This is a genomic window from Ilumatobacter sp., from assembly GCF_046290335.1.
Classification (GTDB): Bacteria; Actinomycetota; Acidimicrobiia; order Acidimicrobiales; family Ilumatobacteraceae; genus Ilumatobacter_A.
On the sequence record NZ_JBKAGH010000001.1, the window covers coordinates 690,847 to 806,189 of the forward strand.

The following is a 115,343-nucleotide window of genomic DNA, read 5'->3' on the forward strand; positions in this document are numbered from 1 at the left end:
GCTGTCGATCGACACCGCACTCAAGCAGGACAACCGCGGGCTCGGCTGATCGCACGAGCCGGACCGAGACAGTTCGAGACGGATCGCTTTCGCGATCAGTCGAGGAGCCGCGCGCCGCGACGGTCGATCGACATGAACTTGACGTGGCCGCCCGCCGGGAGCGCACCGGCCACCTCGGGAGCGACCTCGGGATCGACGAGGAACCCGACCGTGGGGCCACTCCCGGAGAGCCACCCGCACCAGGCTCCGGCTGCGACGCCAGCGTCGAGCGCCTCGGCCGCACCGTCGATGAGCGGGAGCCTCCACGCTTGATGGAGTGCGTCGTCGGTCGCGCCGGCGAGCAGCGACGGATCGTCGTGGGCGAACGCGAGCGCGAACTGCACGGCACGGCCGAGATTGAACACCGCGTCGGCTCGCGTCACTTCGCTCGGCAGGGAGGCTCGCGACCGATCCGTCGACGTCGTCACATCGGGCACCCACGCGACGAACGCTGCGTGGGCGAGACGAGGCCCGATCGGCACGGCGATCGACCGGCCGTCGACGAACGCGGTCACGCCGCCGAACAATGATGCTGCCGCGTTGTCTCCGTGCTGTTCGAGGTCGGTCGCCACCCGCAAGATGTCGGCCGAGCGCTCAGCGATCGCCGCTGCCGGATCGTCGTGGAGTTGGACCGCTGCCAGCGACGCAGCCGCCACGCGAACGGCACCGCTGAAGCCGAGGCCTCTGGCCATCGGAATCTTGCAGCGCAGCCACATCTGCCCGGTTCCGCCCATTTGCGTGAACGCGTGTCGGGCCGGGTGGTGCTCGTCCACGACCTGCGCACCTTCGGGCGGGTCGTCCACGCCGACGTCGGCGTACGCGTCGAGTGCCATCGCGAAGACGTCGAAACCGGCGCCGAGGTTCGCCGACGACGCCGGAGCTCGGACGGCCCGGGTCGTCATGGCGTCGCAGGTGTCGCCTGGGCCTGCGACACGCTGACGAAGGCGTCGAGCGATCGCTGGGCGGCGCCTGAGTCGATCGACTCGCTCGCCACCGTGATGCCATCGGCGAGTTCGTCGCAACGCCCAGCTACCACGAGTGCCGCCGCCGCGTTGAGCACGACCACATCACGGTGCGGCCCCGACTCGCCTCCCAGCACTGCGCGCAGCGCTTCGACGTTCTCCGCCGGTTCACCACCGCGCAGGTCGTCAGCAGTCGCGCGGGCGAACCCCAGCGCCTCCGGGTCGACGTCGAATCGGTCGATCTCGCCGTTGCGCAGCGCGAGCACGGTCGAGGGTCCGGTCGTGGTCAACTCGTCGAGTCCGCCGCCGTGCACCACCCAGGCGGTCGTGAGACCCTGCGAGCGCAGCGCCTCGACCATCGGTTGGGCAAACGCCGGATCGGCGACACCGATGAGTTGACGACGCACCCGCCCTGGGTTGGCCATCGGTCCGAGCAGGTTGAACACCGTCGGCACCCCCATCTGACGTCGCGGAGGGCCGGCGAATCGAAACGCCGGATGGAACATCGGGGCGAAACAGAACGCGATGCCGGCCTCGCGCAGGCACGCTGCGACGCCATCAGGTGTCTGCTCGATCGCGACGCCGAGCAACTCGAACACGTCGGCGGTTCCGCACTTCGACGACGCCGAGCGGTTGCCGTGCTTGCACACCGGCACACCGGCACCGGCAGCGACGAGCGCCGCCATCGTCGACACGTTGATCGAATGTGAGCCGTCACCGCCGGTGCCGACCACGTCGATCGCCTGGTCACGCTCGCCGTCGCTCAACGGCACGATCGATGCGTGGCGCCACACTTCGTCGAGCAACGCGGCCAGTTCGGCCGAGGTCTCACCCTTCGAGCGCAACGCGATGGCGAACCCAGCGATCTGCGCGTCGGTGGCCGCACCCGAGAGGATCTCCGCCATGGCAGCAGCTGCGACCGCATCGCTTGCGTCGTGGCCGGCCAACAGCGAACCGATCAGTCCGGGCCATCCACCGTGTTCGTCGAATCCTGCCATGGTGCAGGAGCGTAGAAGGCGCGACGCATCACCGGCGACCGCGAGAGCGGCCGCCTCTCGATCGGCCGAGCCGCCCGTGCCGACCGTGCCGACGGCGCAAGGCAGCGAACGGCGGGCCGTCAGCCGTCAGCCGTCAGCCGTCGGACGTCATGCGGTCTTGCGACGTTGCCGCACGATGCGGCGCCGATCGCGCTCGGTGGCACCGCCCCACACGCCCGCCTTCTCGCGATTCGCCAGCGCGTACTCGAGGCACTCCACTCGCACGCGGCACGACTCGCACACGCTCTTGGCGGACACCGCAGATTCTTCGTCGTCCGGGTAGAAGATCGAAGCGTCGAGCCCTCGGCAGGCGCCGAGGTCCAACCACTTCGCTTCGTCAACCACTTGTAGCGACACTTCTGAGACCCCCATCGGTCGTTGTCCAGATGCATCGACGGATATCCCCCACCCGCCGATATCGGGCAATCTAGGTCTCGATCCGCCCGCGCGCCAGGGAAAATTCAGAATGTCACGTTCGACGCTCAGGTCTCGTGCGGAATCCCATAGGCGCGGGCGAGCACCTGCACAGGGTGCATCGACTGACGCCCGGTCTGTTCGGCGATGACCGTGTTGGCGAGGTGGCAATCGCCGGCCACGACGTCGCCGTTGGCCCGTTCGATGGTGGTACCGAAGCGCTCGCCGATCGGGATCGAGACCGCGTCGTTGTCGGCGCGGAGCCCCCAGAGACCGTCGACGCCCGCGCACTGCTGGATCAACTTCACTTTCGCTCCGGTCAACTTCATGAGGTCGCGGCTCACGAACCCGACGTTCTGGGCTCGCAGGTGGCACGGAGCGTGGTACGTGATCGTGGCGTACGTCTCTCCGTGGAAGTCGGTGTCGAGCACGTAGTCGTCACCTTTGTGCAGCTTCATCAGGTATTCGGCGCTGTCGTAGGTGTGTTCGGCGACGAGTTCGGCGTCGTCGCCGCCGACGTGGGCCGGATAGTCGTGTTTGAGGACGTAGCTGCACGTCGGCTGAGGCACGACGATGTCGGTGCCACGCCGGACGGATGCGGCGAGCGTCTTGACGTTGCGCGCGGCGACCTTCTTGAACCGGTCGATGTCACCGGCGTGCAGCCACGGGGCGCCACAACAGCCTGCACCCGACGTGGTGCACTCGATACCGTTGCGCTCGTACACCTTCACGAGGTCCTTGCCGATGTCGGTGGCCTGATACTCGACCAGGCACGTCGGATACACGGTGACCGAGGCCTGCTTGCGGCGCATCTTGATCCGCGGTCGCTTGGCAAACCAGGTCGAGAAACGCTGGGTCGCAAAGGGGCTGAGCGGTCGCGTCGCCGTCACGCCGGTCACCGCGGCCGTCAGTCGCCGGATCAGCGAACCCGGCTCGGCGCCGACGATCTTGTTCGCGAGCGAATGCAGCCGGGTGCCGAACTTGCCGATCCGATCGACGTTGCCGATCACCAATGCAGCCGACCGTCGACGCGCCGGCGCATGGCCGTGCTCCACCTGCATCGCGACAGCGCGGAGCATCAGCCGAGGTACGTCGATCTGCGCTTCGTGCAGCGCAGGCGTGTACGGGCAGTTGAGGAGGCAGAGCTTGCATTGGAAGCACTCGTCCACGACCTGGTCCTGCTGGGCCGGCGTCATCTTGCCGGCGTCGTCGCCGCCGAGCACGTCGATCATCTCGAACAGCGTCGGAAACGATGAACACAGCCCCACACACCGCCGACAGCCGCTACAGACATCGAAGACCCGCGCCAGCTCGCCACGCACATCGGCTTCGTCGACGTAGCTCGGATGCTGCGGGTCGTACGTGATGGTCATCGATGTCGTTCACTTCTCGGCGTGATGCCGGGTTCTGCTGGCCGGTGACAGCGTCGGTTGCCGTCCGGCCTCGTCGGTTGGGGTCGCTGGGGTTCGTTTGGGGGATGATGCGGGCGCGACCCGCATGATGGTGTCGAGACGACCCGCATGATGGTGTCGAGACTAGGCCTCTTGTGGCCCGAGCTGCATGGGAAATACCACTTGTCGTGGGAGTTCGCATCGACGGCGCAGAGCTGGCACGATCTGGAGATGTCAGAACCGGCCAATGACGAGGATCGGCTCCGACGGCTGGTGTCAGCGCCGACTGGCAACTGGGACCCGGTCGCACTTCGGGCCGGCGCCTTGATCTGCATCACCTTCGCCGTCCCCTTTCGCCTGCTGGCAGCCGCGCTCGGCGACCAGGGAGCACTCGACATCGTGTTCTTCCTGGTGTTTCTCGCCTGCTTCGTCGTCGGCGCAGGAACGGCATCTTGGGTGCAACGGTGCGGAACGCCGATGAGCCATGCCCTCGTCACCGCGGCGGGAACGTTCATCGCGGTCGAAGCGGTGTTCGTCGCAGTCCGACTCGTCCGCGGCACCGAGGTGCCGTGGCTCGCGATCATGTTCACGCTCACCATCGTGGTGATGGCCGGGCTCGTCGGCGGCTTCCTCGGCAACCGTCTGCACGCCCGAGGTGCGGTGCCGTCCATCTGGCGCTGACGCGATCTCGACGGAAACATCCGCGCCGCCACTCGCGACAGCACACCGCGTCACAACAGCACCCACCATCCGCTCGGAGCAGCTCGGCAGGGCCGCAGCGACGGACGAGGCCGAATCAGCCCGGTTGAATCCCGTGAACCGCAAGCCGATCACCCTAGAATTGGTAGCTGGCCGTCCCAGAGGGAAGGCTGTCAGTCGCATGACCTCGAAAGGACCCTCCCACGTGGATCTCGAAACCGCTGTGCCCGCCGCCGAACCGGCGACCGGGCGACGCAACCTGATCGGCCTGGCGGGCTTCGCCGGGCTCGCCGGTGCTGCTGCCGCACTGCTGTCGAGCCAGCCCGTTGCCGCCGTCCCGACCAGTGACGACATCGCACTGCTCCGCGAGGCGCTGCGCTTGGAGCTCAGCGCTCGCGACCTCTACCAGGCTCAGCTCGATGCACACCCGAACGGATCGATGGCGACTGCGGTCAAGGTGATGCTCGACAACCATGAGGCTTACGCGCAGGCGATCGCCGGAGCGACGGGCCTCTCGATCGTCGATGTCGGCCGCAACGACCAGGTGTTCGACGACAACGTCGAGGCGTTCGAAGCAAGCGACTTCGCTGCCGCAGCACACACGATCGAGCAGACCGCCGTGTCGACGCACACAGCGCTGCTCGGCGACTACGAGAGTGCCGATGCGCTCGCGCTGACCTCTTCGATCCTCGTCGCCGAGGCCCGACATGCGACCGTGCTCGCCGATGTCCTCGGCGTCGACGATTTCGACGTCCTCTTCGGCAACGACCAGCCCGCCCTCGACCTCGCAGGAAGCGACGCCTGATGAACCGTCCCACTCCCCTCTCCGGCCGCGCGTCACGGCGCGACGCCCTCAAGATCGGCGGGCTTGCCGTCAGCCTCAGCGCGCTCGCCGCCGCCTGCGGAAACGGCCGCACGGGCATCACCGAGCCGGGCCGCGTCGGCAACGCTCCGACCGTCGAACCGCTCGATGACTTCCCCATCGACAATGCTGCGCTCCTGCGTACTGCGACCTCGCTCGAGTACACGGCGATCGAGGTGTACCAGCGTGCACTCGACCTCGACGGGGCGGTTCCCGCAGCGTTGCGCCCCGCGATGGAGCGGATGATCGAGGAACACGAGACGACCGCCGAGGAAATGGCCGAGTTGACCGTTGCGGTCGGTGGCGAACCGTGGACGTGCGCCAACCTCTGGTTCATGGAGCGCCTCGTCGAGCCGGTGTTCGCGGCGATCGCCCAGGACGCAGAGCCCGAAGCGGTCACCTCCGACGTGCTGACGTTCGCGATCGTGTTCGAGAACTTCGCGGCGGCATCACATCAGGAGCTCATCGTCTCGGTGACCGACCCGACCGCACGCCAAGCCCATGCTCGGGCTGCGGCGCTCGAAGCACGCCACTCGGCCACGCTTGCCATCGCGATGAACGGCGCCGACGGCTACATCTCGCCGGCGTTGCTCGGCGAGGACGTCACCCCTGACGAGCTCGGTCAGGTGCGACAGTTCGCAATGCCCTCGACGTTTGCTCAGACCTCGCAGCTCGAACTCAAGGCGGGCCCACCCGACGTCAACGGAGTGCGCGAAACCTTCACTCTCAACACGCCGTCGCTCAACAGCATCGCCTACAACGAGATCTCCTGCGACGCCTGACCGGCCAGCCCGGGACCGGGGCGCATGGGCCGGTCACACGGGGCGTAGGCTGCGCAGGCAATGGTGAGGTGGCCGGGTGACCGCGGCGTGTCGGGTTCGCCCGCTCGCGTCGAGGAAAGTCGGGGCTCCACCGGGCAGAGTGCTGGCGAGAGCCAGGTCGGGGCGACCTGACGGACGTGCAACAGAGAGAGACCGCCGATGGGCATGCCGGGCATGCCACAGGCAAGGCTGAAACGGTGCGGTAAGAGCGCACCAGCGGCGTCGGTGACGGCGTCGGCTCGGTAAACCCCACTCGGAGCAAGGTCGAGCAGGAAGATGGGCGGCCCGTCCGATTCTTCCGGGTAGACCGCACAGATGGATGGTCACCGGGAGCCCGCAACGGCTCCTACAGAACCCCGCTTACAAGCCACCTCACCATTGCGAACCCCATCTACCAGGGGAAACACCTCACCCCGACGCCTGGTCGGCCAGCCAGAGCCGCTCAGACGATCGTGCGGTTGAAGGTGTGCAGGATCGGGCGTCGGCTGCGGAAGTCGATGCGACAGATGCTGGCGTGGTCGAGGTGACAGCGCCACGAGATCCCGATGTCGGTACCGAGCGCCCAGCCGACCGCCGACTTCATCGGTGACACGTGACTGACGACGACGATCGTCTCGTCGGTCGCTCGTTCGATGATGTCGTCGCACGCACCGCGCACGCGGTCGTCGAGCGAAGCGAGCGACTCGCCACCCTCGGGCACGTAGTGAAAGTCGTCGGACCATGCCTGCCACACCTCCGACGGGACGTCCGCGTGGGGGACGCCCTCGTACTTGCCGTAGGCGAGTTCGATCCACCGCTCGTCGGTATCGACCGGCATCTCGAACGCCGCTGCGGTCTGCTGTGCCCGTTTGAGCGGGCTGGCGATCACCGCGTCGACGTCGAACTCGTCGAGCAACACCTCGGCCGAGCGCCGAGCCTGTTCGACGCCGAACTCGTCGAGATCCTGGTCGAGCCGTCCTTGCAACAACCCGGCCTTGTTGGCCGCCGTTCGACCGTGTCGCAGAAGGATCAGCACGACGACGAGTGTGCCACACCGTTGCTCCGGTGCGACGCGTTCAGGCGAAGCGATCCGGCACGGCGTCGAGTCGCCCGTCGGCGAGAAACCGACGCCGGCGTTCGGCCGAACCGAGGCCGTTGCGCTTCCACAACCACACGCAACCCGCCACGCCGAGTGTTTCGAGGGCGACGCTCCACCATCCACGTTCTGTGACCGGGAATCCGCTCCCCACGAACTCGAGGCCGGTGAATGGCCACCAGAAGGTGTCGGTGTCGTTCCACGCTCCGTCGAACACCAGATGCAGGAACATGCCGATCGGAAGTCCCAGCAGCGTCTTGCGGATCGGCTTGCGGCCTGCGGTGATCAACATCAGCACGGTGAGCAGAGCGATGCTCACCGTGATCGAGTGCAGTGCTCGGGCGCCGCCGAACAGGCCATCGACGAGCGGCAACACCGAGCCGACCACGAGCAGGCGATTGTCGAACCGCGGATCTCGGAAAACCATGCCGACCGAGACGATCGCTGTGGCGATGAACCAGAAGAACACCGTCGATCAGATCACCAGCATGCGTCCGCACTGCGGACAGTCAGCGATGCCTCCGGAGGCCTTCGCCTCGTCCTTCACGTCGTCGACCTCCGCCGCGGACAGGTCGAGGTGGCATCCGTCGCATCGATGACCGACCAGGCGAGCGACCGCGATGCCTGAGGCAGACCGAACTCGGTCGTAGCGAGTGAGAAGCCCCTCAGACACCTCGGCTCGTGCCACATCGCGGCGCAGCGTGATGCCAGCGATCTCCGCATCGATGTCGGCGACCTCCGAGGCCAGGGCATCGTCGGCCGATCGCATCGACGAACGCAACGCCTCCTCGACCGCGAGATGCTCGGTGAGTCGATCGTCCAGCGCAGCCTGTTCTTCGAGCGCCTCCAACTCAGCGGTCTCGACCGCATCACGTTGCTCGTCGAGTGTGGCCATCTCGTGCATGAGCGCCTCGGCCTCACGCGGTGCGATGACGGTCTTGAGCTGCGCTTCGAGGCGTGCGCGATGCGTCGTCAGTTGGGCTGCGTCGTGCTCGGATCGCTCGATGTCGCTGGTGAGGTCGTCGAGGCGCTGGCGCATCGCGGCGCGTTCGGCTTCCCACGCCCGCATCTCCGCCGACGCAGCCGCCAGACGTTCCCGTTCCGGCAAGCGCTCGCGGCGATTGACGAGCTGGTCGATCTCCGTGTCGGCGAGTTGGAGCCGTTCGACCGACACCGCAGGCATGTCCTCGCCGGAGGTCTCGGTGCCGGAGGTCTCGGTGCCAGGCACCATGTCCTCGCCGGGCAGGTCGGTATCGGCTTCGGAACCGTCAGTGGAGGCCATCGTCGGCCATCATGCCAGGTCGAGCCGCGCCCGTCATCGACAAGGGTCGACCTGCTGGGTGGCTGGCACCGACGGCAACGGGTGATTCGGGTCGAGGTTGTCGGGAGCGATCGTGGTTCCGAGATCGTCCTGGATCGTGATCGGAACCAACTCTGGCTCGGTCGTCTCGGTGCCTTCGAGCGTCGTGGTCGGCTCTGCGTTCGGGTCGGGTGGCTCGGTCGGCGCCGGTTCGAAACCGACGACCGTGATCGAGCACTCGTTGCCGGGAAGGACGAGCCGGGCGTTGGGACGCTCCGGTGGCGGTGGATCGTCCCAGACCTCGTTGGGCATGCCGGCGTGCGCCGGGTCCATGAAGGCTTTCCAGATCAGCGCCGGGAAGGTGCCGCCCTGCACTCGCGGCACACCTTCTTGCTGGAATTCACGGATGTTGACCATCGGCGTGTAGGCATCGGGGTCGCCGACCCAGACCGCCGTCGCGAGCTGCTTGGTGCCGCCGACGAACCAGGCGTTGGTGTTGTCTTGCTGGGTCCCGGTCTTGCCGAAGGAGACTCGGTCGTTCTCCAGCGCAGCGCGTCGGCCGGTGCCACCGCGCAAGACGCTCTCCATGATGTCGATCGTCTCGAGCGCGGCCTCGCGGTCGAGCACCTTCGTGCCAGGGTCGAAGTGTGTGTAGAGCCGCTTGCCATCGGCGCCGTCGATGAACTCGACGTAGTACGGCTCCTTGTGTACGCCTTCGTTGGCGATCGACTGGATGCCGGCCGCCATGTCGAGCGTGGTCATCTCGTTCGCGCCCGTTGCGTAGCTGGCGAACGGTTCGATCGGCAACCGATCCTCGACCGGCTGCCCGGGGTACAGGTACGGCGACTTCGCCATGCGGTACGTCGTATCGACGACTCGGTTCAACCCGACGATCTGGGAGAGTCGAGCAAAGCCGCAGTTGATCGAACTCGCAGTGATCTCACGCAGGTCACCGACGAACCCCGCGACACCCCCGTTGATCTCGAAGAGCGGATCGTTGGGATCGTTCGTCGGCAATGCACAGCCGCGTCGACCGTCGATGATGTCACCGGCCTGCGCTCCGGCCTGGATTGCTGCAGCGAGGATGAAATACTTGACGCTGGAGCCGGTCTGGCGCGGGCTCAACGCCATGTTGACCTCGCGTTCGTTGGGCCGGAACCCCGCCCCGCCGACCATCACCCGGATCGCTCCGGACGACACGTCGAGCGACACGAGCGCTGCATCGAACTGCCCGCCCGTGTCGGGCAACTGATCGCGCCGGGCGATCTCCGCAGCCTGCTGCATGCGAGGATCGAGCGTGGTGTGGATGCGCAATCCCCCGCGGAACAGCTGGTTGTAGCGCTCCTGGTAGGTGTCGCCGAGGATCGTCGACTCGTTGAGGAGGTAGTCGCGCAGCGCTTCGGTGAAGTAGGTCCGCTCCGTTGCCCGAGACGGAATCACCTTGACCCGCGACGGGATGTCGAACTCCTCGGCAAGCAGTTCCCCGGCAGCCTCATCGATCGCGAGGGTCTCAGGCAACGACTCGTCGGTGACGAGCCGGTCGATGACCTGCAGCCACCGAGCGCGGCTACGTTCGGGCTCGTTGATCGGGTCGAACCCCGACGGTGAACGCACGAGACCAGCGAGGAACGCGGCCTCGATGAAGGTCAACTCGGCGGCAGTCTTCGCGAAATAGGTCTCGGCCGCAGCCTGGATGCCATAGGAGTTGTTCCCGAAGAACACCGTGTTGAGATAGCGCTCCATGATCGTCTCTTTGTCGATCGCGTTCTCGAGCATGCGGGCGTAGTGGATCTGCAACAGCTTGTAGCGGCCGTCGCGTTCGAGGCCGGCGAGGAAGTCGTTCTTGACCACCTGCATCGTGATCGTCGACGCCCCTTGTTGCGGTGCATCGGAGGCGAAGTTCGACAGCGTGGCTCTGAAGAGACTGCGCACGTTGACCCCGTCGTGGTTGAAGAACTCCTTGTCTTCGACCACCAAGAACGCGTTGATGACGTGCGGCGGAACGTCGTCGAAGTCGATCGGTTGCGAGTTCTCGAGTTCGAACACGGCGATCTCGTTGCCGATGCTGTCGTAGACGTATGTGCGCTGCGCCAGCGGGACGAACTCCGGCAGCGTGACCGGGTCTTCCTCGTGCGCGTTGGCAACAGCCCACAATCGCGGCGCCACGGCGATCACCACCGAGGTGATCAATAACGCCCCGGCAGCGATGACCAGCGCGAGTCGCGGGATCCAGCCGAGTCGTTCCACAGTGCCTGCAACTTACTGCCACCTTCCTACGAGCCAGCGGCACCCCGACGGGTTTCGCTCGAGGTGCGACCCGGGCGGTGCACGCGCCGTTCGCCGTCTAGGTTCTCGTTCATGGCCGACGTCACCAATCCGTTTCCGATCAAGCCGTTTCGATTCGGCGTGCAACTGACTGCCACCCCGACCGGCGACGACTGGGCCGAGCAGGCGAGACGGATCGAGTCGCACGGCTACGACATCGCGACGATGCCCGATCACTTCAACGAGCAGTTCGCCCCCGTGCCCGGCCTGCAGGCGATCCTGTCGGCGACGACCACGCTGCGGGCGAGTGCGCTCGTGTTCGACAACGACTACAAACACCCGCTCGTGCTGGCCAAGGAACTCGCGACGATGGACGTGCTGTCCGATGGGCGCATCGAGATCGGACTCGGTGCCGGCTGGATGATCTCCGATTACGAAGAAGCCGGCATGCCCTACGACCGCGCCGGCGTCCGCATCGATCGCTTCGCCGAAGGCCTCGCCGTCATCAAAGGGGTGATGGGCGCCGAACCGTTCTCGTTCGAGGGCGAGCACTACACGATCCGTCATCACGACGGTTTCCCGAAGCCGATCCAGGGCCCACACCCTCCGATCATCGTGGGCGGTGGCGGACCGCGAGTCCTCGGCATCGCCGCTCGTGAAGCCGACATCGTCGGGGTGAACGGCACCCTCCACGCCGGGGTCATCGGCCCCGATGCGATCGCCACGATGACCCGCGATGCCGTGATCGACAAGCTGCAGATCGTTGCCGACGCGGCCCGCGAGGCCGGACGACTCGACCACATCGAGATGAACATCCGCACGTTCTTCGTCAGTGTCACCGACGACCGAGACACGCAGGTCGCCGCAATGGCGCAGATGATCGGCGTCGACGACCAGATGATCCGCGAGTCGCCGTTCGCGCTGATCGGAACGCCCGAGCAGATCGCCGACGACCTCGTCGCTCGCCGCGAGCAGTTCGGCTTCAGCTACGTCATCGTCGGCGGCGCCGAAGCCGACGCGTTCGCGCCGGTCGTGGACCGACTCGCCGGAACCTGAACCACAACGGCGCAGGTCAGGTCAGGTCAGGTCAGGTCAGGACAGGTCAGGTGATGGCACGTACACGACGTCGACGCGTCGTCGTCATCGGCGACGACGGCACCGCCCCGCTCGCCGTCGCTGCCGACCGGCTCGACTGGAAGCTCGTCGGAGTCGCTGAAGCTCCGTCGATCGCCGCGGCGATGCGCGCGAAGGAGCGCACGGTCGACGACGTGCTGGAGCGGTCGAAGGCCGACGTCGCGATCATCGGCACCAACCTCGCCCGCCGCGCCGACGACGTCCGAACTGCGGCGTCGCTCGGGCTCCACGTCGTCGTCGTACCCTCGCCGAAGCTCCGGTTGATCGACGTCGATCGCGCTGACGGCCACGCCGTCGACTCGATGAACGAACGAGTCACGGTCGGCGACCCGTTCCCCACCGCGCCTGCGACGCAACGCTGGTTCGCTCGCCTGCGCGAGCTCCCGGACATCGCCACGCTCACCGGCCGGCTGCGCCTCGGGCGCCACGACGAACTCGGCCACCTCTGGTCGCTCGTCGCCGGGGCCGTGCTGTCGGCGCGCCTACGCGGCCAGACGTCGCTGGCCGATGCGCGCATCGAGGCCGACTCGATAGCCGGTGCGACGCTACTCGAGGTGGGTTCGCTGTCGATGCGTCTCGTCGTCGACGATGCTGCCGAAGCGGGCACACCACTCCTCGAACTCCAAGCTGCCGGGCCAGCCGATGCGCTGCGACTCGAGATGTTCCCGACTCCGCATCTCGAGCACAATGGCTCGCCGGTCGACGTTCCCACTGCTCGACATCCGGCCGACGCGTTCGGTGCCACCGACCTGCTCGCCAACCTCGCCGCCGATATCGACACGGCGCGGCGGCCCGTGCTCGACGCACGATTCCACGACGACGTCGCACCGCTCGTCGCGGCCCTCCTCGCTCAGCGGAAGCGGTAGTCCTTCGGGAGCACGACGATGCCTTCGTCGCTCACGGTGAACTCGGAGCGATCCTGATCGAGATCGTGCCCCAGTCGCCGGAAGTCGGGGATGGCGACATTCTTGTCGACGATGCAGTTGTTGAGCCGAGCACCCGGACCGATGTGGACCCCTGGGAACAGGATCGAGTTGGTCACGTGCGCGTCGTGGTCGATGTAGGTGCCCGGTCCGACGATCGAGTTCTCGACGTGAGCGCCCGAGACGATCGACCCCTGACACAGCAGCGACCCGTCCACGAACGACGGCTCGCCGCCTCGACCGCGCGAGACCTTGGCGGGCGGTAGCGCCTTACGGGTCGTGAACACCGGCCAACGGTCGTTGTAGAGGTTGAACTGCGGGACCGGCGCGATGAGGTCCATGTTGGCGTGATAGAACGCGTCGATGGTGCCCACGTCGCGCCAGTAACCGCGCTCGCGATCGTCTTGGCCGGGGATGACGTTCTTCGAGAAGTCGTAGACGCGCGCATCACCGGTTGCGGTCAACGCCGGGATGACGTCGCCGCCCATGTCGGTGTACGGGCTCCCCTCGCCTTCGGCACGCGGGGTGACGATGTCGATCAAGGTCTCGGTGTCGAACACATAGTTGCCCATGCTCGCCAGGCAGCGAGTGTCGTCCCCCGGCATGGTCGGGGGTGACTCCACCTTCTCGTGGAACGCCAAGATGTTGCCGGCCTCGTCGGATTCGATGACACCGAACTCGCGAGCCTCGTGCTGAGGAACCGGAATCGCAGCGACCGTGACCCCCGAGCCGTTCGCCATGTGCTCCTCGACCATCTGGCGCGGATCCATGCGGTAGATGTGGTCGGCACCGAACACGCAGACGTAGTCGGGCTTTTCGTCGTGGATCAGGTTGAGGTTCTGATAGATGGCATCGGCCGAACCCTGGAACCAGTGCGGTCCGCGGCGCATCTGTGCCGGCACCGGCGTCACATAGTTGTCGAGCATCGCCGAGAACCGCCACGTCTGGGTGATGTGACGGTCGAGGCTGTGGCTCTTGTACTGCGTGAGCACGACGATCTTCAGATAGCCGGCATTGGCAAAGTTCGACAGGGCGAAATCGATCATGCGGTACGTGCCAGCGAACGGCACGGCGGGCTTGGCACGATCGTTGGTCAGCGGTTGCAGGCGCTTGCCCTCACCGCCTGCGAGGACGATGACGAGAACGTTCGGGTCAGAGATCATCGCCTCCGAACCTACCCCGTGCTGTCGACGGCGATGAGGAACTGGTGTGAACTCATGGTGTCACGGCAGGCAACTCATCGGAAACGACGAGCGATCGATACAACTCCTCGTACTCGCCAGCCGGTGCCGCCCACGACCAGTCGATGCTCGCCATTCGCTTCTGGAGCGCCAAGCGGCGACGCTTCTTCGAGACGCGACGACACGCCCGGAACAACGCTGCCAGCACATGCACCGACGTTGGACGTGCAGCGACGAAGCCGAGTCCATCGGCGCTCTCGTCGGCGTCGGGAACGGTGTCGACGAGACCGCCGACGGCCGTGACGACCGGGACGGTCGCGTACCGCATCGCCTGCATCTGCGTGAGACCGCATGGTTCGAACCGGCTCGGCATCACGAACAGATCGGCGCCGGCGAACATGAGATGCGACAGCGCCTCGTCGTAGCCCTCCACGAACGTGAACCAGTCGGGATGCGCCGTTCCGGCCGCTCGCAACTGTGCGGCGAGCGCAGCATCACCGGACCCCAGAACGGCGAGACGCAGCGGAATCTGATCGAGCAGGGCAAGGACGGGCACGAGCAGGTCGATGCCTTTCTGCTCGGTGAGTCGTGTCACCACCGTGGCCAGCGGGACCTCGTCGTCAGGCCAACCGAAACGCCCCAACAGGGCCAACCGGTTCGCTTCCTTTGCGTCGAGCGTTCGAGCGTCGAAGTTCGCAGCGATGTGCGGATCGGTCGCCGGATTCCACACGTCGGTGTCGATCCCGTTGAGAATGCCGATCACGGCGTCGCCTCGATGACGCAACGGCCCGTCGAGGCCGAACCCCCCGGCTGGGGTGCGGATCTCCTCGGCGTAGGTCGGCGACACCGCGACGATGCGATCAGCGAGCGCCATCGCGCCCGAGAGCGGATTGGTGCCGCCCCACCACTCGTAGTGTCCTGCGCGGGGGCCGATCAGACCGAGCCAGCCACCGTCGGCAACCCCCTGATACGCGAGGTTGTGGATCGACAGCACGGTCGGCGGTGGTGCATGGAGGGCCGCGAGCGCGGGGCCGGTGTGCCAGTCGTTGAGATGAAGTACGTCGGGAGCGACGTGCTCACAGTACGCCGCGACCGCTCGCGCGAATCCGAAGAACCGCTGATCGTTGTCGGGCCACCCTTCGCCGTTCGGCTGCAGGTACGGGTGGCTCCGCGCCAGCCCCGGGATGCTGATCGTCGTGAGTGCACCGACGTCGGGCTGATGACCGCGCCGAACCGTCGCTGCGCCGACCCAGTCGGGGACGTCGAGAGCGAACGTGGTCTCGTCGACGAGGGAGATCCCGCCGTAGTCGGGCATCACGAGATCGACCTCGACCCCCGATCGGCGAAGCTCTGCGACCAGACCGGCCGCGGCTGCCGCGAGCCCGCCGACGGTGGCGACCGGGGACAATTCGGCAGTGGCGAAGAGCACGCGCATGCGTCCATCATGGCCTGCCGCGAGCGGAGGCTGCTGACATCGACGCCCAGCGAGAGCCGGTAGGGCTGCCGACATCGCAGGTGCTGACCTCGGTACGGTGCACGAATGCGTCCGGGTTCGACCACATGTCGTGTCGCTGGGATCGTCGCGACGCTCGCCCTCCTCGGTGCCTGCGGATCCGATCCGACGGCGAACGACTCGGGCGCGGGGACGACGGCCGTCGACACGAACACGCCCGTGTCCACCATCGCGCCGGTCCTAGAGACCGCCGAGACGGACGAGACGGACGAGATCGACGAGACCGGCGCCGCCGAGCAGCAGTTCCCCGACGTCGTCGACGCGTCGGCGACGTTCGACGGTGCGACCTGGACGATCGCCGCCACGGTGTCTTCGCCGTACGACACGCCGGAGCGATATGCCGACGCCTGGCGGGTGATCGGCCCCGACGGCACCGTCTACGGCGAGCGGATCCTGACGCACGATCACGCCGACGAACAGCCGTTCACCCGCAGCCAGTCCGGTATCGAGATTCCCGCGGACGTCGATGAGGTCGTGATCGAAGGCCGGGATCAGGCCAACGGATGGGGCGGCTCGACGTTCGTTCTCGCGCTCCCCCGCTGACATCACCGGAATCCGCCCGGCGGCACCGGCCGCGGGGAACCCCGCAATGGTGTTGACTGGAACGGTGAGCGCCTCGACGACATCACCAGCGAACCCACCCGCCACCTCGACCGAGACCCCGCCCGCCGAACCGGACTCGGGAGCCGGCTCCAGCCGCGACTCCGGTGACGCCCAACTCAGCGACGACATCCGATTGCTCGGCCGTCTTCTCGGTGACGTCGTACGACGTGACGCAGGCGACGACACCTTCGATCTCATCGAATCGGTGCGACGGCTCGCTGTGCAGGGTCGACGAACCGGCAAGAGCAGGGTCGCCGAGCTCGAAGCTGCACTCGGCGCGCAGCCGATGGAGCAGCAGATCCACGTGATCCGGGCCTTCGACTGGCTCTCGCTGCTGGCGAACACCGCCGAAGACGTCCACGTCGAACGCCGACGACGGCATCACCGAGCGTCTCGGTCAGGCCCGCAGCCTGGAAGCCTCGTGTCCACCATCGACGACCTGGTGGCCGACGGGGTCGCCCCGGAACGCATCGCCGAGGTCGTCGCCGAACTCGAGGTGAGTCCGGTGATCACGGCGCATCCGACAGAGGTCCGGCGCAAGACGATCCTCGACGTGCTGGGCGTGGTCGCCGACCTGTTGGTGACCCGAAGCCGCCTCGCGGAGTCGGATCCCGAACGTGACGAGATCCGCGAGCAGATCGAGATCCGGGTGCTCACGCTCTGGCAGACCGCCATCCTCCGACTGTCGAAGCTTCGCGTGAGCGACGAGATCAACGAGGCACTCCGGTACTACTCGGCCAGCCTCTTCGACACCGTCCCCGAACTCGCTCGCGATATCCGCGAGTTGGTCGAATCCCGCACCGGCGCCGACGGCCTCGACACGACCGCGGTGATCTCGATGGGCTCATGGATCGGTGGCGATCGCGACGGCAACCCGTTCGTCACGGCCGACGTGATCCGTCAGGCGACCACCCGGCATGCACAGACCGCGCTCGAGCGACATCTCGTCGACCTGCGCCGGCTCTCGGTCGAGGTGTCGATGTCGGAGCGTCTCGTCACGCCGACGGCCGAACTCCTCGAGCTGGCGAGTCGATCGGGAGATGCCTCGCGGTTCCGCGCCGACGAGCCGTACCGCCGAGCTCTCCGCGGCATGTACGCCCGCCTGCACGCGTTTGCACTCGACGTGGTCGACGGCACCGACATCGTGCTCGACTGCCCGATCCCCGCGGTTCCGCTTCCGGCGTATGCGTCGCTCGACGAACTGCTCGTCGACCTCGACGTCGTCGCGGTGTCGCTGACGTCGCACGGTTCACAACCGCTGGCGACCGCGCAGATCGAACCGGTTCGTCGCCGCGTCGCCACGTTCGGGGCGCACCTGTGCGGCCTCGACATGCGCCAGAACTCAGCCGTCCACGAGCAGGTGATCGGCGCACTGCTCGATCAGGCCGGCGTGTGCAGGGACTACCTCGACCTCGATGAGGACGGACGCGTCGAGATCCTGACAGCGGAGCTCGCCAACCCGCGTTTGCTACGGCACCCGAACGCCGTGTTCGACGAGGACACGGCGAAGGAACTCGCCGTCCTCGACGCGGCCGCCGACGCCGTAGGTCGCCTGGGCCGTCGCGCCGTTCCCCACTACGTGATCTCGATGGCGACAGCCGTCAGCGACGTGCTCGAAGTCGCCGTCCTGCTCAAGGAGGTCGGGCTCATGCAAGTGGAGCGCGCAGGCCGCACCGCGTCGTGTGAGCTCGACATCGTGCCACTGTTCGAGACGATCGGCGACCTCGCCGGATCCGCCGACACCCTCCGGGCACTCCTGGTCCATCCGATCTACCGACAGCTCCTCGACTCCCGACACGGACGCCAGGAGGTGATGATCGGGTACTCCGACTCGAACAAGGACGGCGGCTACCTCTCCTCGCAGTGGAATCTGTTCGCTGCGCAGGCCGCGCTCGTCGACGCAGCGAACGATCACGGCGTGCGTCTCCGGTTGTTCCACGGCCGCGGCGGCACGGTCGGACGCGGTGGCGGCCCTGCCTACCAGGCGATCCTCGCGCAGCCGCCCGGGTCCGTCGACCGCTCGATCCGCGTGACCGAGCAGGGCGAGATGGTCGCAGCCAAGTACGCCCAGCCCGCCCTCGCCCGCCGTAACCTCGAAACCCTCGTGGCCGCGACACTGCGGGCGTCCTGCACGACGAGCGAGCGCGATGCGACCGACCCCCGCCACGTCGCCACGATGGACGAGCTCGCCTCGACGGCCTTCGACGCCTATCGAGCCCTGGTCTACGGCGACGACCGCTTCGTCACGTTCTTTCGGCAGATCACACCGACCAACGAGATCGCGTCGCTCAACGTCGGGAGCCGGCCCGCGTCACGCAAACGTTCCGACGCCATCGAAGACCTCCGTGCGATCCCGTGGGTGTTCGGCTGGACCCAGTGCCGCCTGATGATCCCCGCCTGGTACGGCGCCGGATCGGCCGTCGACGCGTTCGCCGCACACGAGTCGGACGCACCCGAACTGCTACGCGACATGTATCTGCACTGGCCGTTCTTCCGCACGATCATCGACAACATGGGCATGGTGCTCGCCAAGGCCGACATCGAGATCGGGCGCCGCTACGCCGACGTGTTGGTGACCGACGACGACATGCGGCGCGACATCTTCGGCCGGATCGAACACGAGCACGCGCTGACCCGGCGCTGGCACGCGGAGATCACCGGGTCGAGCGATCCGCTCAGCGACAACCCCTTGCTCGCCAAGAGCCTGCGGAACCGCTACCCCTACCTCGATCCGTTGCACGTGATGCAGGCCGATCTCCTGCGGCGATTCCGTGACGGCGACGACGACGAGTTGGTGCAGCGAGGCATCCAGCTGACGATCAACGCCATCGCCACCGGCATCCGCAACTCGGGCTGACGTCAGTCGCCGTGCTATCTCTCTGACCATGTCGACACGGTTTCCGGAACTCGGGTTCTACACGCTGGCCGGCGGTGCCCAGGATCCTCGCGACCTGGTGACGGAGTGTCGGGACGCCGAGGAGCTCGGCCTCGGCGCGGTGTTCATCAGCGAGCGGTTCAACGTCAAGGAGGCGGTCACGCTGTCCGGTGCTGCCGCCGTCGCCACGTCGTCGATGCAGATCATCACCGGCGCAACCAACCACAACACACGGCATCCGCTCGTGTCGGCGTCGTACGCGACCACCATGCACCGTTTGACCGGCGGACGGTTCGTTCTCGGGATCGGACGGGGCATCAAGCCGATGTTCGACGCGTTCGGCCTGCCCGCCATCACGACGGCGCAGATGGAGGACTTCGCGAACGTGATGCGGCGCCTGTGGCACGGCGAGACCGTCGTCCGCCATGACGGCCCGATGGGCTCGTACCCGGTGCTGCGCCTCGACCCCACCTTCGACGAAGACATTCCGCTCGGCCTCGTGGCGTTCGGCCCCAACTCGCTCGCGCTCGGTGGACGGGCGTTCGATCACGTGATCCTGCACACGTTCTTCACCGACGAGACGCTGCAACGGTGCGTCCGCATCGTGAAGCAAGCCGCCGAACAGGCCGGGCGCGACCCCGATGCGGTCACCGTGTGGTCGTGCTACGCGACGATCGGCGATCACCTCGCCGAACCGCTCCGACTCAAGAAGACCGTCGGGCGCCTCGCCACCTACCTGCAGGCGTACGGCGACCTGATGGTCGAGACGAACGATTGGGACCCCGCCGTGCTCGCCGCGTTCCGCGCGGACGACATGGTACGCACCTTCCCCGGAGCGATCGATGCGAAGGCGACCACCGAGCAGCTCGAACACATCGCCACACTGATCCCCGACGAGTGGCTCGCCCCCGCCGCCAACGGCAGCGCCGCGCAGTGCGCCACGGCGGTGCGACGCCAGCTCGAACTCGGCGCCGACGCGGTGATCATGCACGGCGCGAGTCCCGCCGAGCTGCGCCCGATCGTCGATGCCTACGCGGCGAGCATGTGATCTACTGGACGCATGGCTGACTTCCTGACCGATATCGAGACCCTTCGGGCCCGCGCCCGGGCAGGGATCGAGCAAGGGCCGATCACCGATGCGTACGGCGCCGACCGCGAGCGCGTCATCGAGGTACTCAACGAGGCGCTCGCCACCGAATTGGTGTGCGTCCTGCGCTACAAGCGGCACTACTACACGGCGACCGGGCTCAGCGCGGCACCGGTGGCCGCCGAGTTCCTGCAGCACGCCAACGAGGAGCAGGCCCACGCCGACCAGATCGCGCTGCGCATCACGCAATTGCAGGGCTCGCCGAACTTCGATCCGCAGGGCTTGGCCACCCGCTCGCACGCCGAATACGACGACTCGACCAACCTGCTCGACATGGTGAAAGAAGACCTCATCGCCGAGCGCATCGCGATCGAGAGCTACAGCGAGATCATCAAGTGGCTCGGCGACGGCGACTCGACGACGCGCCGCATGTTGGAGGACATCCTCGCGGTCGAAGAAGAGCACGCCGACGATCTGCTCTCGATCCTGGAGGAGATCCAGTAGACACGAATCAGCCGGTGCTGCGCGTCGGGTGCCCGATGTGGGCCCACGCGTCGTGGGTCGGCCGCTTCCTGTCGCCCGCCAACCGCGGGCGCGAACTCGCTGAGTACGCCGGGTGGTGCAACGCCGTCGAAGGCAATACGACGTTCTACGCACAGCCGCCCCCCGGCGTGGTGGCCCGCTGGGTCGAGCAGGCGCCGAGCGACTTTCGGTTCGCGTTCAAGCTGCCTCGCACGATCACCCACGAACACCGCCTGCGGCATGCCGAGGCGCCGCTGCGCTCGTTCCTCGGCGCCATCGAGCCGCTGGGCGAACGAGTCGGGCCGATCCAGATCCAGCTGCCGCCGTCGTTCGGACCCGAGTCGACCGATGCGCTCGAACGCTTCGTCCGCACGCTGCCGTCGGAGCAGCGCTTCGCCGTCGAGCTCCGCCACCACGGGTTCTTCGGCGACGCGGCGATGCGCCGTCGCGTCGACGACGTGCTCGACTCGTTCGACATCGGCCGAGTCGTCCTCGACACCCGACCGCTCTACCTCGATGCCCCGCGCACCGAAGCGGCCGTCGAGGAGCGTCGAACCAAGCCGAAGCTGCCCGTGCACGTCGACGTCGTCGGAGCTGCTCCGATCGTTCGCGTGATCGGAAGCGACAGCGTCGAGTCGACGCTCGACGGATTGCGGTCCTGGATCCCCCAACTCGTGTCGTGGATCGGAGAGGGACGCGAACCGCACGTGTTCGTCCACCAACCCGAGAACACCGAGTCGCCGGCGCTCGCCCGACGACTCCATACCGAGGTCGCGGCGAACGTTCCCGCGCTCCGAGCACTCCCCGAGCCACTTCCCGTCGCCCCCGCGGGCGAGGTCGTCGGCCAAGACACGTTGTTCTGATGCGCCTCGATGCTGATGCGCCTCGCTTGCCTCCGCCCATCCCTCACCGTCGTCGGCCGTCCCGGCGCTGCGCTGCCCGCTTGACGCTGGCCATCGGCGGCGTCACTCACTCGCATCGTTCACCGGGTGTTTCGACGGTCGGAATTCTCCGTGGCGGCGCCGACGCCTAGGGTCGACTGAACAACGCCTCGAACGAGGCCGACAGAAAAGAGACAGCATGTACACAGTTCGGCGGCGCCCATGAGCGCCCGTACGAGGTTCGCCGGTCGGCGGACACTGAGCACCTTCCTGGTGGCGGTCACCTTCCTCGCTGCAGCGTGCGGCAGCGACGATGCGACGACCGATGCCACCGCGACGGACGACGACTCCGGCGGCGCCACTGCGGCGACGCTGACGATCGGGGCGATCCCCGACCAGGAGCCCGAGCGGCTCCAACGCACGTACGACCTGCTCACCGACTACCTCGAATCGGAGCTGTCGGTCGACGTCGAGTATCTCCCGGTGACCGACTACCAGGGCGCGGTGACCGGCTTCCGCGTCGGCGACCTCGACGCCGTCTGGTTCGGCGCACTCTCGGGGATCCAGGCTCGTCTCGAAGTCGACGGCGCCGATGCGGTCGCCCAGCGCGACATCGACGAACAGTTCACCTCGGTGTTCATCGCCGGCGCCGACACCGGCATCGAGACCATCGGCGACGTCGCCGGCCTCGCCGCGCTGTCCGGGCGCTCCTTCACGTTCGGCTCGGAGTCGTCGACGTCGTCACGGCTGATGCCCCAGGCCTTCCTCGAACAGGCGGGTCTCGACATCGACGCCGACTTCGCCGGTCCGCCCGGGTTCGCCGGATCGCACGATGCGGTGATCGAAGTGGTCGAGTCCGGTTCGTTCGAGGTCGGCGTCGTCGCCGCCCAGGTCTGGGACGACCGACTCGCCGAGGGAGCGTTCGACGCCGATCGGGTCGTGGAGATCTTCCGGACCCCGGCCTATCCCAACTACCACTGGGTGGCGCAACCGACGCTCGACGAGCGTTTCGGCGAGGGCTTCGCCGACCGCTTCGTGGCCGCGCTCATGGCGCTCGACCCGAGCGTCGCCGAACACGCCGAGATCCTCGAACTGTTCGGCGCCGACTCCTTCATCACCACGCAGAACAGCAACTACGACGAGATGGAGAGCGTCGCGCGTTCGATCGGCCTGATCACCGGGTGACGGTCGAGCTGAACGGAGTGCGCCTCCGGTTCGGCTCGATCGAAGCGCTCGCCGGGGTCGACCTTCGCGTCGACCCCGGCGAACGCGTCGCCCTGATCGGACCGAGCGGCGCAGGAAAGTCGAGCCTGCTCGACGTGATCGGCGGGCTGAGCCCACCGACCGAGGGAACGGTGCGGGTCCTGGACACCGACCTGGGTCGCGGCATCGGAGCGCTGCCACGTCGGCAACGACGCCGCCACGGTCGACGAGTCGGGACGGTCTCCCAGCGGCACGATCTCGTCCTGTCGTTGCGAGTCGTGCACAACGTCAACGCCGGGCTGCTCGGCGACTGGTCGACCGCCCGAGCGCTCGCGTCGCTGATCGCGCCGAGCGGACGGGACCGCGTCGCTGCCACCCTCGACCTGGTCGGGCTCGCGCATCGCATCGACGCGCGGACCGGCGACCTGTCCGGCGGCGAACGCCAGCGCGTGGCGGTCGCTCGCGTGCTCCGACAGGACCCCGACCTGCTCCTCGCCGACGAGCCGACCTCGTCGGTCGACCCCACGCTGAGCGACCTGGTGATGGGGCTGCTGTGCCGACCGCGGTCCGAGGCCGAATCGACCACGATCGTCACGGTGCACGACCCTGCCCTCGCACTGCGGCACGCCACGAGGGTCGTCGGATTGCGTTCGGGACGGGTCGTACTCGATCGCCCCGCCGCCGAGGTCACCGACGCCGACCTCGACGCCGTCTATGCCGCATCGACGTCCCCACCGACATCTGGACCGACGTCCGGAACGACGTCCGGAACGACGTCCGGAACGACGTCAGCGAACTCGTCCGACTCGTCATCTGCGCCGTCGTCATGACTCGACGTCGCCTCACACCAGGTCGACGGGCTGCCCTCTTCGTCGCCGTCGCCGTCGTGTGGGCGATCCAACGAGCGGGTGTTGGCGACCGGATCGTCAACGGTCGAGGCTGGCCGAACTTCACCGAGTTCTGGACCTCGGTCACCAGCCCCGAACTGGGCGCCGACTTCCTCCGCCTCACCGTCGAAGCCGCAGGCGTCACGGTCGGCTTCGCCGTGCTCGGCACCCTGCTCTCGCTCGTCATCGGCGCGCTCGGCGCGCTGATGCTGTCGGAGCTGCTCTGGCCGAAGCCTGCACTGCGCAACCTCGCCCGTCTCGTCTTCATCGTCCCGCGAGCGGTGCACGAGGTCGTCTGGGCGATCCTGTTGCTGCAGATCTTCGGCTTCGACCCGATCGTCGCCATCGTCGCGATCGGCCTACCGTTCGGTGCGATCACCGCCCGGGTGTTCGCCGACACGATCGACGAGGCACCTACCGATCCCTACCACCGCTTGCGCAGCAGCGGAGCGACCCGGCTCACCGCCCTGGCGTACGGCGTGCTCCCAGCCATCCGAGGCGAACTCGCTTCCTACGCGTTCTACCGACTCGAATGCGCCATCCGCGCCGCCGCAGTCCTGGGCGTACTCGGTGCCGGCGGGATCGGTTTCCAGATCGATCTCAGCTTCGAATCGCTCCGCTACGAGGAGATCTGGACGCTCATCGCCGCGCTGATGATCCTCAGCGGCATCGCAGACTGGTGGTCCACGACGGTGCGACGCTCGACCGGACCGGCCGTGACTCGATGGTCGATCCTCGCCGGCGCGCTCCTCGTGCCGCTGTCGATCCGCTGGGTCGGCTTCGACCTTTCGACGCTCTGGAACGGGCGCTGGAGCGAGTTCGCCGGCGACCTGATCGGGGATCTCCTGCGACCGTCGGTCGGCCCACGAGGCTGGAGCGGCTACCTCGACGCGACGATCGACACGGTGGCCATGTCGATCATCGCCGCCGCGTTCGCCGTACCGCTCGCGCTCCTCGCTGCGATGTGGGCCGCTCGTTCCACCGGTCGCACCGATCGAACGTCCCCACTGGGCACGGTGCGCCGACGACTCGTCGCGTTGCTCCTCCTCCTCGCACGCGCCGTCCCCGCCCCGGTGTGGGCGTTCCTGATGGTGCTGGTGCTCTTCCCCGGCCCGTGGCCGGGTGCGATCGCCCTCGGCGTCTACAACGTCGGCGTCATCGGGCGGCTGTTCGCCGAGGTGCTGGAGGAGACGCCATCGGTCGCCAGCGACGCCCTCCGAGCCTCCGGCGCGACCGCCACGGCGGCCGTCGTGTACGGGCGGGTCTTCCCGGCGCTGGGGCGCCTGACGTCGATCGCGCTCTACCGATGGGAGGTGATCGCTCGCGAGACCGTCGTCGTCGGCGTCGTGGGAGCCGGTGGGCTCGGGCAGTTGATCCGCGAGCACCTCGCCGCGCGCAACTTTCCCGCTGTGTCGGGTTCGATCCTCGCGCTCATCGTCGTCGCGCTCGTGATCGATGTGATCAGCACCACGGCGAGGCGAGCCGTTCGACGCGGCGTACCCGAGCGGGAACCACCGTCGACCGCGCCGCCCGACTCGACTCCGACGAGCCCGTCGTCAGGCCCTGGGTCGACCAACCCCATTCCGGTCCCCTCATCGGCTCTACCATCGCGGTCGTGAACATCGATCGCCGCACACTCGACCTCGCCGCACCGGTGCTGTGCACCATCGGCGGCCTCGTCGCCGTCCTCGCCTCGCTCCGAAGCCGTCCGAGAAACGCCTCCGGCGTGCTCTCTGCCCTGCTCGGTTTCGTCGGCTCCGCCGCCTGGGCCGCCGCTGCGTACCAGGATTCACTCGACGCAACGCTCGTCGACGCCTCGCCCAGTTGATTGCGACACGGCGCGATGACGACCGACGCCGACGCCAGATGACCAACCGACGCACCGCGCGTCGAACCGTGTTGTCACACCCCATCTCTACGATCGTCCCGTGCCCTTTCGTCTGACTGTCGTCTCCCCTGGTTCCGAGATCGCCATGCTCGGCCGGGCGATCGAGCTCGCCAAGGGCGGCGACGCACTCCAGCCGGTCACCATCATCGTTCCCACCAACGTCTCCGGGGTGATGGCGCGGCGGGCACTCGGCCGCCAAGGCGGTGTCATCGGTATCGACATCATCACGATCAACCGACTGGCCGAACTCCTCGGAGGCCCGGCGATGGCGGCACAGCGGCGCCGGCCGGTGTCCAATCCCGTGCTCGACGCCACCATCAGCAAGGTGCTCGGCGAGCAACCGGGGGCGTTCGCCTCCGTCGCCGAGCACCCGACCACGATCGACGCACTCCGCCGACTGCACGTCGAACTGCGCCTGGCGGGTGAGGCCGTCGCCGAGCGGCTCGCTCAGCGACGCCGAGGCCGAGAGGTCGTGCGCGTCAGCGGCGCCGTCACCCGCATCCTCCAACGCCAGTGGTATGACGATGCCGACCTGCTCCTCGCCGCCACGGCACAGCTCGAAGATGGCGTACCCGATGGACTGCGTCAGGTGGTCCTCCACCTTCCCGGCCATCTCGACCCACTGGCCATCCAGTTCCTTCGCCATCTCGCGAGCCGTACGCATGTCACTGTCATCGCTGCCCTCACCGGTGATGCCGACGCCGATTTCGCAACGCTCGACACGCTCATCGCGCTCGGGTTCGAAGCGCCGTTCGAGGCGACTCCCGGCGCACCCGTTCCCGGGTCGACGCAGGTGAGTCCTCGACGCGTGGTGTCGACGACCGACGCCGACGACGAGGTCGCCCACGCGGTGCGGGCGATCATCGAGGCGGCCCGCGGCGACCTGCTCGGGCGTCCGGTCGCCTTCGATCGCATCGCCGTGCTCTGGACCGCCCATCGGCCTTACGCTCGTCTCGTCGAGCATCATCTGACCGCAGCTGGCATCGACTGGAACGGCCGCGGCGGCACGGAGTTGACCGAGCGCCAGGTCCCGCGACTGCTTCTCGAGGTGCTCGATGTCGACCGCCGGGGGCTCCGGCGGCGCGTCTTGTTCGACCTACTCGCCGACGTTGCCCCACGTGCCGCCGACGGTCGCCCCATCGGCTCGGTCTCCGAGTGGGAACGGGCCAGCCGAGCCGCCGGCGTGAGCGACGACGACGACTGGGTTCCTCGACTCGAAGCGCTGGCGGCAGCGCCGCGTTGGACCCAGGCTGCGACCTCGTTGTCGGAGTTCGTGACCGACCTGCGCGCCCGGCTCGGCGATCGCCGGATGACCCGCACGTGGAGCGGGTGGGTCGACTGGAGCATCGAGATGCTCGAATGGTGGCTCGGCCGAGGCGCACATCAGCGCCTCGCCGATGCCGACTACACCGCGTGGGAAACCACCATGTCCGTCCTCGAGCGGCTTCGCAGCCTCGATCTGGTCGACGACCCGACGTCACGACCGCGGTTTCGAGCCGCATTGGAGCGTGAGCTGTCGGCCAGCACCAGCACGTCCGGACGCGTCGGTAGCGGTGTCACGGTGAGCTCGCTCGGCGCCGCAGGCGGGCTCGACATCGATCTCGCCGTCGTCCTCGGGTGCGCCGACGGCCTCCTCCCTCCGTTGTCGAGCAGCGATCCGCTGATCGGCGACGACGACCGCCGACACGCAGGACTCTCAGGGGCTCAGGTGTCGGCGAGCCGGCTCCAGCACGCGTTCCGTTCGGTCGTGGACTCAGCCGACACCGTCATCACGATGCCCCGCGGCGACCTGCGCTCCATGGCTGCCCACCAGCCGAGTCGGATGCTGCAGTCGATGGGTATCGACCGCATCGAACACGCCCCCTCGCACTCCGCCGGGCTCGCTGCGGTGGCATTCGCCGCAAGCGAGCGCGAGCGACGGCTGAGCGACCTGCTTCGGGTCACCGCGGCCGGTGCGGCGATCGACGAACTCGCCGATCCGCCGCTGGCACAGCGACTCGTGATGCATCGCGAGCGGGCTGGTGATCGACTCTCCATCTACGACGGCGATCTCTCCGGCGCCGGGGTGTCACCGCTCGGCTCCGAGGCCGTGTCGCCGACGCGAATCGAAGCATGGGCGTCGTGCCCTCACGGCTACTTCGTGCAGTACCTCCTCGGCGTACGGCCCGTCGAGGAGCCCGACGCCGACATCGCGATCACCCGATCCGAGAGCGGATCGCTCCACCACAAGGTGCTCGACCGGTTCCACCGCGACGTCCTCGATGAGCGACTCCCCCAACCCGGGGCGCACGGATGGGGCGAGACCCACCGCGAGGCGCTTCTCACCCACTTCGACGACGTCTGCGCAGAGCACCAACGCCAGGGCAAGGTGGGGCGCCCGGCGACCTGGGCCGGCCAGCGACTGCGAATGCGCGACGACCTGCTCGGCTGGCTCGACCACGACGGTGAGATCGCGGCCGCTCGTGGCGCGGTCATCCTCGACTCCGAGCACGCATTTCCCGCGCTCGGTGAAGTTCGCTCACACCACGACGAGCATCACAGCGAGCACGAACCAGGTGGCACGATCTCGTCCGGCGATGTCTGGTTGCCGCTCCCCGATGGTCGACAGCTCCCGATCCGCGGCTCGGTCGATCGTCTCGATCGATGCGCCGACGGACTGATCGTCATCACCGACCACAAGACCGGCAAGCCCGACAACTATCGCAAGCTCTGCGCCGAGGACCCGACCCTCGCCGGCACCGTGTTCCAACTCCCCGCCTACGCCGCTGCGGCGATGGTGCGCTTCGGCGCCGCTCCGGGCCCCACCGACACTCGGGTGCGCTCCGAGTACTCGATGTTCGCGCAGGGAAACTACGGGCGGTTCGGTTTCGAGCTCACCTCCGACGTGTGGGCTCGCGTTCGCGACGACCTCGGCGGTGTCGTCGACGGGATCGAGCAAGGCTGGTACCCGAATCGCCCTGACAAACCTGGCTTTCGTACCTACATCGCGTGCCGGTACTGTGATCCCGACGGGCTGGGGACGGACGCAGCGTGGGATCGCTGGGCACGCAAACGCCACGACGACCGGGTGCACCGCTGGTTCGGCGACGACACCGTCGGGACCGACGACACTGTTGGGACCGACGACGCCGCAGACACGGCGAATGCCATCGTGTCGAGCACCACGAGCGACGGGAGCAATGATGTCTGAGGCTCCCGACCGGCTCGCCGAACGGCCGCCACCGCCCGACGAGGCCGATCGCAGCCGGATCCGGAACGATCTCGATGCAACGCTGTTCGTCGAGGCGGGAGCGGGAGCCGGCAAGACGACCGCGTTGGTCCAACGTGTCGTCAACCTGGTCCGCTCGGGGATTCCGATCACGTCGATCGCGGCGATCACCTTCACCGAGAAAGCTGCCGCCGAGCTCCGGTCTCGACTGCGCTCCGAGCTGTCGTTGCTCGACCTGCCCGCTGCTCGCACCGCCGCCAGCGAACTCGACCATGCGCCGATCGGCACGCTGCATGCGTTCGCTCGACGGATTCTCAACGACGTACCGATCCAAGCGGGTTTGCCGCCGGGCTTCGGCGTCCTCGCCGAACTCGAGAGCAACGTCCGGTTCGCCGACGAATGGTCCGACTTGCTCGACCGCCTTCTCGCCGACGCCGAACCGGATGGCGGTGTCGTCGAGGGCGGTCGATTGCTCGTCGATCTCTGTGAGTTCGACGGCTTCGGCGTCCAGACCGGTCTCCGCAAGGTGGCAACCGATTTTCGCGCCAACTGGGACCTCGTCGTCGATCGCGTCGACGACACCCCTCCGCCTCCGTTCCGCCTCGCTGCCAAGCCGATCGCCGACCTGGCTGCTGACATCGCCGCGACGCCGGTTCCCGAGGGCGACCAGCAGGCCGTACTCCTCGCCAGACTCCGCACGGCCGCTACTCGACTCGCCGCAACCGACGATCTGTACTCGCAACTCAGACTGATCGCCGAGATCGCCCCGATCATCGGCAAGGCGAAGCGGGGCAGCAAGGCCAAGTGGAAGGGGCTCGGAGTCGCCGCGCTCGACGAACTCCGCGAGCGCGAGGCTGATCTGGCCGCACGAGCGGCCGCCGAACTGCGCCGAACGTGCGAGTACCGCCGAAACGCGATCGGCGTGATCTGCCGTCGATTCGTCCTCGACGCCGTTCGTCGCCGCGTCGAAGCAGGTGTTCTCGACTTCCACGATCTCCTCGTCCACGCTCGCCGCGTCTTGTCCACGCGTCCGGAGGTCCGCACCGAGCTGCATCAGCGGTACCAGCGGGTGCTCCTCGACGAGTTCCAAGACACCGATCCGATCCAGCTCGAGATCGCCGTGCGACTCACCGCAGCGCCCGATGATCCCGCCCACGACCACGACTGGCGCACACTCCGTCCGGTACCGGGACGCCTGTTCATCGTCGGCGACCCGAAGCAGTCGATCTACCGGTTCCGTCGGGCCGACATCTCCCAGTACCTCGCTGCGGCCGATCAACTCGGCGCCGACATCGCTCGGCTGTCGGCGAACTTCCGCTCGACCGACGCCGTCATCGACGCGACCAACGCACTGTTCGAACAGGTGATTCTCGACGATCCGGGCGCGCAGCCACCGTTCCAGCACCTCGATGCTGCTCGCGCCGATGCGCATCGGCACCACGGCAGCGTGCACGTCCTCGGAGCTGAGCACCACGCGGATCTGGCCGCCGCGCCGCAGGGTGGCACGGTCTCGAAAGCAGACGAACTGCGTCGCCGAGAAGCCCTCGACGTCGTCGGTACGGTCATCACGGCGCTCGACGACGGCTGGCTGGTCGTCGACGACGACACCAAGCAGCTTCGCCCCTGTCGCCCCGGCGACATCTGCATTCTCCTGCCCACTCGATCGTCGCTCGCAGCACTCGACCGCGAGTTCCGGGCGACGACCGTGCCCTACCGCGCCGAGAACACCTCTTCGGTGTACGCATCGAGCGAGGTGCGAGCCCTGCTGCTGGCATTGCGCGCCGCCGACGACCCGACCGATGAGCTGGCACTGGTCGCCACGCTCCGCTCCACGCTCTACGGCTGCAGCGACCCCGATCTGCTGACCTGGAAACGAGCTGGCGGCACCTGGGGGCTCTGGCAGGCGCCACCGGAGGGGTTCGACGACCACATCGTCGCCGTCTCGATTCGCCACCTCCGCGACGTCGCCGAACGGTGCTCGACCACCAGCGCGGCCGACCTGCTCAGCGCCATCGCCGACGAGTGCCGAGTCTTCGATCTCGCACTCGTCGACGCCGATCATCGCGACGTCTGGCGACGGGTGCGCTTCGTGATCGATCAGGCACGAGCGTGGGCCGACGCCGGCGGCCGCGGCATCCGTCGCTACCTGTCGTGGACCCAACTCCAGGCGTCCACCGGCACGGTCTCGGAGTCCATCCTGCCCGAACACGACCACGACGCCGTACGGCTCATGACCGTGCACGCGTCCAAGGGGCTCGAGTTCCCCATCACGATCGTGAGCGGACTCACCGGTCGACCGCGCGGCCGCAGCAGCACCGACGTGATCTGGGATGGCGACTCGTGGCACTTCGTCGGGAGCAAGGACGATGGTCTCGACGAGGTGCGTGAACGTGACGCGACGATGAGCGAGGCCGAGCGGCGCCGCCTGCTCTACGTGGCGTGCACCCGCGCCGTCGACCACCTGGTCATCTCGCTCCACCGGGCACGGCCCGACGACAAGATCCACGCCCTCGAGGTCGACACCCTCACATCTGCAGAGTTGCTGTGGCGCTGCGGCGCCGCGGAGATCGGCACACCGTTCGAGCTGCCCTCCGGACGTTCGGTCAACGCCGCCGACGTCACGAGGTCGCACCCGGCCACCCCGCAGATCGACCTCGCCGAGTGGCGGCGCGAGCTCGAACACATCCACGACGTGGCATCTCGACGCGGTGCGGTGGCTGCGACCCGACTGGCCGACGAGGTGCGGCTTCGACGGGACCGCGACCCTGCAGCGTCCGCGGCTCGTCTCGATCGGCAACCCGAGATCTCCATCCCACCATGGCAGCGCGGCCGCTATGGCACGTCGATCGGCCGAGCAGTGCACGGCACCTTGCAGTTCTGCGATCTCGTCACCGGCGATGACGTCGACGACATCGCGCGAGCCCAGTGCGCCGTCGAAGGCATCGTCGGGTTCGACCGCCGTGTCGGCGAGCTCGTCCGATCGGCGCTCGCTGCGCCGATCGTGCGCTCCATGGCCGCGGGAGCCGAGCACTGGCGGGAATTGTTCATCGCAGCCCCGATCGGTGCCCGCGTGTTGGAGGGCTACATCGACGCGCTGGTCCGAACCCCAGACGGTCTCCTGATCGTCGACTACAAGACCGATTCGTGGTCCGGGCCCGTGCAGACACGCGAGCGCGTCGGTCGGTACCGCACGCAACTCGCCGCGTACGGCGCTGCGTTGGAAGCCACGCTGGGCGAACAGGTGGCCGGCGGGGTGCTCGTGCGGTGCATCGCTGGCGAGCCCGCCGAGGAGGTCTGGATCGAGCACTGGCGTGAAGCGGTGGACGAGGTGACCTCGCTCGTCAGCTGACCGAGCGACCAGCAACGACGTCGTTCATCGTTTGGTCCACACCGAGGCGACCAGCTGCAGTGTCGACTTCGGGTCCCTGTCGGCCTCACCACCGCCGTCTTCGACGTCGTCGAGGAGCGAGTCGGCATCTTCCTCAGATGTGCGATGCTGGCGCACTCGGGCAGCAGCAACGTCGGTACTCGGGGTCACCGCGGTTCGGCCGAGGGCGAAGATCCCACGGAATCCGATGTCGAGCATCCTGCGCAGGAGCACGAGCGCGATGAGTACCGCTCCGGCGATCGCGGCTGGCACCCCGATCGTCGCCAGCAACAGCCGACGATCTTCCAACATCGGGCTGAGCAGTCCGGAGTCGACGGTTGAACCGTCGACGTTCAAGGTCTGCACCGGATCCTCGAACGTCGGACAGTCGACCGCAGTGTCTTCGAGACCAACCACGGCGTCGCCGCCGAACAGCGGAGCGTCAGGCGTCACCTTCGACGAGAGCACGCCGATCGACGGGTCGACCGACGCCGACACCAGATAGCCCGCTCCGACGTCGAGATATTTCGAGTCGGGGCCGAACCGAACGTCGATCATGCCACCGACAGCAAAAGGGCGCGAGTCACCGGCCTTGAGCTGATCGATCTGGAAGCGCACCGTGCCTTTCTCGATCAGGCCGTCTTTGTCGAGCACCGTGCCCACGAACGCCACATCTGCGATCTCCGGGGGCGTGCAACCGGGCGGCACCGGGAGCAGCGACGGCGGGCCGTCGACCGGCGCAGGCTCGGGCGGCGGAACCGGCGCGGCGGCAGCCGAGCTCGACACACCCCACAGCACCCCGACGGTGATCACCATCGTCCGAACGATCCCGAGCAGCACACGACGATCGTACCGACCCCGCTGCGTCGCAGACGGGCACCGGCCAGCCTGCAGCGAATGCCCAGCCTGCAGCGAATGCCCAGCCTGCAACGAATGCCCAGCCTGCAACGAATGCCGCGCCTGCAACGAATGCGCTGTCAGCGACCGGTGAAGCGCGGCGGCCGTTTCTCGATGAAGGCCCGCATCGCTTCGGCCGTGTCGGCGGTGCTGAAGTTCACCGTCTGCGAGAGTCCCTCGTCGTCGAGCGCCTCTTCCAGGGTGACGTTGAGCGAGTTGCTCAGCAGGCGCTTGGTCATCGCCAGCGCGATCGGCGGACCCGAGGCGAGACGCTGCGCCCAGTCGTCGACGAATGCATCGAGGTCGCTCGCCGGAACGATCCGGTTCACGAGGCCGATCGCCTCTGCCTCCTTCGCATCGATGATGTCGGCGAGGAGCGCAAGTTCCTTCGCCTTGTGCATGCCCACCCGGCGAGGCAGGAAGAACGAGCCACCGAAGTCGATGCTGAGACCTCGTCGAGCGAAGATCTCGGAATATCGCGAGGTGTCGTCGCCGACGACCATGTCACAGGCGAGCGCCATGTTGAGGCCCGCTCCGACCGCGACGCCGCGAACCTTTGCGATCGTGGGTTGCGGCAGACGATGCAGCGCCATGCAGATCTCGGTGATGTTACGCATCGACGCCAACTGGTGCGGACGAGGTTCGGGTGACGAGACGCTGGCGTTCGCGGTTTCATCCATCCCGCCCACATCGGCACCCGAGCAGAAGTCACCGCCTGCGCCAGTCAGCACGAGCACGCGGTCGGTGGTGCTGTCTGCCACCTCACGAAACGCGACCAACAACTCGTTCCACATCACCCCGTTGGCCGCGTTCTTGCGGTGCGGACGATTCATCGTGATCGTCACCACCCCGTCGTCGGAACGTTCAACGTTGATGGTTTCGCGTGCGTCAGTAGACATCTGGCCCACGATACTGATGACCATGGGCTTCAATCCGTACCGGAAGTTTCGAGCCAAACCGGCGGACTACGTCTTCGTGATCGCTGGCGTCATCACGTCGCTCGCGCTCGTCGCCTGGGCATTTCTCGGCTGAGCGCCAGCTGGCGTCTGACTCATCGCCCGTCAGAATGCCGCTTCGATCACGCGGAGTTCGATACCGGTGATGGTCACCACGTCGAAGCGCAGTGATCGCCGCGGCGTCGACGTGGCCTGCAGCCATTCGACGGCGAGCCGGCGGATCCGACGCTGCTTGTCAGGCCCGACTGCCCATGCCGGGGAGCCGTGGCGAGCCGAACGGCGCGCTTTGACTTCGCTGAACACGATGGTCCCGTCGCGTTCGAGAATCAGGTCGAGTTCGCCGCTCGAGCCCCGCCAGTTGCGGGCGAGGATCGTGTAGCCGTTGCGTCGATAATGCGACGCGGCGAGGTCTTCGCCCCAACGGCCCCGGGCGACGTTGGAACGATCGGATCGAGATGAGCGCGCGCCCATGTTCCTCCTTCGCTGGTGAGCGTCGGAGCCGCAGGGCTCGAGTGGGCACCGTGGTGCCGAGTGCGGGGCGCTGCACCAGCGCCCGTCGCGTCAGAAGTCGCGCTTCTCGCGGATTCGAGCGGCCTTGCCCTTGCGGTCGCGCAGGTAGTACAGCTTCGCTCGGCGGACGTCGCCACGCTTGACGAGTTCGATCTTCTGCACGGTCGGCGTGTGCAGCGGGAACGTCCGCTCGACGCCGACGCCGTAGCTCAACTTGCGCACCGTGTAGGTCTCCTGCAAGCCGCCACCCTGGCGAGCGATGACGTCGCCCTGGAACACCTGCACACGCTCCTTGCCGCCCTCGACGACGCGCACGTGCACCTTCAACTCGTCACCGGCCTGGAAGTCGGGGATGTCGTCGCGGAGCGAATCGTTGTCGATGAGGTCGGTGGCTTTCATGGCGTCTACCTGCTAGTTGAGATCGGGGCCTGGACCGCTTCGGTGCCAAGCGAACTCGCACGCATCAGTGCGAGCGGCCGGTCAATGATACGGGTCTGCGGGGAACTCTTCCAACAAGCGTGTCTCCGACGCGCTCAGTCCGCCGCGAGCGTCGATGAGGTCAGGACGCTCCCGCAGCGTGCGATGCAACCGTTGCGCGCTGCGATACCGCTCGATTCGCGCATGATCGCCGCTCAACAACACGTCGGGAACGGCCTCGCCGCGGAACTCCGCCGGTCGGGTGTATTGCGGCTCCTCCAGCAGTCCCGACGCGCCGAAACTCTCGGTGATCGGGCTCTGCGCATTCCCCATCGCTCCGTCGCGAAGGCGGGTCACCGCTTCGATGATCAGGCATGCAGCGACCTCGCCACCACTGAGCACGACGTCGCCGATGCTGATCTCGTCGTCGACGAGATGCCGCCGAACCCGGTGGTCGACACCCTCGTAGCGGCCGCACAGCAGGCTGAATCCGTCGATGCTCGCCATCTCGGTCGCCATCGCCTGATCGAATCGACGGCCCCCCGGGCTGAGCAGGAACAGCGGACGGGGCGGATCAACGGCCTCCACCGACGCGAAGATCGGTTCGGGGCGCATGACCATCCCGGCACCACCGCCGAACGGTGCGTCGTCGACGGTTCGATGGCGGTCGGTGGTGTGTTCACGCAGATCGTGGCACCGCAGGTCGAGCAGGCCGCGTGTGCGTGCTCGTCCGAGCAGGCTCTCGGCGCAGAAGTCGTCGACGAGACTCGGAAAGATCGAGAACACGTCGATCCGCAGCGTCCGCGGCGTCGGGGTCCCCGCGCCTCCGACGTCGTCGGTGCCGGTCATTCGTAGCCGTCGTCGAGTTGCACTGCGAACAGACCGACCGGCACCTCGACGCTGATGACCCCATCGGCGAACGAGGTGACGAACGTCGAGGGCACCAGTGCACCGGTGTCGACCTCGATGAGGTCGGCGGCAGGATTTGCGACGACCGCTGTGCATGCTCCGTGATCGACGCCGTGCTGGTCGACGACGCGCGCTCCGATCATCTCGTGAACCCACAGCGCGTCGGGGTCGTCGACCGGCGCGGCAAAAAGCGCGGTATTGGTGAGCCGTTCGGCGGCGGTTCGGTCATCGACACCATGCAACTTGGCGATGATGCGTCCGTTGCCGGCCCGGCGGCTCGTCTCGATCACGTGGAACACGCCGGCACCGAACACTTCGGCGCCGGGTTCGACCCGATCAGTACGGTCAGTGGTCAGTTGGACGAAGATGTCGCCTCGCAACCCGTGAGGACGTCGGAGGTGACCGATCGCCAGCCAACCCGGGGGCGGCGTGGCGTCGACTCGACGGCCGGGCGCGCGGTTGGCGTCGCCGTTCGTCGACACGGATCAGTCGAGGAATTCGATGTCGATCTCGACGTCGTCTTTGCTGGCAGCAGCGCGGGTGACGGTGCGGATGCTCGCAGCGGTACGGCCACGACGGCCGATGACGCGACCGAGATCGCCGTCGCCGACACGGACATTGAGCGCCGTGCGCTCACCCGAGTCGTCGACTTCGACGGTGACGGCTTCGGGGTCGTCGACGATCGACTTGACGATGTGAGTGAGCACGGCAACCGCCGTGGCAGGGACCTCGTCGCTCACTTCGAAGCCTTGGAAGCTTCGAACTGCTCCATCGCACCGGAGATCTTGATGATCTTGGCGACGCGCTCCGTCGGCTGCGCGCCCTGGTTCAGCCACTTCACGATCTTGTCGTTGTCGACATTGATCAGCGAGGGCTCCTCGCGCGGGTTGTACTGGCCGAGAATCTCGATGAATCGGCCGTCGCGCGGTGAGCGAGCGTCAGCCGCGACAATGCGGTACTGAGGCTGCTTGGTCTTGCCAACACGGGTAAGTCGCAGCTTTACTGCCATCTGTGATCGTCACTCCTGTATTCGATTTGAGAACGTGGAAAGGCTAGCGCCTCGCTGGTCGGTCCCCTCCGGTCACCTGCGAATGCTGGTTTGCTTCGTGCGTCGAGCACCGTCGACGAACTGGCTGGAGCGAGGCTGAACCCAGCCCTCGGGGCGTCAGCGAGGGAGACCTGGAAGCCCCGGCATGCCGGGAGCCCCCGGGAGCCCGGGCAGGTTCATGCCTGACGGGTCGAAGTCGACCCCGGGTCCGAGCCCCTTCGGGCGCTTGTTGGGGCCCTTGGCGCCTTTACCACCTTTGCCACCCTTGCCCTTCTTGCCTCGGCCTCCACCGGCACCGCCGAGGACGCCCATCTTCTTCATCATCTTCTGCATCTCGTCGAACTGCTTGACGAGACGGTTGACGTCACCGACCTGCGTTCCCGAGCCGGCAGCGATACGCACTCGGCGAGAGCCGTTGATGACCTTCGGGTTCGTTCGCTCCTCCATGGTCATCGACCGGATGATCGCCTCGATGGGCTTGAGGTCGTCGTCGTCGATGTTCGCGTTCTTCAGTTCCTTCGGGATCCCCGGCATCATCGACATGAGGCTTCCCAACGACCCCATCTTCTTGATCTGCTGCATCTGCTCGAGGAAGTCGTCGAGGGTGAACTGCCCCTCCATGAGCTTCGCCGCTGCCTGCTCTGCCTGGTCTTGCTCGAAGGCCCGTTCGGCCTGCTCGATCAAGGTCAGCATGTCGCCCATGCCGAGGATGCGGCCGGCCATACGGTCGGGATGGAACTGTTCGAACTCGTTGAGCTTCTCACCGGTCGACGCGAAGGCGATCGGTCGGCCGATGACCTCCTTCACCGACAACGCGGCGCCACCGCGAGCATCGCCGTCCATCTTCGACATGATGACGCCGTCGATCTGCAGCGTCTGGTGGAACGCTTCCGCGGTCTGCACGGCGTCTTGACCGGTCATCGCGTCGATGACGAGGAAGGTGTAGTCGGGGTCGACGGCGCCCGAGATCAAACGCACCTGCTCCATCATCTCGGCGTCGATGGACAGTCGTCCGGCCGTGTCGACGATGAGCACGTCACGCCCGAGCCGCTTGGCTTCCTGGAGACCGGCCGCCGCCGTGAGCACCGGATCCTCCGGGTCGGAGAACACGGGTACGTCGATCTGCGCGCCGAGGGTGCGGAGCTGCTGCACGGCTGCCGGTCGCTGCAGGTCGGCGCCGACGAGCAAGGGCTGGCGACCCTGTGCCTTGAACCACGCCGCCAACTTGGCGGAGTTGGTCGTCTTGCCGGAGCCCTGCAGGCCGGCCATCAGCACGACCGTCGGCGGCTTCGACGCGTACGTGATCGACAACGTCTCGCCGCCGAGCGCACGCGTGAGTTCGTCGTTGACGGCCTTGATCACCTGCTGGCCCGGGTCGAGGGCCTTCGATCGGGTCGCGCCGATCGCATGTTCGCGGATCCGGTTGCACACCGAGCGGACGACGGTGACGTTGACGTCGGCCTCGAGGAGCGCCGTGCGGATCTCCTTCATCACCTCATCGACGTCGGCCTCGGTGAGGCGGCCCTTGCCGCGAATCTTCTTGACGATGCCTTCGAGTCGGCCGGAGAGATTGTCGAACATGCGGCTTCGAGGTTACCGGCTCGACATGCGCTGACCCGGCAGCCCCCAGATGTGCCATGGTGCCAGGCACGATGACCTTTCCGGGGTCAGCCGGGCCAGATCCGCACGATCACGTCATCGTCGAGTGCGACGGTGAAGCGATCGAAGCGCTCCTCGTCGGAGATCGGCGCCAACTGGTCAGCCGGGTCGTCGGGGTCGGCGTCGTAGCGAACACGCACCACGACCGTCCAGCCCGACTCAGCTGCCAGCACGGTCGCCTCGGCCATCGTGAGTCCCAGGAACGGTGCGAGATTCTCGCTGTTCATCGGGCCCGAGTAGCCCTCGGTGAAGCAGATCGCCGCGTCCTCCTGCAGGTAGGGCGGTGAATCGCCGCAGCGTCGATCGCCGCTCGACGCGCTCAACAACAAGAACCCGACGAGCCCCGCGCCGAGGATGAACACCACGACGAGGGAACGCCCTTGGCGGGCGATGTTCGTTCCTCGATCGGGCTCATGATCGGGACGGCCTCGCACGGCGATCAGCGCTCGAAGAGGGCGGCCACGAACTCGTCCGGATCGAACGGGATCAGGTCGCCGATCGTCTCTCCGATGCCGACGAGCTTGACCGGGATGCCGAGGTCGGTCTCGATCGCGAACACGATGCCGCCCTTGGCCGATCCGTCGAGCTTGGTGAGCACGACGCCGGTGACGTCGGTTGCGTCGCTGAACTCACGAGCCTGGATCAGGCCGTTCTGGCCGGTGGTGGCATCGATGACGAGCAGCGTCTCGGTGACCGTGCCCGCCCCCTTCTCCGCGACCCGACGAACCTTCTTGAGTTCCTCCATGAGATTCGACTTCGTGTGCAGACGCCCCGCGGTGTCGGCCATCACCAGATCGATACCCCGGGCCGCGGCGCGATCGACGCCATCGAAGATCACCGAACTCGGATCGCCGCCCTCTGCTCCGCGCACGAAGTCGGATCCGGACCGCTCCGCCCAGGTGTTGAGCTGTTCGGCGGCGGCCGCTCGGAACGTGTCGCCGGCGGCCAGCAGCACCGTCCGACCCGCTTCGACCTGTTGGTTGGCGAGCTTGCCGATCGTCGTGGTCTTGCCGACGCCGTTGACGCCGACGAACATCCAGACGTTGGTCTCGCTCTCTTCGAGCGGCGCGAACGTGAGCGACCGCTCGCTGCCGTGGAGACGACCGGCCATCTCGGCCTGCAGCGCATCGAGGAGTTGCCCGGGCTCGGTCAGCTCCTTGTCCTTCACGCGCTCGCGGAGACCCTCGAGCAACTCGTCGGTGATCGCGACGCCGACGTCGGCACGCAGCAGGGCCTCTTCGAGATCCTCGAAGGACTCTTCCGTGATGCCGCTGCGCCCCAGCACACCGGCGATCGCTCCCGCAAACGTCGAGCGCGCCTTGGCCAGGCGATCGCGCAGCGTGGCGGGCTCGACGGGTTCCGGTTCGACGGTTTCGGCGTCGACGACGGCCGTGTCGCCTTGCTCGGCGGCTTGACGCTCTTCGAGGATCGTTCCCGACTTGGTGGGTTTGGGAGGCGGCGCCGTCGGAGCCGTCGGCCGGGCAGCCGGTGGAGCAGCAGCGTCCCGCCGTCGGTTGACGACCACGACGCCGATCCCGAAGACGACCACCAAGACGGCCAATACGAGCAGCAGGATTTCGACAACACCCATCGCCGTCGACGCTATCGCCTCACGTCCATCTGGAGCCCGCCACCACACCCACGTCAGCGTGGTGTCAGGAGCGTCAGCGGATAGGGCGGTAGTTGGTGTTGCGGTGGTCGATGAGTCGTGCGGTGATGAGGAACACGGTTGCGAGGCAGAGGGCGGCGTGGCGGTGTGTTGCTCGGCGGTCGGTGTTGCGTTGGATTTGGCCGTAGTTGGTGAACCAGGAGTGGGTGCGTTCAGCGACCCAGCGGCGCCCGAATCCGACGAGTTGGATGCGGCCCTGACCTGGCTGGTTTCGTGGGATCACGTTCACGTCGCCGATCGTGTAGTCGGCGAGTCTGTCGGGGAGTGATTTGTAGCCGAATCCTCGGTCGAGGTGCAGGGTGCCGATCCGTGCGGTGACGGGATGTGCGGTGATCGCGTTGAGGGTGGGTTGCAACAGTCGGTAGTCCTGGCGGTTTGCGCCGTCGATGACCCAGCCGATCGGGATGCCGTCGGCGTCGACGCCGGCGCACCACTTCCAGCCCAGACGACCGTGGGTTTTCGGGCCTGCAGCGGTTCCTTCACCCCCGCACGGGGCAAAGTGTTCGCTGCCGTCGATGGTGACATGGGTCGGGTCCAGACCGATGATTCGGTCGTACGCGGCCAGTGCTTGCTCGAGCAGTTGATCGAACACCCCGGCGTCGATCCACTCGTCGCGACGGGACCGCAGGGTGGTGTCGGACACGGTGTAGCCCATCAAGAACTCGACGGTCTCCCACGATGCGCCCGTCACGAGACGAATCAACAGACCCCGCAAACAGACCAGGTCGTCGATACGGGGCCGATGACAACCCAACGGATGTTCGGGCCGGTCCGGGAGCAAGCCTCGGATCGTTTCGAACACCGCATCGTGGACTTCAGAATCGAGCGCGCGCATCATATGGGTGACCTCCCCGGTCGGTTAGTTGGGTCGCACTCGGTATGAAAACCGAGCCAACCCACCGACCGGTGGATGGTCACCTATCCGCGCGACCTCCAGACACCGTGGTGTCAGGAGCGTCAGCGGATAGGGCGGTAGTTGGTGTTGCGGTGGTCGATGAGTCGTGCGGTGATGAGGAACACGGTTGCGAGGCAGAGGGCGGCGTGGCGGTGTGTTGCTCGGCGGTCGGTGTTGCGTTGGATTTGGCCGTAGTTGGTGAACCAGGAGTGGGTGCGTTCAGCGACCCAGCGGCGCCCGAATCCGACGAGTTGGATGCGGCCCTGACCTGGCTGGTTTCGTGGGATCACGTTCACGTCGCCGATCGTGTAGTCGGCGAGTCTGTCGGGGAGTGATTTGTAGCCGAATCCTCGGTCGAGGTGCAGGGTGCCGATCCGTGCGGTGACGGGATGTGCGGTGATCGCGTTGAGGGTGGGTTGCAACAGTCGGTAGTCCTGGCGGTTTGCGCCGTCGATGACCCAGCCGATCGGGATGCCGTCGGCGTCGACGCCGGCGCACCACTTCCAGCCCAGACGACCGTGGGTTTTCGGGCCTGCAGCGGTTCCTTCACCCCCGCACGGGGCAAAGTGTTCGCTGCCGTCGATGGTGACATGGGTCGGGTCCAGACCGATGATTCGGTCGTACGCGGCCAGTGCTTGCTCGAGCAGTTGATCGAACACCCCGGCGTCGATCCACTCGTCGCGACGGGACCGCAGGGTGGTGTCGGACACGGTGTAGCCCATCAAGAACTCGACGGTCTCCCACGATGCGCCCGTCACGAGACGAATCAACAGACCCCGCAAACAGACCAGGTCGTCGATACGGGGCCGATGACAACCCAACGGATGTTCGGGCCGGTCCGGGAGCAAGCCTCGGATCGTTTCGAACACCGCATCGTGGACTTCAGAATCGAGCGCGCGCATCATATGGGTGACCTCCCCGGTCGGTTAGTTGGGTCGCACTCGGTATGAAAACCGAGCCAACCCACCGACCGGTGGATGGTCACCTATCCGCGCGACCTCCAGACACCACGTTGATGTGGGTGACCGGTCGAGGGCTCAGGTGCGGGCGGCGACGGAGTCGGAACGCTCGGTCACGACCTTGGACGAACCACCGGGTTGCATCGACACACCGAGCAGGCAGTCCCCGGCTTCCATCGTGCGCTTCTGGTGCGACACCACGATGAGCTGAGCATCTTTGCGGAACTCCTGGATGAGCCCGAGGAAGCGGTGCAAGTTGACGTCGTCGAGCGCAGCCTCGACTTCGTCCATCACGTAGAACGGTGACGGCCGCGAACGGAACACGGCGAAGAGGTACGCCAACGCGGTGAGGCTTCGCTCGCCACCCGACAGCAGCGACAGCTTCTTCACGTTCTTGCCGCTGGGCTTGGCTTCGACCTCGATGCCCGTGTTGAGCAGGTCGTCGGGATGGGTCAACTTGAGTTTGCCGGTGCCGCCGGGGAACAGCAGCGAGAACAGCTCGGTGAAGTTGGCGCTGACGTCGACGAACGCGGCGGCGAACACGTTCTGGATCTCGCCGTCGACCGCAGCGATCACCCGGGCCAATTCACGGCGGGTACTCCGGACGTCTTCGAGTTGGGCTTCGAGGAACGAATGCCGCGTTTGTAGCTCGTTGAACTCCTCGAGAGCCAGTGGGTTGATGGGACCGAGCAGACGCAGTTCGCGCTCAAGCTCTCGGACTCGGCCCGCCGGGGTCGACCCGTCCGGTAGCTCCGGCATCTCGGCCGCCTCGGCAACGGCGGGTTCGGTGTCGAGCTCACGTCGCAACGTTTCGACCGCGGCCTCCAGGCGCAGCTTCGCCTCCGCCTCGTCGAGTTCGGCCCGACGGGCCTGTTCGCGAACGACGTCGAGGCGCCGCTCGTTGTCGCTGCGGACACGACGCTGCGCGTCGAGTTCGCTCGTGAGCCCGCGCACTTCGTCGCTCTGCTGGCGTCGCTGCTCGGCAAGGTCGCCATGGTGCGCATCGACGTGTTCACGATGCCGATCGACGATCGCTGCGAGGCGGTCGATCACGGCGATCGACCGCTCGATGACGACGCGTCGATCCTGCGCCGCGGCACGCGCCTCGGCATCGGCTTCGAGACGTCGCTCGGCCTCGGCGATTCGCCGCTCGAGAATCTGTTGGCGTTCGAGGAGCCCGGCGTTGCGAACCTCGAGATCCTTGCGCTTGGACGCCAGCGCCGCGGCGCGAGCTTCGAGTTCGGCACGGAGCTGACCTCGAGCGCGAGCGGCGTCGGCTTCGGCTTGCTCGTCGGATTCGAGAGCCGGCAGCAACGCTTCGAGCTCCGAGACACGCTGTTGCTCGCGAGTGATGTTCTCGTTGGCCTCGTCGATCGCTCGGGTCAGTGTCTCGAGTTCGGCCTGGATCTCTCGGCGCTCGCCCTGCACACGGGCGAGGCCTTCCGACGCCGCGCTCAGCTTGGCGTCGTTGGCATCCATCTCGCGGTTCAAGCGGCGTTCCGTCGCCGTGGCCGACTCGGCTGCAGCTTCGGCGCGTTCCACCTCGGCGGCGGCGGCGGCCAGATCGGCTGCCGCTGACTCCGCCGCAGCCTCTGCAGCATCGAGCGCGGCGGCCGTTGCGCCCCCACCGGCCGCGCCGATGCGCCACCCGCTGAGCCCGAACCGGTCGCCGGCCTCGGTGACGACGACGAGCTCGGGATGCCCCAGAGCGATGTCGAGCGCCTCGTTGACGCTGCCCACGCGCAACGCCCCACCGAGCAGCCCGTCGAGCAGTCCCGTCACGTCGGGATCGTTGGAGCGGACATGCGGGCGGACCGCCTCACCGATGTCCGGCGTGACATTCCCGCCGGGACGCGCACCGAGCGCGATGACCGCTCCACTCGTGTCGGAACTACGCAGCGCATCGAGCGCACGACGGGCGGCTGCCGGATCGCTCACCACGACGGCGGTCAACGACTCACCGAGGGCCGCCTCGACCGACGCCTGCCATCCGTCGTCGATCTCGATCAGGTCGAGCAGCGTCCCGAGTACGCCGTCGACGCCGGCCAGACGCTCGGCGCCAGCACGGGCGCGGGCCGCGTCGAGTGCCATCTGCAGCGCCTCGACGCGTGCCGCGGATGTCGATGCAGCGTCGGCGGCAGTGGCGCGCACGGCGCGAGCCCCTTCGAGCGTGGCCACCGCAGCTGCGAGGGCGACCTCGGCGGCTTCGACCTGGTCGTAGAGCGGACCCTCGACCTCGCCGGCTTCGTCGCACTCGGCACGGAAACGGGTCATCTCGTCGTCGGCCAACTGCACTCGCTCAGCCAGGGATTCGTGGCGAGCTGTCGCCCGACGGAGCTCGCCGTCGAAGCGCTCCATCGCCGACCGCACCGACCGGAGTTCGCCGCGCACCTCGGCGGCAGCGCTCGCCGCTTTCGACGCGGACTGATCGCTCCCGACAGCCTCGAGCACCTGTTTGCGCTCGGCCCGGAACGCGGTCTCCTCGTCGTCGAGTGCGACCGCGGCGGGCTCGAACGTCTCGAGTTCGTCGATGACGGCCACCAGTTCGTCGCGAAAGCGTGCAGCGTCTGCTTCGAGGTTGGCAACCACGCCGGCGTCGAGCAATTGTCCGCGATCGCGTTCCAGCGAACGTCGGCGCTCCGCGAGGACGGCTCCGAGGCCACGAGCGCGCTCGCGGAGCTGCTCCACACGCGCCAGGCGATCACCGATGTCGCTGGCACCGCGTGCACTCAGTTGTGCTTCGAGCGCCATGACCGAGGTGTCGAGCGACGCGAGCGACTGCTTCAGCTCGCGCTCGGCATCGGCGCTCTCGATCTTCAACACGGCCAGCGATTCGAGCTTGGTTCGCAGCGCGACGATCTCGCGTCCGGCAACGAACAGCTTGAGAGCACCGAGTTCCTCGATCAACGAGCCGTGGCGCTCGGCTGCCTTCGCCTGCCGTTCGAGCGGACGCAATTGCCGTCGCACCTCGCGCAGCAGGTCCTGCACGCGCAGCAGATTCGCCTCCGTGGCATCGAGACGGCGCTCGGCCTTCTCCTTGCGCTTGCGAAATTTCAGCACGCCCGCGGCTTCTTCGATGATCGCCCGCCGCTCCTCGGGGCGAGCGTTGAGCACCGCGTCAATCTGTCCCTGGCTGACGATGACGTGCTGCTGGCGGCCCACGCCGGCATCGGACAGCAGTTCCTGCACGTCGAGGAGGCGACACGACACGCCGTTGATCATGTAGTCCGAGTCACCGTTGCGGAACAGGATGCGCGTGATGGTGACTTCGTTGAACTCGACGCCGAGCGTCCCGTCGGAGTTGTCGATCGTGATCGACACCTCGGCCCGTCCGAGCGCTGGCCGCGAGGAGGTCCCGGCGAAGATGACGTCGTCCATCTTCTGGCTCCGGACCGCCTTGGGAGACTGAGCGCCGAGCACCCAGGCCATCGCGTCGACGACGTTCGACTTGCCCGACCCATTGGGGCCCACGACGACGGTGACGCCGGGTTCGAGTTCCATCTTCGTGGACTCGGCAAACGACTTGAACCCTTTGAGGGTGAGACTCTTCAGAAACACAGCGGCCCTACGCTAACTGTCGCAACCCGGCGCAACCGACTGCCCGTCGAAAACGTCTGCAGCCACGGACGATCCCCGCCGGTCATCGCTGACACACCGGGCAGAAGTGGGTGCCCCGACCACCGGTCACCGTGCGACGAATCCACCCACGGCCGCAGGTCTCGCAACGTTCACCGCCGCGTGCGTACACGCGATGGTCGTCCTGATACGACCCCTCGACGCCCATCAGATCGACGTACTGAGCGTCGCTCAACGTCGAGCCTCCGGCCTCGATGGCCGCGACGAGCACTTCGACGATCGACTCGTGGAGCCGTGCGGTGGCGCGAGCATCGAGGGTGTTGGCGGGCCGATCGGGGCGGAGCCGTGCGCGATGCAAGATCTCGTCGCCGTAGATGTTGCCGATCCCCGCGATGCGGTGTTGGTCGAGCAGCAGCGGCTTGAGCGCCTGGCGGGTCGATCGAACGATCGCCCGGAGGTCGGCACGAGTGAACGAGTCGGCGATGGGGTCGATGCCGAGCCGGGCGATCTCGGGCAACTCGCTATCCACGCGATCCGGGTCGTACACGACGACCTCGCCGAACGTCCGCGGGTCGACGAACCACGCTTCGAAGCCGTCATCGAGGTGCAGCACCACGTGCGTGTGCGAAGGCCTCGGCCGGGTGCGCTCGGCGATCAGGACCTGACCGCTCATACGAAGATGGATCATCATCGACTCGCCAGTGTCGAGCGGCAACAACAGGTACTTTCCGCGTCGATCGGCGGCGAGCACCGTCGTACCGGTCAGCCCGACGATCAGCGCCTCGCGCGAGGTCCGCCGGACCACGCGTTCGCGCCCGACCTCGACACGTTCGATCCGGCGCCCTACCAGGTGCCGATCGAGTCCGCGCCGGACGGTCTCGACCTCCGGCAACTCAGGCATCGCAGCGTTCCGACACCTTGTTCACCGGAATCGGCCGGACGCGCTCGGTCGAAGCGCGCACCGCCAAGGTCTCGATCGTCATGGCCGGTCGCGCAGCTCGAACGTCGAGCACGCCGCCGCAGCAGCGAGTTGCTCGGCCGCCTTCTTCGATCCGCCGGTTCCTTCACCGCAGCGCCGCCCGTCGATCGTGACCACGGCGGTGTACACCTTTGCGTGGTCGGGTCCGACGGACGTCGACGAGTACGCCGGCGCCCCGGCGCCGGCGCGCGCACACAGTTCCTGGAGTTGCGTCTTGTTGTCGAGTTCGTGCAGCCGATCGATCGAGACCGCCAGGCGTGGGGCGACATGGCGCTCGACGAGGCTGTACGCAGCCTCGGTCCCGCCATCGAGATACACCGCCCCGAGGATCGCCTCGAAGGCGTCCGACAGGATCGACGGTTTGCGGGCTCCGCCTGCAGCAGACTCCCCCTTCCCCAACAACAGGTGCGGTCCGACGTCGAGCGACTCGGCCACCGCGGCGAGTGCACCTGCGTTCACCACGCTCTTGCGGAGGTCGGTGAGTTGCCCTTCCGGTATCGACTCGAAGCGTCGGTAAGCGATGTCGGCAATCACCCAACCGAGCACGGCATCGCCGAGGAATTCGAGCCGTTCGTTGCTCGCCACGGCGCCGTGTTCCGCGCACCACGAGCGGTGCGCCATGGCCTGGCGTAGCAGCGACGGATCGTCGAATCGGTATCCGATCCGCTCGGCGAGTACGTCGAGCTGCGGCGCGTCGTCGACCACGGTGCTCGATCTCGCCCGGAGATCAGCCTTGCTTCGAGCGTTCGAAGACGTAGTCGACGGCGTCACGGACGGTCTTGAGATCTTCGAGGTCTTCGTCTTCGATGCGGAAGCCGACGGTGCGCTCGCCGATGTCTTCCTCGAGCGCTTCGACGAGTTCGATCAATGCGAGCGAGTCCGCGTCGAGGTCGTCGACGAACGACTGGCCTTCGGTGATGGTCGACGGTTCGATCTCGAGGATGTCGGCCAGGTGATCGCGGACGATCCGAAGGATCTCATCGCGGTCGAGTGGCGGCTGTTCCACGTGCGTGTCAGCGGGCATCGTCGGAGCTTACCGTCGTGGTTCGCCGGGCCGGATCAGTCGGCAGCGGTGACACTCGCGATCGCCGCCGTGATCTCGGCGGTGATCGCGTGGTCGACCATGTCTTTGGCGACACCGATCCCGTTGCGGATCGCCTCCGCGCTCGAGGAGCCGTGCGAAATGATGCAGACCCCGTCGACACCGAGCAGGATCGCGCCACCGTAGGTGTCGGGGCTCAACGTCGCGTAGAGCGGCAGCAGCGCTGGCATCAACGCGTCGGCGTGCGACTTGAACTCGTCGGGCTCGAACGCCTGCAGCAGCGCGCCGATGACGGACTTCATGCCACCTTCGAGCGTCTTGAGCACCACGTTGCCGGTGAACCCGTCGGTGACGCAGACGTCGACCTCGTCGCTCATGATGTCGCGACCCTCGACGTTGCCGATGAAGTTGATCCCCGGCGTCCGTTCGAGCAGCTCGTAGGTCTCTTTGCGGAGCGTGTCACCCTTCGACGCTTCCTCCCCGATCGACAGCAGACCGACACGCGGGTTGTCGATGTCGAAGCGATGACGAGCGTAGATCGAACCCATCTGGCCGAACTGGGCGAGCCAATCGGATTGCACCTCGGCATTGGCTCCGGCGTCGAGCAGCACGGTGGGCGTGTGACCCGGAACCGGGATGGGTGTGGCGATGGCCGGGCGCTTGACCCCCTTGATGCGACCCATCCGCAGCAGGGCCGAGGCCATGGTCGCACCGGTGTTGCCGGCACTGATCATCGCGCTCGCCCGCCCGTCGCGAACCGCCTCGGCGGCACGCACGAGCGTGGAGTCCTTCTTGCGACGCACGCCCGATGCGGGGTCGTCGTGCATGCCGATGACCTCGCTCGCCTCGATGAGGTCGAGCAGTCGACCGTCGGCGGTTTCACGACCGGCGAGATCATGGGGCCCGACCAGCACGACGGGGATCCCGTCGGCTGCAGCCTGATGGGCACCGGCGAGGATCGGGCCAGGAGCACGGTCTCCGCCGAGCGCGTCGACGGCGATGGGAAGCATGCTCAGAAACCGATCAGCGTGTCATGAGGTCGGTCGAACGAGTCGGCCGAACAGCTCAGCTGTTGACGTCGACGACGTAGCGGTCGCGGTACCAACCGCACGACGGGCAGACCGTGTGCGGGACCTTCGCCGCGCTGCAGCGAGGGCAGATGCTGCGAGCAGGCGCTTTGAGCGTCCACGCGCTCGCACGGCGACTGCGGGTCTTTGCTTTGGAAGTCTTCTTCTTCGGGACAGCCATCGTTCGCTCTCGTTCTCGTCAACCGACCGTTTGGGATCAGGTACCACCGGCCGGTCGTCAGGGCCGCATCACGATATCGGACGCACCGGACACTCCAACACGTCGTCGCTCGACGCCATGAACCCATGCCTCACCCATGCCTCACCCATGCCTCGACCCATGCCTTGCCGGCATGTCACTCGTCGAAGCGAAGCCCCTCGAGTGCCGCCCATCGATCGTCGCGGACGGTCGTGTCACAGTCGCACGCTGCGATTCCGCCCCACGCCCCGCCGTCGCCGGCGGCGTTGCGGTCGATGCCACACACCGGGCACAAGCCAGCGCAGTCGACTCGGCACAGGCGTTCCTCGCCGAGTTCGAGCAGCGCTGTCTGGCGGGCCATCGGCGCCAAGTCGAGTTGGTTGTTCTCGATCGGGAAGGCCTCGTCGTCGGTGACAGTCGTCTGATACAGCTCGTCGACTCGAGCGCGGATCACCCCGGACAGGTCCTGCAGGCAACGACGACACGCTCCGGTCCACGGGGCCGACACGGTCCCACGCACGGTGATCCCGTCGTTGATCGCCTCCAACTCGACCGCCACCGTCACGTCACCCGACAGCGCCGAGTGTTCGATGTCGAGCGCATGGGCCGACACCGTGGCGTCGATCTCCTTGATCGCTCCGGGTTGGCGCAGGAGTTCCACCGCGTTCACCCGGAGTTCGCGCAACCCGTCGTCGTTCATGGTGCTCAGGCTACGAACTCTCGCTCGTCCCCCACGCTCGCCCATCGCGGCGATGCGGCACGTAACGGTCAGAGATCCTGATCGAAGAACGCGTTGGTCGGATCGTCGTCGGGCCCCTCTGCCGGAGCCGGATCGGCGGCGGTGCCGATCGAGAGGCGTTGACGACCGGCGTGCACGGTCTTGGACAGCTTGTCGAGGAGGATCTCGAACGATCCGAGCCGCTGGTCGAGGAAGTCCTCGGTCTCGTGCTTGAGGCGGCGAGAGTCGGCCTCGGCGGTCTCCATGACCTGGCGAGCGCGTTGCTCGGCGGCCCGAACGACCTCGGTTCGCTGCACCATTCGTTCGGCTCGGACGCGGGCTGCTTCGAGCAACTCGTCGGCTTCGCGCCGGGTCTTCGCGACGAAGTCCTGGCGTTCCTTGAGCATCCAGCGCGCTTGGCGGAGTTCGTCCGGGAGACGATTCAGCGACTCTTCCAGCAACTCGATCAGGTCGTCGCGATCGATGCGCGGTGACGACGACAGCGGCATCGTCGGTGCGGTGGCGACGACGTCGATCGCGCGGCGCAGCAACGTCTCCGCATCGCCCACGTAGGCAGCCGGGCCGCCCTCGGGGTACTCGTCGTCGACGACGTCGTCGTAGTCGTTGGAATCGTCCCGGTACCGGTCGTCGTGATGGTCGTAGGTCATCGATTCTCAGTTCCCGTCATGGCTGTGCTGATCGAATTCGGCCGCCAGCGCGTGGGCGACGGCCAGCGGCACCAGGTGCGCGATGTCGCCACCGTACTTCGCGATCTCTCGTACGAAGCGGCTACTCACGAAGCTGAGATCGGGGCGGCTCGGCACGAAGACGGTCCGCACCCCTGAGGTCGAGTGATTCATCTGCGCCATCTGCTGCTCGATCTCGAAATCACCCGGCGTGCGCAGCCCCTTGACGATGAAGTCGACCTCTGCGGCGCGGGCGGCCTGTGTCGTAAGTCCGGCGTGCTTCTCGACGCTGACGTGAGGCAGATGTGCAGTCGCCGCCTCGGCGAGTTCCACGCGCCGGTCGACGCTGAACATTCCCGAGTCCTTGGCGAAGTTGTAGAGCACCGCGACGATCACCTCGCCGAAGAGCTCACACGCTTGCTCGATGACGTCGAGGTGGCCGAGGTGCAGCGGATCGAAGCTTCCCGGGTACAAGACTCGACATGTCGGTCGCTCGCTGTCGTTGCTGGCGCTCATGGACGCAACAACCTAGTCAGCGGTGCGCTCGAGAAAACCGACCCACGTGCGCCCGTACCGCTTCGTTCGCCTCGCGGTCCAGCCCGGTGGAGGCTTCACCTCGCGTCCGGACTCGGTGACCACCATGTCGGCGCGCACGGTCGCGAGCAGCGTGTCCCACCCGTCGAAGTCGTACGGGGGGTCGGCGAAGACGATGTCGACATCGAGGGTCGCCGACGCCGGCACGGCATCGGAGCGCATCACTCTGGACCGATCACCCAGGTCGAGCGTCGCGAGATTCTCGTCGAGCGAACGCAGCGCGTTGCGGTCCCGTTCGACGAACGTGCAGTGGGCGGCCCCGCGCGACAGCGCTTCGATGCCGACCGCTCCCGACCCGGCGAACAGGTCGGCCACGACGGCGCCGTCGAGCAGCCCGGCGCTGCCGAGCGAGTTGAACATCGCCTCGCGGACCCGGTCGGTCGTCGGCCGAGTGGCAGTCCCCTCCGGAGACACCAACTTGCGACCACCCAACTCACCCGCGACGACACGCATGGGTGCAGGCTACGGGCCGAACATGCCAACGTGCCTGGCACCATGACCTCCACCATGACCTCCACCATGACCCCACGTGCCATCGTGCCTGGCACCATGACCTCCACCATGACCTGGGGACGTGGTTGATCGGGGCAGACTGGTGGCGTGTTGGCTCCTCCCCCACAGATCACGTGCATCGATTGCGGCGGAAGGTGCTTTCTGTTGACGCACCCGCCGGAGGACGGCATCTGGGAAGTCGGCGAGGCCGTCGCGTATCGCTGCGAGGACTGCCTCGACCGATGGGACCTCGTGCTCGAGGAGTCCGACATCGAAACCGACGGCCGCCCCGACTGGTAGCGCGCCAGAATGCGCTGCTCGCCGCCAGCGTCAGCGGGATTCGAGCGCGATGCGCTTCTTGGTCGCTGCCCAACTACAGATCGGACACCTCGTCAGGTCGTGGCGTTTGGCGGGGCAGTGTTCGCGGCCGAAGTAGATGATCTGGAGGTGGCGATCACTCCACGTCTCGACCGGGAACACTGCCTTCAGGTCCTTCTCCGTGCGTTCGACGGTGGTCCCGTTCGACAGACCCCAGCGCGCCGCCAACCGATGGATGTGGGTGTCGACGGCGAACGCCGGCACACCGAATACCCCGCCCATCACGACCGACGCGGTCTTGTGGCCGACGCCCGCGAGCGACTCGAGGAACTCCCAGTCGCCGATGATCTCGCCGCCGGCATCGACGATCTGATTGGCCATCAGCCACAGGTTCTTCGCCTTGGTCGGAGCCAACCCGACCGTCTTGATGTAGCCCAGGATCTCCTCGGGATCCAGCGCCGCCATCTTCTCTGGTGTGTCGGCGACTGCGAACAACGCCGGTGTCACCTCGTTGACCTTCTTGTCCGTGGTCTGCGCCGAGAGCGCCACGGCGACGAGGAGGGTATAGGGATCCTTGTGGTCGAGCGGCACCGGCGGATTCGGGTACAACTCCTCCAGGATCACTCCGATCCGGTCGGCTTTCTCCTGGCGACGCATGCGGGGACCATATCGCTGCGACCTCGTCCGGGCCCAGCGACGCCACACGGTTCACGGCCGATTCACGCTGTCTCGTCAGGATCGTCCCATGAGATTCCGCCCAACCGCCGTCGTCCTCGCCATGCTCCTCACCGGCTCCGCCATCGGCGTCGTGGTGCAACAGTCCGCATCGGCCACCGTCTCCAGCGGTGACCGGCCCGTCCTGATCTCGATTTCACCCTGCCGACTCGCCGACACGCGTCCGAACCTCCAGGTCGGTCCGCAGAGCGGCAAGATCGCGGCGGCGGAGACGCTCACCTTCGACACTCAGAACGCCACCACGCAATGCGCCGGGCAGATTCCGACCGATGCGGTGGCGATCTCCACGAACATCACCGCACTCGGAGCGACCCAACTCTCGTTTCTGACGATCTGGCCGAGCGGCCCACGCCCGCTCGCTGCGTCGCTCAACCCGGCTCCGGGTGAACCGCCGACCCCCAACGCCGTCGTGACCAGCGTCGACGACGGCCAGTTCAACATCTACAACGACGCCGGCGAGACCCACGTGGTCATCGACATCAACGGCTATTACGTGAACCACGACCACGACGACAAGTACGGCGACCCGGGCCCGTCGACCGAGGCCACCGTCAGCGTCGGCGCTGCAGCGTTCGATGCCTGGAGCACCAACATCAGCTGGCAGAAGGACCTCACCCTCGGCACGACGGCAGGGGGCGCATGGATCACCGGGATGCCCTACGCCCAGGGTCCCGGCGTCGTCTCGGGACTCGCCGCACCACTCACACTTCCGCACGGCGCCACGATCACGTCCGCCACGGCGTACTTCACCGACGACACCGCGCTGGCCTCGCTGAACTTCCAGATCCGCTGCGAGGAGTTCGACGGCGGGACGAAGATCGTCGCCCAGGGCGACTCGGTGGCCGCACCGGCGACCGGCGAGGACGTCATGTCGATCACGACGACCAACGCAACCGTCGACAACGAGTCGTGCAGCTACTTCTTCATCGCCGAGTCGAGTTCGTGGGCCTCCGAACTGGACGCCCTGAAGATCCGCGGCGTCTCGATCACCACCCAGTGACTCGAACCGCCCGAGCGACAGAGTGGGTCTGACCCACTCTGTCGCTCACTGTGTCGCTGTCGTCATCCGTCGAACAGGTGGGTTCGCAGGAAGCTGAAGATCAACGCTTGCATCGTTGCCTGCTGGGTCGCGTCGGCGGCGCCGCCGTGCCCGCCCTCGACGTTCTCCCAGTAGGTCACGTGCTTGCTGGCCGCCAGCAGCCGAGCCGCCATCTTGCGGGCGTGGCCCGGATGGACCCGATCGTCACGCGTCGACGTCGTCAACAGCATCGGCGGATACTCGGCATCGGCATCGATCAGGTGGTACGGCGAGTACGTCTCGAGGTACGCCCAGTCGTCGGGATCGTCCGGATCACCGTATTCGGCCATCCACGACGCACCGGCCAGGAGCAGGTGATATCGCTGCATGTCGAGCAACGGCACCTGACAGACCACGGCCCCGAACAGCTCTGGGGTCCGGACGTACATGTTGCCGACGAGCAGCCCGCCGTTGCTGCCACCCGAGATGCCGAGCCGGGAGGGCGAGGTCAGCCCCCGGTCGATGATCGCCCGAGCGACCGCTTCGAAGTCCTCGTAGACCCGAGGACGGCGCTCGCGAAGAGCCGCTCGATGCCACGCCGGTCCGTACTCACCTCCGCCGCGGAGGTTCGCGAGCACATACACCCCACCGTCGGCCAGCCACGACCGCCCGACGACCGCCGAATACGCAGCGACTCGCGGCACCTCGAACCCGCCGTATCCCGTCAACAACGTCGGCACCGTCCCGTCCGTCGAAGCGACACGATCGGCCGCTCCGACCACGAAGTACGGAACGCGCGTGCCGTCGGCGCTCACCGCGAAGTGCTGCTCGATCACGACGTCGGCGGCGTCGAAGCGACTCGGTGCCTGACGCACCAGCTCGGGCGGTGACCCGTCCGACACCGACACGATCGAGATCGTCTCCGGTGTCACGAAGTCGGCGCCGACCAACCAGACGTCGTCGCGCTCGCTGGAGTCGACAGCGGCAACGGCGAGCGTCCACACGTCCGGTGTGTCGAGCGGCTCCAGCGTCCAGTCACCGTCGGGCGAGGCGGGCGGCACCGCCACCGACACGACGTTGCGGACGTCGTCGAGCACGTTGACGACGACCCGCGAGCGCGTGCAGGTGAACCCGTCGAGCGCTTGAGTCGGCAAGGGCACGAACAGCGGCGCCAGTGTCGACGTCCCGGCGAGGAACCCGTCGAGGTCGGCCACGAGCAGTGAACCGCTCGGATGGACCGCGTCGCCGACGGCGAGATCGGAGCGGATGGAGACGAACACCCAGCGTTCGTGCACCCGAACCTCGGCATCGTCGGGAACGTCGATCGCCACCAACTCATCCCCTTGCAGGATCCACGTGCGACTCGTGAAGAAGTCGGGAGCCCGCTCGAAGACGTGGTGCTCGTAGCCGGGAAGGGTCGACACCGACACACCGACGGCGACGTCGGACTCCTCGCCTTCGAACACCACTTCCGACTCCTCGATCGGGGTCCCTCGTCGCCACCGTCGCACGGTGCGCGGGTAGCCCGACCGGGTGAGGCTGCCCGGACCGAAGTCGCCGGTGACGTACACGGTGTCGTCGTCGATCCAGGTGAGGCCGCCCTTCGACAGCGGGCGAACGAAACCACCCTCCGCCTCGGGGACGAAACGCTTGGCGACGAGATCGAACTCGCGGGTGACCGACGCGTCGGAGCCACCTGGCGACAGGTCGATCAGCGCCCGGGTGCGGTCGGGCCGCCGGGTACTCGATCCGTGAAACACCCACGACTCGCCCTCTGCACGTCCGAGTGCGTCGATGTCGAGGACCGTCTCCCAGCGCTCCTCACCTCGCCGATACGCATCCCAATCGGTTCGGCGCAGCAGCCCGCGACGGTGGTCGGCATCGGTCCAGAAGTTGTAGACGACGTCACCGTGCAGCGACGGGGACGCGATCCGGTCGTCGGCTTCGAGCACGCCGAGCGTGTCGGTGCGTATCCGGTCGAACCACGCCGTGCCGAAGAACGCTGCCTCCGACTCTGCGTTGCGGCTCCGCACCCACGCGAGAGCGTCGTCACCCTCCACCTCCTCCAGCCACAGCAACTCGTCAGGGGTCGTCTCATCCGTCACCGCCACGACGGTACCGAGACCAAAATCAGCGCACACATCACCGGCCAAGTGTGAGACTCGGGCGATGAAACTCCGGTCCGTAGCTCTCGCGATGGCGCTCCTCACCGGCGGCGCAGCCATCGGCGCAACCACCCAACACCTCGCCTCGGCCTCGGTGTCCTCCGGCGAACGACCCGTCCTCATCCCCATCGAACCCTGCCGACTCGCCGACACACGACCCGCCCTCAACACCATCGGCCCGCGCTCCACACCGCTGGGCCCTGCTGACACGCTGACGATCGACGCGCAGCAATCCGGCGTCCCGTGTAGCGGCGTCATCCCCACCGACGCCAGCGCACTCTCACTCAACATCACCGCCCTCGGCGCAACCCAACAGTCCTTCCTCACCATCTGGGCCAGCGGCGACCGACCACTCGCCGCAAGCCTCAACCCCGCACCCGGCCAACCACCCGTCCCCAACGCCGTCACCACCGAACTCTCCGCCGACCAAGAATTCCGCATCTACAACGACGCCGGCACCGTCAACATCGTCGTCGACGTCAACGGCTACTACGTCGACCACAACCACGACGACATCTACTACCGGCGCGACGCGATCGACACCGCATTGCAAGGCCTGCAGGCATCGCTCGGCGTCAAGGCAGACGACGTCGACGTCTACACGCGCGATCAGCTCTACACGAAGGCCGAGGTCGACGAAGCGCTGGCCGCTGCGGTGCCGCGGGTGACGCAGTTCCGCTACGGCGACGGCCTGGTGCTCCAGGCGAACGCATCGTTCCCGGGCTTGTCGGTGTCGAACGGCGTCCTCGTCGGCTCGTTCCGCCAGGTGGGGCCGTTCACCAAGCAGCGCAACGACACCGTGTTGCGAGTGACGTGGACGAGTCACGTCGGCGCGTCCCTCCTCCCGACCGACGTCAACGGCGCGCTCTGCCACTGGGAGCTGCGCATCGACGGCCAGCGCGCCGACCCGTTCTCGTCGTTGACGAGCGGCGCGTCGATGCTCTACGAGGCCAACCCGGAGGACGCCCGCCAGCTCGTGCCGTTCACCGTCGTCGACTACTTCGACGGCATCTTCGCAGGGACCCACGAGGTCGACCTGTGGTCGGTGTCGTCCTCGCCGAACGAATGCGTCGAGAACAGCGGCGGCTTCCAGCGCATGGTGACGGTCGAGGAACTGCCGGCGACGTACGTCTTCCAGCAAGATCAGTCGTGAGGACGAAGCGGCGACGGACGGTCACGGGCCGCCCGTCGCCGCTGAGCTCAGCAGCCAGCCGCTCGACAAGATCTCGACGTCGCGTTCGCTGACGTCGCACTCGCTGACGTCGCGGTCGAGTTCATCGGCCGGGGCGGCTGATCGGTGAATGCGCCGGTCGACATCGACGCCCGACCACAGCGACTCGCCACGACGGTCTCGAACCCAAGATCGGCGCGAGCACCCTCGCGCGAGTGTGAAGCTCAGCAGGACACCTGCTCGGGGGGACTGACCAGCTGCGGCGCGTCGGCCAACCAGGGCACGTCGTGAGGCCGCGTCTCGACCTGGCCGGCAACGGACACGCCCCCAACGCCTCGACGGCCTGTCGAGGACCTACGACTTGGCGAGGAATTCTTCGTCGCGGTCGCTGAAGATCAGGTCGAGTTCGTCGGCAAGGAGCGGGTGATCGGCGAGGTCCGGGTCGGCGTCGACGATCTCGAACGCCGCAGTGCGGGCGATCTCGATCAACGCTCGGTCACGTCGCAGCGACGCCAGCTTCAGATCGCTGCGCCCCTTCTGCGCCGTCGACATCAGCGTGCCCTCCCCGCGCAACTCCAGGTCGACCTCGGCGAGCGCGAACCCATCGGTCGTCGCGACCAACGCCTCGACGCGCGGGTTGCTCTCCTCGTTGTGCTGCGTGACGAGCCAACAGGTCGAGGCATGCTCGCCTCGACCAACCCGGCCGCGCAGTTGGTGCAGTTGGGCGATACCGAAACGATCGGCGTCGAGGATCACCATCACCGTCGCGTTCGGCACGTCGACGCCGACCTCGATCACGGTGGTCGCGACGAGCACGTCGAGCTGGCCGGACCGAAACAACTCCATCGTCAGTTCCTTCTCCTGCGACGGGAGCCGACCGTGCAGCAGACCGATCCGCAGCCCGCGCAGCTCGTCGTGGAGCAGCCGGTCGAACGTCTCCTGGGCCGACGCCACCTCGAGCTTCTCGCTCTCGTCGATCAGCGGACACACGACGTACGCCTGACGACCGGCCTTCACCTCGTCGCGCACCTCCTGCCACACGCCGGTCTCCATCAGCGGCCCGTTCGCCCAGTGCGTCACGATCGGCGTCCGCCCCGGCGGCAACTCGTCGAGCACGCTGACGTCGAGGTCGCCGTACACGGTCATCGCTGCGGTGCGCGGGATCGGCGTCGCGGTCATCACCAGCATGTCGGGCGTGCGACCACCGGCGCTCTTGCCACGCAGGGCCGCTCGCTGCTCGACGCCGAAGCGGTGCTGCTCGTCGACGACGACCACGCCGAGCGACGAGAACTCCACCTTGTCCTGGATCAACGCGTGCGTGCCGATGACGATGTCGACCGAGCCGTCCGCCAACCCGGCCAGGACATCCTTGCGATCGGCACCCGTCACGCGGTTGGTGAGCAGTTCGACGCGCAGCGGTCGGTCACCGAACAGGTTCCCGGGGTCGGGCACCGTCACCCCGGTGAGCAGCGCAGCGATCCCCGTGGCGTGCTGCTCGGCGAGCACTTCCGTCGGGGCCATCAACGCCGCCTGATGCCGGCCTTCGACCGCAGACAGCATCGTCGCGACCGCGACGACCGTCTTGCCGGCGCCGACGTCGCCTTGCAGGAGCCGATGCATCGGATGCGGGGCTGCCAGATCGGCTTCGATCTCGGCGATGGTGCGCCGCTGCGCATCGGTCAACTCGTACGGCAACGACGACGTGAACCGGTCGACGAACTCACCGGTCAGTCGATGGTCGATGCCGCGCTGCTCGCGTTCCATCCGTCGCTTGCGGAGGACGAGGACCATCTGGACGCGCAGCAGTTCGTCGAACGCGAGCCGGCGTCGAGCGCGTTCTTTGTGCGAGATCTGCTCGGGCAGGTGGATGTCGTGCAGCGCCCTGCCACGGTCGATCATGGCGTGCTCGCGCAGGAGCGCGACGGGCACCGGGTCGGCGATGCCGCGATCGGCGCACCGCCGGAGCGATTCTCCGATCCACCCGGCCATCTCCCAGGTGTTGATCTGCGCCTTCTCGCTCTGCGGATAGATCGGCACGATCCGCCCGGTCTGGTCGCCGATGAGGTCGACCACCGGGTTCGACATCTGCAGTCCGCCGCGATAGGTGTCGGCTTTGCCGAACAGTGCGATCTGGAGCCCCTCGGTGAGCTGGCGTTCACGCCACGGTTGGTTGAAGAACACCACCTCCATCCGCCCCGAGCCGTCGCCCACGTTGACGTTCACCATCGTCCGCCGGTTGCGGGTCACTCGCTTGGTGACGGAGCGGACGGTCACCAGCACCAGCGCCTCCTCACCGGGAACGAGGTCGGCGATACGGGCTTCGTTCGTACGGTCGACCCAGCGGCGCGGGTACGTCGTCACCAGATCGAGGACGTTGACGATGCCGACCTGCTCGAGCGACGCCTGCTTCTTCGGCCCGACGCCGCGGAGTCGCTCGACGGGAATCTCCGCCAGATCGCGCAGCCGGATCGCGTTCATCGACGACGACACTAGGCCGCGGCGCCTGGCACCATGACCTTTGGCAGAGGTCGCAAGAGGCCATGGTGCCTGGCACGATGACCTTTCGCCGGCAACTCGTGGGTGCTACTCCACGCCGAAGATGTACGGGTACAACGGCTGGCCGCCGACGTGGACCTCGACGGTCACGGCAGCATGATGGTCACCGAGCCAGCCGGTCACCGCTTCGGTCGTGTGGGCGTCTGCATCGGTACCGGTGATGATGGTCATCAACTCGGCGTCGTCGTCGATGATCGTGTCGAGCAGATTGAGGATCGCTTCGAGCTGCGTCGTGGCGCACGACACGATGCCGTCGCCGCGAACGATGCCGATCCAGTCGCCCTGCTTGACGTCCTGCTTGACGTCGCCGATGTCGGCCGTCGTGTCGCGAACGGCCTGGGTCACCTCGCCCGTGGTCACCGACTCAGCTGCGTCCGTCATCTCCGCGCCGTTCACGTCGCAGGGTGCTTCGGGGTCGTACACGACCAGCGCGGCGAGCCCTTCGGCCATCGAGCGGGTCGGCACGACGACCACGCGCTTGGTGGTGAGCGCATCGACCTGCTCGGCCACGGCGATGATGTTCTTGTTGTTCGGCAAGATGACGACCTGGTCGGCATTGACATGTTCCACCGTGTCGAGCAACTCGGCCGTCGACGGGTTCATCGTCTGCCCGCCGGTCACGACACCCTGGACACCGAGTTGGGCGAACAACTCCACGAGGCCATCTCCCGTGCAGACGCCGACGACCGCGGTCGTGACCGGGGGCAGCCCGGCGCCCGGAGCAGCCGGATGCGGCGGCGCATGCTTCGGTTCGATACCGGTCATCTGCGCTTCGCGCTTGGCGTGTTCTTCGTCGACCTCCTCGAACAGGTCGGTCACACGGATCTTGCGGGGCCGTCCGCCGAGATCGAGCGGCACCTCGATCGCCGCACCGATGTCGTTGGTGTGGATGTGGCAGTTCCACAACCCTTCCCCGCCGACGACGACGATCGAGTCGCCGATCGCACCCCAGCCCTGCTTGAACTCGTCGATCCGCTCATCGTCGAGATCGAGGAAGTACATCACCTCGTAGCGCTGCTCACTGACGTCGAGTTCGCCCTCGACCCCCGACGTCCGGTGCGCGACCGCGTCGAACGCCGCGCCGACCGCGCCGCCGGTTCCGTCGTCGGGTTCGGCCTCGGGCAACGGTTCGCCATCGACGACGTAGAGCGCCGAGTCGAGCAGCAGCAGGAACCCGGCGCCGCCGGCATCGACCACGCCGGCGTCTTTGAGCACCGGGAGCTGCTCGGGGGTGTTGTCGAGTGCCGTCTTGCCGGCACGACGTGCCGCACGAACCACCTCGATCAGCGTGCCCCCGTCGTTCGCAGCGGCCTTGGCCCCCTCGGCGCTCTCGCGTACGACGGTGAGGATCGTGCCCTCGATGGGCTTGAGCACCGCCTGGTACGCCCCGGTCGAGGCGGCCTGCAGCGCGTCGGCGAACCGGTGACCGGCTTCATCGGCCGGCACCGTCATCGACTTCATCGTCGACGCGATGCCGCGGAGGATCTGACTCAGGATCACACCGCTGTTGCCGCGAGCTCCCATCAGCGAGCCGTGGCTGATGGCGTCACATGTTGCGTCGAGATCGTCGGCGGCGGCCGTTTCCATCTCGGCGACGACGGCATCGAGGGTGCGTGCCATGTTGGTCCCGGTGTCACCATCGGGTACCGGATACACGTTCAGTCGATTGAGGCCCGGCGCATGCACCTTGACCGTGTCTCTGAACGTGACGACCAGGTCGCGCAACGCTTCGGTGGTGATCCGTTCCAGAGTCGGCACGATCGACGAGTCTACGCCGGGCGGTTGAGCCAGACGTTCGCCGCACCGTGTTGGACCGGGGCTGCGGGCCGATAGCGTGGTCAGCCGTCCGGTTGCGGCTCGTCAGATGGTCGACGTAGCGGTCCGGTGTGCCGTCCGTTGCGGCCGACAGAACGACTCGCAGGAGAACTCATCATGGCATCGAAGTGTGAATTGTGTGGCAAGGGCCCGTCGTGGGGCATGTCGGTGTCGCACTCGCATCGCCGCACGAAGCGTCGCTGGAACCCCAACATCCAGCGCATCCGCGCCTCGGTGAACGGTGCCACCAAGCGTGTCAACGTGTGCACCGGCTGCATCAAGTCCGGCAAGGTCGTCAAGGCCGGCTGATCGCCGCCCCGACGGTTCCTGAACCAACTTTCCCGTCCTCGGCCTTTTCGCGGTACCTTCGTCGCATGCAGGGTGTCATCAAGGCGTACGACCCGACCACCGGTGACGGCCTGATCATGGCCGACACCGATCTCAACGACTACGAACTCTCAGCCAACGCGCTCGAGGGATCGGTCTTCCGCATGCTGCGGCAGGGCCAGCGTGTCGTGTTCGACCTCGACGACGCAGGGCGAGCCACAGCCCTGCGGCTCGGCTCGGAGGTCGACATGGGCACACCCGGCACGCACTGATCCGAGCGCTGCTCGGCCACGCAGCAGTTGCCTGCCAGCTGTCAATCTGCCTTTGCGATCACCGGTGCTCAGCTATCGCTTCGAGCGATGGACCTATCCGCGTTCGGAATGAAAGCGCTTACAGGGTCCTCTGGTCTTTGTGACGCCGACATCGTCCGTTTACGGTGAAGTCAGGCACAAGCGCACAGACAACGAAGTCTGCGTGCAGCGACTGACGAGGAGTCACCGATGAGTGGAACGAGCACCAACCAACGTTTGCAGGAGTGGGTCGCCGAGTGGGCAGCGATCATGCAGCCCGACGACATCTACTGGTGCGACGGCTCCGCCGAGGAGTACGACCAACTCTGCAACGACCTCGTGGCGTCCGGAACGTTCACCAAGCTCGACGAGGCCAAGCGCCCGAACAGCTACTGGGCGCATTCCGACCCCGGCGACGTCGCTCGCGTCGAGGACCGCACCTACATCTGCGCCGAGACCCAAGAGCAGGCGGGTCCGAACAACAACTGGCGCGACCCCGCCGAGATGCGGGCGACGATGACCGAGCTCTACACCGGCGCGATGCGCGGCCGCACGATGTACGTCGTGCCGTTCTCGATGGGGCCGCTCGGCTCCCCCATCGCCCACATCGGCGTGCAACTCACCGACTCCGCGTACGTCGCGACCAACATGAGGATCATGACCCGCATGGGACAAGGCGCCCTCGATGTGCTCGGTGACGGCGACTGGGTGCCGTGCCTGCACTCCGTCGGTGCTCCCCTCGAACCCGGTCAGGCCGATGTGCCGTGGCCGTGCGATGCCGAGAACAAGTACATCGTCCACTTCCCGCAGACCCGCGAGATCTGGTCGTACGGATCGGGCTACGGCGGCAACGCGCTGCTCGGCAAGAAGTGCTTCGCGCTGCGCATCGCGTCGGTGATGGCTCGCGACGACGGCTGGCTCGCCGAGCACATGTTGATCCTCAAGCTCACCAACCCCCAGGGAGAGTCGAAGTACATCGCCGGTGCCTTCCCGTCCGCTTGCGGCAAGACCAACCTCGCCATGCTCGTGCCGACGATTCCCGGCTGGAAGGCCGAGACCATCGGCGACGACATCTGCTGGATGAAGTTCGGCGACGATGGTCGCCTCTATGCGATCAACCCGGAAGCCGGATTCTTCGGCGTCGCTCCCGGCACGAGCCATCAGACCAACCACAACGCGATGGAGTCGATCTGGGGCAACTCGATCTTCACGAACACGGCGCTCACCGACCAGGGCGACGTGTGGTGGGAAGAGATGACCGATGATCCACCGGCTCGGGCGACCGACTGGCGAGGCAACGCCTGGAATCCAGAAGTCGACACGCCCGCCGCGCATCCCAATGCGCGCTTCACCGCTCCGGCGTCGCAGTGCCCGTCGATCGCCCCCGAGTGGGAAGACCCCGCAGGCGTGCCGATCTCGGCCATCCTCTTCGGCGGTCGCCGCCGCACGACGGTGCCGCTCGTGACCGAGGCCCGCGACTGGGAACACGGCGTGTTCCTCGGCTCGATCATGGCGTCGGAGAAGACAGCAGCCGCCGAAGGTGTGCAGGGCGAACTCCGCTTCGACCCGATGGCGATGCTGCCGTTCTGCGGCTACAACTACGCCGACTACTTCGCGCATTGGCTGTCGATGGCAGATCGCACCGACGAGGGCAACCTGCCGAAGATCTTCTTCGTCAACTGGTTCCGTCGCGACGACGACGGCCGGTTCCTGTGGCCGGGCTTCGGCGAGAACAGCCGGGTCCTCAAATGGGTCTTCGAGCGCATCGACGGCAGCGCGGAGGCGATCGACACCCCCATCGGCAAGCTGCCGACGAAGGACTCGCTGTACCTCGACGGTCTCGACATCGACGACAAGGACCTCACGGCGATCCTGTCCGTCGACACCGATGGCTGGAAGTCGGCCGTGCCGCAGATCCGCGACCACTTCGCTCAGTTCGGCGACAAGCTCCCCGCCGAACTGAACAAGGCCGTCGACGAACTCGAAGCCACCCTCTGAACAGTTGCTGACCAGTCGGCGGGGTTCCGAGAACCCCGCCACCTCCGCACGCAGTGGAGAAGCCCCGGCCGTTCGGCTGGGGCTTCTTCTGTTCTGCCACCGTCGACGCGGTTGCTGGAACCCGTCGACTGGGGTCAGCTCGGTTGGGAACGGCGGGTCCTGACGAGGAACGCTCCCATCAGGAGCAGTGCCAGCGCGAGGAACACGATGGTCTGCGGAGCGGTACCGGTTGCCGGCAACTCGAAGATCGGGCCGCCCGGCGCTCCCGCGCCGTCGGGGGTCGGATCGTTCGGTGTCGGAGCCGCAGGCACCGTGGCCGGGACGGTTGGCGTCGTCGGCGTCGTCGGCGTCGTTGGCGTCGTGGTCGTCGGCACTGTCGTCGTCACCGTCTGATCGTCCACCACCACGACGAACGAGGTCGTCTCGGTGTTGCCGGCCGAGTCCGACACCGTGCAGGTCACCGTGGTCGAACCGACCGGGAACAGCGTTCCGGATGCCGGTGCACACACGGTGGTCACCGCTCCGGAATTGTCCGTGGCCGCGGGGACCGGGTACGTGACCGTCACCGGCTCGCCGTCGGAGGACGCCGCGCCAACGCCGCCGTCGGTCGTCGGATCGGTGACGAAGACCGGCGGATCGACGTCGACCACGCGGACCACGAAGTCAGCCGTCGCCATCAACGACGAGGTGGGAGCGAACTCGTCCACATCGGGGCCGCCGTCGTCGGCGGTGCAACGGACCGTCGTGTCACCGACCGGGAAGAACGAACCCGACGCGGGCACACAGGTGACCTCCGGCGGTGCGGACCCGCCCGTCGCGGTCACCGTGAAGTCGACATCGGCACCGGCACGTCCGGGATCATTGTCGACGGCGAGGACGCCGTCGACGCCAGGAAGCGAGATCTGGATCCCAGGGATGAACGTCACCTCGTTGTCGTCACTGATCGCCGGCAGGGTCGGCGAGTCGTCGTCGTTGACCGCCGCCCCGTCGACGACATCGGCGATCACCGTGCCGGTCTGCGTCATCCCCGACACCTCGACGACGAACGCAGTGTCGTCGCCGCTGTTGGTGACCGTGGCAGTCGTGGCTCCCGCAGTTCCCGAGAGCTCGAGGTCGTCGGCGTCGAAGCCGGTCACCGGTTCGGAGAACACCACGTCGAAGCGCACGGACGTGTTGCTCGTCGGGTCGGCCTGAGTTGCTGCCTGCTCGATCGAGACGGAGGCTGGAACGTCGGCGACGGACACGAACCCTCCGAAGGACTCTGCGTCGAGTTCGCCGTCGCTGGCGTCGATCGCCACGGCGTACGTGTCCGGCTCGAGGTACGTACGGGTCGCCCTGAACCGGTTGGTTCCCGCCTCGTGCACGGCTGGCGACGACGAACCGTCGCCCCAGTCGACCGTGACCGACAGATCCTCCGGTGCCGTGTCGGGATCGTCCACCTCCACGCCGAGCGTCGTGAGGGAGCCTTCGACGCCCACATCCAGTTCGGTGATGTCGGCGATGACGGGCTTGAACGGCGACGGCTCGACGATGAACTCCTTCGACACGCTCGTCTCGTCGTCGTACGCCGTCACCGTGACGGTGTACGGACCCGGCGCGGTGTACCGGTGCGTTCCGTGGCCGATGACGTCCGAGAAGAAGTACGTGTTGCCCAACGAGTTGTCGAACCGAATGTCCTCGGGTTCGGAACCGTCGCCCCAATCGATCGAGATCCGTTCCACATCGAGCTGCGCGATCCCCTGGTCGGAGACGCGAACAGCGATCGTCGTGTTGCCGAGGTTGTCGAAGGTCGTCTCGAGCGTTCCGATCTCCGGCGCCACGTTGACGATGTTGAAGTACGACCTGCTCGCTCCGGAACTGGTGATCCGACCGTCGTCGACGGTGACGAGCAGACTGGTGAGCCCGGCGTTGTAGGTGCGCTGGTCGAGCGCCGTGATCGTGGTCTCGAGTTCGGTCCTGACACCGTCGGGCGGAAGGCCGGCACTCACGGTCTGGGTCTGGGTCGCCACCGGTCCACCCGGACGCCAGAGCAGGTTGAAGTTCAAGGAATCGAATCGGGTGTCGCGGGCCCTCATCCGCACCGGAATCAGGGTTCCCTCCTCGAAGTCCGGCACGAAGGCCGACGAGGTCGACGACAGCACCTTCCACGAGCCGCCGTGGAACAGTTCGACGACGAGGTCGTACGGACGGGAGTTGCGGACCCTGACCGACACGGTCGCTCGGCCGACCTCCTCGCCGCTGCAGCTTCCGAAGTTGGCCACGAGTTCGACCGGGACGAGGCCCGCTCGAAGGCTCTCGAACAGGTCGGCTCCGACCGACTCCTGCGGCGTCCGGAAGATGAATTCGGTGTCGCTCGCCTGGTAGCGCGATGCGTCGGCGACGCCGTCGCCATCCCAGTCGACCGAGATGCACACGCCGCTGAGGGTCGAATCGACCACCAGCCGACCCGGAAGCCCCTCGTTGATCGAACCATCCACCCAGTCCGTCATCGTCGGCTGTCTCTGCGTACGCGCCGTCAAGATCGCCGACAGCAGTACGACCTCGACCGGAACCGAGGCAACCGCCTGCGCTCCGGCTTCGTCGGTGACGGTCACGGTGACGGTGTACTGCCCCGGTCCGGCGAAGCGATGCTGTGCGGTCTTGCCCACATGGGTCGTCACCTCGTCGAAATCATCGCGTGCGACGGTCCAGACGTAGGTCAAGGTCTCGGATTCGGCATCGGTCGCATCCACCGCCAACGTGACGACATCTCCAGCGCCGACCGGATCGTTGGGACCGGTCACGGTCGGTCCGGCGACGATCATCGGTGGCGACCCCGAGAAGACCGCCGTCGCCGGCTCTGGCCCTTCGTCACCCATGACCAGGTGGTCGATCTCCAACACGATCTCGCACCGGGGTGGGGAGCACTCGGGCGGCTCGACGACGCCGTACTCGGCGATCGACTCGACGAGCAGCTTGCCGTCGACGAATCGGGCGGTGGCCTCACGTCCGTCGCTGTTGCGGTACGACAACACCGGCTCCAGGCGAATCGGGCCGGTCGGCTCGATCGGCTGCACGACGAACCAGCGATCCTTCACCCAGACCCGGTTGATCCCGTCGTCGACGTCGATGAACGTGAACGTGGGTGACAACGAACCGTCGGGCAGTACCCACAGCGGCGTGTCGGCATCGGGTTCGCTCGCCGGAACGGCGGCCGGGTCGGGTGTGGGGTAGTCAGGGCTGGTTGCGTTCATCATCGCGAGGAGGAGTTCGGTCACGCCACCTCCCGTCGTGGTCGCCGTGATGAGATCCGTCAGACCGATGGAGGAGGTCGCTTCGACATCCTCGGCCAGCTGGATCGGGATCTTCGAGTCCTCCACCACCTCGATGCCACGGATGATCGAGGTCACCACGGTGCTGATCAGAATCGCCGCCGGACCAGCAAACCGGAGCGCGGAAGCGGTCGCTCTGATGAACGGAAAGATGACGGTCTTCACAGCGCTGAAGATCGCCGTGCTGATGGCTACTGCCGCACCGTTCGAAGCGGCGTAGGCGCCTGCGATCACCAACGCTTTCGTCACCGTGGCCAAGGCGAGGTCCGCGTCGACACCGCCGAGCAACTCCGCCGAGGTGACCGAGGCGCCGTACTGGACGAAGTCCTCGTAGCTCGGCGGGTTCGGTCGCCCGGCGAACAGCTGCTGCAACCCGGTGCAGGCACCGAGCCCGGAGTACTCGAATCCTTCGGGCGGCTCGTAGTCGCAGCCCTCGACGTCCCATTTGTCGTACTCGGACTGCGCGTTGAGCGCTGTCTGCTGGCGCAGCTCCGCGTACCGGGCGAGGAACCAGTCGACCGCTCCGATCTCGACCGGATCGGTCAAGCCTCCTGCGCGCTGGGCGAGGTCGAAGAGCTCGGCGAAAAACCGGGCACGCACTTCGTTTCGGCCGTAGGAGAGGAGTTCGCCGCGAATCTCGTCGGTGAGCGTGGTCCCGCGATCGATGGCCATCATCTCGAGGACGCGCTGCTCGAACTCACAGATGGCACCCGTGGGGTACACCTGCACCACCGTTTCGGGACGCGGACTCGACGAACGACCGTCGGCTCCGATCACCGTGACTCCACCGCACGGATCACTGACGATGGCCGCGTCGGCGACCCGTTCGTCGACCGTGGCGACCACCGAGGTCACCACCACACCGAGGGCGCACATGAGCGCGACCAATCGAATCTGAAGTTTGCCCACCGTCATCTCCCGCGTCACGCCTTCAGACCATGGTACTCAGGACACCGCTCCACATTGGAGGACCGTGCCGAAAAACGACGACATCCCGGCCTCGCGGCCGGGATGTCGATCAGTTCTCGGAACGTTCGCGGTCAGGCGTCAGCGCTCTCCAGCGGCTGGACGTCGACGACCTTGCGACCCTTGCGCGAGCCGAACTTGACGCTGCCGTCGATCGTGGCGAACAGCGTGTCGTCCTTGCCCTTGCTCACGTTGAGGCCCGGGTGGAAACGCGTTCCCCGCTGACGCACGATGATCGAGCCGGACGTGATCTTCTCGCCGTCGAACGCCTTCACGCCGAGGCGCTGAGCGTTGGAATCACGGCCGTTGCGGGTTGAGCCGCCACCTTTGGTCTTTGACATGACGTGTCTCCGATCGTTGCGTTACTTGACGGTGATCGAGGTGATCTCGACCATGTGGTACTTCTGACGGTGACCGTAGCGACGACGGTTGTTGGTCCGGCGCTTGTAGGTGAAGCCGTTGATCTTCGGACCCGCGACGCGGGCGACGATCTTGCCTTCGACGGTGGCACCGGCGAGTTCGGATGGGGTGGAGAGCACGGTGTCGCCGTCGACGATCATGACGGGGGTCAGCGACACGTCGCTGCCCTCATCACCATCGAGCAACTCGACTCGAACCTGTTCTCCTTGGGCGACCTTTTCTTGCTTGCCGCCTGAAGCGATGACTGCGTACATAGCGAGAGACAACACTACCGCCCCGATCCTCCGGTCCCACCGGCTCGACCACGGTCACGTCGAGCGTTCGGTCACCGCATGCACGGCGCGTTCAGCCGATGCTGCACGCGTCGCCATCACACCCGCCACCTGCTCCGGGAGCGGCCTGGAACTCGACGCGAAGCTTCTTCGAAAGACCACCCTTCGCCACGATACGCATGGACTCCGCCATGCCGATCAATTGGGGGGTGACCAGGATCTGGAACCGCTCGTGGCGCAGCTTGCGATACGGCGCGAGGTTCTTGCCCTTGACGTTGGTGTCGACCGACACCTCGGCGACTTTGCCTCAACCGGTCGGGCGGATGAAGTCGATCGACATCGTGCCGCCCTTCTTCTCCAGCAGCCGTTGTGCCTCGTCGGTGATCGTGATCTGCATGACCACGACGCTATCGCGGGTGCCGGAACGTCATGACGGTCACGAAAGGTCATGGTGCCTGGCACCATGACCTTCGCACCTTGACCTTTCGTGCGCTATTCGAGCATGGCGTAATCGACCACCACGCCACGGCCGTCGCAGTCCGGACAGATTTGGCTGTACTCGGTGAGCAATCCTTCGCCGATGCGTTTGCGCGTCATCTCGACGAGGCCGAGTTCGCCGATGTCGAACACCTGCGACCGGGTCTTGTCACGAGCGAGCGCCTCGCGCAACACCCCGACCACCTTGGCTCGGTTCTCCTTGATCTCCATGTCGATGAAGTCGATCACGATGATCCCGCCGATGTCGCGCAAACGCAGTTGCTTGGCGACTTCTTCGGCGGCCTCCATGTTGTTGTGGAAGACGGTCTCCTCGAGATTCGACTTGCCGACGTTCTTGCCGGTGTTGACGTCGATCACGGTCAGCGCTTCGGTGTGCTCGATGATCAACGATCCGCCCGACGGCAGCCAGACCTTGCGATCGAGCGCCTTGTGGACCTGCTCGTGCACGTGGAAACGCTCGAACACCGACAAGCCCTCCTTGTCGGTGTCGTAGTACTCGATGCGATCGGCGAGTTCGGGATTGAACGCCTGGACATAGTCACGGACTTCCTCGAAGAGCCGCTCGTCGTCGATCATCACACCGCGATAATCGGCAGAGAACTCTTCCCGGATGACTCGAACGGCCAGTTCGGGCTCGCGTGACAGCAACATCGGCCGCTGCGCCTTCTCTGCCTTGCGCTCGATCGCGTCCCACTGTTTGAGCAGAATGGTCATGTCGGCGACGAGTTCGTCCTCGGTTGCGTGCTCAGCCGCGGTGCGCACGATCAAGCCGTGCTGATCGGGCTTGACCCGGTCGAGGATGTTGCGCAACCGCTTGCGCACGTCGTCGGGCAGCCGCTTGGAGATGCCGTACGTCTTCGAGTTCGGGATCAACACGACGAAGCGCCCCGGCAGCGAGACCTCCTGGGTCAGCCGCGCGCCTTTGTGCGCGATCGGATTCTTGGTGACCTGGCACAAGATCAGTTGCTTGTTCTTCAGGATGTCTTCGATACGAGGGTTCTTGCCTTTGACCTCGATGTCTTCGGGGTCGTACTGCACGTCGCCGCGGTAGAGCACGGCGTTCTTCGGTGTCGTGATGTCGACGAACGCCGCCTCCATACCCGGTAGCACGTTCTGCACCTTGCCCACGTAGATGTTGCCGTGGATCTGCGCGACGTCGTCGGAGGGCCGGCTGACATAGTGTTCGATGAGGTTGCGGCCTTCGAGCACGGCCACCTGTGCCATCCCCGGACGCACCTGGACGCACATGAAGTACCTGCCGATCGGCTTGCCGTCGCGCTCTCGGCCCTTGCGCTGCTCGATCAGCGCCTGATCCGCGCCGCTGGCCGCGTCGCGACCCTTCCCGCGGCCGCGGCCTCGGCGGCTCTTCTTGCCGACCGAGCGGCCTTCGTTCGACGACTCGTCGTCACGACGCGACTTCGCGCCGCCTTCCTGGCGTTGACGACCACCGCTCGACGCGCCGTTGCCGGCGCCGTCGGAGCCCGATCCGCCCTTGCCGCCCCCACCGTCACGATTGCCACCACCGTCACGATTGCCACCGCCGTTGCCGCCGCCGCCACCGCCGCGGCGACGCTTCTTCTTCGGTTCGGCATCGGTACGGGCCGCCGTTGCGGGCCCCGGGGGCGGAACGGTCGGGACCGGCATCGTGTCGCCGATCTTGGGTCGCCGGACGAGCGCCTTCTCGGCTGCTTCCGCCGACGGCCGTCCCTCGCGGATCTTCTCGGGAAGCTCCACGTCGTTGCGGGCGTCGCCGCCGACGGGATGGTCAGCCGAAGTCCGGTCGACTGACCTGGATGCGTCGGCACTCGTCTCGGGCGGGGTGCCCTGATCGTTGGTCATGGTGGTGGAAATCCCTTCTCGGCGATGCACCACCGGTGCCTCGCCGCGCCGCTGCGGCAGGGAGCAATCTCCGGGCCGGGGCGATCGTGTTGGTGCCACCGCATCGGATGATGGGGTGGGTGGTGCGCTCAGCCCGGTTGGCGAGCGCGTCGTCGGACGAATCGGGTGCAACGTGGTTCGATTCTCCACCCGTCCGCCTCACTGGGCCGGCCGGGTCGCAGCAGTTGCATCCGACCGAATCCACACGCTGGATCGACGGGCCACGCAGTTGATGTCGCAGCAGATCGGTTCGCAGCACATCGGGTGGCGGGGTGGAGTATTCGGTCGAGGTCACGAGATCCCCTACTCTACGCGGCGCTCGCTCTGCGGAGCGTGCACTGTCGCGACGGTCGACGGCCCTCTTTTCGCTCGTCTGGTCGTGACGGCGTGATGCGGACGAGTTCCGCATACCCGCGTGCAGCGATCGGCAGGGGCGAGCGCCGAATCGGAGACATCGTGCGATTGTACCGGCCCTGCGATTTCAGCAGCATGAACGGTGACACGGTCGCCGCCGCGACGAACCGGCCCCGTGCTGGCGAAGGTCGGTCAGCGCATTCGGCGCATGTGGACGCTCTGTACGAGGCCGAACAGCGCGAAATACACGATCAGGCTCGACCCGCCGTAGCTGATGAACGGCAGCGGCAAGCCCGTCACCGGCATGATCTTGAGCGTCATGCCGACGTTCTGAAAGGTCTGCCAGAGCAGCATCACGAAGACGCCCGAGCACAGATAGGTACCCAGGAGATCTCGCGACAGGTGAGCAATCCGCCAGATGCGGATCAGCGCGATCGCGATCAACGCCAGCACGACGGCGCACCCCACGAGGCCGAACTGTTCACCGACGGCGGCAAACGGGAAGTCCGCCCACATGACGGGGATGTCACCGTCGTTGGTCAAAGGACCCTGCAGCCACCCTTTCCCCCAGATGCCACCGGTTCCGAGCGCCCGCATCGCGTTGTCGGCCTGGTAGGTGTCGTCGGCGCCGGCAGCGGCAGGATCGAGCAACGCTTGAATGCGCGCGACCTGGTACGAGTTCACGAGACGTCCGACGAACGCTGCTGCCACCGTGGCGATCGACAAGAACGAGATGGCAAAGATGTAGCGGACCTTCGCTCCAGCGACCAGCAGCACGCCCATCGCGATCGACACGATCACCGACGCCGAACCGAGGTCGGGTTGGACGATCACCAGCACCGCGGGGATGCCGACGATGATCAGTCCACCCAAGAAGCGCGCGTAGGACACCTCGTCGCTTCGTTCCTCGGCCAGGAAGGCGGCCAACATCAGCAAGGTCGTGAACTTCGCCAACTCGGCGGGCTGGACGTTCATCGGCCCGAGGTCGAACGAGATCCGGTCTCGACCACTCGCCACGCCGAGCAGGAACAAGAAGATCAGGCTCACGATCGTGATGACGTAGAGCGCACGTGCGCGTTCTTTCCAGAACTCGTAGTCGACACTCATCACGGCCGCCATCACGACGCACGCGAGGATCGCGAAGACGACCTGACGGTTGACGAACGCGTAGGGATCGGACAACACGCGAGTGCGTGACGTGGAAAAGACGATGAAGCACCCGATGACCGCAAGCGCCATCTGCACGATGAGCAACACCCAGTCGATGTTGCGGCTCGGGTCGGCCGGGCTCGCCCGAATGTTGCCGAGCCCTGAATCGGGCTTGCGCGACAGGAACGAAGCGGTCACGGACACCAGCCTGACAGACCAGCCATCGGTATCACTCGGTGGCTCGCACGGAGGAGAATCGGCCGGCGTAGCACGAGGTGTCGGCGAGTTGCTTCTCCGGAGCCGCCAGGTTCGTGGTGGTGTCGAGCGGATCCGACAACACGACCGGGTCTGCCGGCGCAACGCCCGACAACTGCAGATAGATGCACTTCACGACCGGAGCGGCCGCCTGCGAGCCGTACCCACTCTTTTCGAGGTAGGCCGACACGGTGTACGGATGCTCCGGGTCGACGCTGTATGCAGCAAACGCCGACGAGTCGTTCCACGGATAGTTGTTGAGACCCTGCGCCGTCCCGGTCTTGCCGGCGATCTGAATCGCACTGTCCGGGTAGTAGTAGAAGAGCTTCTCGCCGGTGGTGGAGTGGTAGTAGTCGCTGGTCGTCCCCGGTCCGGTGATCACCCGTCGCAAGCCGGTGGTGATCTCGTCGCGGATCTCGCCCGGGAACGGAATCTGGCGGACGAGATCGCCCCGGACGTTCGGCTCCTCGGCGAACTGCGCTTGGGTCAGGTCGGCATAGCCCGGCTCATCACCATCGGGGACCCCTGGCGCATAGACCGCCTTGATGATCTCCGGCCGCAGCACGAATCCCCCGTTGGCAAGCGTCGAGTAGGAGACAGCGAGATGCAGGGGTGATGCCGACAGCAACCCCTGCCCGATGGACAACTGGACGTTGTCGCCGGTGTAGTAGTCGCGACCTTCGTCTTCGGAGATCACGCCGAGTTCGGCGTAGCGGGCCTTGAGTTCCTTGTCGGGGACCGTGCCGTCGAATTCGAACGGCAGTTGGATGCCGGTGTCGGCACCGAAGCCGAACAGTCGGACCTGCTCCTGCAGCACCGGGCCGTAGTCGTTCTCGACCATGATGTTCTCGCCGATGGAGTAGAAAAACGCGTCACTCGACACCGCCAATGCGGTCTCGACATCGACCTCGCCGTACACGCAAGGTCGTCCGGTGCCGCTGCAGGTCGCGTTGCGGAACACGCATCGCACCAGACCCGAGTTGCAGCGCCCCTCGTCGATCGACGTCATCCGGTACGTGCCGGTGTCGACGAAGGTGTCGTTGACGGTGAGCAACCCGGTCACCAGCGCGGCGTAGGCGGGAAATGGCTTGAACGTCGATCCGAGGTTGTAGCGACCCTGGATCGCCCGGTTGACGAGAATCGACTCGTCGGGGTCGATCGGATCGCCGTTCGCGTCGACGGAGGGGAAGACCTCCTCGAACTTTCCGCCGCCGAGATCCGACTCGAACCAGCGGTTGTCGAACGTGGGATAACTCGCCATCGCCACGATGTGCCCGTTGTCCCAGTTCTTGACCACGACTGCGCCGGCCGGCGCCTTGTAGGGCACCTCCTCCGGGTACTCGGGGAAGAAGCGCTCGACGAAATTCGTCTCGGGGTCGAGGCCATTGCGGGCCACCTCGAGGCGACGCAGTTTGAGCTGCGTCTCGAGGGCCTGCTCGGCGTATTGCTGCTGGTCGAGGTCGATCGTGAGCTGGATGTCCTTGCCGTTGACGGCGGGAACCCGTTCGATCTCGCGAACGATGCGGCTCGACTTGTCGACCTCATAGGTGACGTAGCCCCACTCGCCATGGAGTTCGCGCTCCATGCTCAACTCGATACCGAACTGGCCGACGCGCTCGTTGAGGTAGTACCCCGCTTCGGTGTAGGTGTCTTTCGTCTCGGCCGTGATGCGACCCATGTAGCCGACGATGTGACTGGCGAGCGGCGCGTACGGATAGACCCGACGCCACTCTTCGATGACGCGCACGCCCGGCAGGTCTTCAACCCGCTCGAGCAGCGTCACCGCCGTGCGCTCGTCGACGTCTTCGGCCACGGGCATCGGGAGGAACGGGCTGTACACCTGGCTCTCGAAGCGACGCTCCATCTCCTCCACCGGCACGCCGACCCAGCCAGACACGCGGTTGAAGATCTCTTCGCGGTCCGACGAACGCCGGATCACGTCCCAGTCGATTCCAACGGTCAGCACGCGCTTGTTGTCAGCGAGGATTCGACCGTCGGCGTCGAAGATGCGGCCTCGTTCGGGGAGCAGCGGCACCGTCCGTCGTTTCGTCTCGTTCACCTCCTCTTGGAGCCCTTCCTGTTCGACGGTCTGCAAAAACCACAGCCGCGTGCCGACGAGTCCGAACAGCAAGGTCGCGACCACCGCGAGAACGCCGAGACGAGCAGCGCGTTTGTCGACAGCCATGGCGACATTCTGCCTGTCACACAACCGTCATACATGACACGGACCGCGAATGTTCTCGCCCGACGACACCCCGTGGGAGCACGACCACCCTCCGCCGCTGACGTAGCGCCCAGTCACGCCCAGGGTCAGACCCCAGGCGTGACGCCTGCACGCAGTCTTTCAGAGCGGCTCGTCGACAGGGGCGGTCCACTCGCTCCCCCGGACGCGAAGGCACCATCGAGCAATCGGCACCAGCAGCGGGCTCAAGAGTGCGGCCGAGATCGACACCACGGGGATCACGGTGGCGATGTCGGGAGGCCAGGGATTCGACTGGCTCACGAACAGACGAACCACGGGGACCATCGCCTCGCCGACTGCCGCACCCAAGGCGACGAAGATCGCCGCCAACCACCATTGCGGTTCGGCGACGATCAGGGCGAGGAGCCCTGATACGACGCCCGCCAAGGTGAACGCGATCGCGGTCGATCCGAGCGGCGTTCCTTGAAACAGGTCGAACATCATGCCGAGCGTGAACCCGGCGATCGCACCCCGCTCGGATCCGCCCGCGGCGCCCGCCGCTGCGGCGAGGGCGAGAACGAGTTGGATGATCACACCGGCGACCTGCAGTTCGACCAGCACCGCACTTTGGATCGCCAGGGCGATCATGCCCACCGGGACGAGCCGGATCAGCGAACTCTGGAACAGCGCCGCCAGCATCGTGAGGTCACTGCCCGACTTCCGACGCCGGGCGGAAGAGCACGACCTGCACGAAGTTGAGTTTGTCGAGGTTCGCGTTGAGCTCGACCTCGAGAATCGGACCCGCCACCCCCGGGCGGTCGGCGCGGTTGATGACCCGGCCGATCGGAATGTTCGGCGGAGCGAGGCTGTCGGCGCCGCCAGCGGTCTCGACGAGATCTCCGACCTGCAACGTGGCGAGCGACGGGTTGTCCTGCAGGAACCGGATCTGCGGGAGCAGACCCTGCCCCCTGCCCACCAATGCACCGAATTCCTTCTCGAACTCGATCGGCAGCGTGGTCGGTGGAACCACGGTCGCAACGGTTTGCACCGGGCTGCCATCGGCTGGAACCGCCGGTGGCAAGCCGAGATCGCCGGGCAGCGTGGTGCTCGGAATCGCCCCGGCGGGCCCCGTCGGCAGTGTCGCCTGCGGCAGGTTCGACTCACCGACCACGTCGAGAACCGTGGTGGTACCGGGCACGTTGGGATCGCCCTCGCTGTCCCCCGTCGCGTCGACGCCGTCCGTCTCGACGTCGCCAGCAGCTTCGTCTGGCGCTTCGGGGCCGGCCTCGATCGCCGCGACCTCATCGGGAGTCAACCCGGACGGAGTCGTCGTCAGGGTCTCGTCGGCATCGAGTTCGGCCGTGCCCCCGATCACCTCGACCGGGATGGCGAAACGTGGATCGGTCACCAACATCACCTTCGACGAGTTGAGGAACACTTGCGTGACTCGACCGATGAGCCCCGCCTGGTTGACCACCGGCATACCGACCGCGATGTTGTCGAGGCTGCCCTTGTTGATCTCGACGATCTGATCGATGTTGTTGGCCGACGCGCCGACGACCTCGGCCTTTTCCGTTTCGATCCCCGCCAGCGACGGCAGGTCGTTGAGCGCCAGGACCTCCTGGAGGTCGACGACGCTGGCCTCGGCCGCCGCCTGGGTACCGATCAGCCGATCGTTCAACTCACGCAGCGCTTGATTCTCGCGTTCGAGATCGTCGTAGTTCGAGTAGGCGTCGACGACGCGTCGGATCGGGTTGGCCACCACTTCGGTGGCCCGCTCGACCGGTTGCATCGCGACACCGAACGCGTCGCGTGCCCGATCGAGCACCGCATTGCCGCGCAGATCGAGCGTGAGGATGAGTGCCGAGGTCAGCAGCAACGCGATGATGACCCGCCGGCGGCCGACGGTATAGATGGCCATGAGAGTGACGACCGTGACCGGTCCGGCTCAGCCCTCGCCGCCCATCGACATCAGCCCGCGCATCGCGTCGATGTTCTCGAGCGCGCGACCCGACCCGATGACCACGCTGTACAGCGGCTCGCGGGCGATACGGATCGGCATCCCCGTCTCATGCATCAGCCGCTCGTCGAGCCCGCCGATCAGCGCGCCGCCACCGGTGATCATGATCCCATCTTCCATGATGTCGGCAGCGAGTTCAGGCGGTGTCTTGTCGAGCGTGGTCTTCACGGCGTCAACGATGGCAGAGATCGGCTCGGCGAGAGCTTCACGAACGTGTTCGGTCGTGAGTTGGATCGTGCGAGGCAGACCGGAGATGAGATCACGACCGCGGATGTCCGCGGTGAGTTCTTCCTCGAGCGGCCACGCGGATCCCATCTGAATCTTGACTTCTTCGGCCGTGCGATCACCGATGGCCAAGGAGAACTCCTTCTTGACGTATTGCAACACGGCATCGTCGAGTTCGTCACCGGCGACGCGCACCGACTGAGCGGTGACGATGCCACCGAGCGAGATGACCGCGACCTCGGTGGTGCCGCCGCCGATGTCGACGATCATGTTGCCGCTCGGCTCGTGGACGGGCAAGTCGGCACCGATCGCTGCCGCCATGGGCTCTTCGATGATGTGAACCGGCTTGCGTGCTCCCGCGTATTCGGCGGCATCCTGCACCGCGCGCTGCTCGACGCCGGTGATGCCCGACGGCACGCAGATCACCATCCGAGGCTTGGACCATTTTGAAGCGTGCACCTTCTGGATGAAGTAGCGCAACATCTTCTCGCACACTTCGAAGTCGGCGATGACGCCGTCTTTCAGCGGGCGGATGGCCTTGATGTGATTGGGGGTGCGGCCCATCATCCGCTTGGCTTCCATGCCGACCGCCACGGGCCGACCGTCGTTGACGTTGATCGCCACGACCGACGGCTCGTCGAGCACGATCCCCTGCCCGCGCACGTAGATCAGAGTATTCGCTGTGCCGAGGTCGATGGCGAGGTCGCGCCCCAGACTGAGTGGGTTGTTGCGGGCCATGGCGTTGGCCCTCCTTCACGAGCGGTTGGTTCGAACGTTCATCCTGGCACCCCGGTGGGGCACCAGCATTCATGACCGATGAATGTTACAGATTCGGGAAGAAGATGCCGATCTCGCGAGTCGCTGATTCGAGCGAATCGCTGCCGTGCACGAGGTTCTCGGTGAAGAGGATGCCCAGGTCGCCGCGGATCGTGCCCGGAGCGGCGTCACGCGGGTTCGTGGCGCCCATCATCGTGCGCACGACCTGCCAGGTGTCTTCGGGCCCTTCGAGGACCATCGCGACGACCGGACCCCGGCTCATGAACTCGACGAGCTCGCCGTAGAAGCCCTTGCCGACGTGCTCCTCGTAGTGGCGGCCGAGCGTGTCGGCGTCGAGCGTGCGCAGGTCCATGGCGACAACGTCGAGGTTCTTCGCCTCGAAACGCGACAGGATCTCTCCGACGAGCTTGCGCTCCACGGCATCGGGCTTCAAGAGGACGAGAGTGCGATCAGACATGATGCCAGAAGCTATCGCCGCCGTTGCTGCTGCGGGCGTTCAACACCTGGGGTCTGACCCCAGGCGTTCAACACGTGGGGTCTGACCCCAGGCGTTTCGGGGTCCGGTGTCTCGTCAGTTGGTGAGACGGTTGAGTACCGGGCGGGCAGCACCGGCGGTGTACAGGCTCCCCGTCACCAGGACGGCGTCGTCACCGTCGGCGTAGTCCATCGCCCGACGGCACGCCGCCTCGACCGAGTCGAACGCCACGACGTGCTCACATCCGATCGATCGAGCCGCCCGCTGGAGTTCGGCGACCGGAATCGTCCGCGGCGTCGGCGCGTTGCAGACGAACACGATGTCGAAGTCGTCGGCGCGCAATGCCGACAGCATCGCCACCGGGTCACGCAACGTGCCGACGACCAGGATCCTGCGACCCTCGGGATGGAAATCACCGAAGAACACGTCAGCACAGACGTCGGCGCCAGCCGGGTTGTGGGCGCCGTCGATGATCGTCAGCGGTTGACGTCCGAGGATCTCGAATCGACCGGGCATCGTCACCTCGGCGAACCCTTCGAGCACGACCTCCTCGGCCAGCGGTGCGGCGAAAAACGTCTCGACGGCGGCCAGCGCCACCGCAGCGTTGTCGCCCTGATGGGCTCCGTTGAGCGGCAAGAAGACGTCGGTGTAGATCGTGGTCGGTGTGCGGATGTCGAGCAGGCGACCGTTGACCGCGAGCGCATTGCTCGTGGTCGCGAAGTCGTCGCCGACGACCAGGCTGGCGGCACCGCCCGCGTCCTGGAAGATCGTGATGAGCTCCGGATCGGTTTCGCCGATGATCACCGCAGAGCCGGGCTTGACGATCCCAGCCTTTTCGCGGGCGATGTCGAACAGCGTCGGACCCGCGAACTCCTGGTGGTCGAGACCGATGTTGGTGATGACCGCGACCTGGGAATCGACGATGTTCGTCGCGTCCCAACGACCGAGCAATCCGACCTCGATCACCATCACGTCGACGGCGACGTCGGCGAACCATCGAAACGCCGCGGCCGTCAGGATCTCGAAGTACCCGGGACTCTGCCCGACCAGCGGCGCGACCTCGGCGACGGCTCCGATCGCCTCACCGAGCTCTTCCTCCGAGATCGGCTCCCCGTTGCGGCGGATTCGTTCGGTGACGTGTTCGAGGTGCGGGCTCGTATAGGTCCCGACCGACAACCCCTGCGCGGCGAGCAGGCGCGAGATCATCTGCACCGTCGACCCCTTGCCGTTCGTGCCGGTGACGTGGATCACCGGGCAACTCCGATGCGGCTGCCCCAACGCATCGCAGATCGCGGTGATCGGCTCGACCGACGGCGAGTCGATCCGCCCGGTCTTCTGGTACGACATGTGCTCGTCGAGATATGCGAGGGCCGCCTGAAAGTCCATGAGAGGCGTCAGGCTACGCGCGTCAGGACGCGGCTTTGCGCTGGCGCGGCGCCTTGCGCGGCACGAGCGTCGGATTCACCTTGTCGGTGACGGTGTCGGCGTCGATCACGACCTTGCCGACATCGGTACGGCCCGGGAGGTCGTACATCGTCTCGAGCAGGACCTCTTCGAGGATCGCCCGTAGCCCCCGCGCACCGGTGCCACGCAACAGCGCCTGATCGGCGATCGCCTCGAGGCCGTCGTCGCTGAACTCGAGCTCGACGTCTTCGAAGCTGAAGATCTTCTGATACTGCTTGACCAGGCTGTTCTTCGGTTCGGTGAGGATCGACACGAGCGCGTGTTTGTCGAGACTGCGCACCGCACCCACCATCGGCAGGCGACCGATGAACTCCGGGATCATCCCGAACTTCACGAGGTCTTCGGGCAACACCTTCGCGAACAATTCGCCCGGATCACGGTCGACGTGGCTGCGAACGCTGCTGTTGAAGCCGATCCCGCGCTGCCCGATCCGGTTCTCGATGATGTCTTCGAGTCCGGCGAAGGCACCGCCGAGGATGAACAACACGTTGGTGGTGTCGATCTGGATGAACTCCTGGTGCGGATGCTTGCGGCCGCCCTGCGGTGGCACCGAGGCCTGGGTGCCTTCGAGGATCTTCAACAACGCCTGCTGCACGCCTTCGCCCGACACGTCACGGGTGATCGACGGGTTCTCGCTCTTGCGTGCGACCTTGTCGATCTCGTCGATGTAGACGATCCCGGTCTCGGCCCGCTTCACGTCGAAGTCGGCAGCCTGGATCAACTTGAGCAGGATGTTCTCGACGTCTTCGCCGACGTAGCCGGCTTCGGTCAAGGCCGTAGCGTCGGCAACAGCGAAGGGAACGTTGAGCTGGCGAGCCAGCGTTTGCGCGAGGTGCGTCTTGCCACAACCGGTCGGGCCGAGCAGCAAGATGTTGGACTTCTGGAGTTCGACGTCGTCGCGAGCGGCGCCCACCGCGTTGCCAGCGGTGTTCTGATGCTCGATACGGCGGTAGTGGTTGTAGACCGCCACCGACAGGATTTTCTTCGCGTCGTCTTGACCGACCACGTAGTCGTCGAGGAAGGCTCGAACCTCTCTCGGATTCGGCAACGTCTCGAAGCTGACATCAGACGTCTCGGTGAGCTCCTCTTCGATGATCTCGTTGCACAGGTCGATGCATTCATCGCAGATGTACACGCCCGGCCCGGCGATCAGCTTCTTGACCTGCTTCTGAGACTTACCGCAGAACGAGCATTTGAGCAGTTCCCCGGTGTCACCGAATTTGGCCACGTTGCATCCCTCGTCTCATTGATTCGTCGTTCGTCGTCCGGCCCTGGGGGCGAGGCCACACATCTTGCCTCATCGTCGGGTGTCGAGTGCGGACCGTGCCGATCTTGTCAGATCAGCCTGGTCGCTCGCGCCACCTTTCGTCGAACCGAGGGTCAGCGAATCGGCCCGGTGCGATCGATCGTCTCGCGCGACGAGATCACCTCGTCGATGATGCCGTACTCGAGTGCGTCCTTGGCTTCCATCACGAAGTCGCGGTCGGTGTCAGCGTTGATCCGCTCGATCGGCTGCCCGGTGTGGTGGGCGAGGATGCCGTCGAGGATCTCGCGCATGCGCTGGATCTCGGCCGCAGCAAGTTCGAGGTCGGTGACCTGCCCGTAGCCGACCTGGCCGGACGGCTGGTGGAGCAGGACGCGAGCGTGCGGCAGCGCGAGGCGCTTGCCCTTGGTACCGGCAGCGAGGATCACCGCAGCGGCCGAAGCTGCCTGTCCGAGACAGATCGTGGCGATGTCGTTCTTGATGAACTGCATCGTGTCGTAGATGGCGAACAGGGCCGTGATGTCGCCGCCGGGGCTGTTGATGTAGATGTTGATGTCTTTGTCGGGGTTCTCCGACTCGAGATGGATCAACTGCGCCGAGATCAGACTCGCGATCGTGTCGTCGATCGGTGTCTGCAAGAAGATGATGTTCTCCTTGAGCAGCCGGCTGTACAGGTCGTACGCCCGCTCACCGCGCGCCGTCTGTTCGACGACGTTGGGCACCATGTAGTTCTTCGCATCCAGGTCCATCAGTCCTCATCCTTCGTGCTGGCTTCGTCGGTGGTGTCGTCGGTGGTGTCGTCGTCGGGGCTCATGGCAGCCGCCGTGGCCGCCTCGTCGATCACGACAGCACCGACGTCGCCGCCGTCATGCTCGTGATCGTCGTGTTCGTGATCGTCGTGGGTATGGCCGATCAGCGCGTCGCGGTCGATCGCCGTACCGGACTCATCGACGTATTCGCAGTGATGCACCAGGTGATCGAACGCCTTCGACTTGCGGATCTGAGCGACGAGGTCGGGAACGGCGTCATTCTGCTCGTACGCCCGCCGGATGTCCTTGGCTTTCTGGCCGTATTGCATCGCCATCCGAGCGTATTCACGCTCGATGTCGTCGTCGGTCGCGTCGAGGCCTTCGGCGACGGCGATCGCCCGCAGCGCCAGGTCGACCTTGACAGCGAGTTCGGACTGTCCGCGCATGCTCTCGACGAACTGAGCCGGGTCCTGCCCGGTCGCTTGCATCCACTGTTCGAAATCGATGCCCTGCGCCTGGAACTGCTGGATCGTGCCCTGCACTCGCTGGTTGAGATCGGAATTCACCATCGACTCGGGCGGTTCGATCTCGACGAGCGCGGCGAGCGCTTCGTTGATCTTGGTGCCGGCCTGCTGGCGAGCGTCGCTGAGCTTGCGCTCGGCCAGGTTGTCGCGAAGGCCAGCGGTCCACTCGTCGACCGTGGCGAACTCGGCGACGTTCTCGTCGACCCAGTCGTCGGTCAGTTCCGGGAGTTCTCGCACCTGGACCGTCTGCACCGTGACGGTGAAGTCGGCAGGCTCCTCGGTACCCTTGGGGGTCGAGGAAAAGGTGAGCACATCGCCCGCCGATGCGCCGACGAGGTGCTCGTCGAAGTCGTCGGTGACCCAGCCCTGACCGATCTCGTAGGAGTAGTCGTCGGTGTTGAGACCAACGACTTCTTCGCCGTCGCGCTCCGCCGCCATGTCGATGACGACGAAGTCACCCGACTCCGCAGGCCGATCGACCGGCTGCAACGAGGCCGCCCGCGAGAGCTCGGCGTTGCGGGCCTCGGTGAGGTCGTCGTCGGTCACCTCGACCGACGGCAACTCGATGCGCAGCGCGTCGTAGCCCGGGACCGTGATGATCGGGCGCACCTGGCAGGTGGCGTCGAACTCGACCGGTCCCGATTCCTCGCCGTCGGTGATCTCGACCTCGGGCTGAGCGATCAGATCGACGTCGTGTTCCTTGATCGCCTGCGCCAGGTACTGCGGCACCGCGTCGCGCAGCGCCTGCTCACGAGCCGGGCCGAGCCCGACACGAGCCTCGAGCACCTTGCGAGGCACCTTGCCGGCTCGGAAGCCCGGCAGGTTGACCTCCTTGGCGATGAGCTTGAACGCTCTGTCGATGTCTTTGTCGAATTCCGACTCTTCGACTTCGACGTAGACCTTGACCTTGTTGTCCTCGAGGACTTCAACCGAACTCTTCACAGACCGACGAGCCTACCGCTGGTATCGGTGGGGCCTCCCTGCCGTGATCGACGACGTGAATCTCGCGTTTGAACTTCCGATGCGGCGACGAACCGGGCAGAATGGAGGGTGATGGAGTATTGGAAGCCGCACAAGCTCGCCTCGCCGCACGCCGGCCAGATCTTCTTGAAGATGAACGATCGCGTGCGCACCACCGCCGAGGTGCACGGCGTGCCGATCGGCACCGAGGGCAAGGTCATCCTCGCCAACGGCTTCAACTGGCAGCGCTACCGCGTCCTGTTCGAGAACGGCATGGAGGTCGGCGACCTCGATCACCGCAACATCGAGCCCATCGGGCGCACCGCGAAGCGCTTGGCCAAGCTGGCCGCCAAAGCCAACCGCTGACCGTCAGGCGTCAACGACACACGTCGTCCAACGCGACCCCGATCGCCGCGGCGAGCACGTCGGTACGGCCCGCTTCCATCACCGAGTCGAGGCCGCGATGTCGCCCTTCGACCGCGACCACCGTCATCGAGTCGGCGACGACCGACCACTTGTCGACGGTTCGACGCGGATTCGTGGTGTTCGCACTGAAGAACAGCAGCGGGGTCGCGACCCTCTTGATCTCATGCTGGAGTGCGGTGACCGGGAAGCCGGTGATCGACGTCCGCTCGGGTTCGTCGGGGAGTGAGGTCCCCGACCAGGCGAGCAGCCGTCGACCGAACGTGGCTGCGTAGCGCTGCAGCCGGCGGCGACCCATCTTCGTGATCTCGCGGCCCGCCTCGCCCACGGTGCCCGGGCGCAGCAGCGACTTGTACTTCCACCAGCGGTTCGACCAACGATGCCGGTCTTCTCCCGGGAAGAAGGTGTCGACGAGCACCGCGACGTCGACGACGTGGCCGGCATCGTTCAGACGGTCGGCCAACTCGATCGTGACCGCACCGCCGATCGACCACCCCACGATCGCAACCCGACGGCGGGCGCAGACCGCGTGGGCGACACGGGGCAAGAACTCGTCGACGAGCTCGGCGACGGTCCCCACGACCGGTCGGCCTGGTCGCTCGTGATAGGCGGCGGCGAGCACCGTGACGTCGGTAGGAAATGACGCGGCGAGCGCCTGGTATCCGAAGATGTCGTCCCACGCCGGCGTGAGGATGACGAGGGGGCCGTCGGGGGTTCCGGGCCGCATCGTGACCACGGCGAACTCCTCGGATGCGTCGGCGTTGGCGGCCTGGACCGGGTGGGTCCCGGTCGGACGCACGGCGGAGTCGGCCGAGTCGCCGGAGTCACCCGAATGACGCGAGTCGCCCGGGTCATTGCGGGGTTGGGCGGTCACGAGGCCCTGCCGGATGAGCCCGGCGGCCATCCCGCTCGGTGTGCGCCCGGTCAGGAGCGTGGCGATCGGTACGTCGATGCCGAGGACAGCACCGAGATCGGTGACGAGCGCGACAGCGACGAGCGAATCGCCGCCGGCATCGAAGAAGTCGGCGTCGGGCCCCAGCCGCCCCTCGTCGAACGCTCGCCGCCACGATGCCACGACGGCCTCGACCAACGCGGGGTCCGTGCCGGTGGTGTCGACCGCGGAGGCCACGGTGTCCTGGCCTATCGTTTCGCGTCCGCTGGGAAGATCGAGCTCGCCCGCTGGCACCTCGCCACGGTCACCGCTGGACGCATCGACAGCGTCGAGTCCGAGGGTTGCGGCCGCGGCGCGGTCGAGCTTGCCGTGCGGGTTGCGCGGCAGCCGATCGTGGGCGACGATGCGACGCGGTACCGAACGAGCCGGCAGTCGCGCCGCGAGGTGCGATCGGATCGCATCGGCGTCGGCAGTCGCAGGCTCGACGTGCGCGACGAGCACCGGCGGATCACCGGCAGCGACCACGACCGCAGCGTCGACGCCATCGACCTCGACGATCTCGCGTTCGACCTCGTCGGGCTCCAACCGGTTGCCGCCGACGTTGAGTTGGTCATCACTGCGTCCGAGAAAGGTGAGCGCGCCGTCGACCGCCCGCCCGATGTCGCCCGTGCGATACCACCGTCGGCCATCGATCTCCACGAAACGCTCGGCGGTCCGCTCCGGATCGTCGAGATAGCCCGCTGTCACTCCCGGACCAGCGATCAAGATCTCGCCGCGACAGCCGGCGGGAACGCGCCGCAGCAGGTCGTCGACGAGCCGGACACGAGCGCCAGGAATCGGGGCGCCGATGAGGACGTGCCCGTCGCCGTCGCGCAAACGCTGCGCGGTGCTCCACACCGTCGCCTCGGTCGGGCCGTACTCGTTGACGAGATCGACGCCCGGCAGCAGTTCGTCGTGGAGCGCGACGAGCGACGGTGGACACGATTCGCCGGCCACGATCACCGTGTCGAGTCCGCTCAGCATCCCCGGGCGACGGTCGAGGAGCGCCCGGTAGAGGCTCGGCACCATCAGCACGTGACTCACTGCTCGATGATCGACGAGCACACCGAGCGCGTCGACGTCATGCACCACGTCGTCGCCGGGGACGACGACGGCACCACCGGTGACCAGAGGCCAGACGAGGCCGACGATCGAACTGTCGAAGCCGATGCTCGACGTGAGCAGGAACCGTCGAGGCCGCGTCGTGAACCAGGCGTCGCGGGCAGCGTTGCTGGCGCTGAGGTTGCGATGCGAGACCGGCACACCGCGTGGCCGTCCGGTCGACCCCGACGTGAAGATCAGGTAGGCGGTGTCGTCGAGATCGATGCGAGCAGCGCGCTGGTCGAGACGGTCGAGTACCGCGTCGAATGCGCTCGCTGATGCTCGATCCCGGCCGTCCTCGAGATCGGCGGCTTCCGCGAGATCTCCGACATCGATGACCATCGTGTCACTGGTTCGGGCGAGTGCTGCGGCGATCGGGCGACCGGCGACGTCGGTGAGCACCGCATCGAGGTGGGCGGACTGCGCGATCGCTTCGAGACGTTGCGAACCAACCGACGGGTCGAGTGGGACGTAGACGGCTCCCGACCACATCGACGCCCAGGCCCCGATGATCATCTCGCTCGAGCGGCCGCACGCCACCCCCACTCGCGATCCTCGACCGACGCCTGCGTCGGCAAGACGCGCCGCGAGCGCATCGATCGACCGTGCGAGATCTGCGTAGGTAGCGGTCGAGCCGTCGGGCCCGACGATGGCGGCAGCTTCGGGGGTCGTTCGTGCCTGCGACAGAAGCCGTGCGAGTACCGACTCGCTCGGCGCTGCCAGCGCTGCGCCCACGAGATCTCGCTCCGGGTCGGCGCCCGACAGCGCGGTGACCGCGAGATCGGGTTGAGCGACGCCTCCTCGCATGCAGCGCTCGAACACGTCGAGAACGCGCTGGGCATCGTGACGCGAGATCACGGCGCCTCGGTACTCGATGCCGAGGTCGACCCGATCGTCTCGCTGCTGCACGAAGAACGTGAGATCGGCCACCGCTGACTCGGACGGCACCACCGTCTGCGACACGTCGCGCTCCCCCATCGTCGGCGTCGCGAGCGCCTCGAAGGCGAGCATGAACGACGCCGAGGGTGGGACGTGACCTGCTGCCCGAGCGTCGCGGACCATCGAGGCGAACGGATAACGGCGGTGCGCCAGCGCATCGGTGACCGCGTTCGCGCACGCACCCACGACGTCAAGGAACGTGTCGTCGGCCGACACGTGCACCGACATCGGCAATGTGTTGAGGTAGTAGCCGACGAGCGGGGCCACCTCCGACCGATCCTTCGTCGAGGCGGTGATGCCCAACTCCACGGTGTCACTGCCAGTGAAGCGGCTGAGCGTCGCCGCGGCCGCCGCCATCGCCCGTGCGAACGGCGTCGCACCCCCGCCGTCGAGGTCGCGGGGGCCGAGCGCGTGCGACCGGGCGAGGTAACCGTCGGACTCGCCAGCACGAGGCGTCAGCAGCGTCGGTGCCGGCAATCGGCGTCGTGACCGCTCCCGCCAGAAGTCGACGTCGTCGGCGACACGATCGCGCTGCCACGAGGCATGCGCCGCGTACGTCACCGGAAGCGACGGGACCCGTCCGGTGACGTAGCGGTCGGCGACTTGCTCCCACAACAGATCGAACGTGGCCGCGTCGGACGTGATGTGGTGGAGCGCGATCACGACCAGGGTGACACCGTCGCCGGTCGTTGCGGCGTGGACGCGCACGAGCGGGCCGGCATCGAGATCGAACGGTCTGCGCTTGAACTCGTTCGCGAACCGCTCGATGTCGTCGACCGTCGCCTCGGGTCCGACCTCGAAGGCGAGCGCGTCGTCGACATCGAGCGGCGTGCGATCCGGCCCGTATGACGTGTGCAACGGCGCGTGCAGCATCGTGACGTCTCGCAACGACACACGGAGCAGGTCGAGGTCGAGCAGGTCGTCGACGCGGTAGATGCGTGTGCCGTGGTAGCGAGGGTTGGTCGGGTCGGCCCGATGCTCGAACAGCATCGCCTCTTCGCCCGGCGACAACGGAGCGGGCAGGGATGGATCGAGCGGGAGGATCGGATCGGCCTCGATGGAGCCGACGCCGCCGGTGCCGACACCGGCGGCGAGCGCCTCGTCCACGATGACCGCGAGATCGCGCACGGTACGGCAGCGGAACACGATCGCGTCGGGCAGATCGGTCCCGAACGCGTCGTCGACCGCGGCGACTACTTCGAGTGCCGCCAGCGACGCTCCGCCGAGGTCGAAGAAGTCGTCGGTCGCTCCGACCGCTTCGAGGCCGAGAATCGGCGCCCAGATGTCACACAACCGCCGCTCGGTGTCGGTGGCCGGGTCGACGCGTTCGACCCCGCTGCGGTGGAACCTCGTCGGGGCGGGAAGCGACGCCATGTCGGCTTTCGCGCTCCGAGCGAGCGGGATGTCGTCGATGCGGACGAACGCGCTCGGCACGGCGTGTTCGGGCAGGAGCGTTCGCGCGTGTCGGCGCAGTTCGTCCGGGTCGATGTCGACCCCGTCGGACGACTGATACCAGGCCGTGAGCACCGCGTTGGATTTGGGACGATACCCGACGGCCCCGAGGATCGTGGCGACCTCGTCCGCGTCGACGATGTCGTCGAGTTCCTCGAGCGCTTCCTCGCGTGTCTTGTGGCCGAGACGAACATCCCAGCTGTAGGGCTCGGCGTAGTTGTGGTACCCGCGCTCCTTGCGATGCACCTGGATCCCGGCGACGTTGATGAGGCAGTTGGTCGACCGCCCGGTGTCGGCTGGGCGCACCCACGGGGCGCGACGTTCGAGGAAGTCGTACAGCTCGGCGAGGTCGACGTCGACGTAGCGGTAGTAGTCGACGAACTCGACGTGCTCGAACACGTCGTCGTCGTCGAAGACGGCCTGTTCGGGAAGCAGCCGGGTGACGGCGTCGGGCGTGTCGTGATACACCCGGCGGGCTTCGAGCACCGTTCGGTCGATCGCGTCGGGATCGAATCGTCCGGCTTCGAATTGATGCGGGATCAGCCGGGTCTCGAAGAACTGCCCGCGCGACAACCCGGTGACGATCACGGGGATCCCCATGGCCCGGGCGCGTGCGACCGCAATGGTGTAGATCGTCTTGTAGCAGCCCTGGCAGACGTTGGAGTGCCGGTCGAGGCTGTCGCGGAAGATCTCGTTCATCACGTCGGTCGTGGCGAACTCGTGGGTGATCCCGAGGTCGGCGATGCTGCGGCGGATGTTCTCCTTGGCACCGTCGGAGATGAACCCGTTGTCGAGGGTGAGCGCGTGCACGCGCCAGCCGCGCTCGACGAGCTGATAGAGCGCGTAGGTCGAATCCTTGCCGCCGGACAGCAGGTGCAGGCAGTCATAGCCGGACGTCGATGCGGCCCGGGCGGCGGCGAGGCGTTCGTCGAGGTCGGCTTCGGTCTTGAACCACGCAGCCGCCTGCGGTGCGATCGCCTGATACGCCCAACAGACGTTGCACACGCCCTCGTCGTCGAGCGTGGTGTCGGGAACGTCGGTACCGAGCCCGCAAACGCTGCACCGCTGGTCGTCGGTCGGCGTGGCGATGTCGGCGGGATTCCACACGCCCGCCAACGCCGTCGTGACCCGAGGGTGGCGAACCAGCGCCGCTTCGACCTCGCCGGGCTCGAGACGGATGCCGTTGACCTTGACCTGGTCGTCGGAGCGGCCGCCGTAGATCGCGACGCCGGGACGCTCGACGCGTACGCGGTCGCCGGTGGCGTACCAACGCAGTCCGTCGAGGCCCTCGCTCACGGCGCTCGGAGCCGCTGTCGATGCGGACCGAGCGGTCCCGACTCCCGCCGCGACGAGAGCCGGATCGAGCGTGACGAAGCGACTCGCCGACAGCTCGGGCAGGCGCACGTACTCCTGGGCCATGCCCGGGCGCCGGACGAACAACTCACCCCAGGCCCCCGGCGGCGCGAGTTGTCCGAACGAGTCGAGGACGAGGAGTTGTGAGCCGGGCGAAGCGTGGCCGATCGGTACGTCGGCGCCTTCGTCGAGCTGTGCGTCCCACTCGTGGATCATGCACCCGACCACCGCTTCGGTGGGTCCGTACTCGTTGAAGATCCGCACGCCCGGGGCAAGCGCCGCGATGCGTTCCGCGACCGGTCGGCGAAATGCCTCGCCCCCGACGATCACCGTCCGAAGGCGCAGTGGGCGGCCGGCGAGACGTGTCAGCAATTCGAACTGCGACGGCGTGCCCTTGACGAGGTCGATGCGGTCGTCGGCAGCGATCGCTGCGAGCGCCTCGAGCGGCTCCTGGTCGAACACGATCGTCGACCCACCCGCGAGCATGCCGAGGAACAGGCTCGTGATCGTCAGGTCGAACACCAGCTCGGAGTGCAGTGCCACGACGGGCGCTGCGGCGTTGCCGTCGGACCCGGCGTCGATGTACGCCTCGACCGCGAACGCGAGGTAGTCGGCCAGACCGCGATGGCTGATCGGCACGCCCTTGGGCTGCCCGGTCGACCCGGAGGTGTAGAGCACGTAGGCCTCGTCGTCGAGCGACACGTCAGGCAACGTCGCGTCGTCCTGGCGATCGGGAGTGGCCTGCTCGTCGCGCTGGTCGAACTCCTCTCGGGGCTGATCGGTTGCGTGCCACCCGGGGATCCGGTCGAGGGTGAGCGCGAGGCCGGCGTCGTCGGTGATCGCGTCGTGGCGGCTGGCCGGATCGTCGGGCGACAGCATGACGAACGCGGCGCCGCAGCGCAGTACGCCGTGGATGGCGACGAGCACGTCGATGCTGCGCCGCATCGACAGCCCGACCCGATCGCCTCGACGCACTCCATGGTGACGCAGATGGCGAGCGAGTCGGTCGGCTCGACGATCGAATTCCGCCGCGGTGATCTCGACGCCGGCATGCTCGGCGACCACCCAGTCGGGAGCGGCTCGCAACCGCTCGGCGATCGCCACGTGCACGGGGGCACTGACCATGATCGGCTCGGGGTGCGGATTGAGCAGGCGGAGTGCGGCGGTTTCGTCGTCGTCGACGAGCGAACTCGATCCGACGACCGCTTCCGGATGCCGCACGATCGTCGCGATCTCGGCGGCCAGATGATCAGCCAGCACGAGCGGGGCGCCCTCGGCGATGGCGTCATTGACGTCGATTTGCCACTCGGACCCAACCGTGGACCCAACCGTGGACCCAACCGTGGACCCAACCGTGGACCCAACCGTGGACCCAACCGTGGACCCAACCGTGGACCCAACCGTGGAATGGTCGAACGCGTGCAGACGGACGACGTGATTCGGATCGACATGCCCCGAGCGGGTCCAGGTCGTCGAGGTCGGCAGCCCGGCAAACATCGAGAACCGCTCGGTGAGCACGTTCACCACGATCTCGAAGGGTGTGTCGGGGCTCTCCCCCGGTCGAGCTCGACGCAGCAACTGCATGATCGAGCGCACGACCCGACCGAACATCACCCGATGGGTCTCGCCGGGGTCGACATGGACGACGAGCGGATACAGCTCCATCAGCGGACCGACCACCCGCCGCGCCGCCGATGACGACCGATGATGCACGGGCACACCGACGACCACCCGCTCGCGGCCGTCGAGGCGCCGGACCATGATCGCCGAACCCATGGCGGCGAGCGCCAGCATCGACAGTTCTCGGCTGAGGCTTCGGTACTCGGCTCCGAGCGTCTGCTCGATCGCGGCACGGGTGATGTCGTCGAAGGCGAGCGTGCGCCGCGCCACCTCGGTGGTTCGCTCGCCACGCGCGCCGTACAGCGCAAGCGGCGCTTGCGGCCCTGCAGCCTCGGCGTCGGCACGCCATTCGCCCTGTCGCTGCACACGCTCCGACAGCTCGGTCGACGGCTCGTCGACGGGCCAGAACCTCTCGTCGATCACGGCCGCGCACCCGGCCGAGCCGTCGCCATCGGCTCGCGCCACGTACTCGGCCGACGTGGCGGCGAACACGAGATTGGCAGTCCAGGCGTCGGTCGCGAGATGGTGGATGTCGAGCCACCACGTCCAGTGATCGGTGGCATGGCGCAGCAGGACCGAGTCGTAGACGCACTCGTCGACCGCAATGGGCGTGGCGATCCGATCCGCGCACCACCGTTCGACGTCGCTGGCTGCCACGTCGATCACCTCGACCTGCCGAGGCACGTGGTGGAGCACGATGCCGGTCGCGTCGGCGCCGGCACGTGCGGCGTCGGGCATCACGAGCCGCAAGGCTTCGGCGCGGCGCACGACGGCGTCGAACGAGGCGGCGAAGCAGTCGGGGTCGAGCGACCCGCGGATCTCGAAGCGGTGTGCCATGTTGGCGAGCGGCACGTCGGGATGCAGACGCTGGCTCGCCCAGATCAGCGACTGGGTGCGCGTGAGAGGAACCGATCGGCCTGCACGCCGGCCGATCGCAACGGGTTGCGTCGTCGGGTCGCTCATCAGCCTCTCCGATCAGCCTTCGAGGAACGTGAGCATCGCTGCAACCGACTGGAAGTGTTCGAGCACGACGTCGCCCGGATCGATGGTGACGTCGAGGCGTCGCTCGATCCACTCGACGATCATCACCACGCCGAGCGAATCGACCATGCCGGTCAGCAGCAGGTCGGTGTCGCGAGCGACCGGCTCCCCGGTGTCGTTCACCGCGACGTCGCCGTCGATGAACGCAAGCAGTTCGCTGGCGAACATCTCGTCGATCGTCCCGACGGTCGTGGCGTCGATGGCGTCGATGGCGTTGTCGTCGGAAGCTGTCACGGCCTGTCTCTCACGAAGTCGGGGGTCGAGTGCGTACGACCGACGGTCGCAGCGTCACGACGTTCACGGTAGCGACTTCGACGCTCACGTGTCGGAACCACGCAGCAGCCCTCTCGCGGCGCTGCGATCGATCTTGTCGGTCGCCGTCCGCGGCAACGACGCAACGATCCGAACCTCATCGGGAAGGGCGTAGCGCGGCAGGCGCTGCCGAGCCATCTCGACCACACCAGCCGTGATGTCGTCGACGTCGAACCCGGCCGCAGGATCGACGACCACGAGCGCGACGATCCGGTCGTCGCCGGGTTCACCGACCGGGTCGGCGAACCGATCTGCGACCCGGTCCACGACGACGATCGCCGCAACGACGCCCGGCACATCTCGCACGATCTCGTCGATCGCCTCGAGTTCGATGCGGTAGCCGCGGATCTTCACCTGATTGTCGGCACGGCCGAAAAAGGTCAAGATGCCGTCCGGTGCTTCGACGACGACGTCGCCCGTCCGGTACCAGCGATCCAGTCCGCTCGACGGCGCGATCTCCCCGATCTCCACGATCGCCGCAGCGGTCAGGTCGGGACGGTTCCAGTAGCGCGCCATCATGGTCGGCGAGCCGACCAGCAGTTGGCCTCGTTCACCTGGATCCACGAGCCGGGGACGCCCTGGCACCGCTCGATCATCGTCACCGAGCTCGATCACCCGGGTGTCGGCCACTGCCCACGCTCGACCGATGGGCACGGTCACCCCTGGATCGGGTGGCGCATCGAGGTCGTGGACGGTGCACTGATTCACCTCGGCAGGGCCGTACACGTTGGAGAACGTGGCCGACGGGACGAGTCGCATCAGGGCCGCGAGCTGATCGGGCGGGAACGACTCACCACCGAAGAGCACCCAGCGCAAGGCGCCGAGATCGCGTTCGTGCAGCACCCCCCGGCGAGCGAGTTGCACGAGCAGATACGGCACCGAATACCAGATCGTGATCCGCTCGCGAGCCACGAGCTCACTGAGGCTGGCCGGGAACTTCAGCACCGGCTCCGGCACGACGAGGACCGAGGCGCCGACCAGCGGCGCGGTGTACAACTCGAACGTCGATTGGTCGAAGTGCAGTGGCGCGATGTTCGCGAGTCGGTCGTCGCTGGTCACACCGTACTGCGCGGCGGACGCGACAGCGTACGCCCAGGCGCTCGCGTGCGTGTGGACGATGCCCTTCGGGACGCCCGTCGAGCCCGACGTGAAGATGATGTACGCCGGGTCGTCCGGGGCGACAGCGACCGGCTCAGCGACCGGCATGGCATCGATGTCCTCTCGTCCGAAGGCCCGCTGGTGGCGGCCGATTCCGATGCGCGCCGGGTCGATCGGCTTCCCCCCGGCGCACACGATGGTGTGAACCCCGGGCGCATCGCTCACCACGTCGATCGAGGCCGCACGATCGTCGGTGATCACGACGTCGGCCCCGGCATCGGCGAGCACCCGGCGGACCATCGCTGACGGGGCCGACGGATCGATGGGCACCATCACCGCACCCAGCCGAACGACGGCATGGACAGCGACGAACGCGTCCACCGATTTCGGGAGACGTACCGCGACTCGATCGCCTGCTGCGACGCCGCACGCGTCGAGCAACGAAGCGAGCCGACCGCAGCGTTCGATCGCATCAGACCAGCTCAACGAGGTCGTACCGTCGGCGAGCGCCGGCGCGTCGAGATCCACGCCGGCCTGCGACAGACGCGACGACGAGTACAGCGACCCGAGTCCCGAAGGCGGCACGGGAGGCGTCGCAGGAGGCGTCGTAGGAGGCGTCACAGGAGGCGTCACAGCAAACGACTGAGAAGGTTCACGGCGGTTTCGTCCAACACGAGTTGACATACGTAGCCGCTGTCGGCACCGTATGGACGATCGAACTCGAATTCATCCCGAAACTTCGCCCGACCGAGCGCTCGAACCTGCGCCACCGAAGGGCGACTCCTTCGCTCGCTACCCTCCAAGCTTCCGTGATGCCAACGACCTCTCCGCGCCCGATCCTTCTGACCCCGATCCGTTGCCAGCCTGCTCCATGCACCTGACCGCCAACGGGCATCCGCTCGACCTCTCCCCCGAGCGTTACGGCGAACTCGAGCCGATGAACCATCTACTCGGCGATCCCGCCGGCCTGCGCGAGGCGATGGCCGAGCGTGGACATCTTTTCTTCCGAACGCTCCTCGACCCGGAGACCGTGCTCGCCGCTCGCCACGAGATCCTGCTCAAGTACGCGGTGCTCGGCGAGATCGACGACCGATATCCGATCGATGAGGCGATCGCCGGCGACGGCGCGGGTGTGGCATCGGCCAATCTCCGAGCGTTCTCGGAGTCGGTCCGGTCCGGCGCCAGGTACCGCGCCGTGACCGACGCCCCCGAGGTGATGGACGTCCATCGAGGACTGCTCGACGGCGAGGTCCGCAGTTTCGACATGCGATGGCCACGCTTCGTCCGCCCCGGCGAAGGCTGCGGATTCCACTGCGATGGCCCGTACATGAACCGCGGCACGAGCCGAATCTTCTCGAGTTGGATTCCTCTCGGACGGATCGAGCGCAGCGAAGGTGCGCTCATCGTGCTGGAGCACAGTCACCGCAGCGACCGCCTCCACAACGGATACCTGCGAGCCGACGCCGATCGTGATGGGTTGACCTGGCTCGACGACGACCCGGTCAACGTGCAAAACGACTACGGCCGGCGCTGGCTGACAGCCGACTTCCAGCCGGGCGACGCACTGTTCTTCGGCATGCACACCCTCCACGGCGCCCTCGACAACCTGTCCGCCACCCGCCGCTGCCGGCTCTCGTCGGACAGCCGGTACCAGCGGGTCGACGAGCCGGCGGATCCGCGCTGGACCGGCGAGCACTTCGAAGGCCACGGAGGTAGCCGCGTCTTCTACCCCGGACTCGGCAGCTGGCAGAACGAGGACTTCCAGGACGAGTGGAAAGACGTCGACGAACACGGCCGACTGCGACTTCGACCCGCCACTGGCGCCTCACGGAACGACGACACATGAGCGATTCCCATCGAAGCGACACCGAGCTACTCGAATTGGCCCACGCGATCAGCGACCTCGATCACCCGGTCAAGGTCGAGACCGCACAGTGGGCGGCCACCCACCTCGCGCAACGCGACCGGGTCGACGCCGACCTGCACGCCCAGTTCGCCCACGACGACTGGCAGGCGTGCGCCGAACGCGGCATCCACGGACTCTTCGTGCCGGCCGAACTCGGTGGCAACGGAGCCAGTCTCGCGACGGCGTTACTCACGCTCGAAGGGCTCGGCCAGGGCTGCCGCGACAACGGCCTGGTGTACGCGTTGTGCAGCCAGATGCTGAGCACCCAGCAGACGCTGGTGGAGTTCGCAAGCGCCGAGCAGCAAGCAACGTGGCTGACACCGATGCTGCGCGGCGAGCAACTCGGCGCGTTCGCGATGACCGAGCCCGACGTCGGCTCCGATGCCTACACCATCTCGGCCACGGCTCGGCGCACCGACGACGGCTGGACGATCGATGCCCACAAGGCCTACATCACGTTGGCCTCACGCTGCGACTTCGTGATCGTCTTCGCCTCGACGAAGCCCGACGCCGGGCGTTGGGGTATCAGCGCGTTCGTCGTGCCGATGGACGCCCCGGGCGTCGAGCGTTCACCCAACCGGGACAAGATGGGCATGCGCACGACGCCGTTCGGTGACATCGTGCTGCGCGACGTCCACGTGCCGGCCGACGCGCTCATCGGCAAAGCGGGTGCGGGCGCCAGCATCTTCAACGCGGTCGTGCAGTTCGAGCGAGCGTTCGTGTTCGCCACGCAGGTCGGAGCGATGGAGCGGCAACTCGGCGACGCGATCGCCTACGCGCAGCAGCGGGTCCAAGGCGGCCAGGCGATCGCTCGCCACCAGGTCATCGCGCACCGGATCGCCGACATGAAGCAGCAGCACGAGACCGCGCGGTTGTTCGTCTACCGTGCCGCGATCGCGATGGCGTCGGGGAAGGCCACCACGATGTCAGCGGCGCTGGCGAAGATCGTCGGCAGCGACACCGGCATCGAGCTGGCGATGAACGCCGCGTCGATCGGTGGCGCCCGCGGCTACGTCTCGGAGTTCGAGGTCGAGCGAGACCTGCGCGACGCGATCGGGGGCCTCGTGTACTCCGGTACCAGCGACATCCAGCGCAACATCATCGCCCGGCTCCTCGGCGTCGGTTCCTGACGCCGTCGAGCTCATCCGCGAACGTCCCAGCGGTGGGCGACCGTCACGGCGTTGCCCGCGGCGAGCACACGACGCTCGGCCGGCGGATGCGCCGACGTCAGTGCGAGCGGGTTCTGTTCGTGGACGACGAGTCTCGCCGTGCGCTTCGTCACGCCCTTCGCCGGGGTGTTCACGTTCGAGGCGAGGCGATCCAGCAGGTCGGCCAGGATCTCCCTGACCACCTCGACGGGGAGAAACACGAACACGACCGTCGCGTCGCTCAGATCCACATCGCGACCGTCGCCCACCTCGATGTCGACCAGATGAGCGACACCAGCCGCACTGGCACGAGCCCGCGCTGCGGCGGCCAGATCCGCTGACCGCTCGACGCCACGCGCCCGGCAGCCCACACGCTCCGCCGCAGCGACGACGATGCGCCCATCGCCACAGCCGATGTCGACGACGACGTCACCGGGCCCGAGATCGGCGAACGCGAAGAGCGGATCGAGGAGCGCGTCAGGAGTCGCCAGGAATGGCCCCAGACTTTCCGGATATCGGCGGCGCCACCCCAGCCGTTCGGCCGCCTGACGCACCGGCCGCACGAACGAGTACGCCCACCATGCCCAGCGTGGCAGATCGATCGCCTCCCAGTCACCGGCCGTCGGCACGACGGCGCGGGCTGCCACACTGCGCCATCCGGTTCGACGCGCTCGGTGCCCCCATCGCACCGAGACGACGAGGCTGACGTCGCCGGTCCGCGCATAGGTGAGCTGTGTACCGAAGCGCCGAAACGATTCGGCGGCGCCGCCGGACCACGTCTCCCACACGGTGAAGCCGATCGCACGCAGCGACTCGCCGACGGCGAGGGCGTCGCTGTGGTCGTCGAGGTGGACGCGCAGCAGGTGATACTGAGCGTCAGGCTCCGGGACGACGACCCGTGCACGGTCACCGAGATGTGCCAGTGCTGCCTCGATCTCCACGACACTGCGAGCCAGTTCGTCGTCGATGCGCGCGCACGCCGCCAACGCAGCCAGCGCGACGTCCTGGTCCGACGCTGCCAATCCCGACACCTCGTCTGGACCAACGCCCGCGACGACCGACCGAGCGACATCGGCGAGCGTGTGATCGTGGACCGCTGCCACGAGTGCGTCGGTGACGCCTTCGCCGTCGGATGCGGCGTCACTCACAACCCGACTCGTTCCATCACCGCCGGAGCGATCAGGCGAGTGAAATCGAGGCCGAGATGATCGAGGTCGGTCCGTACCAGCGCGCCGTCGACGATCGGGTCGCACCGCGGGAACGCCGGGCAGACCAGATCGCTGATGTCGACCGTCGAGACCGCATCCCTCGAGGTGGCGATCTCTCGATAGCGGGGCGTCTCGGCGGCTGGCCAGGCACCGACCTCGAACGAGCACTCCTCGACGAACTCGGCTGCATCGAGGCAGAACGGGATGTCGAAGGGCGCGTTCGGCAGCGGTTCGAGGACCACGACCCGAGCGCCAGCGGCCACGAGCGAGTCGATCGAACCCCGGGTGGCCGCATCGATCAGTTCGAGCGACGAGAGCCCCACGAGTTCGTCGACGTCGCCGCTGGGCACGACGGTGTAGCGCTCGGTCGTGAGATCGTGCGACACCGCGACGACGACATCGGGCTGGTACTCCTCGACCACGCGCTCGTACAGGCTGCGACGCTGATCTCGACACACCTGGCGCGCTCCCTCGACCGGTGGCACCAACTCGTAGAGCACGCCGCGCTGCCACGGGCACGCGACCATCGACACCGTGGCGAGCGACAGGTCGTTGGCCAGAGCGTGCTCGGCGAAGATCACGTTCATCTTGTTCGCGTGGCTGTCGCCGATCAGCAGGACGCGCTCGCCGCTCCCACGCACCAGGACGCATGACGACACCTCGTCGACATCGTCGTTGACGCAGCCGTCGCCCTCGTCGAACGAATCGCCGACCACCGAAGCGTCGACGCCGAGCAGCGTCGCACCCCCGACTTCCGCATCGCCGCCGCCACCGGGCGTCGCCGGTGCACCCGGGGTCGCCGGTGCGTCGGGGGTTGCAGGTTCGTCGAGCGTTGCAGGCAGCAGCGGGACCTCTGTCGACACCTCGAGGACATCGTCGGGCACCGGTGTCGTGCCGGCCGTCGCGTCGGGCGCCACCGTGGGGGTGAAGCCGATCCGAGCCACTGCGCGAATCTGCCCGCGGTCGGACTCGAACACCGCGACCACCACGCCGAGCCCGAGCGCGAGCGTCGCCACGGCCGCGACGGCGACCGTCGCGACGTTGCGGCGCCGATCCGCTCCGCTCGACCAGGCCCGAACCGGTCGTTCGACCAGGTCCATGCTCAGCTTCGCGATGCCGGTCGCCAGCAACGCGACGACGATCGCCGTGGTGACCGGGCCGATCGCGAGCGTCCGGTCGAGGACGACCACGAGCGGCCAGTGCCACAGGTACGTGGCATACGACAGGTCGCCCAGTCGTCGCAGCGGCAGCAACCCCAACACACGCGCCGGCAGCGAAGCGCTCGGTGTTCCGGCGACGCCCACGAGCGTCACGACCGCCGCAACGGTGACGACGACCCCTCGCTCGACGGGATCCAGAGCTCCGCCCACGGCGAGTCCGCCGATCGCCGCCACGCCGACGCCAACGCACGCTCCGGCCACCCGAGCCGAGAGCGGTTGGCGGGCTCGACCCGACGGCGCAGTGAGTGCGAACGCGACCGCAGCACCGGCCAACAACTGGTAGGCGCGGGTGTCGGTGCCGTAGTACGCACGCAACAGATTCGCCTCGGCCACCGCAATGGCAGCGGTGGCACCCACCAGCGCAACGGCACACAGGCCGATCGAGGTGAGCCGAGCTGCTCGTGCCGAGCGGGTCCAGAGCGCGAGCACGCCGATCATGATCAGCGGCCACACGATGTAGAACTGTTCCTCGACAGCCAGCGACCAGAGATGGAGGAACGGGCTGGATTCGAGTGACTCCGCGAAGTAGTCCTGGCCGTTGCCGATGAAGTTCCAGTTCGCGACGTAGAACACCGCAGCACGGGCGTCGCCCAGCACCGACGCTCGCTCCAACGGTGACGCGAACGCCGCGTACAGCACGCTCGTGCCGGCGATCGCGATCCACGCAGCGGGGAGCAGCCGACGGATGCGACGGCTGTAGAAGTCGAGCAACGAGATCCGACCCGATCCGACACGCTCGATGACGAGCAGCTTCGTGATGAGGAAACCCGACAGCACGAAGAACACGTCGACGCCGATGAAGCCGAACTCGAATCGAGCCACGCCGGCGTGGAACACGACGACGAGGTAGACGGCAACGGCGCGAAGGCCATCGAGGGCCGGCAACCGCTCGAGCGTCACCACGGCGTGCCCCCGACCCAGCGGGTCACGCGGCCAGCGGGCGCGGCTCGAGCTCAGCCGACGGCTGCCACCCCGGACGACGGAAGACGTACCCGAGCTTGTTGCGGACCCCTCGGCTCGCTCGCACGTCGCGGGCGATGTCGGCGAACTCGTGGTAGGCGAGCCGCAACGGGTTGAACGTGTCGACGTTCTTCGTGAGGCCGTACTTCACGCGCCGGCGCTCGGGTTCGAACGTGCCGAACAGGCGGTCCCACAGGATCAGCACGCCGCCGTAGTTCTTGTCGAGGTACTGCGGGTTGGCCCCGTGGTGCACCCGATGGTGTGACGGCGTGTTGAACACGGCCTCGATCGGCTTCGGGAGTCGATCGATCGCCTCGGTGTGGATCCAGTACTGGTACAGCAGGTTGAGCTGCGCTGCTTTGGTCACGTGGCGATACGGGATGCCGAGCAGCGGCATCGGCAAGAAGACCCACGCGGTGAGGATGCCCGACCACGGCTGGCGCAGCGCGGTCGAGAGGTTGTAGCGCCGACTCGAGTGGTGCGTCACGTGGTTCGCCCAGAGCAGGCGGATCTCGTGCATCCAGCGGTGATCCCAGTAGTAGAGGAAGTCCCAGGCGAGACACGCGACCGGAAGTGACCATTTCGTCGCACCGAGATCGACGATCCGCCGCTTGAACACCATGCGCTGGAGGGCCGCGACGGCCCCGGCGACGGCGAGGTTCGCCGCGACGCTGCCGAGCAGCATCGTCAGGCTGGCGCGAGTGTCACGGGCGTCATACCCGACGGGGACGAGCTCATCGGGTGGCGGCGCCGGGTCGGACAGTTCGTCTCGGGTCGCACGGTCGAGGTCGTCGAACTCACGCCGTTCGCGGCGAGACAAGATCCTCGCTTCCCAGGCCATGGTCGCCGCGAACGCCGGCAACGACAACAGATCGATGACGTCGATCGGTCGAGCGTTGAGGTGCTTCATGTCGAGGTGGTTCACGGTGTCCGAACCCTCCGGTTCGTCAGCCGAGCGTCGGGAACAGGTCGGCGACGTCGACCCGAGCGAAGTTCGGGCCGTCGCCGAGCAGGAACGTGATGATCTCGACGCCATCTGCGTAGGCAGCGCGTCCGGTGTGGGCGAGGACATCGACGGCGTGGAGCATCGCGTCGAGCCCCTCGTCGAGCAAGGCGTCGGCGTGGTTCCACACGAACGCGACCTTGTCGCCTTCGTCGTCGTCGGGGAACAACACGTTCCACATGTCGTCCCCGAAGGAATCCCACCCTCCGCTGGGGAACCCGAAGGTCTCGGCGCACCGGTCGATGAACTCCTGGGCCGTCGAGACGCCCGCCGTCTCGACGGATCGGAGCGCGAATCCCGAGCGATCGAGCGCATCGAGCAAGGTCGGCGCATCGGCTTGCGCACAGAGATTCCAGAGCGAATACCTCACGATGGGCAGCCTCTCACAGACTGCCGTAGTGGGTGAATGCAGGATTGCCATCTCGCCCGTAGTGCGTGGCGGTGTGGAACACGGCCTTGGTCGAGTCCTGCACGACGAGGCGCTCGGCACCCGTTGCAGATCCGGATGCCTTCGGACCGTTCGCGATGTAGTACTCGCTGTACCCACCCGCACCCGGTACGCCGGGGAGTCGCCCCTCGCCATTGCGATGCGGCACGCCCCACTTGAACTTCTTCGCGCTGTTGGGCATCGTCCCGCCGTTCTGCTTGGTGCGCTCGACGACGTAGGGATGGTCGGCGTGCGCCGTGCCCTTCTTGACGAGATCGAGCGTGTCGGTGGCTCGGGTCGCGACATCTCCTGCCAGCGCTGAATCGAGAATGTCGTCGACCGGACCCGTGGCCGCGTCGGTCGACTTGTCGACCTTGCGCTGAGCGACCGCCGGGGCGGCACCCTGCTGGATCGTGTGGGTCAACTCGTGGGCCAGGAGTTCTTGTCCGCTCGACGAGTTCGTGTCGGGGAGACCGTCGCGGAAGAAGATGCTGTTGCCGGTGGTGAACGCCTTCGCCTGGATCCGATCGTTGAGCGCCGTCGCGGTCGATCCGGTGTGCACTCGCACCCCGCTGAAGTCGGCGCCGAACGCGGACTCCATCTTCGACTTGGCATCCTCCGGCAGCGGTGACCCGCCTCGCGATCGTGCACGCACGACTCGCTCGGTGGCGGCGTCGAGGTCACCACCCGGGGCACCCATCGGGGCTGCGCGCTGGACCTTCGGCAGTGTGGTGACCGCCGCGCTCCGTTGAGCGACGCCGGTCTGGCCCCCGAGGAAGCGAACGACCCGGCTCGCCATCGCATCGGCTTCGTGTTCGAGCGGATCGTCGGCCGGCCCGACGGCCAGCTTCGCCTGCACGATGAGATGCTCTCGACTGGCCAGGTGCGGACCCGCTTCGACCGCCGCCGGTTGGGGCGATGTCGGAGCGACCGCCGGCACACGTGCGTCGACGTGTTCCTGATGCACTTCCATCTTGCGGTCCTCCCTGCAGCAACGGTACCACCACGACATCGGCCGGATGCGGCTGGTCCTGGATTCATCTCGTGTCTCTGCCGTGTCTCACAGCCGTGTCTCGGCCGTGTCGCTCGGCCGTGTCGCTCGGCCGTGTCTCTGCCGTGTCTCGGCATCGTGTTGCGGTCCTGCTGCCCGCGCGTAACGTCTCGGCATGCGCAAGTGGAGCCCCTTGATCGTGTTGTCGTTGGCGCAGTTCCTGATGGTGCTCGATCAGGCCGTCATGAACGTGGCGATCAGCCAACTGGTCGCTGACTTCGACACCTCGGTGACGACGATCCAAGGCGTGATCACGCTGTATGCGCTGGTGATGGCTGCGCTGATGATCACCGGCGGCAAGATCGGCGACATCGTCGGGCGCCGACGAGCGTTCGTCATCGGCCTCACGATCTACGCCACCGGGTCGGCGCTGACCGCGGCGTCGTGGAACGTCGGGGCGCTCGTTCTCGGATGGTCGGTGCTCGAAGGCATCGGCGCGGCGCTCGTGCTTCCCGCGCTGGTGGCGCTCGTGTCGGCGAACTATGACGGTCGCGATCGGGTCACCGCGTTCGGGGTGATCGGTGGCGTTGCCGGTGTCGGGATCGCGGCGGGGCCGATCGTCGGCGGCTTCTTCACCACGAACCTGTCGTGGCGCTGGGTGTTCGTCGGCGAGGTCGTTCTCACGGTGCTCGTGATCCTGACGGCGCGCCTCATCGGTGACGCCAAAGCGAGCGAGCGACGTCCCAGCCTCGACATCGGCGGCTCGATGCTTTCTGCCACCGGGCTCGGCCTCGTGGTGATCGCCATGCTGCAAGCCAGTTCATGGGGCTGGGTGGCGCCGAAGAACTCCCCGATCGAGCCGTTCGGCTACGCGCTCACGCCGTTCGTCGTTCTCGCCGGGTTCGGCGTCCTCTGGTCGTTCCGACTCTGGCAAGACCATCGAATCGCCACCGGACGTGACCCACTCGTCCGGTTGGAGCTGCTGTCGGTGGCACCGCTGCGGGCCGGACTCGGCTGTTTCTTCAGTCAGAACCTGATCCTGCTGGGCATCTTCTTCACGCTGCCGCTCTATTTCCAGATCGTGCTCGGCTTCGACGCGCTCGAGACCGGGATCAAGATGCTGCCGATCTCGATCGCCATGTTCCTCACGTCATCCAGCGGCCCCGTGCTGGCAGCCCGCTTCGGTCCGAAGCGTGTGGTCCAGACGGGTTTCGTCGTCTTGGTGATCGCGGCGTTCTGGATGCTGCAGTCGATCGAGCCGAGCCTGGAGGGAGCCTCGTTCGCCGCCGCACTCGCCGTCCTCGGCGTCAGCATGGGTCTGGTCGCCTCGCAACTCGGCAACGTCATCCAGTCGTCGGTCGGCCCGGACGACCGAGGCGAGGCCGGGGGTCTGCAATACACCGCACAACAGCTCGGCTCGGCGATGGGCACCGCGCTCATCGGCGCGATCGTCGCCAGCGCGCTGGTCGCGGCGTGGGTGCAGAACATCGAAGCAGATCCGACGTTCTCGTCGACGTTGTCGAACGCCGTCGCGATCGAGGTGCGTGCGGGGGCGAGTTTCGTGGCCGCCGACGACGTGGCCGCCGTGGTCGACGACGCGGTCGCAGCGGGCGGCATCGACGCAACCGCGGGTGCCGCCGTCGTCGAGGCCTATCGATCAGCCCAACTCGACGCGCTCAAGGCGGGCCTGCTGCTGGCCGGATTCCTGGCGGTCGTGTCGCTCGCGTTCACCCGCCGGCTGCCGGGGCGCGCCCCGTCAGTTCCGGCCGCGCAGCTCGGCGATCCGCTCCGCGTGGAATGACCGAGCGGTTCGGCCGTCGGCGAGCACCACGTCGTCGGCAGGCTGCAGGAACAGCGGCAACGCCATGCGGCGTCGGGTGGCGGCCTCGCCGATCGGGTTCGTCACCCGATGCGTCGTTGCCGGGTAGTAGCCGCCGCTGGCCAACTGCAGCATCTCCCCCGCGTTGACCGCGACCGATCCGGGATCGCACGGCACGTCGAACCACTCGCCGTCGGAGCGAAGCAACTGCAACCCCGGTTCGTCGGAGGCCGGCAGCACCGTGAGCAGGTCGATGTCTTCGTGCGGGGCCGACCGCAACGCGCCGGCCGGTTCGTCGCCGGTCAGCGCCGGATACCGCAGCACCCGGAGCAGATTGCGTGTGCTCCCGTCGAGCATCGTCGACAGCGGTTGGGAGAAACGTGCAGCGATGTCGGGAGGGGTGTTCGCTTCGACCCATCCGAGCAGCGTGACGGCGATGTCGATCGCGATCGCCCGATACCTGAGCGCGGCGTCGCTGACCTCGCCCGGATAGGTCGCGTGCGCATAGACGTGAAAGAACTCCTTCAGGTCGCGCACGGTGTTGCCTTTGGCGGTCTCGCTGCGGTCCGGCGGGAACCACCCTTCGTGACCACCCGGATCGACCAGGTACTGCTGCACTGCCGGTGAATCGAACAGCGCGGCCCACTCGTCGTAGATCTGCTCGACGAGCGTCCACGGCAGCGGGTGGTTGACGAGCACGGCGAACCCCGTCTCGCGCAGGCTCTGCGTGAACCGCTCGGGGGCGTCGGCCGCCGCGAAGTCGACGACCGCGACGTTGCTGGCGTGCGGGGCGGCTGGTCGATGTGCCTCGTGCTCGTGTGTCTCGTGCTGGTGCATGTCGTACTGGCTCCTGTCGTGCCGGGTTCTACTCGGTGCTCGATCGCGCCCACAGGTTGACCTCGCCGTCGACGGCATGGACGTCGATGGCGAGGAGTTCATCCTGGTCGAGCGCAGGGCTCTCGAGCGCGTCGAGGGTGTCGTCGAGTTGCTCGACGGTGCGCGCTCCCACGAGCACCGTCGCGATGCGCGGGTCGCGCAGCGTCCACTGGACCGCGAGTTGGGCGAGGGTCTGGCCTCGTCGTCGGGCGATGGCGTCGAGCGCTCGCACGCGGGCGAGATTGGCGTCGCTCAAGAACTCCGGGCGCAACGGTCCCGGCGCCGACGCTCGCGAGCCGGTCGGGATGCCGTCGAGGTACTTGTCGCTCAAGAGCCCCTGCGCGAGCGGTGAGAACCCGACGCAACCGACGCCAGCGTCGCCGAGCACGTCGAGCAGTTCGTCCTCGATCCACCGGTTGAGCATCGAATACGACGCCTGATGGACCAGGCACGGCGTGCCGAGTTCGGCGAGGATCGCGATCGCTCGCCGCGTCGCCTCCGGCCCGTACGACGAGATGCCCGCGTAGAGCGCACGACCCGACCGCACCGCAGTGTCGAGGGCCCCCATCGTCTCCTCGAGTGGCGTGTCGGGATCGAACCGATGGGAGTAGAACACGTCGACGTAGTCGAGTTGCATGCGCCGCAGGCTCTGATCGAGGCTGGCCAGGAGCGACTTGCGCGATCCCCATTCGCCATGCGGCCCGGGCCACATCAGGTAGCCCGCCTTGGTCGCGATGAACAGTTCGTCGCGGTGGGCTCGCAGATCGGTGGCGACGATGCGACCGAAGCGCTCCTCTGCCGACCCGGGCGGCGGGCCGTAGTTGTTGGCGAGGTCGAAGTGGGTGACACCACGATCGACGGCACGCCGAACGATCCGCCTGGGCTCCTCCTCGCCGGCGGCGTCTCCGAAGTTCTGCCACAAACCGAGTGAGATCGGAGACAACAAGACACCGCTGCGTCCGGCTCGTCGATACTCGACGCCGTCGTAGCGATCTGGCGCCGGGCCGACGACCGCGTCGGGACGTTCGTCCGGGGTGGGTTCGTCGGGTTGCTGATCATCGGTCACTTGTCGACTCCGTTCGTGCTGGTCGTGCTGGTCGTGCTGGTCGTCACCAGGTGCACATCCCACCGGTGACGTTGAGCGCTTGCCCGGTGATGTACGAGGCGTCGTCGGAGGCGAGATGCGCGACGGTCGCGGCGACATCGTCGGGTGTGGCGAGACGTCCGAGCGGACTCGCCGCCGTCCACGACGCAATGGTGGCGTCGTCGCGGGACTCGGCACCGAGTTCGGTCAACACGTAGCCAGGACACACCGCGTTGACGGTGATGCCGAACGGACCGAGTTCCTGTGCGGCGATGCGCGACAGGGCGACCAGCGCCGCCTTCGATGCGGCGTACGCCGATTCACCGGGCGTCCCGAGCTTCGCCGCCATCGACGCCTGGTTCACGATGCGGCCGGCTCCGGCCGCGATCATCGTCGGTGCGACGGCCTGGATCGTGGCGACGCAGGCACGAACGTTGAGCCGCTGCACGGCATCCCATTCATCGAGGCTCGTGTCGAGCAACGAACGCTTGAGGAAGCGTCCGGCGTTGTTGACCAGCAGCCAGCACCCACCGAGTTCGTCGAGGAGTTCGTCGAATGCCACCCTCAGGGCGGTGTCATCGGTCAGATCCGCGACGGCGTGACACCCGCCGAGTTCGGCCGCGACATCGCCCACGTCGAGGTGCCGATCGATCAGCCCGACGACCGCTCCCTCGTCGGCGAGACGTCGCGCGATCGCTGCACCGATCCCCGCCGCCGCGCCGGTGACGATGACCGGTCGCCCATCGAGCCGGCCAGAAGACGCCGAGATGGAGAGCGACGAGGACGTCGACGAGGGTTGCGGCGCGTCGCCCTGGGGCTCGTTGCGGTGCTCGATCGGTGTGTCCACGACGGCGGTGGTCTACCACTCGAGTTCGGCGGATCAGGGTCCACTCCGTTGCGGCTGTGTGAACTCCCGCAGCGCGACGACGTTCGTCGGGCCGAAACGTGGCCGAAACAGAGTCGTCCTACCTTCGCGTGGGTGCACGACGCAGCCGACGACGAACCCGCCGCCATCCGGCGGGCAGCTCACGACTACGAGGCGGCGCTCGTGTCGGGCGACACGGCATCGGCTGCCGGTTGGTTCTGCGACGCCGAGCCCGTCAGCCGTTTCGGTCCGGAGGGCCAGCAACTCGGCGTGGCTGCTGTCGTCGGCCTGCGCCAGTCGACCGAACCGATGCCCGAGCCCACGTGGCTGCACGACGAGGTCCGCATGCTCGGTTCCGACGCAGCGCTCCACCTGGCGGTGCTGGACCGAGGCGGGTTCCACATCCAGCGCACGCAGGTCTGGCAACGCGGGGCGTCCGGGTGGAGGATCTCGCATGCGCACGTGTCACGCCTCGCCGGTGTCACGTCGTGACCATGCGCCGCATCGGAGCCACCCGGCGAGCCTGGGAGACCGACGGTGAACTGGTCTCGCTCGTGCCGACAGCCCGAACGACTCGGGTCGTCGAGGTGGACGCGCAGCCAAGCCGCCTTCGTCTGGATCTCGCTCGGACAGCGGTCGTCATCGTCGACATGCAGAACGACTTCTGCCACCCGGACGGCTGGCTGGGCTCGATCGAGGTCGACGTGACCCCCGCTCGGTCACCGATCGACGCGCTCGTGTCGTCGCTCCCCGCGATGCGCGCCGGCGGCGCAGCCGTGGTGTGGCTCAACTGGGGCACGCGTCCCGACCGGGCCAACCTGCCACCGAATGTCGTGCACGTCTACGACCCCGACGGCCGCGGCGTGGGGATCGGATCGAGCGAGCCGACCGGCCACCCTGTCCTGCAGACCGGCTCATGGGGCGCTGCGCTCATCGACGAACTGGTCGTGCAGCCCGGCGACATCGAGGTCGACAAACACCGGATGAGCGGGTTCTGGGACACCGAACTCGATTCGGTCTTGCGCAACCTCGACGTGTCGACGCTCCTGTTCGCCGGGGTCAACGCCGATCAGTGCGTGCTCGCCACGCTGATCGACGCGGCATGCATCGGCTACGACGTCGTCATGCTCGACGACGCGTGCGCCACCACGTCCCCGTCGTACTGCTGGGACGCGACGGTCTACAACGTGCGGCAGTGCTTCGGGTTCACCGCCTCCCTCGCCGACATCGCCACCGCGACCCTCGTTCCGATCGACACGGTCGGTGCGTTCGTCGGCACGCCGGCGGTACTCGAGCGCGGCGCCTCGACCGGCCCGCTCGCCGGGCTCGCGCTCGGCGTCAAAGACCTCTTCGACGTCGCCGGCACCGTGACACGGGCCGGGACACCCGACTTCGGGCGAGACCGCTCCCCTGCCACGTCCTCGGCGTCGGCGGTGACCCGACTCGTCGACGCGGGTGCGACCGTCGTCGGCCGAACGGTGACCGACGAGTTGGCGTTCTCGCTGTCGGGCACCAACGTGCACGACGGCACCCCGGTCAACGTCGCAGCGCCCGGTCGCGTGCCGGGCGGATCATCGGCGGGTTCCGCAGCGGCGGTCGCCGCCGGACTCGTCGACTTGGCGCTCGGCACCGACACCGGCGGTTCGATCCGCGTGCCGGCGAGCTACTGCGGCCTCCACGGTTGGCGCCCGACGCACGGCGCTGTGCCGATCGATGGGGTCGTCGCGCTCGCTGCGTCGTTCGACACGGTCGGTCTCTTCGCCCGAGATCCGGCGGTACTGCTCGCGGGAGCTCGAGCGCTGCTGGGAGCGAGCGACGAGCCGGCCGCCCCGCCCGGCGTCTCCGATTTCCGCCTCGTGGCCGAAGTGTTGGCAGACGTGCGAGCAGAGGTCGCCGACGAACTTCGCCGAGTCGGACGCAGCATCGGCGCCCACGAGTCGCCGATCGCACTCGGCGTCGACCTCGCAGAGGCAGTCGCTGCGTTCCGAGCGATCCAAGGCGACGAGGCCTGGGCCGCTCACGGCGAGTGGATCACCGAGACGCGACCGAACCTCGGCCCCGGTATCGCCGCCCGGTTCGCCGGCGCATCGCAAGTGACCGCCGCCGACGTCACCGCCGGGCTCGTCATCCGCGAGCAGGTCGAGCGTGCGATCGTCGAGGCCACCAGCGACGGACGGATCCTCGTGGTGCCAGCCGCCGCCGGCGCTGCTCCGCCTGCAGACATCGGTGCCGACCGCGAGCGTCACGAGACGAACCGGATGCAGACGCTTCGGATCGAATCGCTCGCCGGGCTCGCCGGCGCACCCGTCGTGGTCCGCCCCCTCGCCACCGACGACGGCTTCCCGCTCGGCATCGCCTTCATCGGCGCCCCGGGATCCGACCTCCAACTCCTCCGTGCCACCGTTTTCGATGCAACCGGGCTCGACACTCCACCATCGGGCGCGTTCGTTCGCGACGGCGCGGTCCGGGACAGGACCGCACCGTGACCATCGCATCGACGTCCCTGCACGATCTCGCGAACGCACCGTGCCACCACATCTCAGCCGGCGACACCGTCAAGCTCGCCGTGGTCCGGGCACCGGAGCACGCCGACGACGTGTGCGTCTCCTTCGAGGTCTGGGAGCCCGGCGGGTCGCAGCCGCCCAACAGCCATCCGCGGTCGGTCGAGATGTTCTGGTTCGTCGCTGGTGAAGGGATCGCGACGAGCGACGGAGTCGAAATGGCGGTGTGCGCTGGCCAACTCCTCGTCCTGCCGCCGGGATCGGTGCATCACATCCGCAACACCGGTCCGGGCCGCATGTACGCACTGACGACGATGTCGCCCGATGACGGATTCGCCGACCTCATCACCGCGGGTCCGGCGACGATCCTCGACGACGACGATCTCGCAGTCGCGCGCAACCTGGCGCACTTCGACGTCACGGCGGACCTCGACGTCACGGAGGATCTCGGTGTCACGGAGGATCTCGGTGAGTGAGACGAGCGCCGTCGGGCGACCGGAGGCGACACCGCCGGCGCTCGACCCACGAACGATCCTGGTGACCGGAGCGTCGCGAGGCATCGGTCTGTGGCTCGTTCGCCACTTGCTCGATGACGGGCATCGGATCATCGCAGCCTGTCGGACTCCCGATCGCGCCGCCGATCTGCAGGCGCTCGATGTGCCCATCGTGCAACTCGACGTCACCGACGATGCGTCGATCCGCCGACTCGCCGACTCGGTGGCGGCGTACACCGAGCGACTCGACCTGCTCGTCAACAACGCAGGGATCAAGCAGGTGCCGGAGTTCGAATGGGAGGCGTCAGCGGGGCCGATCCCGGCGATGCAACGACCGGCACTGCTCGCCGTGTTCGACACCAACGTCGTCGGGCCCATCTTGGTGACGCAGTCCCTGTCGTCTCTTCTCGCGCCCGGCGCGGTCGTGCTCAACGTGTCGTCACAGCTCGGCTCGCTGTCGGGCAATGTCGGCATCGACTACGCCTACAACTCCTCCAAGGCGGCTCTCAACATGGCCACGATCATGATGACGCGCGACCCGGCGCTGGCGGGCACCGCGCCGGTGGCTCTCGTGCCCGGCTGGATGGACACCGACATGGCGGGCAGCGAAGCGCCACTGTCGACGCCGGTGGCCACGCGGGAGATCGCCGATCTCATCGGCCGCTTGGACGCGACGTTCACCGGTCGATTCGTCGATCGTTTCGGCGACGACGTCGCCTGGTGAACGCACTCCTCGGACTAGCGTGACCTCGATGTCGGGTGCCGATTCCGTTGCCGAAGGGCTGATGCCGATCTGGCTCGCGACGCTGGCGTCGGGTGAAGTCCTTCCCTCGGAGGAAGCACTCGCGAAGGCACTCGGGGCCAGCCGACCGGCCATCCGCGAGGCGTTGATCCGGATGGAGGCGAACGGCCTCATCCGTCGGCACCACGGTGCCGGCACCTTCGCCAACCCAGCGGCCCTCGACGCCGAAGTCCGACTCGACAACGGCCCCGACTTCGCTGACTCGCTTCGCGCTGTCGGGTTCGACGTCGTCGTCGAACTGCTCGACGCCTCGATCGTCGGACTCGACGAGCCGACAGCGACCAGCTTGAAGTGCGACACCGGTGTGCGCGCGCTGCGCACCTCGAAGCGGTGGCGCGCGGACGGTGTCGTCGTGGTGGCCGCAGTCGACCACGTGCCGTTGTCGCACCGTGCCGATGACACCACGGCACTCGACCTGGCGATGCAGCCAGTCCGCGAGGTCGCACATCTCGTCGGCCTGGGCAAGGTGGACTGGTTGTGCACGTGGCCGAGCGCAGCGGAACTCGATGCAGCCATCGCGCCCACACTGGAGTTCGACGCTGGCCGTGCGGTCCTCCAGATGGAGCAGGTCGGCATCGAGCGACACGGCCGGCGTGTCTTCCACGCACTCGAACACCACCGCCCGGGACTCGTCCAGTACGGCCTCGTTCGCACGGTGTCGGACTGACCGTCGCCCTCGAAGATATTCGACCGCGCCCTTTATGGCGTCGAAATCTCGCCGTAACATAGACCTTTTACCTTTGGGGTCATGTTCCAACTGCGGGTCGGCCGAGTGATGATGCACATCACGAATTGCAAGGTCGATCGTTGTCGACTGATCACCATCCGCCCAAAGAGCGCACGGCGATGAGCGAGATGACGATCGAGGCCGTACGACCCACGACCGAATCGATGACGTCGATGACGCCGAGCATCGACGAACCACCTGTTCAACTCCGGCTGGCGAACGTCTCGAAAACCTACTCGCCCAAAGACGGCAAGGTCCTCGACGGGATCGACCTCGACATCGCACGGGGCGAGTTGGTCTCGCTGCTGGGTCCGTCCGGCTGCGGCAAGAGCACGCTGCTGCGAATGGTCGCCGGGTTCATCAAGCCCGACGAAGGCCGCATCGAAATCGCGGGCGCCAACATCACACGCGTCCCGACCCATCGGCGAAATATCGGTATCGTTCACCAGAGTCATGCACTTTGGCCGCATATGACCGTGGCCGAGAACGTCGCCTTTGGCTTGGAGATGCGCAAAGTTCGGCGAAATGAACGCGAGCGTTTGGTGTCGGAAATGCTCGAAGTGGTGGGACTCGGCGGCTTCGATCGCCGGCTGCCGCCCGAGCTCTCTGGCGGCCAGCAGCAGCGGGTGGCACTCGCCCGCGCGCTCGTGATCGAGCCCCAGGTACTGCTGCTCGACGAACCCCTGTCCAGCCTCGATGCGAATCTGCGCGTCTACTTGCGAGAGGAGATCCGACGCATTCAGCGCGAGTTGGGCGTGACCACGATCTTCGTGACCCATGATCGCGAGGAGGCGATGGCCGTCTCCGACCGCATCGTGTTGCTCCAACACGGAAACATCGCCCAAGAGGGCTCCGCTACCGATCTGTATCGGCACCCGGACTCACTGTTCATCATGGCGTTCACCGGTGCGCTGGTGTCGTTCGACGGAGTCGTCGAACACGGCGACGTCCGAGTCGATGTCGGTCACTTCGGTTTGGCGGCGGCCGCCAGCGTTCCGGTTGCGCACGGCGATGCGGTCGTCGTCGCGATGCGTCCGGAAGACATCGGCGTGGCGTCGTCGGACGCCTACGACACTGTCGACGCGCTCCGATTCGGCGGGACACTCGACGACGTTGCCTTTCTCGGCACGAGCGTCGAAGCACGAGTCACGCTGTCCACGGGTCAACGGATCGAGATGCGGCTGCATCCGCGAGATCTCTCCACGCTGCCGCCGGTCGGCAACGCGATCGACCTGCAGGTCGACGCGAGTCATCTTCACGTCTTCGCGGCGTGAATCAGGCCGCTTCGGCGGCGCTACCCCCAACAACCACCACGTGAACAGGACACCTCATGCACTCACTTCCCCTTTCCGCCCGTCGTCGCACGACACGGGCACTCGCTCCGATCATCGCCCTCGGGCTCGTCGCTGCTGCGTGCGGCAGCGACGAAGCTGCCGACGAACCGGCTGACGAACCAGCCGAGACCACTGCGGAGGAGCCCGCCGAAGAGCCAGCCGAGGAGCCCGCCGACGAGCCCGCCGACGAGCCGGCCGACGAGCCCGCCGAGGAGCCTTCGGGTGTCGGCTTTGCTTCGCTCGACGAGATCGCAGCGCTGTGCCCGGCCGACATCGCGCCCGACAAGTTGGTCTTCACGACGTTCCCCGGCCAGCAGGAGGCAATGGACCCGGTGACGGAGATCTTCACCGAACTGACCGGCGTCGACATCGAGTGGCTCGAGAACGGCCTCGGCGACCGCCTCACCAAGTTGGCCGCGGAGAAGGGCAGCCCGACCATCGACGTCGCCCTCGTACCGATCGCTGAGACACCGGCGCTGCTCGCCAACGAGATCGTGGAGCCGACCAACACCGACCTGCCGAACTACGAGCAGCTCATCGGTCCGGCGAAGTACGACGGTGGCTACGGAGTCTCGGCGTTGCAGTTCGGCATCGCCTACAACCCCGAGTTCATCACCGAGGTACCCGACTCGTGGCTCGACCTGCTCGACCCCGCCTACTCGGGGGCGATCGCGCTGCCGTCGATGCCGAACTCCGGCGGGTACGCCCTGCTGTCGATGCTGTCGATCATCGGCGGCGGAGACGAGAGCGATCTGACCGCCGCGATCGATCAGATCGCTGCGTACAAGGACGATGCTCACTCCTTCATCGGCTCGTCGCCGACGGTCGAAGAGCAGATCAACAGCGGTGAGATCCAGATGTACCTCGACATCGGCGGTGTGGCCGTGCGCGCCAAGAACGAGCGCAACGTGCCCGTCGAGTTCGTGGTGCCGGCCGAAGGCGCACCGCTCAGCATCAACTCGCTCGTGATCCCGACCGGCAGCGACCACCTCGGTTGTGCGGAGGCGTTCGTCGCCTTCATGCTCGGCGAGGAGTCGCAGATCGCCTGGGCGGAAGCGTTCCTCTACGGCTCGACGAGCTCGGTGCTCGAGCTCGATCCCGAGTTGGCGTCGTCGCTGTACCCGGCTCCGGGTGCGACCGACATCGTCGACGTCGACTGGTCGGTCATCGCGGCGAACACGGCCGACACGCTCGACTACTGGAACCGTGAAGTGACGAGCTGACATGACGACGATCACCCCCACCATCACCGACGAGTTGGTGGCCGACGACTTCGAGCGCGCCGAGGACCCGGTCCCGGCGCGGCGGAAGCGGCGGTTGCCGGCGATGAAGATCGGTCCGGTCTCGCTGATCGGGCCGGCCATCGCAGTCGTGGTGGTGGGGGCAATCGGCCCGCTGGCGATTCTCATCGCCTACAGCTTCGGGCTGCTCGGCAACAACGAGCCGGCCGGAGTGGGCGTCTACTCCGAGATCATCAACGACGGGTACTACTGGGAGATCTACCTCAAGAGCGTCCAGATGTCGTTGATCGTGACGTTCACGTCGGTGCTCGTCGGGATGCCGCTCGCATTCGTGATCTCTCGAAGTAGCGGCTGGACGCGCACGCTGCTCGTCTCTGCCGTCGTCACGCCGTTGATGGTCAACATCGTGGTGCGCAACCTCGGGTGGGTCATCGTGTTGACCAACAACGGGCTGATCAACCGGGTGTTGCGGCCGTTCGGCCTGGAGCAGTCGCTGATCGGCACCCTCGGCGGGATCGGGCTCGTGCTGACCCACGTCGGCATCCCGCTGATCATCTTGCCGATGCTGACTGCAATCGACCGGCTCGACCCGGCCGAACGCGAAGCGGCAGGCGCGCTCGGGGCCCATCCGGTGATGACGTTCTGGCGGATCACGCTGCCGCGTGTCGCTGGCGCGATGGTGGCGGGCAGCACGCTCGTCTTCATCCTCGCCATGGGGTCGATCGTGACCCCGCGCTTTCTCGGTCAGGGCAAGGTGACGGTCGTCCCGACGCTCATCCTGCAGCAGATCGCCACCTACCGCTGGGAGCGATCGGCCGCGCTGTCGATTCTGCTGTTCCTCCTGGTACTCGGCTATGCGTTGATGGCGCAGCGCACGTCGAGCCGATTCTCGAAAGGTCGGTCGCTGCGAGCGCGGGTGCGC

The 115,343-nt window shown here is 66.9% G+C and carries 98 protein-coding genes and 1 other RNA gene (2 of these 99 only partly in view); 36 read left to right on the forward strand and 63 right to left on the reverse strand.

Features of this window, described 5'->3' with window-relative positions:
* A protein-coding gene (locus ACE37B_RS03180) for a phospholipid scramblase-related protein (protein WP_409921830.1) crosses the window boundary here: on the forward strand, window positions 1-49 show its 3' portion. Its footprint begins 824 nt before the window's first position; only the last 49 of its 873 coding nucleotides appear in the window; its start codon lies off the left edge, out of view; its stop codon occupies window positions 47-49.
* A gap of 46 nt (window positions 50-95) precedes the next feature.
* Here ACE37B_RS03180 and ACE37B_RS03185 read toward each other — a convergent pair whose 3' ends face one another.
* The 4 genes from ACE37B_RS03185 to ACE37B_RS03200 form a co-directional block, all read right to left on the reverse strand.
* Window positions 96-941, reverse strand: coding sequence for a homoserine kinase (locus ACE37B_RS03185; protein ID WP_409921831.1), 846 nt, complete (start codon window positions 939-941; stop codon window positions 96-98).
* On the reverse strand, window positions 938-1,999 hold the full coding sequence (trpD, locus tag ACE37B_RS03190; RefSeq protein ID WP_409921832.1) for an anthranilate phosphoribosyltransferase: 1,062 nt from the start codon (window positions 1,997-1,999) through the stop codon (window positions 938-940). Before trpD ends, ACE37B_RS03185 begins: the two co-directional genes overlap by 4 nt.
* A gap of 147 nt (window positions 2,000-2,146) precedes the next feature.
* The gene (locus ACE37B_RS03195; RefSeq protein ID WP_409921833.1) at window positions 2,147-2,410 is read right to left on the reverse strand and encodes a WhiB family transcriptional regulator; all 264 of its coding nucleotides are present in this window, start codon (window positions 2,408-2,410) and stop codon (window positions 2,147-2,149) included.
* 110 nt (window positions 2,411-2,520) lie between these two features.
* A complete protein-coding gene (locus tag ACE37B_RS03200) occupies window positions 2,521-3,825 on the reverse strand; it encodes a heterodisulfide reductase-related iron-sulfur binding cluster (protein WP_409921834.1) in 1,305 nt (434 codons plus the stop codon).
* Window positions 3,826-4,074: 249 nt separating this feature from the next.
* On the opposite strand from ACE37B_RS03200, the gene ACE37B_RS03205 reads away from it, so the two are divergent.
* The 4 genes from ACE37B_RS03205 (at window position 4,075) to rnpB (ending at window position 6,604) form a co-directional block, all read left to right on the forward strand.
* Complete coding sequence (locus ACE37B_RS03205) at window positions 4,075-4,524, forward strand: hypothetical protein (protein ID WP_409921835.1); 450 nt, start codon at window positions 4,075-4,077, stop codon at window positions 4,522-4,524.
* A gap of 199 nt (window positions 4,525-4,723) precedes the next feature.
* Window positions 4,724-5,347 carry a ferritin-like domain-containing protein gene (locus ACE37B_RS03210; RefSeq protein WP_409921836.1) on the forward strand — a complete coding sequence of 208 codons (624 nt, stop codon included), beginning with the start codon at window positions 4,724-4,726 and terminating at the stop codon, window positions 5,345-5,347.
* A complete protein-coding gene (locus ACE37B_RS03215) occupies window positions 5,347-6,186 on the forward strand; it encodes a ferritin-like domain-containing protein (RefSeq protein ID WP_409921837.1) in 840 nt (279 codons plus the stop codon). Before ACE37B_RS03210 ends, ACE37B_RS03215 begins: the two co-directional genes overlap by 1 nt.
* A gap of 64 nt (window positions 6,187-6,250) precedes the next feature.
* Window positions 6,251-6,604: RNase P RNA component class A (rnpB, locus tag ACE37B_RS03220), an RNA gene on the forward strand.
* Between the two features lie 63 nt (window positions 6,605-6,667).
* Here rnpB and ACE37B_RS03225 read toward each other — a convergent pair.
* Genes ACE37B_RS03225 through ACE37B_RS03240 form a run of 4 tightly spaced genes read right to left on the reverse strand, consistent with a single transcriptional unit; the run spans window position 6,668 to window position 10,847 of the window.
* On the reverse strand, window positions 6,668-7,240 hold the full coding sequence (locus ACE37B_RS03225) for a histidine phosphatase family protein (RefSeq protein WP_409921838.1): 573 nt from the start codon (window positions 7,238-7,240) through the stop codon (window positions 6,668-6,670).
* A 40-nt stretch (window positions 7,241-7,280) separates the two neighbouring features.
* Complete coding sequence (locus ACE37B_RS03230) at window positions 7,281-7,769, reverse strand: hypothetical protein (RefSeq protein ID WP_409921839.1); 489 nt, start codon at window positions 7,767-7,769, stop codon at window positions 7,281-7,283.
* A 6-nt stretch (window positions 7,770-7,775) separates the two neighbouring features.
* Entirely contained in the window at window positions 7,776-8,582 is an 807-nt protein-coding gene (locus tag ACE37B_RS03235) for a zinc ribbon domain-containing protein (protein ID WP_409921840.1), read from the reverse strand.
* 33 nt (window positions 8,583-8,615) lie between these two features.
* A complete protein-coding gene (locus tag ACE37B_RS03240) occupies window positions 8,616-10,847 on the reverse strand; it encodes a transglycosylase domain-containing protein (protein WP_409921841.1) in 2,232 nt (743 codons plus the stop codon).
* Between the two features lie 111 nt (window positions 10,848-10,958).
* Here ACE37B_RS03240 and ACE37B_RS03245 point away from each other — a divergent pair, with 111 nt between their 5' ends.
* Both ACE37B_RS03245 and ACE37B_RS03250 read left to right on the forward strand, forming a co-directional pair.
* A complete protein-coding gene (locus tag ACE37B_RS03245) occupies window positions 10,959-11,921 on the forward strand; it encodes a TIGR03621 family F420-dependent LLM class oxidoreductase (protein WP_409921842.1) in 963 nt (320 codons plus the stop codon).
* A 53-nt stretch (window positions 11,922-11,974) separates the two neighbouring features.
* Window positions 11,975-12,865 carry a hypothetical protein gene (locus tag ACE37B_RS03250; protein ID WP_409921843.1) on the forward strand — a complete coding sequence of 297 codons (891 nt, stop codon included), beginning with the start codon at window positions 11,975-11,977 and terminating at the stop codon, window positions 12,863-12,865.
* Here ACE37B_RS03250 and glgC read toward each other — a convergent pair.
* Together glgC and ACE37B_RS03260 are read right to left on the reverse strand one after the other, a co-directional pair.
* A complete protein-coding gene (glgC, locus tag ACE37B_RS03255; RefSeq protein WP_409921844.1) occupies window positions 12,850-14,085 on the reverse strand; it encodes a glucose-1-phosphate adenylyltransferase in 1,236 nt (411 codons plus the stop codon). The two genes, ACE37B_RS03250 and glgC, sit on opposite strands and share 16 nt — an antisense overlap.
* Window positions 14,086-14,137: 52 nt before the next feature.
* Window positions 14,138-15,538, reverse strand: a complete 1,401-nt coding sequence (locus ACE37B_RS03260) for a glycogen synthase (protein WP_409921845.1) — start codon at window positions 15,536-15,538, stop codon at window positions 14,138-14,140.
* Between the two features lie 105 nt (window positions 15,539-15,643).
* Between ACE37B_RS03260 and ACE37B_RS03265 the strand changes: the two genes are divergently transcribed.
* The 11 genes from ACE37B_RS03265 to ACE37B_RS03315 all read left to right on the forward strand — a co-directional run bounded on the left by ACE37B_RS03265 (window position 15,644) and on the right by ACE37B_RS03315 (window position 32,119).
* On the forward strand, window positions 15,644-16,159 hold the full coding sequence (locus tag ACE37B_RS03265; RefSeq protein WP_409921846.1) for a hypothetical protein: 516 nt from the start codon (window positions 15,644-15,646) through the stop codon (window positions 16,157-16,159).
* A 64-nt stretch (window positions 16,160-16,223) separates the two neighbouring features.
* Complete coding sequence (gene ppc / locus ACE37B_RS03270; RefSeq protein WP_409921847.1) at window positions 16,224-19,076, forward strand: phosphoenolpyruvate carboxylase; 2,853 nt, start codon at window positions 16,224-16,226, stop codon at window positions 19,074-19,076.
* Between the two features lie 28 nt (window positions 19,077-19,104).
* On the forward strand, window positions 19,105-20,142 hold the full coding sequence (locus ACE37B_RS03275) for a TIGR03857 family LLM class F420-dependent oxidoreductase (RefSeq protein WP_409921848.1): 1,038 nt from the start codon (window positions 19,105-19,107) through the stop codon (window positions 20,140-20,142).
* Between the two features lie 12 nt (window positions 20,143-20,154).
* Entirely contained in the window at window positions 20,155-20,685 is a 531-nt protein-coding gene (locus tag ACE37B_RS03280) for a bacterioferritin (RefSeq protein WP_409921849.1), read from the forward strand.
* A 14-nt stretch (window positions 20,686-20,699) separates the two neighbouring features.
* Entirely contained in the window at window positions 20,700-21,566 is an 867-nt protein-coding gene (locus tag ACE37B_RS03285) for a DUF72 domain-containing protein (protein WP_409921850.1), read from the forward strand.
* Between the two features lie 240 nt (window positions 21,567-21,806).
* Window positions 21,807-22,769 carry a putative selenate ABC transporter substrate-binding protein gene (locus ACE37B_RS03290; RefSeq protein ID WP_409921851.1) on the forward strand — a complete coding sequence of 321 codons (963 nt, stop codon included), beginning with the start codon at window positions 21,807-21,809 and terminating at the stop codon, window positions 22,767-22,769.
* A complete protein-coding gene (locus tag ACE37B_RS03295; RefSeq protein ID WP_409921852.1) occupies window positions 22,766-23,617 on the forward strand; it encodes a phosphonate ABC transporter ATP-binding protein in 852 nt (283 codons plus the stop codon). The genes ACE37B_RS03290 and ACE37B_RS03295 overlap by 4 nt, the downstream gene beginning before the upstream one ends.
* Window positions 23,614-25,293 carry a PhnE/PtxC family ABC transporter permease gene (locus ACE37B_RS03300; RefSeq protein ID WP_409921853.1) on the forward strand — a complete coding sequence of 560 codons (1,680 nt, stop codon included), beginning with the start codon at window positions 23,614-23,616 and terminating at the stop codon, window positions 25,291-25,293. Before ACE37B_RS03295 ends, ACE37B_RS03300 begins: the two co-directional genes overlap by 4 nt.
* Window positions 25,290-25,502, forward strand: a complete 213-nt coding sequence (locus ACE37B_RS03305) for a hypothetical protein (protein WP_409921854.1) — start codon at window positions 25,290-25,292, stop codon at window positions 25,500-25,502. Before ACE37B_RS03300 ends, ACE37B_RS03305 begins: the two co-directional genes overlap by 4 nt.
* Window positions 25,503-25,602: 100 nt before the next feature.
* A complete protein-coding gene (locus tag ACE37B_RS03310) occupies window positions 25,603-28,752 on the forward strand; it encodes a PD-(D/E)XK nuclease family protein (RefSeq protein WP_409921855.1) in 3,150 nt (1,049 codons plus the stop codon).
* Window positions 28,742-32,119 carry a UvrD-helicase domain-containing protein gene (locus ACE37B_RS03315; RefSeq protein WP_409921856.1) on the forward strand — a complete coding sequence of 1,126 codons (3,378 nt, stop codon included), beginning with the start codon at window positions 28,742-28,744 and terminating at the stop codon, window positions 32,117-32,119. The genes ACE37B_RS03310 and ACE37B_RS03315 overlap by 11 nt, the downstream gene beginning before the upstream one ends.
* Before the next feature lie 24 nt (window positions 32,120-32,143).
* Here the strand turns inward: ACE37B_RS03315 and ACE37B_RS03320 are convergent, their stop codons facing one another.
* The 23 genes from ACE37B_RS03320 to rsmD form a co-directional block, all read right to left on the reverse strand.
* Entirely contained in the window at window positions 32,144-32,977 is an 834-nt protein-coding gene (locus ACE37B_RS03320) for a hypothetical protein (protein ID WP_409921857.1), read from the reverse strand.
* A 137-nt stretch (window positions 32,978-33,114) separates the two neighbouring features.
* Window positions 33,115-33,933 carry an enoyl-CoA hydratase/isomerase family protein gene (locus ACE37B_RS03325; RefSeq protein ID WP_409921858.1) on the reverse strand — a complete coding sequence of 273 codons (819 nt, stop codon included), beginning with the start codon at window positions 33,931-33,933 and terminating at the stop codon, window positions 33,115-33,117.
* 162 nt (window positions 33,934-34,095) lie between these two features.
* Window positions 34,096-34,461: a YraN family protein gene (locus tag ACE37B_RS03330; protein WP_409921859.1), complete on the reverse strand. Its 366-nt coding sequence runs from the start codon at window positions 34,459-34,461 to the stop codon at window positions 34,096-34,098.
* 90 nt (window positions 34,462-34,551) lie between these two features.
* Window positions 34,552-34,899 (reverse strand): 50S ribosomal protein L19, encoded by a 348-nt coding sequence (gene rplS / locus ACE37B_RS03335; protein ID WP_409921860.1) that lies wholly within the window; start codon window positions 34,897-34,899, stop codon window positions 34,552-34,554.
* 81 nt (window positions 34,900-34,980) lie between these two features.
* Complete coding sequence (gene trmD / locus ACE37B_RS03340; RefSeq protein WP_409921861.1) at window positions 34,981-35,766, reverse strand: tRNA (guanosine(37)-N1)-methyltransferase TrmD; 786 nt, start codon at window positions 35,764-35,766, stop codon at window positions 34,981-34,983.
* Window positions 35,763-36,308: a ribosome maturation factor RimM gene (locus ACE37B_RS03345; protein WP_409921862.1), complete on the reverse strand. Its 546-nt coding sequence runs from the start codon at window positions 36,306-36,308 to the stop codon at window positions 35,763-35,765. The genes trmD and ACE37B_RS03345 overlap by 4 nt, the downstream gene beginning before the upstream one ends.
* Window positions 36,309-36,311: 3 nt before the next feature.
* Window positions 36,312-36,566, reverse strand: a complete 255-nt coding sequence (locus ACE37B_RS03350) for a KH domain-containing protein (protein WP_409921863.1) — start codon at window positions 36,564-36,566, stop codon at window positions 36,312-36,314.
* A complete protein-coding gene (rpsP, locus tag ACE37B_RS03355) occupies window positions 36,563-36,835 on the reverse strand; it encodes a 30S ribosomal protein S16 (protein ID WP_409921864.1) in 273 nt (90 codons plus the stop codon). The genes ACE37B_RS03350 and rpsP overlap by 4 nt, the downstream gene beginning before the upstream one ends.
* Window positions 36,836-36,991: 156 nt before the next feature.
* On the reverse strand, window positions 36,992-38,455 hold the full coding sequence (gene ffh, locus ACE37B_RS03360; protein WP_409921865.1) for a signal recognition particle protein: 1,464 nt from the start codon (window positions 38,453-38,455) through the stop codon (window positions 36,992-36,994).
* Between the two features lie 86 nt (window positions 38,456-38,541).
* Window positions 38,542-38,967, reverse strand: coding sequence for a hypothetical protein (locus tag ACE37B_RS03365; RefSeq protein ID WP_409921866.1), 426 nt, complete (start codon window positions 38,965-38,967; stop codon window positions 38,542-38,544).
* 5 nt (window positions 38,968-38,972) lie between these two features.
* Window positions 38,973-40,124: a signal recognition particle-docking protein FtsY gene (gene ftsY / locus ACE37B_RS03370; RefSeq protein WP_409921867.1), complete on the reverse strand. Its 1,152-nt coding sequence runs from the start codon at window positions 40,122-40,124 to the stop codon at window positions 38,973-38,975.
* Window positions 40,125-40,197: 73 nt separating this feature from the next.
* Window positions 40,198-41,040 (reverse strand): IS5 family transposase, encoded by an 843-nt coding sequence (locus ACE37B_RS03375; RefSeq protein WP_409921328.1) that lies wholly within the window; start codon window positions 41,038-41,040, stop codon window positions 40,198-40,200.
* A 119-nt stretch (window positions 41,041-41,159) separates the two neighbouring features.
* On the reverse strand, window positions 41,160-42,002 hold the full coding sequence (locus ACE37B_RS03380) for an IS5 family transposase (protein ID WP_409921328.1): 843 nt from the start codon (window positions 42,000-42,002) through the stop codon (window positions 41,160-41,162).
* A gap of 132 nt (window positions 42,003-42,134) precedes the next feature.
* Window positions 42,135-45,614: a chromosome segregation protein SMC gene (gene smc / locus ACE37B_RS03385; RefSeq protein WP_409921868.1), complete on the reverse strand. Its 3,480-nt coding sequence runs from the start codon at window positions 45,612-45,614 to the stop codon at window positions 42,135-42,137.
* An 82-nt stretch (window positions 45,615-45,696) separates the two neighbouring features.
* The gene (gene mutM, locus ACE37B_RS03390) at window positions 45,697-46,533 is read right to left on the reverse strand and encodes a bifunctional DNA-formamidopyrimidine glycosylase/DNA-(apurinic or apyrimidinic site) lyase (protein WP_409921869.1); all 837 of its coding nucleotides are present in this window, start codon (window positions 46,531-46,533) and stop codon (window positions 45,697-45,699) included.
* A gap of 78 nt (window positions 46,534-46,611) precedes the next feature.
* The gene (gene rnc / locus ACE37B_RS03395; RefSeq protein WP_409921870.1) at window positions 46,612-47,316 is read right to left on the reverse strand and encodes a ribonuclease III; all 705 of its coding nucleotides are present in this window, start codon (window positions 47,314-47,316) and stop codon (window positions 46,612-46,614) included.
* A 22-nt stretch (window positions 47,317-47,338) separates the two neighbouring features.
* Window positions 47,339-47,635, reverse strand: coding sequence for an acyl carrier protein (locus ACE37B_RS03400; protein ID WP_409921871.1), 297 nt, complete (start codon window positions 47,633-47,635; stop codon window positions 47,339-47,341).
* Window positions 47,636-47,670: 35 nt separating this feature from the next.
* A complete protein-coding gene (gene plsX / locus ACE37B_RS03405; RefSeq protein WP_409921872.1) occupies window positions 47,671-48,663 on the reverse strand; it encodes a phosphate acyltransferase PlsX in 993 nt (330 codons plus the stop codon).
* 55 nt (window positions 48,664-48,718) lie between these two features.
* A complete protein-coding gene (gene rpmF, locus ACE37B_RS03410) occupies window positions 48,719-48,901 on the reverse strand; it encodes a 50S ribosomal protein L32 (RefSeq protein ID WP_409921873.1) in 183 nt (60 codons plus the stop codon).
* A 175-nt stretch (window positions 48,902-49,076) separates the two neighbouring features.
* The gene (locus tag ACE37B_RS03415) at window positions 49,077-49,619 is read right to left on the reverse strand and encodes a YceD family protein (RefSeq protein WP_409921874.1); all 543 of its coding nucleotides are present in this window, start codon (window positions 49,617-49,619) and stop codon (window positions 49,077-49,079) included.
* 68 nt (window positions 49,620-49,687) lie between these two features.
* On the reverse strand, window positions 49,688-50,305 hold the full coding sequence (locus ACE37B_RS03420; RefSeq protein WP_409921875.1) for a hypothetical protein: 618 nt from the start codon (window positions 50,303-50,305) through the stop codon (window positions 49,688-49,690).
* 6 nt (window positions 50,306-50,311) lie between these two features.
* Window positions 50,312-50,839, reverse strand: coding sequence for a pantetheine-phosphate adenylyltransferase (gene coaD, locus ACE37B_RS03425; protein ID WP_409921876.1), 528 nt, complete (start codon window positions 50,837-50,839; stop codon window positions 50,312-50,314).
* A gap of 12 nt (window positions 50,840-50,851) precedes the next feature.
* Window positions 50,852-51,370 (reverse strand): 16S rRNA (guanine(966)-N(2))-methyltransferase RsmD, encoded by a 519-nt coding sequence (gene rsmD, locus ACE37B_RS03430; protein WP_409921877.1) that lies wholly within the window; start codon window positions 51,368-51,370, stop codon window positions 50,852-50,854.
* 204 nt (window positions 51,371-51,574) lie between these two features.
* On the opposite strand from rsmD, the gene ACE37B_RS03435 reads away from it, so the two are divergent.
* Window positions 51,575-51,709: a hypothetical protein gene (locus tag ACE37B_RS03435; protein ID WP_409921878.1), complete on the forward strand. Its 135-nt coding sequence runs from the start codon at window positions 51,575-51,577 to the stop codon at window positions 51,707-51,709.
* A 30-nt stretch (window positions 51,710-51,739) separates the two neighbouring features.
* On the opposite strand, the gene nth is transcribed toward ACE37B_RS03435, so the two are convergent.
* On the reverse strand, window positions 51,740-52,384 hold the full coding sequence (gene nth, locus ACE37B_RS03440; RefSeq protein ID WP_409921879.1) for an endonuclease III domain-containing protein: 645 nt from the start codon (window positions 52,382-52,384) through the stop codon (window positions 51,740-51,742).
* An 88-nt stretch (window positions 52,385-52,472) separates the two neighbouring features.
* Here nth and ACE37B_RS03445 point away from each other — a divergent pair, with 88 nt between their 5' ends.
* Window positions 52,473-53,462 carry a hypothetical protein gene (locus ACE37B_RS03445; protein WP_409921880.1) on the forward strand — a complete coding sequence of 330 codons (990 nt, stop codon included), beginning with the start codon at window positions 52,473-52,475 and terminating at the stop codon, window positions 53,460-53,462.
* A gap of 62 nt (window positions 53,463-53,524) precedes the next feature.
* On the opposite strand, the gene ACE37B_RS03450 is transcribed toward ACE37B_RS03445, so the two are convergent.
* Window positions 53,525-55,705 (reverse strand): prolyl oligopeptidase family serine peptidase, encoded by a 2,181-nt coding sequence (locus ACE37B_RS03450; RefSeq protein WP_409921881.1) that lies wholly within the window; start codon window positions 55,703-55,705, stop codon window positions 53,525-53,527.
* Between ACE37B_RS03450 and ACE37B_RS03455 the strand changes: the two genes are divergently transcribed.
* A complete protein-coding gene (locus ACE37B_RS03455) occupies window positions 55,650-56,798 on the forward strand; it encodes a hypothetical protein (RefSeq protein WP_409921882.1) in 1,149 nt (382 codons plus the stop codon). The two genes, ACE37B_RS03450 and ACE37B_RS03455, sit on opposite strands and share 56 nt — an antisense overlap.
* A gap of 372 nt (window positions 56,799-57,170) precedes the next feature.
* On the opposite strand, the gene recG is transcribed toward ACE37B_RS03455, so the two are convergent.
* Both recG and ACE37B_RS03465 read right to left on the reverse strand, forming a co-directional pair.
* Window positions 57,171-59,294 (reverse strand): ATP-dependent DNA helicase RecG, encoded by a 2,124-nt coding sequence (gene recG / locus ACE37B_RS03460; protein WP_409921883.1) that lies wholly within the window; start codon window positions 59,292-59,294, stop codon window positions 57,171-57,173.
* A gap of 105 nt (window positions 59,295-59,399) precedes the next feature.
* Complete coding sequence (locus tag ACE37B_RS03465; protein WP_409921884.1) at window positions 59,400-61,130, reverse strand: DAK2 domain-containing protein; 1,731 nt, start codon at window positions 61,128-61,130, stop codon at window positions 59,400-59,402.
* 174 nt (window positions 61,131-61,304) lie between these two features.
* Here ACE37B_RS03465 and rpmB point away from each other — a divergent pair, with 174 nt between their 5' ends.
* The 3 genes from rpmB (at window position 61,305) to ACE37B_RS03480 (ending at window position 63,802) form a co-directional block, all read left to right on the forward strand.
* Window positions 61,305-61,496 carry a 50S ribosomal protein L28 gene (gene rpmB / locus ACE37B_RS03470; protein WP_409921885.1) on the forward strand — a complete coding sequence of 64 codons (192 nt, stop codon included), beginning with the start codon at window positions 61,305-61,307 and terminating at the stop codon, window positions 61,494-61,496.
* A 65-nt stretch (window positions 61,497-61,561) separates the two neighbouring features.
* Window positions 61,562-61,786 (forward strand): hypothetical protein, encoded by a 225-nt coding sequence (locus ACE37B_RS03475; protein WP_409921886.1) that lies wholly within the window; start codon window positions 61,562-61,564, stop codon window positions 61,784-61,786.
* A 228-nt stretch (window positions 61,787-62,014) separates the two neighbouring features.
* Window positions 62,015-63,802: a phosphoenolpyruvate carboxykinase (GTP) gene (locus ACE37B_RS03480; protein WP_409921887.1), complete on the forward strand. Its 1,788-nt coding sequence runs from the start codon at window positions 62,015-62,017 to the stop codon at window positions 63,800-63,802.
* Window positions 63,803-63,936: 134 nt separating this feature from the next.
* On the opposite strand, the gene ACE37B_RS03485 is transcribed toward ACE37B_RS03480, so the two are convergent.
* The 15 genes from ACE37B_RS03485 to tig all read right to left on the reverse strand — a co-directional run bounded on the left by ACE37B_RS03485 (window position 63,937) and on the right by tig (window position 83,527).
* On the reverse strand, window positions 63,937-68,040 hold the full coding sequence (locus ACE37B_RS03485; RefSeq protein WP_409921888.1) for a PKD domain-containing protein: 4,104 nt from the start codon (window positions 68,038-68,040) through the stop codon (window positions 63,937-63,939).
* A gap of 113 nt (window positions 68,041-68,153) precedes the next feature.
* Window positions 68,154-68,420 (reverse strand): 50S ribosomal protein L27, encoded by a 267-nt coding sequence (rpmA, locus tag ACE37B_RS03490; protein WP_409921889.1) that lies wholly within the window; start codon window positions 68,418-68,420, stop codon window positions 68,154-68,156.
* A 21-nt stretch (window positions 68,421-68,441) separates the two neighbouring features.
* Window positions 68,442-68,753 carry a 50S ribosomal protein L21 gene (gene rplU / locus ACE37B_RS03495; RefSeq protein ID WP_409921890.1) on the reverse strand — a complete coding sequence of 104 codons (312 nt, stop codon included), beginning with the start codon at window positions 68,751-68,753 and terminating at the stop codon, window positions 68,442-68,444.
* Between the two features lie 91 nt (window positions 68,754-68,844).
* Window positions 68,845-69,063 carry a hypothetical protein gene (locus ACE37B_RS03500; RefSeq protein WP_409921891.1) on the reverse strand — a complete coding sequence of 73 codons (219 nt, stop codon included), beginning with the start codon at window positions 69,061-69,063 and terminating at the stop codon, window positions 68,845-68,847.
* 200 nt (window positions 69,064-69,263) lie between these two features.
* Window positions 69,264-71,108, reverse strand: coding sequence for an Rne/Rng family ribonuclease (locus ACE37B_RS03505; protein ID WP_409921892.1), 1,845 nt, complete (start codon window positions 71,106-71,108; stop codon window positions 69,264-69,266).
* Between the two features lie 585 nt (window positions 71,109-71,693).
* Window positions 71,694-72,848: an FtsW/RodA/SpoVE family cell cycle protein gene (locus ACE37B_RS03510; protein WP_409921893.1), complete on the reverse strand. Its 1,155-nt coding sequence runs from the start codon at window positions 72,846-72,848 to the stop codon at window positions 71,694-71,696.
* 31 nt (window positions 72,849-72,879) lie between these two features.
* Window positions 72,880-75,090, reverse strand: a complete 2,211-nt coding sequence (locus ACE37B_RS03515) for a penicillin-binding transpeptidase domain-containing protein (protein ID WP_409921894.1) — start codon at window positions 75,088-75,090, stop codon at window positions 72,880-72,882.
* A 159-nt stretch (window positions 75,091-75,249) separates the two neighbouring features.
* Window positions 75,250-75,786: a hypothetical protein gene (locus ACE37B_RS03520; protein WP_409921895.1), complete on the reverse strand. Its 537-nt coding sequence runs from the start codon at window positions 75,784-75,786 to the stop codon at window positions 75,250-75,252.
* 7 nt (window positions 75,787-75,793) lie between these two features.
* Window positions 75,794-77,008 (reverse strand): rod shape-determining protein MreC, encoded by a 1,215-nt coding sequence (mreC, locus tag ACE37B_RS03525; protein WP_409921896.1) that lies wholly within the window; start codon window positions 77,006-77,008, stop codon window positions 75,794-75,796.
* Window positions 77,009-77,035: 27 nt separating this feature from the next.
* Window positions 77,036-78,070 carry a rod shape-determining protein gene (locus ACE37B_RS03530; protein WP_409921897.1) on the reverse strand — a complete coding sequence of 345 codons (1,035 nt, stop codon included), beginning with the start codon at window positions 78,068-78,070 and terminating at the stop codon, window positions 77,036-77,038.
* Between the two features lie 85 nt (window positions 78,071-78,155).
* Window positions 78,156-78,566, reverse strand: coding sequence for a nucleoside-diphosphate kinase (gene ndk, locus ACE37B_RS03535; RefSeq protein ID WP_409921898.1), 411 nt, complete (start codon window positions 78,564-78,566; stop codon window positions 78,156-78,158).
* Between the two features lie 114 nt (window positions 78,567-78,680).
* Window positions 78,681-79,970 (reverse strand): bifunctional folylpolyglutamate synthase/dihydrofolate synthase, encoded by a 1,290-nt coding sequence (locus tag ACE37B_RS03540; RefSeq protein ID WP_409921899.1) that lies wholly within the window; start codon window positions 79,968-79,970, stop codon window positions 78,681-78,683.
* 22 nt (window positions 79,971-79,992) lie between these two features.
* Window positions 79,993-81,276 (reverse strand): ATP-dependent Clp protease ATP-binding subunit ClpX, encoded by a 1,284-nt coding sequence (gene clpX, locus ACE37B_RS03545; protein ID WP_409921900.1) that lies wholly within the window; start codon window positions 81,274-81,276, stop codon window positions 79,993-79,995.
* Window positions 81,277-81,428: 152 nt separating this feature from the next.
* The gene (locus tag ACE37B_RS03550) at window positions 81,429-82,061 is read right to left on the reverse strand and encodes an ATP-dependent Clp protease proteolytic subunit (RefSeq protein WP_409921901.1); all 633 of its coding nucleotides are present in this window, start codon (window positions 82,059-82,061) and stop codon (window positions 81,429-81,431) included.
* A complete protein-coding gene (gene tig / locus ACE37B_RS03555; protein WP_409921902.1) occupies window positions 82,061-83,527 on the reverse strand; it encodes a trigger factor in 1,467 nt (488 codons plus the stop codon). The genes ACE37B_RS03550 and tig overlap by 1 nt, the downstream gene beginning before the upstream one ends.
* 111 nt (window positions 83,528-83,638) lie before the next feature.
* Between tig and ACE37B_RS03560 the strand changes: the two genes are divergently transcribed.
* Window positions 83,639-83,911 (forward strand): hypothetical protein, encoded by a 273-nt coding sequence (locus tag ACE37B_RS03560; protein WP_409921903.1) that lies wholly within the window; start codon window positions 83,639-83,641, stop codon window positions 83,909-83,911.
* A 10-nt stretch (window positions 83,912-83,921) separates the two neighbouring features.
* On the opposite strand, the gene ACE37B_RS03565 is transcribed toward ACE37B_RS03560, so the two are convergent.
* The 3 genes from ACE37B_RS03565 to ACE37B_RS03575 form a co-directional block, all read right to left on the reverse strand.
* On the reverse strand, window positions 83,922-92,327 hold the full coding sequence (locus tag ACE37B_RS03565) for an amino acid adenylation domain-containing protein (protein ID WP_409921904.1): 8,406 nt from the start codon (window positions 92,325-92,327) through the stop codon (window positions 83,922-83,924).
* 12 nt (window positions 92,328-92,339) lie between these two features.
* On the reverse strand, window positions 92,340-92,639 hold the full coding sequence (locus ACE37B_RS03570) for a phosphopantetheine-binding protein (protein WP_409921905.1): 300 nt from the start codon (window positions 92,637-92,639) through the stop codon (window positions 92,340-92,342).
* An 84-nt stretch (window positions 92,640-92,723) separates the two neighbouring features.
* Window positions 92,724-94,400 carry an AMP-binding protein gene (locus tag ACE37B_RS03575; RefSeq protein WP_409921906.1) on the reverse strand — a complete coding sequence of 559 codons (1,677 nt, stop codon included), beginning with the start codon at window positions 94,398-94,400 and terminating at the stop codon, window positions 92,724-92,726.
* A gap of 286 nt (window positions 94,401-94,686) precedes the next feature.
* Here ACE37B_RS03575 and ACE37B_RS03580 point away from each other — a divergent pair, with 286 nt between their 5' ends.
* Window positions 94,687-95,661, forward strand: coding sequence for a phytanoyl-CoA dioxygenase family protein (locus ACE37B_RS03580; RefSeq protein WP_409921907.1), 975 nt, complete (start codon window positions 94,687-94,689; stop codon window positions 95,659-95,661).
* Complete coding sequence (locus ACE37B_RS03585) at window positions 95,658-96,851, forward strand: acyl-CoA dehydrogenase family protein (RefSeq protein ID WP_409921908.1); 1,194 nt, start codon at window positions 95,658-95,660, stop codon at window positions 96,849-96,851. Before ACE37B_RS03580 ends, ACE37B_RS03585 begins: the two co-directional genes overlap by 4 nt.
* Before the next feature lie 11 nt (window positions 96,852-96,862).
* On the opposite strand, the gene ACE37B_RS03590 is transcribed toward ACE37B_RS03585, so the two are convergent.
* From ACE37B_RS03590 to ACE37B_RS03610, 5 genes are read right to left on the reverse strand one after another with little or no spacing between them, the layout of a single operon-like run.
* The gene (locus ACE37B_RS03590) at window positions 96,863-98,017 is read right to left on the reverse strand and encodes an SAM-dependent methyltransferase (RefSeq protein ID WP_409921909.1); all 1,155 of its coding nucleotides are present in this window, start codon (window positions 98,015-98,017) and stop codon (window positions 96,863-96,865) included.
* Window positions 98,014-100,197, reverse strand: coding sequence for an acyltransferase family protein (locus tag ACE37B_RS03595; protein ID WP_409921910.1), 2,184 nt, complete (start codon window positions 100,195-100,197; stop codon window positions 98,014-98,016). The genes ACE37B_RS03590 and ACE37B_RS03595 overlap by 4 nt, the downstream gene beginning before the upstream one ends.
* Before the next feature lie 25 nt (window positions 100,198-100,222).
* Window positions 100,223-101,182 carry a sterol desaturase family protein gene (locus ACE37B_RS03600; RefSeq protein WP_409921911.1) on the reverse strand — a complete coding sequence of 320 codons (960 nt, stop codon included), beginning with the start codon at window positions 101,180-101,182 and terminating at the stop codon, window positions 100,223-100,225.
* Between the two features lie 22 nt (window positions 101,183-101,204).
* Window positions 101,205-101,630 (reverse strand): barstar family protein, encoded by a 426-nt coding sequence (locus ACE37B_RS03605; RefSeq protein ID WP_409921912.1) that lies wholly within the window; start codon window positions 101,628-101,630, stop codon window positions 101,205-101,207.
* 13 nt (window positions 101,631-101,643) lie between these two features.
* Window positions 101,644-102,660, reverse strand: a complete 1,017-nt coding sequence (locus ACE37B_RS03610) for a DUF4157 domain-containing protein (protein ID WP_409921913.1) — start codon at window positions 102,658-102,660, stop codon at window positions 101,644-101,646.
* Window positions 102,661-102,853: 193 nt separating this feature from the next.
* Between ACE37B_RS03610 and ACE37B_RS03615 the strand changes: the two genes are divergently transcribed.
* On the forward strand, window positions 102,854-104,479 hold the full coding sequence (locus ACE37B_RS03615) for an MFS transporter (protein WP_409921914.1): 1,626 nt from the start codon (window positions 102,854-102,856) through the stop codon (window positions 104,477-104,479).
* Here ACE37B_RS03615 and ACE37B_RS03620 read toward each other — a convergent pair.
* Genes ACE37B_RS03620 through ACE37B_RS03630 form a run of 3 tightly spaced genes read right to left on the reverse strand, consistent with a single transcriptional unit; the run spans window position 104,435 to window position 107,304 of the window.
* Window positions 104,435-105,334, reverse strand: coding sequence for a 2OG-Fe(II) oxygenase family protein (locus ACE37B_RS03620; protein WP_409921915.1), 900 nt, complete (start codon window positions 105,332-105,334; stop codon window positions 104,435-104,437). The two genes, ACE37B_RS03615 and ACE37B_RS03620, sit on opposite strands and share 45 nt — an antisense overlap.
* A 28-nt stretch (window positions 105,335-105,362) precedes the next feature.
* Window positions 105,363-106,439, reverse strand: coding sequence for an aldo/keto reductase (locus ACE37B_RS03625; RefSeq protein WP_409921916.1), 1,077 nt, complete (start codon window positions 106,437-106,439; stop codon window positions 105,363-105,365).
* A 43-nt stretch (window positions 106,440-106,482) separates the two neighbouring features.
* Window positions 106,483-107,304, reverse strand: a complete 822-nt coding sequence (locus ACE37B_RS03630) for an SDR family NAD(P)-dependent oxidoreductase (RefSeq protein ID WP_409921917.1) — start codon at window positions 107,302-107,304, stop codon at window positions 106,483-106,485.
* Between the two features lie 132 nt (window positions 107,305-107,436).
* Here ACE37B_RS03630 and ACE37B_RS03635 point away from each other — a divergent pair, with 132 nt between their 5' ends.
* From ACE37B_RS03635 to ACE37B_RS03670, 8 genes are all read left to right on the forward strand, one after another.
* Window positions 107,437-107,814, forward strand: coding sequence for an AtzH-like domain-containing protein (locus ACE37B_RS03635; protein WP_409921918.1), 378 nt, complete (start codon window positions 107,437-107,439; stop codon window positions 107,812-107,814).
* Between the two features lie 2 nt (window positions 107,815-107,816).
* Window positions 107,817-109,808, forward strand: a complete 1,992-nt coding sequence (locus ACE37B_RS03640; RefSeq protein ID WP_409921919.1) for an amidase — start codon at window positions 107,817-107,819, stop codon at window positions 109,806-109,808.
* Window positions 109,805-110,299, forward strand: coding sequence for a cupin domain-containing protein (locus ACE37B_RS03645; RefSeq protein ID WP_409921920.1), 495 nt, complete (start codon window positions 109,805-109,807; stop codon window positions 110,297-110,299). Before ACE37B_RS03640 ends, ACE37B_RS03645 begins: the two co-directional genes overlap by 4 nt.
* A complete protein-coding gene (locus ACE37B_RS03650) occupies window positions 110,292-111,041 on the forward strand; it encodes an SDR family NAD(P)-dependent oxidoreductase (RefSeq protein ID WP_409921921.1) in 750 nt (249 codons plus the stop codon). The genes ACE37B_RS03645 and ACE37B_RS03650 overlap by 8 nt, the downstream gene beginning before the upstream one ends.
* Window positions 111,042-111,069: 28 nt before the next feature.
* Window positions 111,070-111,786: a GntR family transcriptional regulator gene (locus ACE37B_RS03655; RefSeq protein WP_409921922.1), complete on the forward strand. Its 717-nt coding sequence runs from the start codon at window positions 111,070-111,072 to the stop codon at window positions 111,784-111,786.
* A 140-nt stretch (window positions 111,787-111,926) separates the two neighbouring features.
* Entirely contained in the window at window positions 111,927-113,120 is a 1,194-nt protein-coding gene (locus tag ACE37B_RS03660; protein WP_409921923.1) for an ABC transporter ATP-binding protein, read from the forward strand.
* Window positions 113,121-113,176: 56 nt separating this feature from the next.
* The gene (locus ACE37B_RS03665) at window positions 113,177-114,403 is read left to right on the forward strand and encodes a PotD/PotF family extracellular solute-binding protein (protein WP_409921924.1); all 1,227 of its coding nucleotides are present in this window, start codon (window positions 113,177-113,179) and stop codon (window positions 114,401-114,403) included.
* Window position 114,404: 1 nt separating this feature from the next.
* A protein-coding gene (locus ACE37B_RS03670) for an ABC transporter permease (RefSeq protein ID WP_409921925.1) crosses the window boundary here: on the forward strand, window positions 114,405-115,343 show its 5' portion. 870 nt of this gene lie beyond the right edge of the window; the window shows 939 of its 1,809 coding nt (coding positions 1-939); it begins with the start codon at window positions 114,405-114,407; the stop codon falls past the right edge of the window.

Bases quoted from the DNA above. Each gene is read 5' to 3' on its own strand.
- ACE37B_RS03185 (WP_409921831.1), bottom strand. From the start codon at position 941: ATGACGACCCGGGCCGTCCGAGCTCCGGCGTCGTCGGCGAACCTCGGC.
- trpD (WP_409921832.1), bottom strand. From the start codon at position 1,999: ATGGCAGGATTCGACGAACACGGTGGATGGCCCGGACTGATCGGTTCG.
- ACE37B_RS03195 (WP_409921833.1), bottom strand. From the start codon at position 2,410: ATGGGGGTCTCAGAAGTGTCGCTACAAGTGGTTGACGAAGCGAAGTGG.
- ACE37B_RS03200 (WP_409921834.1), bottom strand. From the start codon at position 3,825: ATGACCATCACGTACGACCCGCAGCATCCGAGCTACGTCGACGAAGCC.
- ACE37B_RS03205 (WP_409921835.1), top strand. From the start codon at position 4,075: ATGTCAGAACCGGCCAATGACGAGGATCGGCTCCGACGGCTGGTGTCA.
- ACE37B_RS03210 (WP_409921836.1), top strand. From the start codon at position 4,724: ATGACCTCGAAAGGACCCTCCCACGTGGATCTCGAAACCGCTGTGCCC.
- ACE37B_RS03215 (WP_409921837.1), top strand. From the start codon at position 5,347: ATGAACCGTCCCACTCCCCTCTCCGGCCGCGCGTCACGGCGCGACGCC.
- ACE37B_RS03235 (WP_409921840.1), bottom strand. From the start codon at position 8,582: ATGGCCTCCACTGACGGTTCCGAAGCCGATACCGACCTGCCCGGCGAG.
- ACE37B_RS03245 (WP_409921842.1), top strand. From the start codon at position 10,959: ATGGCCGACGTCACCAATCCGTTTCCGATCAAGCCGTTTCGATTCGGC.
- ACE37B_RS03250 (WP_409921843.1), top strand. From the start codon at position 11,975: ATGGCACGTACACGACGTCGACGCGTCGTCGTCATCGGCGACGACGGC.
- glgC (WP_409921844.1), bottom strand. From the start codon at position 14,085: ATGATCTCTGACCCGAACGTTCTCGTCATCGTCCTCGCAGGCGGTGAG.
- ACE37B_RS03260 (WP_409921845.1), bottom strand. From the start codon at position 15,538: ATGCGCGTGCTCTTCGCCACTGCCGAATTGTCCCCGGTCGCCACCGTC.
- ACE37B_RS03265 (WP_409921846.1), top strand. From the start codon at position 15,644: ATGCGTCCGGGTTCGACCACATGTCGTGTCGCTGGGATCGTCGCGACG.
- ACE37B_RS03275 (WP_409921848.1), top strand. From the start codon at position 19,105: ATGTCGACACGGTTTCCGGAACTCGGGTTCTACACGCTGGCCGGCGGT.
- ACE37B_RS03280 (WP_409921849.1), top strand. From the start codon at position 20,155: ATGGCTGACTTCCTGACCGATATCGAGACCCTTCGGGCCCGCGCCCGG.
- ACE37B_RS03290 (WP_409921851.1), top strand. From the start codon at position 21,807: ATGAGCGCCCGTACGAGGTTCGCCGGTCGGCGGACACTGAGCACCTTC.
- ACE37B_RS03300 (WP_409921853.1), top strand. From the start codon at position 23,614: ATGACTCGACGTCGCCTCACACCAGGTCGACGGGCTGCCCTCTTCGTC.
- ACE37B_RS03315 (WP_409921856.1), top strand. From the start codon at position 28,742: ATGATGTCTGAGGCTCCCGACCGGCTCGCCGAACGGCCGCCACCGCCC.
- ACE37B_RS03325 (WP_409921858.1), bottom strand. From the start codon at position 33,933: ATGTCTACTGACGCACGCGAAACCATCAACGTTGAACGTTCCGACGAC.
- ACE37B_RS03330 (WP_409921859.1), bottom strand. From the start codon at position 34,461: ATGGGCGCGCGCTCATCTCGATCCGATCGTTCCAACGTCGCCCGGGGC.
- rplS (WP_409921860.1), bottom strand. From the start codon at position 34,899: ATGAAAGCCACCGACCTCATCGACAACGATTCGCTCCGCGACGACATC.
- trmD (WP_409921861.1), bottom strand. From the start codon at position 35,766: ATGACCGGCACCGACGACGTCGGAGGCGCGGGGACCCCGACGCCGCGG.
- rpsP (WP_409921864.1), bottom strand. From the start codon at position 36,835: ATGGCAGTAAAGCTGCGACTTACCCGTGTTGGCAAGACCAAGCAGCCT.
- ffh (WP_409921865.1), bottom strand. From the start codon at position 38,455: ATGTTCGACAATCTCTCCGGCCGACTCGAAGGCATCGTCAAGAAGATT.
- ftsY (WP_409921867.1), bottom strand. From the start codon at position 40,124: ATGGGTGTTGTCGAAATCCTGCTGCTCGTATTGGCCGTCTTGGTGGTC.
- ACE37B_RS03375 (WP_409921328.1), bottom strand. From the start codon at position 41,040: ATGATGCGCGCGCTCGATTCTGAAGTCCACGATGCGGTGTTCGAAACG.
- ACE37B_RS03380 (WP_409921328.1), bottom strand. From the start codon at position 42,002: ATGATGCGCGCGCTCGATTCTGAAGTCCACGATGCGGTGTTCGAAACG.
- mutM (WP_409921869.1), bottom strand. From the start codon at position 46,533: ATGCCTGAGTTGCCGGAGGTCGAGACCGTCCGGCGCGGACTCGATCGG.
- ACE37B_RS03400 (WP_409921871.1), bottom strand. From the start codon at position 47,635: ATGCCCGCTGACACGCACGTGGAACAGCCGCCACTCGACCGCGATGAG.
- plsX (WP_409921872.1), bottom strand. From the start codon at position 48,663: ATGCTTCCCATCGCCGTCGACGCGCTCGGCGGAGACCGTGCTCCTGGC.
- rpmF (WP_409921873.1), bottom strand. From the start codon at position 48,901: ATGGCTGTCCCGAAGAAGAAGACTTCCAAAGCAAAGACCCGCAGTCGC.
- ACE37B_RS03415 (WP_409921874.1), bottom strand. From the start codon at position 49,619: ATGAACGACGACGGGTTGCGCGAACTCCGGGTGAACGCGGTGGAACTC.
- ACE37B_RS03420 (WP_409921875.1), bottom strand. From the start codon at position 50,305: ATGACCTACGACCATCACGACGACCGGTACCGGGACGATTCCAACGAC.
- coaD (WP_409921876.1), bottom strand. From the start codon at position 50,839: ATGAGCGCCAGCAACGACAGCGAGCGACCGACATGTCGAGTCTTGTAC.
- rsmD (WP_409921877.1), bottom strand. From the start codon at position 51,370: ATGCGTGTCGTCGCGGGTGAGTTGGGTGGTCGCAAGTTGGTGTCTCCG.
- nth (WP_409921879.1), bottom strand. From the start codon at position 52,384: ATGCGTCGCCAGGAGAAAGCCGACCGGATCGGAGTGATCCTGGAGGAG.
- ACE37B_RS03445 (WP_409921880.1), top strand. From the start codon at position 52,473: ATGAGATTCCGCCCAACCGCCGTCGTCCTCGCCATGCTCCTCACCGGC.
- ACE37B_RS03455 (WP_409921882.1), top strand. From the start codon at position 55,650: ATGAAACTCCGGTCCGTAGCTCTCGCGATGGCGCTCCTCACCGGCGGC.
- ACE37B_RS03450 (WP_409921881.1), bottom strand. From the start codon at position 55,705: ATGGCTGCGCCGCCGGTGAGGAGCGCCATCGCGAGAGCTACGGACCGG.
- recG (WP_409921883.1), bottom strand. From the start codon at position 59,294: ATGAACGCGATCCGGCTGCGCGATCTGGCGGAGATTCCCGTCGAGCGA.
- rpmB (WP_409921885.1), top strand. From the start codon at position 61,305: ATGGCATCGAAGTGTGAATTGTGTGGCAAGGGCCCGTCGTGGGGCATG.
- ACE37B_RS03475 (WP_409921886.1), top strand. From the start codon at position 61,562: ATGCAGGGTGTCATCAAGGCGTACGACCCGACCACCGGTGACGGCCTG.
- ACE37B_RS03480 (WP_409921887.1), top strand. From the start codon at position 62,015: ATGAGTGGAACGAGCACCAACCAACGTTTGCAGGAGTGGGTCGCCGAG.
- rpmA (WP_409921889.1), bottom strand. From the start codon at position 68,420: ATGTCAAAGACCAAAGGTGGCGGCTCAACCCGCAACGGCCGTGATTCC.
- rplU (WP_409921890.1), bottom strand. From the start codon at position 68,753: ATGTACGCAGTCATCGCTTCAGGCGGCAAGCAAGAAAAGGTCGCCCAA.
- ACE37B_RS03505 (WP_409921892.1), bottom strand. From the start codon at position 71,108: ATGACCAACGATCAGGGCACCCCGCCCGAGACGAGTGCCGACGCATCC.
- ACE37B_RS03515 (WP_409921894.1), bottom strand. From the start codon at position 75,090: ATGGCTGTCGACAAACGCGCTGCTCGTCTCGGCGTTCTCGCGGTGGTC.
- ACE37B_RS03520 (WP_409921895.1), bottom strand. From the start codon at position 75,786: ATGCTGGCGGCGCTGTTCCAGAGTTCGCTGATCCGGCTCGTCCCGGTG.
- mreC (WP_409921896.1), bottom strand. From the start codon at position 77,008: ATGGCCATCTATACCGTCGGCCGCCGGCGGGTCATCATCGCGTTGCTG.
- ACE37B_RS03530 (WP_409921897.1), bottom strand. From the start codon at position 78,070: ATGGCCCGCAACAACCCACTCAGTCTGGGGCGCGACCTCGCCATCGAC.
- ndk (WP_409921898.1), bottom strand. From the start codon at position 78,566: ATGTCTGATCGCACTCTCGTCCTCTTGAAGCCCGATGCCGTGGAGCGC.
- ACE37B_RS03540 (WP_409921899.1), bottom strand. From the start codon at position 79,970: ATGGACTTTCAGGCGGCCCTCGCATATCTCGACGAGCACATGTCGTAC.
- ACE37B_RS03550 (WP_409921901.1), bottom strand. From the start codon at position 82,061: ATGGACCTGGATGCGAAGAACTACATGGTGCCCAACGTCGTCGAACAG.
- ACE37B_RS03560 (WP_409921903.1), top strand. From the start codon at position 83,639: ATGGAGTATTGGAAGCCGCACAAGCTCGCCTCGCCGCACGCCGGCCAG.
- ACE37B_RS03565 (WP_409921904.1), bottom strand. From the start codon at position 92,327: ATGAGCGACCCGACGACGCAACCCGTTGCGATCGGCCGGCGTGCAGGC.
- ACE37B_RS03580 (WP_409921907.1), top strand. From the start codon at position 94,687: ATGCACCTGACCGCCAACGGGCATCCGCTCGACCTCTCCCCCGAGCGT.
- ACE37B_RS03585 (WP_409921908.1), top strand. From the start codon at position 95,658: ATGAGCGATTCCCATCGAAGCGACACCGAGCTACTCGAATTGGCCCAC.
- ACE37B_RS03610 (WP_409921913.1), bottom strand. From the start codon at position 102,660: ATGGAAGTGCATCAGGAACACGTCGACGCACGTGTGCCGGCGGTCGCT.
- ACE37B_RS03615 (WP_409921914.1), top strand. From the start codon at position 102,854: ATGCGCAAGTGGAGCCCCTTGATCGTGTTGTCGTTGGCGCAGTTCCTG.
- ACE37B_RS03620 (WP_409921915.1), bottom strand. From the start codon at position 105,334: ATGCACCAGCACGAGACACACGAGCACGAGGCACATCGACCAGCCGCC.
- ACE37B_RS03640 (WP_409921919.1), top strand. From the start codon at position 107,817: ATGCGCCGCATCGGAGCCACCCGGCGAGCCTGGGAGACCGACGGTGAA.
- ACE37B_RS03655 (WP_409921922.1), top strand. From the start codon at position 111,070: ATGTCGGGTGCCGATTCCGTTGCCGAAGGGCTGATGCCGATCTGGCTC.
- ACE37B_RS03665 (WP_409921924.1), top strand. From the start codon at position 113,177: ATGCACTCACTTCCCCTTTCCGCCCGTCGTCGCACGACACGGGCACTC.